The sequence below is a fragment of the Acidovorax sp. HDW3 genome, assembly GCF_011303755.1.
Taxonomy (GTDB): Bacteria; Pseudomonadota; Gammaproteobacteria; order Burkholderiales; family Burkholderiaceae_C; genus Paenacidovorax.
Window position 1 is genome coordinate 1247825 of record NZ_CP049885.1, and the last position, 112830, is coordinate 1360654.

The window sequence follows — 112830 nt, forward strand, 5'->3', positions numbered from 1 at the left end:
TTCTTCCTTGCTCTCGTAGGCCGCGTCAATCACCTGCACGCCGTGCTTCACATAGAAGTCGTGCGCCTTGTGGTTGAAGACGTTGGCCAGGTAGGTCAGGCGGTCTTCGGGGAAGGGCGCGGGCGGCTCTACGGGGGCGGCGCGCTGCAGGCGCACAAAGCCTTTGGCACGCGCGGCTTCGAGTGCCGCCACGGCGTCCCGGCGCAGCGCGTTCAGCGCCGACGCGGGCACGAACCAGGGCTGCGCGAGTTTGAGCTCTAGGCTGTGCAGGGCAAACAGCGTGGTGCCAAACCGGCTCAATTGCTCGCGCAGGCTGGCTTCGGCGCGGGCGGCGTCGGTGGCATTTTGGTGCGGCTGGGTGATTTGGGCGCTGCCGACAAAGCCGTCCTCGTCGGTGAGCTGCAGGGCAAAGCCATCGGGCGTTTCCTGCAGCGCGGCCCACAGGCCGATGCGGCGCTCGCTCGATTTTTTCTCCAGCTGGCGCACCCAGTCCATGTCGCGGTTGCGGTTGACCTCCAGGCCCTTGCGCAGGTCTTTGAAGCTGGCAATCTCGTTCTTGGGGAAGACGCGCCAGATGCCCTTCTTGGGCGCTACGCATTCGGCGCGGTTGAGGTGTACACCCACCAGCTCTTTTTGCAGGTCGTAGTAGCACAGGCCGTCGCCGTTGTGCAGCACGGTGGTTTTGTCGCTCACTTCGAGCTCGAACCAGTCGGCGCCGATTTGTGTCACCCAGCCGATGGCGCGGCCAGGCTGCTTGGGCGTGTCGAACGCGCCAATGTCCTGCTGGCGGCCATTGACGAAGTAGTCGGTGAACTCGCGGTTGAAGTTCTGCTCCGGGTCGGGCGTGAAGCTGAACGTGGTGCTGCCGCTGGAGGAGCGCGCGAATTCGCCTTCCTCGATGATCTCGTCGAGCAGCTTGCGGTAATGCGCCGTGATGTTCTTCACGTAGCCCAGGTCTTTGTAGCGGCCCTCGATCTTGAAGCTGCGCACACCGGCGGCAATCAAGGCGCGCAGGTTGCCGGACTGGTTGTTGTCCTTCATCGACAGCACATGCTTTTCGTGCGCGAGGATGCGGCCGGCGCCGTCGAGCACCTCGTAGGGCAGGCGGCACGCCTGGTTGCAATCGCCCCGGTTGGCGCTGCGCCCGGTGTGCGCGTGGCTGATGAAGCACTGGCCCGAGTAGGCCACGCACAGCGCGCCGTGGATGAAGTATTCGATGGTGGTGCGCGCCGGGTCGGTGGCGGCGCGCACGGCGGCGATTTGCTGCAAATCGAGCTCGCGCGCCAGCACGATTTGCGACAGGCCCACGTCCTGCAGAAAGCGTGCTTTTTCGGGCGTGCGGATGTCGGTCTGCGTGCTCGCGTGCAGCTGGATGGGCGGCAGGTCGATTTCCAGCAGGCCCATGTCCTGGATGATGAGCGCGTCGGCCCCGGCCTCGTACACCTGCCAGGCCATGCGCCGGGCGTCCTCCAACTCATCGTCGCGCAAGATGGTGTTGAGCGTGACGAAGATGCTGGCGTTGAAGCGGTGCGCGTGGGCTATGAGGCGCTCCAACTCGCGCAGCTCGTTGCCGGCGGTGGCGCGCGCGCCAAAGGCCGGGCCGCCGATATAGACGGCGTCGGCGCCGTGGTCGATGGCGGCGATGCCGATATCGGCGTTGCGTGCCGGGGAGAGCAGTTCGAGCTGGTGCGGGAGCAAAGACATAGGGGGCGGATTATCCCCGCGCGCTGTTTTTCCGTGCAGTTCGGGGCTTTTGCGCGCTACAGTGCGCCCTTTTGCCCCAGGAGATGGAATGCGCTCGATTTTCACGATCACGGCATTGGTCTTGGCCCTGGGCATCGTCGGCATGTTGGCCAAAAAGCAATGGACCAGCAGCCGCGTGCCCCTGGTGCCCGCAGCGCAAGGCGGCGCAACGGGCACGGCGCAGCAGCAAAGCCAGCAAATTCAGCAGCAGGTGCAGCAGCAAATGGACCAACTGATGCAAAAGCCACGCCCCATGCCGGACGATGAATCCAAGTAAAATTGGCCTCTAGCCCTTATCTATCAAGCGCGAGCAGCTATCAAAAAATGAGCAATGAAAGCGCCGATCAAGCCTGGATGCGCCAGGCCCTGGCGCTGGCGCAAGCTGCCGCCAAGGCCGGCGAAGTCCCCGTAGGGGCCGTGCTGGTGCAAGACGGGGTGGTATGGGGCCAGGGCCACAATGCCCCGATCGCCAGCTGCGACCCCACGGCGCACGCCGAGATGCAGGCGCTGCGCCAGGCGGCGGCGCAGCGGGAAAATTACCGGCTCGACGGCAGCACGCTCTACGTCACGCTCGAACCCTGCGCCATGTGCAGCGCCGCGCTGATGCACGCCCGTGTGGCCCGGGTGGTCTATGGCGCAGCCGAGCCCAAAACCGGCGCGGCGGGATCGGTGCTCGATCTGTTTGCTTACCCTGAGCTCAACCACCACACCCAGGTGCAAGGCGGGGTGCTGGCGCAGGAGTGCGGGGCCTTGCTGCAAGACTTTTTCCGCCAGCGCCGCCAGGCGCAGCGTCAGCAGGCCCAGCCCCTGCGCCCGGATGCGCTGCGCACGCCCGAGCGGTGCTTTGCCCCCTGCCACCCGGCGGGCCAGTACGTGAGTGACCTGCCCGCGCTCGCCGGCCTGCGCCTGCACTACCACCTGCTCGGGCCGGCGCAGGCCGAACGCACCTGGCTGCTGCTGCACGGCAGCGAGGGCTGGAGCGAATCCCTGCTGCCCTGGGCGCAGGCGCTGGTGGGCGCCGGCGAGCGCGTGCTGTGCCCCGACCTGATCGGCTTTGGCCGCAGCGACAAACCCAAAAAAACCAATTTGCACCAACCCCAATGGCACGCCCAGGTGCTGCGCGAGCTGTGCCAGCGGCTGCAAATAGAGCCCGCCTTGCTGTGCTGCGGGCAGTGGCGGCAAGGCGAGGGCGCCGACGCGGCACTCCTTGCTGCGCCCTTCCCCGACGCCGGGCACCGCGCCGGGCCGCAGGCGTTGGCGCGCTGGGCGCCGTATGCCCTAGCCCGGGCCCTGGGCCTGGCCGGTGTGTGGCTGCTGGCGCCGCAGCCACAGCCGCAACCGGTGATGGCTATGGAATACTCGCCGCTTTGATTCGATCCTACGGAGCAGGCCCGCGCGGGCCTGAGAACCGCCTTGTCTTCCTCGACCACGCCCCCCCACGCCTGCGGCCCGGCCTGCACCCACGAACACCAGCGCCAGGGGCCGCAGCATATCTATGTGTACTCCCCCTCGGGCGCGGTGCGCGACAAGGCGGCGTTCAAGCGCGGCATTGCGCGTTTGCGGGCCCTGGGGCATGGGGTGGAAATCGACCCATCGGCGCTGCAGAGCCACCAGCGCTTTGCCGGTGATGACGCCACGCGCCTGGCCGCCATCGAGCGCGCGGCCCGCAGCGGCGCCGACGTGGCCTTGATCGCGCGCGGCGGCTATGGCCTGACGCGTCTGCTCGACCAGATCGACTACCGGCTGCTCGAACACGCCGTCGCCCAGGGCACGCAGTTCGTCGGCCTGAGCGACTTCACCGCCTTGCAGCTGGCGCTGCTGGCCCAAACCGGCACCACGACCTGGGCCGGGCCGGCGCTGCTGGGCGACCTGGGGCGCCCCGAGGAGCCCGACGACATCATGCTCGCCTGCTTGGACGACCTGCTCGCCGGCCAGGGCGAGGGCGCAGGCTGGTGCTGCCCCAAAGAAAAATCTCTGCCCGAAGGCCAGGATATTTATGTGGACGACGCCACGCTCTGGGGCGGCAACCTGGCCATGTTGTGCGCCCTGGTGGGTACGCCCTACCTGCCGCCAGTCCAGGGCGGGGTGTTGTTTTTGGAAGACGTGGCCGAGCACCCCTACCGCATCGAGCGGATGCTGACCCAGCTCTTGTACGCCGGCATCCTCGGGCAGCAAAAAGCCATCGTCCTGGGCCAGTTCACCGACTACCAGCTCTCGGGCCACGACAAGGGCTTCAAACTCGCCAGCGTGGTCGATTGGCTGCGCAGCCGCCTTGCCGTGCCAGTGGTCTGCGGCCTGCCGTTTGGCCATGTGCCGACCAAGGTGCTGCTGCCGGTGGGCGCGCGGGTGTCGCTCTCGGTCGAAGGGCGCGATGCGCTGATTTATTGGGGACACATTTAAAAATCGCGTGTTTTCAGTGAAAACCCCTGGCTGAGAGCTTGTTCTAACCGCACGGCCAGGGCGTTTGCGGGCCGCGATTGCTGCAATACTGGGTTTTTCTTTGTACGCAAGCAAAACCACATGGCGACTCGGGGCTCTTCATCGGAATTTCGTATCTTGGCGCTCAGCGGCGGCGGCTACCTGGGGCTGTACGCGGCCGTGGTGCTGGCCGACCTGGAGGCGCGCGTGGGCGAGCCGCTGGGGCGGCGCTTTGACCTGATCGCCGGCACCTCGGTCGGCGGCCTGCTGGCCATGGCGCTGGCGTTTGAAGTGCCGATGCGCGAACTCGTCAAGCTCTTTCTGGAACGTGGCGAGGAGGTGTTCTCCTCGCGCCGCCTGCCCACCGGGGCCGTCTCGCGCCTGCTCGATCTGTCGCGCTCGGTCATGGGGCCCAAATACACCGGCGAGGCGCTGCGCAAGGAGCTGACGCGCTACTTTGGCAAATGCACCCTGGGCGACGCGCTGCACGCCGTCGTCGTGCCGGCGGTGGACGTGACGCGCAGCGTGACCAAGGTGTTTAAAACCCCCCACGCCCAGGCTTCAGAGGGCGATGCAGGCTACAGCGCCGTGGATGTGACCCTGGCCACTTGCGCCGCGCCGGCGTTTTTCCCGAGCGTGCATGTGGGCGGCAAGCTCTATGCCGATGGCGGCTTGTTCGCCGTTGCCCCCGATCAGGTGGCGCTGCACGAGGCCGAGCATTTCATGGGCGTCAAGCCGGCGCGGGTGCGGATGCTGTCGCTGGGCACGGCCACCATGGGCTACCAACCGGCAGAAAAACCCGAAGCAGATGTGGGCGCCGTCGGCTGGCTGTCTGAAGGGCGCCTGATCATGACCATGCTTGCTGTGCAGCAGCAGCACGTGCAAGCCATCATGGAAGACCGGCTGGGCGATCGCTACATGCGCCTCGATGCCCACTGGCCAGCGCAGGCCGGCCTGGGTATCGACGTGGCCACCAAAGAAGCCGCCCAGACCTTGATGGCCCTGGGGCACGGCACTTTGCGTGAACTCGACGAAGTGCGGTTGGGGAAATTTTTGTAAAAAAATTGGGGTCAAAAAAATTGGGGGATTTGGCCCCCAATTTTTTACGCCATCGTCATCAGCTGCGCATTGCCGCCGGCGGCGGCGGTGTTGGTGCTGATGGATTGCTCGTGGCACAGCGCCGCCTGGTCGTAGCCCTGGCCGGCGCGCAGCTCGTCGCTGCTGCGGCTGTCGATGCGCACGATGGCACCGCTGCGCTGGCTCAGGGTTTGGCTGATGTGCAGGAGCGCGTCGCCGTCGCCCTCGAACAGGAGGGCGGCAACGGGCTGGGCGTCGTCGGCCAGGCCGGTGGACTCGGCGCTGTGCAGCCAGGCCACGCCGGCATCGCCCGCCGTGGCGCGCAGGGTTTGCCACAGTTCGGCGCAGGCGCTCTCACCGGCGGGCAGCACCACATGGCAGGGGTTGCCGCTGGCCAGGGCGGCGGCCACTTGATAAACCAGGCCCAGGGCGCTGCGCGGCAGGGCCCAGACGGGGCCGCGTGGCAGCAGGCGGTAGCGGTTGGCCTCGCCCGTGGGGCCGGGCAGCAGCCAGCTCGCGCCCAGGCGGCTGGCGGCCAGGGCCTGGTCGCAGGCGGCGCGTGCGAGCTGCTGCTCGGCAGCCGACAGGGGCAAGGGCAGGGTGCGCAGCTGCTGCAGCAGCACCAGGCTGGGCTGGGGGGCGGGGGCTTCGGCGCGCGGCAGCGGCGCCAGGGCGGCGTTGGGGCTGCCTTGCACCAGGCGGTGCAGGTACAGCGGCCCGCCGGCCTTGGGGCCGGTGCCCGACAGGCCCATGCCGCCAAAGGGCTGCACGCCGACGACGGCGCCGATGACGTTGCGGTTGACGTAGATGTTGCCGGCGTGCACGCGCTCGCTCAGGTGCGCAATGGTTTCGTCGATGCGGCTGTGGATGCCAAACGTCAGGCCGTAGCCGGTGGCGTTGATGCTCTCGAGCAGCTGGTCGAGCGCTTCGCGGCGGTAGCGCACCACATGCAAAACGGGGCCGAAAACCTCACGGGTCAAGCGTGAGATGCTATCAATTTCGATGATGGTGGGGGCGACGTAATGCCCCAGCGGCAGGCCCGCGCTGCCCGCTTGCACGCGGGTGACTTTTTGTCCCGCCGCTTGCAGGCGCTCGATATGGGCCTCGATCTGCGCGCGGGCCTCGTCGTCGATCACGGGGCCGACGTCGGTGGCGAGCTGGTCCGGGTTGCCCAGGCGCCATTCCTTGAGGGCCTCGCGCAGCATGGTGAGCTGGCGCTCGGCCACGTCTTCCTGCAGGCACAGCAGGCGCAGCGCCGAGCAGCGCTGGCCGGCCGAGTCGAAGGCCGAGGCCAGCACGTCGGCCACCACCTGCTCGGCCAGGGCTGAGGAATCGACCACCATGGCGTTCTGGCCGCCGGTTTCGGCAATCAGCGGAATCGGGTGGCCACTGGGCGCCAGGCGGCTGGCGAGCTGGCGCGCGATCAGGCGCGCAACCTCGGTCGAGCCGGTGAACATCACCCCGGCCACCTGCGGCTGCGCCACCAGGGCTGCGCCCACGGTTTCGCCCTTGCCGGGCAGCAGCTGCAGTGCGGCGCTCGGCACGCCAGCCTCGTGCAGCAGGGCGACCATGGCGGCGGCCGTGAGCGGCGTTTGCTCGGCCGGCTTGGCCAGCACGGCGTTGCCGGCGGCCAGGGCGGCGGCCACCTGGCCGCAGAAGATGGCAAGCGGGAAGTTCCAGGGGCTGATGGCCAGCACCACGCCCAGGGGGCGCTGCGCGGCGTTGTCAAAATCGGCCGCCACTTGGGCGCCGTAGTAGCGCAAAAAGTCCACGGCTTCGCGGATTTCGCCCACCGCGTTGGCCAGGGTTTTGCCGGCCTCGCGCACGATCAGGCCCATGAGGGGTTGGCTGCGCTGCTCCAGCAGGTCGGCGGCGCGCGCCAGCACGTCGGCGCGCGCGGCTGGCGGCGTGCCGGCCCAGATGGGCGCGGCCTGCGCGGCGCGTTCGGCGGCGGCCTGCACTTCGGCGGCGCTGGCTTCGCGCACCCAGCCGACGGTGTCGCTGAGCAGGGCCGGGTTGGCCAGGCGCTGCCAGCCTTCGGCCTGCGCCGGCTGCTCGGGCAGGGCGCTGCCGCTGGCGGCGGCCAGATAGGTGTCGCGCGTGCTGTGCAGCAAGGCGGCGGCGAGCGAGGCGAGCTGCTGCTCGTGCGCCAGGTTCAGGCCGCGCGAGTTGCTGCGCGCTTGCGTGCCCAGGCTGGCGAACAGGTCCTGCGGCAGGGCAATGCGCGGGTGCGGTGCGCCCAGGCGGCCTTCTTGCTGGGCGATGCGCAGGGCCTCGTCCACCGGGTCGGCCACCAGCTCGGCCACGGGCACGCTGGCGTCGCCGATGCGGTTGACGAACGAGGTGTTGGCGCCGTTTTCCAGCAGGCGGCGCACCAGGTAGGCGAGCAGTGTCTCGTGGCTGCCCACGGGGGCGTAGATGCGGCAGGGGCGGGCGAGCTTGCCGTCGGCTGCAGCGCCCGTGACCTGGGCGTACAGCGGCTCGCCCATGCCGTGCAGGCACTGGAATTCGTACTGGCCGCTGTAGTAGCTGCCGCCGACGTTGGCGGCCAGCTGGTAGATGCTGGCCAGGGTTTGCGCGTTGTGCGTGGCAAATTGCGGGTAGATGGCCTCGGGCGCTTCGAGCAGCTTGCGCGCGCAGGCGAGGTAGCTGACGTCGGTATAGACCTTGCGCGTGTACACCGGGTAGCCGGCCTGGCCGTCGAGTTGGGTGCGCTTGATCTCGCTGTCCCAGTAGGCGCCCTTGACCAGGCGCACCATCAGGCGGCGGCGGCTGCGCCGTGCCAGATCGACGAGGTAGTCAATGACCTGCGGGCAGCGCTTTTGGTACGCCTGGACGACGAAGCCGATGCCGTTCCAGCCGCGCAGCGTGGGTGCGGCGCACAGGGCTTCGAGCAGGTCGAGCGAGAGTTCGAGCCGGTCGGCCTCCTCGGCGTCGATGTTCATGCCGATGTCGTACTGCTTGGCCAACTGCGCCAGGTGCAGCACGCGCGGCAGCAGCTCGCCCATGACGCGCTCGTACTGCGCGCGCGCGTAGCGCGGGTGCAGCGCCGAGAGCTTGATGGAGATGCCCGGGCCTTCAAAAATGCCGCGCCCGGCAGACGCCGCGCCGATGGCGTGGATGGCCTGCTCGTAGGCTTGCAGGTAGCGCTGCGCGTCCTGCTCGGTGGCGGCGGCCTCGCCCAGCATGTCGTAGCTGTAGCGAAAGCCCTGCTGCTCGTACTTGCGGCTGTTGGCCAGCGCCTCGGCAATGTGCTGGCCGGTGACGAATTGCTCGCCCATGAGCTTCATGGCGCGGTGCACGCCCTGGCGAATGAGCGGCTCGCCGCCCTTGCCAATGACGCGCGTGAGCGCCGTGGACAGGCTTTTTTCGCTGCTGGTGCTGGTGAGCTTGCCCGTGAGCACCAGACCCCAGGCGGCGGCGTTGACGAAGAGGGACGGCGAGCGACCGACGTGCGACTTCCAGTCGCCCCGGCTGATCTTGTCGCGGATGAGCGCGTCGCGCGTTGCCTTGTCGGGGATGCGCAGGAGGGCTTCTGCCAGGCACATCAGCGCCACGCCTTCCTGGCTGGAGAGGGAAAACTCCTGCACCAGCGCAGCCACGCCGCTGGCCACGGGCGCATCGCGCAGGCCCTGCACCAGGCGGCTGGCGAGCTCACGCACCTTGGCGGCCTGTGCGTCGTCCTGGCTGCGCGCCAGGGGCAGCAGCGCGGGCAGGCATTCGGTCTCGGGCCGGTGCCAGGCTGCGGTGATGGCCGCGCGCAGCTCGGTCTGCGGCAAGATGGACTGGGCAAACTCCAGAAACGGCTGCACCTCGGTGCTGGCGGCGGTGGTGGTGGGCTCGCTGCCTTCGTCCTCCGCTGCCGTGCCCAGGGGCAGCAGGCGGATGGTGCTGGCGCCGCGTTCGAGCGCGTCGATGTACTGCAGCACCGCCTGTTTGATGAGCCAGTGCGGCGTGCGGCCCAGGTTCTGGGCGTTGGTGCGGATGCGCTCGCGCAGCGCGTCATCGACTTTGATGCCAATGGTGGTGGACATGGGGGGAATCCTCGCTCAAGGCGGAAAAGGTGCAACCAAATATGGCCTTGACTGTGGCAGAGGTTGCACCTTTTTAAAAACGGGGTAAACCCTAGAAATCGTGGATAGAGATTGCAACCATAGGTCTGGTAACAAAGAGCGCCACCGTTACACTGACAGCTTTGCGCCTGTATAGGAACGTTCGATGCAGTCCACTTCCGTCATCGTTTTTGCTGATATTGCTGGCAGCACGGCTTTGTACGAGGTTTTGGGCAACGAACGCGCCGCCGAGGCCGTGACGCTGGTGGTGGGCGCCATGGCGCGCAGCATCGAGGCCGGGGGCGGGCGCGTGGTCAAAACCCTGGGCGACGGTGTGCTGGCGGTGTTTGCCGATGGCGTGCTGGCGCGCAACGCCACGGCGGCGCTGATGCGCAACCATGCACAGCAAATGCAGGACTGGCCCAGCGACATGGGGCTGGAAGTGCGCGTGGGCGTGGCCGGCGGGGAGATCGTGGAGGTCGATGGCGATTGCTATGGCGACGCCGTCAACCTGGCCGCCCGCCTGTGCGAGCGCGCCCGCCCGGGCGAAGTCTGGTTCAGCGCCAGCGCCGTACCCGAGCTGGCGCGGGCGCAGGAGCAGGGTTTTGTGCGCCTGGGCACGCTGGTCATCCGGGGCAAGAGCGAATCCATACTGGTGTACGGCCTGGAGTGGCGCCAGGACGAGGATTTGGAGGCGCAAACCGTGCTCACCCACCTGCCCAGCACCTTCGGCCCGCCGCCGACCGAGCCGGCGCAGCTGCAGGTGCAGTGGGGCGATGAGGGCCGGGTGTTTGGCGCCGGCGACATGCCGCTGCTGCTCGGGCGCGCGCCGCAGTCGCAGGTGTTCGTCAACGACCCGCGCGTCTCGCGCGAGCACGCGCGCATCGAGTGGAGCCGGGGCGCGTTCGCCCTGGTCGATCTGAGCCGCTTTGGCACCTGGCTGCGCTTTGACGGCCAGGAGCCGCTGCTGCTGCGCCGTGACAGCTGCCTGCTGCACGGCAGCGGCGCCATCGCCCTGGGCGTGGTCTTTGCCGACAGCAGCGCGCCGGTGCTGCGTTTTCAAGTCTCAGATAGCGGCGTTTTGTGCAAAAAAATAGCTCTAGCGCTTGATGGGTAAGCGCTAGCAGCTATTAAAAATATAGCATCAAGCGGCTGGGCGCGGGCTGCGCGGCGCCCACTTGGCCAGCTCCCACTTGGCGATGGAGGCGCGGTGCACTTCATCGGGGCCGTCGGCAAAGCGCAGCGTGCGGGCGTTGACGTAGGAGAACGCCAGGGGCGTGTCCTCGCTCACGCCGGCGCCGCCAAACACCTGCATCGCCCAGTCGATCACCTGGCAGGCCATGCTCGGGGCGACGACTTTAATCATCGCAATCTCGGTCTTGGCGACTTTGTTGCCCACGGTGTCCATCATCCAGGCGGCCTTGAGCGTCAAGAGGCGTGCCATGTCGATCTGGCAGCGGGCGTTGGCGATGCGCTCCTGCGTCACGCCCTGCTGCGCCAAGAGCTTGCCAAAGGCGGTGCGTGCCAGCGCGCGCTGGCACATCAGCTCCAGCGCCCGTTCGGCCTGGCCAATCAGGCGCATACAGTGGTGGATGCGCCCGGGGCCCAGGCGGCCCTGGGCAATCTCAAAACCCCGGCCTTCACCGAGCAAGATGTTTTCTGCCGGCACGCGCACGTTTTCAAACAGCACCTCGCCGTGGCCGTGCGGGGCGTCGTCGTAGCCAAACACGCTCACCGGGCGCACCACGGTGATGCCGGGGGTGTTGGCGGGCACGACGACCATGCTTTGCTGCAGGTGCTTGGGCGCGTTGGGGTCGGTCTTGCCCATGGTGATGAGGACTTGGCAGCGCGGGTCGTTGGCGCCCGATGTCCACCACTTGCGGCCGTTGATGACGTAATGGTCGCCGTCGCGCTCGATGCGGGTGCAGATGTTGGTGGCGTCGCTCGATGCCACCTCGGGCTCGGTCATGGCAAAGCCCGAGCGGATGTGGCCATCGAGCAGCGGGCGCAGCCACTGCGCCTTGATGGCCTCGCTGCCGTAGCGGGCAATCGTCTCCATGTTGCCGGTGTCGGGGGCGGAGCAGTTGAACACCTCGCTGGCCCAGAACACGCGGCCCATGACCTCGGCCAGCGGCGCGTATTCGGCGTTCGTCAGGCCCGCGCCGTGGTAGCCCGAGGCTTGGGCGGTATCGACCGGCAAAAACAAATTCCACAGCCCCGCCTGCTGGGCCAGGGGTTTGAGGCGCTCGCTCGTTTGCAGCGGCGTCCAGCGTTTGCCCGCTGCCGTGTTGGCCGCCAGCTCGGCGGCCCAGGCGGCTTCGGCCGGGTAGATGTGCTCCTGCATAAAGGCTTGCAGACGCTCTAGCAGGTCTTGGGTTTTGGGCGAGTAGGCGAAGTCCATGGGTGTTTTCCTTCACAAAAATAAAAATCGGGGCGCAGCTGCGCCCACCCCGGGGTCTAGCCAGGGTGGCGTGGTGGTGAAAAGTCTTAGCGCTGCGCGAACGACCAGGCCAGCTCGGCCAGCGGGCGCGCGGTGGCGCCAGCGGCCTTGGCCTCGGCGCTGGCGGCGGTGCCGGCCTGCACGCGCTTGGCAATGCCTTGCAAGATGGCGGCGACGCGGAACATGTTGTAGGCCATGTAGAAGTTCCAGTCGGTCAGCAGCGCGTCAGCGTCGGCCAGGCCGGTGCGCGCGCAGTAGCGGCGGATGTAGTCGTGCTCGCTGGGGATGCCCAGGGCGGCCAAATCCAGCCCGCCAATGCCCCGGCTCAGGCTCGCCGGCACGTGCCAGCTCATGCAGTGGTAGGCAAAATCGGCCAGCGGGTGGCCCAGGGTGGACAGTTCCCAGTCGAGCACGGCAATCACACGCGGCTCGGTGGGGTGGAACATGAGGTTGTCCAGGCGGTAGTCGCCGTGCACGATGGCCACGCGCCGCTCGTCCAGGGCGCTGGCGGGCATGTGCGCCGGCAGCCAGGCCATGAGCTGCTCCATCTCGGCAATCGGCTCGGTGATGCTGGCCTGGTATTGCTTGCTCCAGCGCCCGATCTGGCGCGCAAAGTAGTTGCCTGGCTTGCCAAAGTCGGCCAGCCCCCGGGCGGCAAAATCGACGCTGTGCAGCGCGGCGATGACGCGGTTCATCTCGTCGTAGTAGGCGCCGCGCTCAGTGGTCGTCATGCCGGGCAGGGACTGGTCCCAGAGCACGCGCCCCTGCAAGAATTCCATGATGTAGAAGGCGCGGCCCATGATGGCCTCGTCCTCGCACAGCGCCAGCATTTGGGGCACGGGCACGTCGGTGCCGGCCAGGGCCTGCATGACGGCGTATTCGCGCTCGATGGCGTGCGCCGAGGGCAGCAGCTTGGTCACCGGCCCGGGCTTGGCACGCATCACGTAGGTGGCGCTGGGGGTGATGAGCTTGTAGGTCGGGTTGGACTGCCCGCCCTTGAACATTTCCACCGTCAGCGGGCCGGCAAAACCCGGCAGGTGCTGCGCCAGCCAGGTGGCCAGGGCGTTGGTGTCGAAGCTGTGGCGCTCGCTCACGGGGCGGGTGCCTTGGAAATGGTCAAAGTTGCTCATGGGCAGTGAGTGGGGTCGTTAAAAAAGTTATGAATCAGCCACGGCAATGCGCAGCAGCGCTTCGCGCTGGCGCACCACCAGGCCACTGGGCTCGATGCGGATCGCGTCCTCGCGCTCCATGGCCTTGAGTTCCTGGTTCACGCGCTGGCGCGAGGCGCCCAGCAGCTGGGCCAGTTCTTCCTGCGCCAGCTGCAGGCTGATGCGGATCTCGCCATCGCTCGACAGGCTGGGCGCGCCGTAGCTGCGCACCAGGTGCAGCAGCTGCTTGGCCAGGCGCGCGCGCAGCGGCAGGGTGTTCAAATCCTCGACCAGGCCGTAGAGCTGGCGGATGCGCCGCGCGTGCAGGCGCAACAGCGCCTCGTACAGCTCGACGTGCTGGGCCAGGATTTTTTGAAAATCGGCCTTGGAGACGCACAGCATGGTGGTCTCGCCATGGGCGTAGGCGTCGTGCGTGCGCCGGTCGCCGTCGAACAGCGCCACATCGCCCAGCCAGATGCCGGGCTCGACGTAGGTCAGCGTGATCTGCTTGCCCGACAGCGAGGTCGAGCTCACGCGCACCGCACCCCGGGCGCAGGCCGTCCACTCCTCGGGCAGGTCGCCGCGTGCACAGATGAGTGCACCATCCTTGAACCGTTTGACGTAAGCGCATCGCAGAATGTCGTGCCGCAGGGAGGGCGAAAGGCTTGAAAACCAGCGACCGGAATTGATCGCTTCTCTTTCTTCAATCGTAAGAATGGGGTCGTCCATGGTCTGTCGTTTGGGTGACTGGGGATGGCTGCATTGTCGCGTGGGGGACGAGTGCTGCTGGTCGCTTGGGTGTCTATCCTGGAAAACGCTATTTAATTGTTTGATACGATTGTTTTTCATAATCGAGTTTTGCACCCCTTTTCTGCTGCTGTCAGCGGGGCCATCCATGCCAGAATGGCCTGCACAAAAAAAGAAACTACTGTGAAAAAACGTCACATTCTTCTGGGGAGTAGCCTCTGTGCCATGGCGTGCAGCGTGGCGGCCCTGACTTTGGGCCCCAGCCACAGCACGGTGGTGTTGGGCGCGCCGATTGATTTGGTTTTCCCCGTCGAGCCCGACCCCGGCATGAGCCTGGCCGAAGCCTGCTTGAAGGCGCGGGTGATCGACGGCGAGCTGGAGGTGGGCGCCTCGCTCGTGCGCGTCAGCCCTGTGCCGGCGCGCGCCGGACACAGCCCGGCAGTGCGGGTGCAGGCCTTTACGGCGGCGCGCGAGCCGGTGCTGCAAGTGATCCTGATGGCGGGTTGCCAGGGCGCCGTCTCGCGCAGCTACACCTTTTTGACCGAGCCGCCGCTGTCTGCGCGCGGCCTGCAGGCACCGATTGACGTGGCGCGCCTGGCGCCGCCGGTGGCCGCTAAAACAGCCGCCGCCGCAGAGGCTGCGGCTGAAAAACCAGGCCGCCGCGCGCCGGCGCGCACCAAGGCCCAGCCCCAGGACGGCAGCGCAGCCCCCGCCCCCAAAGCCCTGCGCCCGGCAGCGCCGGCACGCAAGGCGGCCCCCCTGCCGTCGCCGCTGCCCACGGTGCGTGAGCGGCTGGTGATGGAGCCCCTGGAATTTTTCAGCGACACCGCTGCCACGCTGCACCTGAGCACCACCTTGACGCTGCCGCCGGGCGAGCCCGATGCGGCCGCGCGCGCGCAGGCGCTGGCGCTGTGGCAGGTGCTGCGCGCCGAGCCCCAAGAGCTGGCAGCGCACATGCAGGCCCAGGCCCAGGTCGAGCGCCTGAGCGCCGACCTGGCCCAGGCGCAAAGCCAGGGCAGCCAGGTGCGGGCCGACCTGGCAGTGGCGCAGGCGCAGCTCGAAAGAATGCAAGAGGAGCGCTTTGCCCCCGCCGTGGTCTATGGCCTGGGTGGGGCCGTGCTGCTGCTCGCTGGCCTGCTGGGCTGGAGCTGGCGGCGCGGCCAGCAGCGCCAGGGCCAGCAGCAGCGTGCCTGGCGCGATTCGGTGGCGCACGCGGTGGCGCTCGGGCAAAACTCCGTGCCTGCGCAGCCGTCAGCGCCTGCAACCGTGCCCGCGACGATGCCAGCGCCAGCGCCAGAACCGGCGCCGGCCATGGCCTCGGCCTCGGCCTCGGCCTCCGTGCCGCTGGCGCAGGGGAGCGATGAATCGCCCACCTTGCCGCTGCCAACGGCTTTGCCGTCGGCACAGCAGCCAGCGCCGCAGCGGGTGCAGGCGCAGCAGCCGGCGGCAACGCTTTCGGCCAACCAGGCCGCGCTGCAGCTCGTCAACCCCGAGGAGCTGTTCGACATCTTGCAGCAGGCCGAATTTTTCATCTCCGTGGGCGAGCACGAACAGGCCATTGCCGTGCTGCGCCAGCACATTGCCGAGCGTGGTGCCAGCTCGCCCTTTAGCTACCTGGAGCTGCTGCGCCTGTACCACCAGCTTGGGCGGGCCGATGATTTCGAGCTGCTGCGCACGCAGTTCATGCGCCGCTTCAACGCCGAGCTGCAGCCTTTTGCCCGCTTTGCCGACCAGGGGCGCAACCTGCTGTACTACACGGATGCCTTGGCGGAAATCGAGGAGCAGTGGACATCGGCCTCGGTGCTGGGGCTGCTCGAAGGCTATTTGTTTTTGCAAGAAGGCCAGGGTGCCAGTGCCCCGGCTTTTGACCTGGCCGCTTACGACGATCTGCTGCTCTTGCTGAGCATTGCCCAGACCACCCCGGCCAGCGCCCGGGGCGCACCGCCGCCGCGCCAGCGCACCACGCCGCTGGGGCCGCCGGCGGCGCCGGCGCTGCCCGAGGTGCAGCCGGCTGCGCCCGACTGGGGCCAGGCGTCGAGCGAGCCGCCGCAGCCGGTGGCGGCGCAGACGCTCGATTTTTTGCTCGATGACCTGGCGCTCGAACCCTACAGCCGCCCCGCGCCCCTGGCGGCCAAGCCGCTGTCGCAGGCCATGCTGGACGTGGACTTGAGCGCGCCCCCACCCATCACCTTGAACGATTTGCCCGACATGGCCCCCACCCCGGCGCCCGCGCCAGGCCAGGCCGTGGGTTTTGGCGCCAGCGACGACAAATTCGAGCTGCGCTTTGAACTGGAGCACAAAGAGCGGCCTGGGCCGCGCTTTTGACGCCGGCTCAGGCGGCCAGCAGCTGCAATAGCTGCTGCGCCTGCTGCTCCGGCTCGGGCGCCTGGACCAGGGCGCGCACCACCGCGATCGAGCCCACGCCGGTGGCGCGGATGGCGCCAAACTGCTCCGCCCCAATGCCGCCAATGGCGACCAGCGGGTAGCCCGCCAGCAGCTGCACATAGGCCGTGAGCCGCGCCAGGCCCTGGGGGGCTGTGGCCATTTTTTTCAGCGTCGTGGGGAACACGGCACCCAGGGCGATGTAGCTCGGCGCCACGGCGTCGGCACGCAGCATCTCGGCGTAGCCGTGGGTGCTCAGGCCCAGGCGCAGGCCGCTGGCGCGCAGCGCGGCGAGCTCGGCAGCGCTGAGTGCATCGAGGTCTTCCTGCCCCAGGTGCACGCCGTAGGCGCCGGCGGCGATGGCTTCGCGCCAATGGTCGTTGATGAACAGCCGCGCGCCCGTGCCCTGCACGGCGGTCACGGCGGCGTGCACCTCCTGCGCCACCACGGCAGCCTCTTCACTCTTGCAGCGCAGCTGCAGCGTGGGCACGCCGGCGCGGGCCATGCGCGCCACCCAGGCGGCGTCGGGCAGCACGGCGTACAGGCCCAGTTGCGCCGGGCAGGCGGGGAAGGCGCCGGCGCGTGCGCGCCCCTGCACGCCAAAGTCGCGCCCGTCGGCGGGCCAGAGCGTGGCGTCAAACTGGCCCAGGCGGGCGCTTTGGCGCTCCCAGGCCTGGGCCAGGCACTGCGCGTCGGCGGCGATAAAACCCAGCTGGCTGCAGGCCGCGAGCGCGCCCTGGTAGATGCTGCTGGCATGGGCCGGGCTGGGGGGCGTTGGTTGGGCGGCAAAACCCTGCCAGCGGGCGGCGTGAGCGGTGACGATGGCCTGCGCCAAAGCGGCGGCGCTGTTCATGCGCGCGCCTGCTCGTGGTGCCAGAAGGGCGTGCCCAGCACCGGCGTGCTCGGCTGCGCGGCCTCTTGCTGCGCCATGGCGCCGGCACGGCGTGCGGCGCGGCCGGCGGCGACGGCGTCGGCAAAGGCGCCGGCCATGGCCACGGGGTCTTGCGCCAGGGCGACGGCGGTGTTGAGCAGCACGCCGTCAAAGCCCCATTCCATCACCTGGCAGGCGTGCGAGGGCAGGCCCAGGCCGGCATCGACCAGCAGCGGCACGGCCAGGCGCTCGCGCAAGAGCTGCAGGGCGTAGGGGTTCATGGGCCCGCGCCCGGTGCCAATCGGTGCGGCCCAGGGCATGATGGCCTGGCAGCCGACATCGACCAGGCGCTGGCATTGCACCAGGTCTTCGGTGCAGTAGGGCAGCACCTGAAAGCCGTCTTTGATGAGCAGGGCGGCGGCTTCGATGGTGCGCTGGCTGTCGGGCTGCAGGGTGTAGTCGTCGCCGATGACTTCGAGCTTGATCCAGGGCGTGTCGAAGACTTCGCGCGCCATCTGCGCCGTCGTCACGGCTTCTTGCACGCTGTGGCAGCCGGCGGTGTTGGGCAGCACCGGCACCTGCAGTTTCTTCAGCAGCTCCCAAAAGCCGTGGCCGCCCTGGCTGCCGGTGTTGACGGCGTTGATGCCCTGGCGGCGCAGCGAGGCCGTGACCATGGCCGGCCGCGCGCGGGCCACGGCCGCTTCGAGCAGCGCCGGCGAGGGGTAGCGCGCCGTGCCCAGCAGCAGGCGGCTGGCAAAGCGCTGGCCGTAGAGTACGAGCGCGTCTTGGGGTTCGGTTGCGGTGGGGGTCGTCATGTGGATTACTCCTGTTTTGATAGCTGCTGGCGCTTGTCTGGCAAGCGCTAGAGCCATTTTTTATTGGTATCAGCCGCCGGTCACGGGGGAGATGACCTCGACCGCGTCGCCCTCGTGCAGCGCGCAGCTGGCGTAGGCGCTGCGCGGCACGAAGGAGGTGTTCACGGCCACGGCAAATGGTGGGCGCGCGGCGAGGGCGGCGAGGGCATCTTGCACCGTGGCGGCGTCCGGCAGGGTGAAGGGCTGCTGGTTGATGGTGACGTTCATTCGAAGGCCGGCCCTTGCAGGGCAATGCCCCATTGCTGCGCCAGCGCGCTGCTGCCCTGGGTGAGCAGCTGCAGGGCGGCGTCGTGCAGCGCGGGCGCCTGCATGAAGCCGTGGCGGTACATGCCGTTGAGCTCCAGCACCCGGGGCTGGATTTGGCGGATGGCGGGCTGGTTGTCGGGCAGGGTGGGGCGGCAGTGGGTGTTGAGCTCCAGGATGCGGCCCTCGGCAAAGCCGCTGTGGATGGCGTACACGGCGCTCAGCAGCTCCAGCGCCGAGCGCACGCTCACGCCCGAGCGGTCGTCCGATTCGATCTCGGTGGCGCCGATGACGAACACATGGTTTTCCTTGGGCGCGACGTAGATGGCGTAGCGCGGGTGCACCAGGCGCGTGGGGCGCGCGAGCGTGACCTCGGGGGCGTGGATGCGGATGACCTCGCCGCGTACGCCGCGCACCTGCGGCCATTGGCGGGCGGCGCCAATGCCCCGGCAGTCGAGCAGCCAGTCCGGGCCGCCGGCCTGGCCGGGGGTGAAGTCGCCCACCTCGCGCGGGCTGTGCCAGTGCGCCTGCACGCCCAGCTGCTGCATCTGCAGCGTGAGGGCGGCAAACAGCTGGCGGTTGTCGATCTGGCCTTCGCCCGGCAGCAGCAGGCCCTGGGCAAAGCGCCCGGCCAGGGCCGGGTCGGCCTGGGCCACGCCCTCGGCGTCCAGGGCCTGCATGTCCGGCAGGCCGCTGACCTGGCCCCGGGTGCGCTCGAACAGGCTGCGCAGGCGCGCCGCCTCGGGCGCGTCCTGGCGGTGCCAGACGACGAGGGTGCCGTTTTGCTGCCAGTACACCGGCGCCGGCAGCGCTGCGATCAGCTCGGGCCAGCGCGTGAGCGCGTGCTGGCCCATGCGCACGATGTTGGCCTCGGCCACCACCGATTCGGCCAGGGGCGCGACCATGGCGGCGGCCACCGTGGCGGCCGAGCCCTCGCCGGCCGGGCCGGCGGCGTCGAAAATCTCCACCCGGTGTCCCTGGCGTGCCAGGCTGGTGGCCAGCAGGCGCCCGAGCAGGCCGGCGCCGAGGATGGTGATGGAGGAGGAAGCAGCGAGGGTGTGCATGGCGAGGTGTCCGCAGTCCTGAAAAGGTTCAAGGGAGGGGACAAAACGCGGGGCGCGGGCAGGCGCTGCGCCGGTGAAAACTCCCCACGCCAGCATGATCTGGATCGGGTGCGGAGGGTGTTTCTCAGCCGGCCATCTGCACGATGGAGGCACCCCTGTTTCGTCCGTGGCGGCGATTACAGCACAGCCCGCAAGGCCCTGGGCTTGACCTGGGGCAGATCGTGGGCACGCTGCTGGCAGCGGCCATAATTTTCACCATGACCCGTTTGCACGACTTTCCCACTGCGCGCCGCTACGTGCGCGTGCTCTCCATCGCCGGCTCCGACAGCGGCGGCGGCGCCGGTATCCAGGCCGACCTCAAAACCTTCAGCGCCCTGGGCTGCTACGGCATGACGGCGGTGAGCGCCATCACGGCGCAAAACACCTGCGGCGTGCGCGCCATCCACGGCGTGCCGCCAGACATCCTGCGCGCGCAGATTGCCGCCGTGGTGGAAGACATCGGCGTCGATGCCGTCAAGATCGGCATGTTGCATTCGCCCGAGGTGGTGGCCGTGGTGGCCCAGGCGATCCGCGAGTACCAGCTGGCGCAGGTGGTGCTCGACCCGGTGATGGTCGCCACCAGCGGCGACCGCCTGATGGCCGAGGAAACCGTGGCCGTGCTGGTGCGCGAGCTGTTTCCCCTGGCCACCGTCGTCACCCCCAACCTGGACGAGGCGGCGCTGCTGCTGGGCCGGCCGGTGGCCGATGCGGATGCGCTGGACGCAGCGGCGCAGGCGCTGCTGGCGTTGGGCGCGCGCGCCGTGCTGCTCAAGGGCGGGCACCTGCCTGGCGACTGGGTGGTGGACCTGCTGGCCCAGCCCGGTGCGCCGCTGCAGCGCCTGGAGAGTGCGCGCATCGCCACGCCCAACGGCCACGGCACGGGCTGCACGCTGTCGTCGGCGGTGGCGGCGTATTTGGCCCAGGGCCTGCCGCTGGCGCAGGCCGTGGCGCAGGCACGCGCCTACATCCTGGGCGCCATTGCGGCGGGCGCAGGCGTGCGCACCGGCAGCGGCCAGGGGCCGCTCAACCATGGCTTTGCGCCGCTGGCGCAGCTGCAGCGCTGAAAATTAAGAAACGCCCAGGCGCTGCTGCAGCAAGGCGCTGCTGCTGGTGTATTCGAGCGCAATTTTGTCCCCGGCCAGCCATTCGGCGGCGGCAAAGGCGGCCAGCGTGGCCTCGTGAAAGCCGCAGGCGATGAGCTTGCGCTTGCCGGGGTAGCTGACGGCGTCGCCCACGGCGTAGATGCCGGGCACGCGGGTGGCAAAAGTGGCCGGATCGACCACGAGCTGCTTGCGTTCGAGCTGCAGGCCCCAGTCGGCAATGGGGCCCAGGCGCGGCACCAGGCCCAGGCGCACGATGAGCTGATCCAGGGGTATCTGGCGTGGTGGGCCTTCGGGGGGCAGGATTTCGAGTGCCGTCAGGCGCCCCTGCTGCTGCACGGCGCCGCAGGCCACGCCGATGGTGACGTGGATGCGCCCGGCTGCGCGCAGCGTGTGCAGTTGCGCCAGCAGCTCTGGCGGGGCGTCGAACACGTCGCGCCGGTGCTGCAGGGTGATGTGTGCGGCCCGCCGGGCCTCGGGGGCCGTGGCGCAGTCAATGGCCTGCTGCACGGCCGCCTCGCCCCCGCCGTGGATGACGATGCGCAGGCCCGCCAGGCAGGCCCGGGGCGGCAGCTGGTGCAGCAGCTGGGTGCCACCAAAGACTTCCAGCCCCGGCAGTTTGAGCGTGCGCGGCACAAAGGCGCCGACGCCGCTGGCGACGAACACGCAGCGCGCCTGCACCGCCGTTCCCTGGGCCGTGCGCAGGAGAAAACCGCCTTCGGGCAGGATTTCGAGCTGCTCCACCGGCGCGCCCAGTTGCCACTGCGGTGCAAAGGGCTGGATTTGCGTGGAGAGGCGCTGCACCAGTTCATTGCCGGTGCAGGCGGGCAGGGCGGGAATGTCGTAGATCGGCTTGTCGCCGTAGAGCTGGGCGCATTGCCCGCCGGGGGCGGGCAGGGCGTCGAACACATGCGCGCGCAGGCCCTGCAGGCCGAGCTGGAAGACCTGGTACAGGCCCACCGGCCCTGCGCCGATGACGGCGGCGTCGGTCTGCAGGGGCAGCTGCGGCATCAGCGCTGCAGGTCTTTGATCTTGCCGGGCTGGCCGTTGAACTCGTCGGCGTCGGGCAGGGCGGCCTTGCGCTTGGTGATCGCCTTCCAGCCGGGGGCATTGGTCAGCTCGGCGTTGATCTTGATGAAGGGATGCTCGGCGGCGGGCAGGTCTTCTTCGGCAAAGATGGCGTTGGCCGGGCACTCGGGCACGCAGACGGCGCAGTCGATGCATTCATCGGGGTTGATGACCAGCATGTTCGGGCCTTCGACGAAGCAATCGACGGGGCACACGTCCACACAGTCGGTGTATTTGCACTTGATACAGTTTTCGGCAACAACGTGGGTCATGGGTGTTCAGTTCTTTAAATAAAAAAGCAAGGCTTGCACCAACAGCGCCGTGACAGGGGTGGCCCGGGGCGCAACGCGGTTGGTACAAGTCCTGAAAGGGGTAACCCCCGATTTTAGGTGCTGGTACGGGGCTTGCCGCGTAGGCAGCCCCGAGAGGGTTGGGGTGAAACTTGACCCCTGTCAATTCACCAGCACAGCGCCCGCCGTCTTGTGGCTGGCGGTATCCACCAAAATCATCGCGCCCAGCACCCGGGCGCGGGTAAATGGCGCGGCGGGCAGGGGTTCTTGCAGCAGCAGTTCCACATGGCCGATGGCGTTGGGCGCCAGTTCTGCAGCGTCCTGTGCGGCCAGGGTGTGGATGTCGAGCTGGTGCACCACGCGGCGCACCTTGGCCTTGACCCAGCGGTGGCCGTGCAGCGCCCAGTACACGCGCCCGGCGACCAGGGGCTCGTCGTCCATCCAGGCCACCGTGGCCTGCAGCTCGCGCTGGCCGGGCCAGGGGCTTTGCGGCGCGGGGGTGTCGAAGTCGTCCTCGGCGGCCTGCACCGCTTGCGGCGCGGCCAGCAGCCAGTCGCCACGCGAGACGTCCACCTCGCGGTCGAGCACCACGCCGGCGCTCAAACCTGCCGCCACGTCCTGCGGGCGGCGGGCGTGGTCGAGCACCTGGGCCACGGTGGCCCGTTGCCCGCTGGGGAAAACCTGCACCTGCGCGCCCACCTGCGCCACGCCGGCGGCCACGCGGCCCCAGAACACGCGCCGGCCCTGGCTGGTGTTGGCAGACGCCGAGGCGGTTTTTTCCACCCACTGCACCGGCAAGGCCAGGGGCAGGGCGGTGTCGGTGGGCTGGTTGGGCAGCTGTTCGAGCACCTGCAGCAGCGTCGGGCCTTGGTAGCCGCACCAGCCAGCCTGGGCATCGACCACGTTCCAGCCCTTGAGCGCCGAGACGGGCACGGTGGCGGCCACAGTGATGCCCGCATCCTGCGCAAACTGCGCCAGCGCGGCGCGGATGTGGGCAAAGGCCAGGGCCGGGTCGGCCACGGCGTCGAGCTTGTTGACGGCGAACACCAGCGAATGCACGCGCAGCAGGTGTACCAGCAGGCTGTGGCGGCGCGTTTGCGCCAGCAGTTGCAGGTGGGGGTTTTGCCAGTCGAGCTTGGTGGCGTCCACCAGCACCACGGCGGCATCGGCCTGCGAGGCGGCGGTGACCATGTTGCGCGTGTACTGCTCGTGGCCGGGGGCGTCGCCGATGATGAACTTGCGCTCCTCGGTGGCGAAGTAGCGGTAGGCGACGTCGATGGTGATGCCCTGCTCGCGCTCGGCGGAAAGCCCGTCGGTGAGCAGCGCCAGATCGACCTCGCCCGAGCGCGTGACGCCAGCGATGTGGTCTTGCAGCACGGCGCGGCTATCGACCAAGAGGCGGCCAATCAGCGTGCTCTTGCCATCGTCCACGCTGCCGCAGGTGATGAAGCGCAGGGCGGAATTGTGGTTGTTTTGGTCTGTAGCGCTTGCTGGATCAGCGTGAGCAGCTATGGAATTGATAGTAATTGTCATGGTGTGCGTCTCGGTTGTGCGTGGCTTCCGGCCCCTCCCCCCTCGCGGGGGAGGGGTGGGGGAGAGGGGGTGTGCCCATGCCTGCGGCCCCCTCTCCCCGGCCCTCTCCCGCAAGGGGAGAGGGAGTGGTGGGCGCCTCAAGCGTCAAAGCGGTGTTTCAGAAATACCCGTCCTTCTTGCGCTTTTCCATCGAGGCTTCGCTCGTCTTGTCGTCCATGCGCGTGGCGCCGCGCTCGCTGACCTCGGCGGCCAGGGTTTCGATCACGATGTCGTGTGCGCTGGCGGCGGGGCTCTCCACCGGGCAGGTGCAGGTGATGTCGCCCACGGTGCGAAAGCGCACGGTGCGGGTTTCAATCTGCTCGCCGTCCTTGGGCGGCGTCAGTGGCGTGACGGGCACCAGCAGGCCCCGGCGCTCGACCACCTGGCGCTGGTGCGCGTAGTAGAGCTGGGGCAGGGCGATGTTCTCGCGGGCGATGTACTGCCACACGTCCAGCTCCGTCCAGTTGCTGATGGGGAAGACGCGGAAATGCTCGCCCGGGGCGATGCGGGTGTTGAACAGCGTCCACAGCTCGGGGCGCTGGGCCTTGGGCTGCCATTGGCCAAAGCTGTCGCGGTGGCTGAAGATGCGCTCCTTGGCGCGGGCCTTTTCCTCGTCGCGGCGCGCGCCGCCGATGAGGGCGTCGAAACGGAATTCCTCGATGGCCTCCAGGAGCGTGACCGACTGGTGCACGTTGCGCGATTCGCCCGGGTGGGCCAGGCGCACGGTGCCGCGTGCCATGGAGTCCTCCACGCTGCGCACGATCAGTTCGGCCCCTAATTCTTCAGCGCGAAAGTCGCGGAAATCCGTCACCTCGGGGAAGTTGTGGCCGGTGTCGATCATCAAGAGCGGGTAGGGGATGTGGCCGATGCCAAAGGCCTTTTCCGCGCACTTGAGCATCACCAGCGAATCCTTGCCACCCGAGAACAGCAGGGCGGGGCGCTCGAAGGCGGCGGCCACTTCGCGCAGGATGAAGATGGTTTCCTCCTCCAGCGCGTCGAGGTGGCGGTTGCTCAGGTGGTGGGCTGCGGGTTGCAGCGCGGCGGTGTCGGTACGGGCGTTCATGGTTGTTTTCCGGCAATGGGGTTCAGTGGGCCAAATGCAGGCCGCATTCGCGCTGCTCTTCGCCCTTGGTGGGGTCCACGTAGTCGAAGTTGTTGGGCAGGCCGTGCTGCGTGCAGTACTCGTGCAGCTCCTTGGACGACCAGTGCAGCAGCGGCGCCACCTTGATCAGCCCGTCGGGGTTGATGCTCACCGGCTCCATCTGCGCGCGCACGGCGCTGTCGGTGGCGCGCAGGGCGGTCAACCAGACCTGGGGCGCCGTTTCGCGCAGGGCGCGGGCAAAGGGTTCGAGCTTCACTTCCTGCGTGAAGGCGTCGTGGCCTGGTGCGCCAATGGCGGGCGTGGGGCCATCGACGGCCTCGCGGTGGGCGCGACTGCGCAGCGGCAGGTAGGTTTTGAGGTTGAGCTTGAGCAGCTTGCTCACCTCGTCGGCGTAGCGGTAGGTGGCGGGCGTGTTGTAGCCGTTGTCCATCCACACCACGGGCACGCCCGGCTGCACGCGGGTGACGAGGTGCAGGATCACGGCCTCGAAGGGGCGAAAGTTCGTCGTCACGATCGCCGTCTTGCCCAGGCCCAGCGCCCAGGCCACCAGGGCGCTGGCGTTGCGACCGAGCTCGGCGTTGATGCGGGCGAGGTCGATATCGGCTGCGCGGCTCATGCGGCCTCCCGGGCAAAGAGGGGGCGGGGTTCGAGCACATCGCCCTGGTAGAAGGCAGCGTAGCGGTCGAACTGGCGCTGGGCGGCAGCGGCGTCCACGCCCTCGGCCAGCACGGCGCTGGTAAAACCGCTGCGGTGCATGTGCACGAGTTGGTCGATGAGCACATCGCCCGTGGCGCGGATGTCGCCGGTGAACTTGTAGCGCCGGCGCAGCAGCACCGCCTGGCTGTAGGCGCGGCCATCGGTGAACTTGGGGAACTGCAGCTCGATGCACCCCACGCCTGCAAGCGCGCCGCTGGCGGCCAGATCGGCCAGTTCCGCGTCGTTGGCGATTTGCAAGGTGTTTTCGGCGCTAGCGCTTGTCTGGAGCGCGCTGGCAGCTATTATTTTCATAGTCATTCTCGGGGATGGGATTACAGGGCTTCGGCCTTGGCATGGCGGGCCGCATTCGCCGCCTGCTTGAAGGGGTCGTGGCCGATGCGGCGCAGGGCGTCGATGAAGAACTCGCCCGGGTGGCGCAGTTCGCGGTAGGTGTCGAGCAGCGCCTCGATCACGCCCGGCACCTCGGCGGCGGTGAACGCCGGGCCGACGACCTTGCCGCCAATGGCCGGGCCGGACAAGGCCGTGCCGTCTGCGCCGCCCAGGGTGACCTGGTACCACTCCTTGCCGTCCTTATCGACGCCCAGGATGCCGATGTGGCCGCTGTGGTGGTGGCCGCAGCTGTTGATGCAGCCGCTCATGTGCAGGTCGATGGGGCCGATGTCGAACAGCTCATCGAGGTCTTGGTAACGCTCGGTCACGGCGGCGGCAATGTGCAGCGAGCGGGCATTGGCCAGCGAGCAGAAATCCCCACCCGGGCAGGCAATCATGTCGGTCAAAAGGCCAATGTTGGGCTGCGCCAGCCCGAGCTTGCGCGCCGCCTCATACAGCGCGGGCAGGTCGGCCTCGAACACCCAGGGCAGTAGCAGGTTTTGCTCGTGCGTCAGGCGCGCTTCGGCGGCAGAGAACTGCTCGGCCAGTTGCGCCAGGGCGTCCAGCGTGTTGGCGTCGGCGTCGCCCGGGGCAAAGCCCACGCGCTTGAAGGACAGGGTCACCGTCTTCATGCCTGGCAGGCGGTGGCCGCGCACGTTCTGCGCCAGCCAACGCTGGTAGAGCTGGCCCTTGGGATCGACCTTGGCTTGCAGGTTGGCGGGCTTCAATTCCGGCACGACGAAGTGGCTGGTGACGCGGTCGAGCTCGGCCTGGGTGATGGTGTGGGGCGCGCCGTCCAGATCGACGATGGCGCGGTATTCCTTCTCCACCGCGTCGATGAAAGCCTGGCCTTCGCTTTTCACCAAAATCTTGATGCGCGCCTTCCACTTGTTGTCGCGCCGACCGTAGCCGTTGTAGACGCGGATGATGGCCTCGGTGTAGTTCAGCAACTCGGCCCAGGGCAAAAATTCGCGCACGGTGGTGCCAATGATGGGCGTGCGCCCCATGCCGCCGCCCACCTTCACCGTAAAGCCCACCTCGCCCGCGTCGTTCTTCAAAGCCTGCAGGCCGATGTCGTACCAGCCGATGGCGGCACGGTCTTCACGGGCGCCGTTGAAGGCAATCTTGAACTTGCGCGGCAGGTAGCTGAATTCGGGGTGCAGCGAGCTCCACTGGCGCGTGATTTCGGCAAACGGGCGGCAATCAACGATGCCGTCCTCGGCAATGCCTTCGAGCGCATCGCAGGTGATGTTGCGGATGTCGTTGCCGCTGGTCTGTATGCCGTGCATGTGCACGCTGGCCAGCAGGTCCATCACGTCGGCAGCCTTGGTGATGGGAATCCAGTTGAACTGGCAGTTGGTGCGCGTGCTGAAGTGGCCGTAGCCGTACTTCAAAGGTGCGGCGGCCAGGGTGGCGCCGGGCTGCGACGCTTCCAGTGCGTCTTGCGTGGCCTGGGCGTGGGCCAGCAGCTCGGGCGTGGGCTGGTCGTATTCGCGGGCGATGCGGCCCAGGGTGCGCAGTTGCAGGCTGCTGATCTCGCCATAGGGCACGGCGATGCGGGCCATGGGCGCGTAACGCTGGATGTACCAGCCGTTTTGCAGGCGCAGGGGCAGCATTTGCTCGTCGCTCAGCTCGCCGCGCTGCCAGCGTTCCAATTGGTCATGAAACTGCTGGGCGCGCAGCTTGACGAATTGCTTGTCGAAGTCGGTGTATTGGTACATGGTGGGGTATCAAACGAGAACAAGTTTTGCGCCCGCCCAGGCGAGCAGCACGGAAAGAATGGAGCGAATCAGCCGCTCGGGCGTGCGGCTGACCAGGCGCGAGCCCAGCCAGATGCCCGGCAGCGAGCCAGCGAGCAGCTGCGCCAGCAGCGGCCAATCGACCGAGCCCAGCGACGCATGGCCCAGGCCGGCTACCAGCGTCAGCGGCACGGCGTAGGCAATGTCGGCGGCCACGATGCGCGGCAGCGGCAGGTGCGGGAACACCAGCAGCAGCACGGTGACGCCGATCGCGCCCGCGCCCACTGAGGTGAACGTCACCAACAAACCAATGACGGCGCCCAGCAGCACCGGCAGGCTCCAGTGGCGCGGGTGATCGGCCTGTGCGGCGTGGGCGGCGCGGGCCGCTGCAGCCTGCGCCTGGCGCTGGGGCGAGAACACCAGCACTTTGTAGAACGTGGCGGCGGCGGTGAGCAGCAAGGCGGCGCCCAGGGTGCTGGTCATCAGGCGCTGGGCGCTGGCGCTGTCTGGCCCCAGGTGGCGCAGCAGCCACAGCCCAGCGAACGCTGCAGGAATGCTGCCCGCGCACAGCAGGCCGACCACGCGCCAGGGCACCAGGCGCTGGCGCGCCAGGCTGACGGTGCCGCCCAGCTTGGTGAAGGCGGCAAACAGCAAGTCGGTGCCAATGGCCAGATGGGGTTTGACGCCGAAGAAAAAAATCAACACCGGCGTCATCAGCGAGCCGCCTCCCACCCCCGTCAAACCGACGATGAGACCGACCGCAAACCCCGCAACGATGAAGGTGATTTCAGGCATGGCCGCGACTGTAGTGGCGGCCCATATAAAACCAAACGATTGTTTTGCGCTTTTCTTATGCGTATAAGCTTATATGCGAAGACGCTCTGCCTGCAGCGATTGCGCCACCTTGGCTTCGAGCGGCAGGGGCTCGGCGTGCAGTTGCGCGGCCAGGATTTCGCCGCAGAGCAAGGCGTTGGTCAGACCGCGCGCGCCAAAGGCGGTGCTCAGGCACAGCCCCGGCAGGGCTGGGTCGATGGGGCCGACGGCGGGGCGCCGGTCGGGCGCAGCGCAGCGCACGCCTGACCAGGCTTGTATGGCGCCGGGCTGTGCAAACAGTGGCGCCATGGCCTGGGCCAGCGCGGGCAGCAGGCCCTGCAGGCGCTGCTGGTTGTAGGCTTGGCCGGCGGCCTCTTCCTCGGCACTCTTGGGCAGCTGGGTTTGGCCGCGCTCAAAGGTGGAGCCCAGTACCCAGATGGGGGCCCCTTCCTCGGTGGGCGCCTGCGGCACCAGGTTGCCGTGGCCGTTGACGGGGAAGGGTGGCAGCGGCGTGGGGCAGTCTGCCACTGGGCCCCAGCTGACCTGGCCGCGCAGCGGGCGCAGGCTGCCGGCCTGCAACCGTTCTTGGCACAGGGCGATGCTGCCGGCGCCGGTGGCCAGTACCACCAGCGGCGCCTGGGCCAGGAGCTGGCCGGCGCTGTCGTACAGGCGCCACTGCGGCGCGGCGCCAGCGGTGTCGGGGGCGCGTTCGATACGGGCCACGGTGCTGCCGCCTTGCCAGCGGATGCCCGGTTGCGCCAGCAGGGCGGCAATCAGGCGTGCCGGGCGCACCCAGCCGCCCTGGCTGTGCCATTGGGCTACGGCGTTCGGTGGCAGGCCGGCGGCGGCCCGCTGGCCATCGCTGGCCGGTTGTAGCCAGTCGGCGCCGGGGTGGTCTTCTTGCTGCCAGGCGCTGGGCAGGCTGAGTTTGCTGTCCACGCAGTGTTCCAGCACGCCGCTGGGCGCCCAGTCCTGGCCCTCGGTCAGCAGGGCCTGGGCCGTTTCGCGCACCAGGCGCAGGCCGGCACGGGTCAGGCGCGAGAGCGGGGCGTCGTCGGGTGAGCTGTGCAGGGCGAACAGGCCCGCTGGCAGGCCCGAGGCGCCGGCGGCGGGCGCCAGGCCCTGGTCGAGCACCGTCACCCGCCAGCCCCGGCGCGCCAGGCTGGCGGCGGCGGCGCTGCCAGCCAGGCCGCTGCCCACGACCACGCAGTGGCTGGGAGAGAGGGGGGCCGGCTTGTCGCCCGCGTGGCGCAGTGTCCAGCTGGGATCAAAGCGTGCCTGCAATCCGGTGGGTTGGGGCTGCACGGTAAAGCCGCATTGCGCCAGTGCTGCCGCCAGGGGCGCGCCGGCACCAGCGTGGGCCAACAGGGTGCCGCGCCGGCAACAGCGGGCGAGGGTCTTGAGCAGATGCAGGGTGTCGGCCTCGGCGGTGGGCAGGGGGCCGAGGCAGATGCTGTCAAATTCGGGTTGTTGCTGGCGCAGCAGGCTGTGCGCGTCGCCAACGTACAGCGTCAGCAGCACGCGCCCGCCGTCAAAGCCCAGGCGGTGCACGCCGGGCAGCAGCCCCCAGCATTGCGCGGCCAGTGTGTGCGCCAGCGCGCGCCAGGCGGGTGGGGCGGCGCGCAATAGCTCGGCGCCCGCCAAGGGCTGGGCCAGGCAGGCAACGAAGTGCAGCAGGCGCGGGCGTGCAGGATCGGCCTGCCAGGCAGCCCAGGTGGCGAGAAAGTTCTGGCCCAGGCCGAAATCGGTATCCAGGATGCGCCACTGCGCCTGTTGAGCCCAGGCGGTGGGCAGGCCGCAGCCGTGCAACAGCGTTGAGAAAGTCATGAGGGGATGATCGGAGCTGTGGCTGGCGGCGGCCATGAGTCGGGTGGTATTTATTTGGTGGGGGGAACGTAGCCGGCGGCGGCGTCGGCGCCGCTGCCGAAGAAATGGTTTTCCATCTGGCGCGCCAGGTACTGGCGGGCGCGGGCGTCGGCCAGGTTGAGGCGGTTTTCGTTCACCAGCATGGTCTGGTGCTTGAGCCAGTCGCCCCAGGCTTGTTTGCTCACGCTGTCAAAAATGCGCTTGCCGAGCTCGCCAGGGTAGGGCGGGAAATCCAGGCCGGGGGCGTCTTGGCCGAGTTTGATGCAGTGAACCGTGCGTGCCATGGGGGTGTCCTTTGTGGGGTGGGATGGAAATACGCGGGCGCCCGCTGCTGGTTTGTCCGGATGGACGGCGCTTGCGGGCTGCCGAAAAAAGCGCCGTCACTTTAGCAAGCTTGCAGTGGCCGGCAGGGCTGATTTTGCCCTTGAAGCCGATAACAACCGGGGAAACACCCTGCAGTTTCGCCTTATATGCGCTAGCATTTGCGCCATGACGTCCACCGCTACACAAGAAGCCGCCCAGGTGCCGGTGCCCCAGACACCCCCGGCCTTGCCTGCGCATTGTTTTCGTATGCCCCTGTTTCATCCGGGGGTGAAGGTGCGCCTTGATGGGCGCAGCGAAACCGTCAGCCACATCATGATCCGCAAGCAGCTGGTGTGCGTACACCTGGTGGGGCGCGAAACGCCGGTGCGCCCCGATCAGCTGGAGCTGCAACCCACCTTGTTTACCACCGAGCGCCGCCCTGAGCCGCTGCTGATGTAATTTTTAGCTGCGCCGGGCCATGGCTTGGCCCAGGCGCACCGGGTGCGTAGGCGCCCAGTCGGGGTTGAACTGCAGACCGCCCTGCGGAAACAGCAGCACCACGGTCGAACCCAGTAAGAAGCGCCCCATCTCCTCACCCTGCTGCAGGGTGATGTTTTGCGCGCCGTAATCCCAGCTGCGCAGTACCCCGGTGCGTGGCGGGTTGACCAGGCCATGCCAGACGGTGGCCATGCTGCCGACAATGGTGGCGCCCACCAACACCATCACCAGGGGGCCGGCGCTGGTTTCAAAGCTGCACACCACGCGCTCGTTGCGCGCGAACAATCCGGGCACGCCACGCGCCGTCGTCGGGTTGACCGAGAACAATGCCCCGGGTACGTGCACCATGCGCAGCAGGCGGGCGCTGCAGGGCATGTGGATGCGGTGGTAGTCGCGCGGGCTCAGGTAGATGGTGGCGAAGTGCCCGTTTTGGAACTGCGCCGCCAGCGCCGCATCGCCGCCCAGCAGGGCCGTGGTGCTGTAGTGGTGGCCCTTGGCCTGAAAAATCTGATCCTCGGCAATGGCACCCAACTGACTGACGGCTCCATCGACGGGGCAAATCCAATCGGCGGCGGCCAGCGGGCGCGCACCCGGGCGCAGGGCGCGGGTGAAAAAATCGTTGAAGCTGGCGTACGCGGCCGGGTCTGGGTTGGCGGCCTCGCTCATGTCCACGCCATAGCGGGTGATGAAGCGGCGGATGATGGCCGTCGTCCAGCGCCCACCTTGCGCGCCGGCCAGGCGCCCCATGAGGGTGGTCAGGGCCTGCTTGGGCAGGAGGTATTGCGGCAAAACGGCAAGGCGGTCAGACAAGGTGCGGGCTCGGTGTTAGTCAAAGGGCGCGCCATTCTAGCCAGCGGCCGGCAATGGCCGCTGGCTGCAAAGATTTTGGCGGCGCGGCACAATGCGCGCCCCACGGCTGCCGCCTTGATCCCGCGTTGAGCTTTTTCGTCACCATGCCTTCTACTGTTCCTGCCGCCCCTTCGCCTTTGCGCCGCTGGTTGCGTAATTTTTGGCCCGCTTCCTTGGGGATCAACCGGCGTGAGCATCTGCGCATGGCTTGCGGCGCATTCTTGGGCGTGGCCCTGGCGGCACTGTTAGGGCGTTGGTGGGCGTTGGTGCTGGGAGTCGATGGCCCTTGGATGGTGGCCTCGTTCGGCGCCAGCGCGGTGCTGGTGTTTGGCTTGCCCGCCAGTCCCCTGGCGCAGCCCTGGCCGGTGCTGGCGGGAAGCACTTTGTCGGCCTTGGTGGGAGCGCTGTGTGCCACGCTGGTGCCTGATCCGGTTTGGGGTGGTGCCCTGGCGGTGGGTTTGGCGCTGGCATTGATGGTGCAGCTGCGCTGCCTGCATCCGCCCGGTGGTGCCATGGCGCTGCTGGTGGTGCTCAACCACGGCGGCGGCGTGCACCTGGCGGTGTTCCCGGTGCTGGTCAACGTGCTCGTGCTGCTGGCGGTGGCCGTCGTCTACAACACCTTGACCGGGCGCAGCTACCCCCACCCGCAGCGCGCCAAGGCCGCCGTCGGTGGCTTTAGCACGGCGGATATGGATGCGGCGCTGGCACACTACAACCAGGTGCTCGACATCAGCCGCTCCGACCTCGAAGGGCTGCTGCACCAGGTCGGGCGGGCGGCTTTCCAGCGTACCCTGGGCGAGCTGCGCTGCAGCGATATTATGTCCAGCCCGCCCTTTGCCGTGGAGCAGGGCGTGGCGCTGCAAGACGCCTGGGCGCTGCTGCGGCGTGAGCAGATCAAGGCGCTGCCAGTGGTCGATGGCGAGCGGCAGGTGGTGGGCATCGTCACGGTGGCCGACTTCATGCGCCTGGTGAACCTGGACGTGCGCGAGGGCCTGGGCCAGCGCCTGCGCACCCTGGTGATGGGGCGCGGCAAAAATCCAACGCAGGTTAACGGCATCATGAGCGCACCCGTGCAAGTGGCGCAGGCCAGTCAGCACGTGATGGACCTGGTGCCGCTGTTCTCGCACGGTGGCCACCACCACATTCCCATCGTTGATCCGGAGCAGCGCCTGGTGGGCATCATCACCCAGACCGACTTGGTGCGCGCGCTGGCAAGGGCGATTCAGGCGGCGCAGTAAAGCACGCAACGCGCTACAATTGGCAGGTTCTACGCACAGCTGCCCTGCAGCGTCTGCCAGTCAGGCCGCCCAACCGGCCTTCGCCCGAATATGCGCCTCGGGCGCAGCGACTCCCATCGCCCGCACGCACCGTGTTCATGTGCTGCCGCACAGCGGCACATGCGGGGTGGTTTTCTCGTCGGCTCCTGTGCCCTACTGAATTTTTGTATTGAGAGATTGAAATGGCAAAAGAAGAACTGATCGAAATGCAGGGCAGCGTGACCGAAGTGCTGCCCGATTCGCGCTTTCGCGTCACCCTGGACAACGGTCACCAGCTGATCGCCTACACCGGCGGCAAGATGCGCAAGCACCACATCCGTATCCTGGCCGGCGACAAGGTGTCGCTGGAAATGTCGCCCTACGACCTGACCAAGGGTCGCATCACCTTCCGCCACCTGCCAGGTCGTGGCCCGGCACCGAGCGCTGCACGCTGATTAAAAAAAACCGGGCGGCGCCACCTGCACGCAGCAATGCTGCACAAATTCTTGGGTTTTGTTCCGTCTTGTGCCGCTGGTTATGTATTTTGCAGGTTAGAATGCCAGCTGTCGGAGCGTAGCGCAGCCTGGTAGCGCATCTGCTTTGGGAGCAGAGGGTCGCGAGTTCGAATCCCGCCGCTCCGACCAATCGAATACAAAAAGCCCTCCAAGGATCAAGCTTGGAGGGCTTTTTCGTTCGGTGCAAGATCGCGGCCGGTCTAGCCGGCGGTCAACTCCGCCAAATCGCGCTCCAGCAACGACGGATCGCCCAATTGCAGCTCAATCAGGCGGCGCAGATGGGTGACGCTGTCGAGGTCAATATTGCGGCAACGAAGGCCAATGCTGTGGCCCTCGGCGTATACCACCTGCATCGACATCGCAATGTGATCGCGGTCGGTCAGCTGGATGGTTAATTGGCATGGAGTACCCGCTGTAGGGGGCGTGGCACTGGGGGCGTGCAGCAAGGCGCCTTTGAGCGATAGGTCGAGCACCTGCACGTCGAGTGTGCCTTGGGCACTCGTCAGTTGGGCGGGGCTGTCAAATTGGACGCGAACAAAGTGGCGGCGCTCATGCGGCATGGTGACTCCTGGTAAATAAAAATGAATGGCAATCCTGGGCAGCAAGGGCAGGGAAACACGATAGCATTGAAGCAGCAACTCGCTTGTCGCAACGAAGGAGAAAACGCATGTTCAAGCATATTTTGGTTCCTGTCGATGGTTCTGCAACCTCTGACAATGCTGTAGACAAAGCTGTTGGCTTGGCCAAAACATTTGGAGCCCAGGTGACGGTGTTGTACGTGATTGATCCCTACCCGTTTACTGGCGTTGGCGCTGATTTTGCTTACGGTCAGGCCCAGTACCTGAGTGCTGCCACCGCCGAGGCCAACCTGGCTCTGGATGAGGCGAAAAAAATTTTTGAAGCAGCCCAAGTGCCCGTCACCACCCTGGTGGGTGAAGGCCATGCTGTGCACGATGGCATTGCACGTGTGTTGGAGAGCGTGGACGCAGATCTGATCGTGATGGGCTCCCACGGCCGTCGCGGGCTGGAAAAGCTCATGCTCGGTAGCGTGACGCAACGCGTACTAGGTGTGGTGCATGTGCCGGTGCTGGTGGTGCGTGATTGAGTTTTGCCTTCCAGTAATAAAAAACGGCCTTGAAAAAGGCCGTTTTTTATGTCCGTACCTGTCAAGTCCCACCTGTTTGCAGGCCCGCTTCTTGAACGGCGCTGGTTTTCTGTGCTGGACGCCCAGGTTCCGGGCCATCAGGCGGCCAGCTGCGTCAGTACGCTCACCAACACCGGCGTGATGAACGTGGTGGGGTTCATCAAGCCTGGCGGCACGCCAATGCTTGCATCTGGCTCACAGCCCCTGGGATGCCCTGTGGGCGCGTACAAAGGCCTCGAATTCTGCGGCCGGTAGTGGCCGGCTGAGGTGGTAGCCCTGGATGGCGTCGCAGCCTCGGTGGCGCAGCCAGGCGAGCTGCTCGGCGGTTTCCACGCCTTCGGCGATGGTGCGCAGGCCGAGGCTGCGGGCCAGCTGGATGATGGCGGTGGCGATGGCCTGGTCGTCAGGGTCGGTCACCAGGTCTTGCACGAAGGATTGGTCGATCTTGAGCTTGTCGATGGCCAGGCGCTTGAGGCGGCTGAGCGAGGAATAGCCGGTACCAAAATCGTCGATCGCCAGGCGCACGCCGAGCTGGCTCAGCGCTTGCATTTGCTCTATGGCCTGTTGTGGGTTTTTCAGCGCCACGGCCTCGGTCAGTTCCAGTTCCAGGCAGTCGGGCGGGACGCCGCTGGCGTGCAACCATTGCGCCACCTGGGCGGGTAATTCGGGCTGGTTGAACTGTACGCCCGAGAGGTTCACGGCCAGGGTCAGTGGCTGCAAGCCGGCGTCGAGCCAGGCGCGCAGCTGGCGCAGGGCGCTGTGCAGTACCCATGCGCCCATGGGCACGATCAGGCCGCTCGCTTCTGCCAGGGGGATGAATTCTGCGGGCGAGACAGCGCCCATGCTGCTGCTGTGCCAGCGCAGCAGCACTTCGGCGCTGTGGATCTGGCCGCTTTGCAAATCGAGCTGCGGCTGGTACACGAGGGCAAATTCCTCCCGGGCCAGCGCCCCCTTGAGGGCGTGGCCCAGCGCCAGGGCGCGCGTGGCCTGGGCCTGCATACTGGCGGTGGCAAATTGGTAGCGGTTGCGCCCTTCCTGCTTGGCGCGGTACATGGTGGTTTCGGCACGCTGCAGCAAGGATTCGAATTCTTGCCCATCGCTTGGGAACAAGGCAATGCCGATGGAGACGGTGACGGAAATATCTTCCCCGCCCAGCGACAGCGGCCGTGCCAGCAGGCCCAGCAGGCGCTGCGCCAGGGTGGCTGCGCCGTGTTCCCCCGTGGCGGGTAGCAGGACAATGAAGCTGTCACCGGCATGGCGTGAGATCAAATCCTGGCCTTTGACGTGGTCGCGCAGGCGGCGTGTCATCTCCAGCAGCAGCAAGTCGCCCATGTGGTGGCCCAGGGCATCGTTCACGTCCTTGAAGTGGTCGATGTTCAGCCACAGTACGGCCACCGGCTTGGTTTGTTGGCTCAGGTGGGTGAACTCCGTGCCCAGCAGCCTGCGGTTGGGCAGGCCGGTGAGCGGGTCGTGCTGCGTGAGTTTCTGGATGCGTTCGGCGGCTTGCTTGCGCTCGGTGATGTCTTCCTTGTGCGCCAGAAAATGCGTCACCTGGCCCTGCGCATCGCGCACCGGGGAGATGTGCACCTGCTCGGTGTATTCGGCGCCATCCTTGCGGCGGTTGATGATCTCGCCCTGCCAGGGCTTGCCCTGGCTGAGCTGGTGCCACATGGCGCGGTAGGTGGCTGCGGGCGTTTTGCCCGACTGCAGCAGGCGCGGGTTTTGCCCCTGGGCCTCGGCGGCGCTGTAGCCGCTGCTGCGGGTAAAAGCCTGGTTGACGTATTGGATGCGGGCTTGCAGATCGGTGATGACGATGGTCACCGGGCTTTGCTCGACGGCGTGCCAGAGCTTGTGCAGTTCGTGCTCGGTTTGCTCGCGCGCGGTGACGTCGCGCGAGAGCACCAGGAAGGATTCCTCCTCCCCCGGCGCCCCATTTTGGCGAGCGACGGATAGCTCAAACCAGCTGTGGCTGCCGTTTTGTACCGTCAGGGCGATCGTCTTGCCGTGCGAGACGCCGTGCGTGCGTGCCTCGGCAATGGCTGCGAGCACGGTGGCTGCGGGCTCGGCCGGCATGGCCTCGTGCACGCTGCGTCCGAGCAGCTGGGGGCCGGGGGCGCTCAGGGCCTGGTGCTGCTGGGTGTGCACCTGCAGATAACGCCCCTGGCCATCGAGCTCAAACAGCAAATCCGGTAGAGCGCTGAGCGTGGCTTGCAATTGGCTTTCGGAGTGGTGCAACAGGGCGTAGGGGCGGCGTACGGTTTCGGTAAACAGGGCGTTGTAGAGGAAAAAATACGCCAACCCTTTGTACAGGTGACCGAGCAGGTTGTAGATGTCGGTGATGTTGGCGTAGAGCGTGAAAAAAAACTCCCCCAGCGCCATGGTGCAGGCGGCGGCGAACAGCCCACTGGTATGAAACTGCCGTGGCTGGCGCAGGTGGGGCAGCAGCAGGGCGGCGGTGAGCAGGTTCAGAGCGATGAGGATGTACTCAAAACCAAGTTTGAACGCCGTCAGCCCTTGGCCGGGCTCAAAAAATGGTGGCAGCCACTGCGGACGCAGCAGCACCAGCGCGTGCACGGCAGCGACTGCGGCGAGCACCAAGACCAGCAGTGCCCAGTGCGGCAGCCGGGTGCGCTCGCGCCCCCAGGGCAGGGCGGCAGCGAGCAGGGCCAGGGCGCCCAGAAGGCGGGCTGCGAGCCAGAAGGCGATGGCCTTGTCGATGCCGCTGGGGGTAACGTAGTCCGGCATCCCGCTGTACGACAGCATGTGCGAAAAATCGAGCAGTGCCACGCCCAGAAAGCCTGCACCCAACAGCAGCACGTTGCGCGGCAGGGCTTCGCGGCGCAGGCTCCAGACCAGGCCAAAGATCAGCGCCGCCAGCGTGATGTCGAGCGTTTCCAGGGCGCTGTGCAGCGGCAGGTAGGCGGCCAGGCCCCGTGTGCTGGCCGGCATGTGCCAGAAGCTGGTCAGCAGCGCCAGGAGCAGCAGCAGGGCCACGCTCAGGAGCAGGCGGCGTGCCTGGGGTTGGTGGCTGGGGTGGATCCACATGTGTGGGAATGTAGCATCTGGCTATGGCGCCTGCGCGGTATGGGGCAAGCCGCGCTGTAAGATGGCATGGCGCGCTGCGCCATGGTGCATAACCGTTGCCAAGGCGCGAATTCATTGGGTTTTTAGCTACGAAAGGTTTGTATGACTGCTTCCGTCTCCGACACCGTCTCCACCTCCCAGGGCGAACTCGAAAAACTGGTGAGCGACCTGCGTGGCCTGCTCTCGAGCAAGGATCTGGACACCATTCCTGAAATCAAGCTGCTGCGCCAGCGCATCGACGACGGCATGTCCAACGTGCGCGATTCGGCCGTGCGCGCCGCACAAGAGGCTGCACGCCAGGCCAAGGATGCCGCCCTGGCGGCCGACCGCTACGCCCATGACGAGCCCTGGCGCGTCGCTGGTGCCGCCCTGGCCGTGGGCGCGCTGGTGGGCTTTTTGCTGGCACGGCGCTAATCGCGGCGATGCGCATCAACGACTGGCTGGCGCTGCTCGGGCTCGAACGCCTGCGCGCACGCTGGCAGGCAGCGCTGGTCGAGGGCACCATCGCCCTGGACGACCGCGCCACGCTGGCGCGCCTGGAGTGGGTGGACTATAAGCGCCACCTGCTGCAGGCGCTGCTGTGGACGCTGGCGGTGGGCGGTCTGTTGGTGGTGGCGCTGCTGCTGCTGTCGCTGGCGCTGCTGGCGCAGTTTTGGGATTCGCCGCAGCGCCTGACCGTGGCCTGGGGCCTGGCGGCCTTGTGGCTACTGGCCTGGGGCGGGGCGCTGGTGGCCCTGCTGGCGGCGCTGCGCCGCTTGGGCCAGGGTTTTGCTCTGACTCGGCATGAGCTGCAGCAAGACTGGCAGAACCTGAAGGAGCCGCTGTGAGCAAATCTGCCGCACCCTCTGCAATGGATACGCCGCCGCCACTGCCCCCGGGCGTGACGCCCACCCCTGAACAACAGGCCGTGCTCGAACGCATTGCCGCCCAGCGTGCACGCCTGCGGGCGCGCTGCCGCGCCCAGCGCCAAGCCAGGGCACAGGCTGCCGCCCAGGTGCACGGCGCAGGGCTGCCGCCCGGGGCGCCTTTGCTGGCGCAGGTGGTGGCTTTTGTGCGCGCGCATCCCACGGCTGTCGCGGCAGCGGCTGCGGCTTTGGGGCTGGCCGCTGGCCCGCGCCGCGCGCTGCGCTGGGCCGGGGTGCTGCTGCCCCTGCTGCTGCGCCGGCGTTAATTTTTACCAGCGGCCTGGATGGCGCGCGCAGCCTGCGCCACCAGCGCCGGGCCCTGGTAGATCAGGCCGGTGTAAATCTGCACCACGTCGGCGCCGGCGCGGATTTTGCCCACCGCATCTTCGGCGCTCAGAATGCCGCCCACGCCAATGATCGGAAAGCCCGCGCCCAGGGCGGCGCGCAGCTGGGCGATGACGCGGTTGCTGGCCTCGTACACCGGCGCGCCGCTCAGGCCACCGGCCTCGTCCGCGTGCGGCAGGCCCTGCACGGCATCGCGCGCGATGGTGGTGTTGGTGGCAATCACGCCATCCATGCCGTGGCGCTGCAGCAGCTCGGCGATCACGGCCACCTGCTGCGTGTCCAGGTCGGGGGCAATTTTGATGAACACCGGCACGCGCCGGCCCTGCTGCTGCGCCAGCTGCGCGCGGCGCGCGGCGATGGCGGCGAGCAGGGCGTCGAGCGCCTCGTCGCTTTGCAGCGCGCGCAGGTTCTTGGTGTTGGGCGAGCTGATGTTGACCGTGACGTAATCAGCGTGGGCGTACACGCCATCGAGGCAGCGCAGGTAGTCGCTCGTGGCCTCTTCAATGGGGGTGGCGGCGTTTTTGCCGATGTTCAGGCCCAGCAGCGGCGGCTGCGCCTGCTGGCGAAAGCGGGCCTGTTGCACGTTGTGCACAAAGGCGTCGAGGCCGTCGTTGTTGAAGCCAAAGCGGTTGATGAGCGCCTGGCGTGCGGGCAGGCGGAACATGCGCGGCTTGGGGTTGCCCGGCTGGGGCTTGGGCGTGACGGTGCCGACTTCGACAAAGCCAAAGCCCATGGCGGCCAGGGCGTCGATGCAGCGGGCGTTTTTATCGAGCCCGGCGGCCAGGCCGACGCGGTTGGGAAACTGCAGGCCGGCGAGCGTGACCGGGTCGTGCACGCGCTGCTGGCACCAGGCCCACTGCAGTGGCGTGCGCTGCCCGCGTGCGAGCATGTCCATGGTGAAGTCGTGGGCGGCTTCGGCGTCCATGCCGAAAAGGAAAGGGCGGGCGAGGGCGTAGGGAATCAGAGACATAGGGATAATTCGCGGTTTTGCGGCGATTTTCCCATGACCTCTCCTGCTTCTACCCCTTTGACCCAAGATCAACTCAAGGCCCTGGTGGGCCAGGCTGCACTGCAGTACGTGCTGCCGGGCGAGATCGTGGGTGTGGGCACGGGCTCGACGGTGAACCATTTCATCGACGCCCTGGCGAGCATGAAGGGGCAGATCAAGGGCGCCGTCTCCAGCTCCGTGGCCAGCACGGCGCGCCTGCAGGCGCTGGGCATTGCGGTGTTCGATGCCAATGCCGTCGAGCGCCTGGCGGTGTACATCGACGGCGCCGATGAGATCGATGGCCGGGGCTATATGGTCAAGGGCGGTGGCGCGGCGCTGACGCGCGAGAAAATCGTCGCCGCGCTGGCCGAGCGTTTTGTCTGCATTGCCGATGCCTCCAAGCAGGTGGCGGTGCTGGGCGGTTTTCCGCTGCCGGTGGAGGTCATTCCGATGGCGGCGCAGCAGATTGCGCGCCGCTTTGCCGCCCTGGGCGGCCAGGCCCGGCTGCGCCTCAAAGACGGCCAGCCGCTGGTGACCGACAACGGCCAGCACATCCTGGACGTGCACGGCCTGCAGATTACCGAGCCGCTGGCGTTCGAGAGCGAGGTCAACCAGTGGCCGGGCGTGGTCACGGTGGGCGTGTTTGCACACCAGAAGGCCAGCGTTTGCCTGCTGGGCACGGCCGAGGGCGTGCAGACGCTGCAGTTTTAAGCCGGCACCTGCGGCTATGAAAAAGGGCGCTGCGCGCGCCCTGGTTCAAAAGATGATGCCTGCCGGGTTGCTCGGCCCCGGTCCGCCGTCGGCGGGCGCTGGTGCTGGGCGTGGGCTGGGTTCGGCCTTGTCTGGCGCTGCAGGCGTAGGGCTGACGGCCACCAGCGGCGTGGCAGCCGGGCGGCGGTAGCTCGGCGGCAGCTGCGATTGCTTGGGGTAGCCGGCCAGGTCCAGGTACTGCGTCCATTCGCTTTCAGAAAACCCGGTGAGCTGCTGGCGCCCGATGGTGCCAAAGGGCAGGCTGGTGCCGCCCGAGAGGCGCTTGAAAGCGTCGATGTCGTCGTTGGTACTGACGGTGCGCTCGGTAAACGGAATGCCGCGCGCCGTCAGCAGGCTGCGCGCGCTGGTGCAGGGCGGGCAGTCTTTGCCGGTGTAGAGCGTGACGGGGTAGCGGCTGGCGATTTGCTGCAGCTCGTAGGGCAGGCCGCCCTGGGCGCCAGCGCCGGCGCTGCGCACGCTGCTCGGGGCGGTTTGCGTGTCGGGCGCGCGGTCGGTGAAGGTGACTTTGCCGTCGGGGCCGACGCTGCGGTACACCTGCTGCGCCTGCACGGCGGCACTGGCCAGCAGGGCTGCGCAAGCGCAGGCGGCGAGCAGGGCGGGGCGGGGGGCAAAGCGGATGGTGTGCATGGGGCAGTCTCCTCTATAAAAATGATAGCTGCTCACGCTTGCTGCACAAGGGTTTCAATATGAAAAGTATTGCAAAGCCTTGTGCAGCAAGCGCGAAATGCTATGGTTTTTTTATTGCATTCCTTGGTGGCGCAGCAGCGCGTCGAGTTCCGGCGCGCGCCCCCGGAAGGCTTTGAACGATTCCATGGCCGGGCGGCTGCCGCCAGCTTCCAGAATCTCGCGACGGTAGCGCGCGCCGGTGGCGCTGTCAAAGTTGCCGTCGCTGTGCTGCGTTTCCTCGAAGGCGGCGTAGGCATCGGCCGAGAGCACCTCGGCCCATTTGTAGCTGTAGTAACCCGCCGCGTAGCCGCCGGCGAAGATGTGGCTGAAGGTGTGCGGCATTCGGTGGAAGGCGGGCGCGGGCAGCACGGCCACCTCTGCGCGCACCTGCTCGAGCAGCGCCAGGCAATCTTGCTGCGGGTCGTGGCCGGCGTGCAGCAGCATGTCGAAGAGCGAGTATTCGATCTGGCGCAGGGTCTGCATTCCGGCCTGGAAGTTCTTGGCGGCGATCATCTTGTCGTAGAGCGCGCGCGGCAGGGGCTTGCCGGTGTGAACATGTGCCGTCATGTGTTCGAGCACCGGCCATTCCCAGCAGAAGTTTTCCATGAACTGGCTGGGCAGCTCGACGGCGTCCCACTCGACGCCGCCGATGCCCGAGACGTCGCGCTCGTTCACCTGCGTCAGCAGGTGGTGCAGGCCGTGGCCGAATTCGTGGAACAAGGTGATGACGTCGTCGTGCGTGAGCAGCGCCGGGGCGCCATCGACGCCATCGGCAAAGTTGCACACCAGGTAGGCCACCGGGGTTTGCAGCTGGCCGTTGTCCGGGCGCAGCCAGCGCGTGCGTGCGTCGTCCATCCAGGCGCCGCCGCGCTTGCCGGCGCGCGCCGGTTGATCCAGGTAGAACTGGCCAACGAGCTGGCCGGCGCGCTCGATGCGGTAGAACTGCACGGCGGGGTTCCAGCGGCTGGCGCTGTCGGGGGCAATCGTTACGTCGAACAGGCTTTCGACGATCTTGAACAGGCCGGCGAGCACCTTGGGCGCGGTGAAGTATTGCTTGACCTCCTGCTCGCTGAAGGCGTAGCGCGCTTCCTTGAGCTTTTCGCTGATGTACGGCCAGTCCCAGGGCTGGGGATCGGCCAGGCCCAGTTCGCTGGCGGCGAAGGCGCGCAGGTCGGCCAGGTCGTGCTCGGCAAAGGGGCGGGCGCGCTGCGCCAGGTCGCGCAAGAAGGCGATGACCTGCGCCGGCGACTCGGCCATTTTGGCCACCAGCGAGACTTCGGCAAAGTGGGCGTAGCCCAGCAGCTGCGCCTCTTCCTGGCGCAGGGCGAGGATCTCGCGGATATGGGCGCTGTTGTCAAAACGCCGGCCCTCGCCCTCGGCCTGGTCGGAGGCGCGCGTGACGTAGGCGCGGTACAGGCGCTGGCGCAGCGCGCTGCTGCGCGCAAACTGCATCACCGGCAGGTAGCAGGGGATTTTGAGCGTGAGCTTGTAGCCCTCGTGCCCCTCGGCCTGGGCGGCGGCGCGGGCGGCCTGGGCGACGTCGGTGGGCAGGCCGTCGATCTCGTCGGCGCTGGCGTAGTAGGCCCAGTTGTCGGTGGCGTCGAGGGCGTTTTCGCTGAACTTCTGGCTCAGCTCGGCCTGGCGTTCCTGGATTTGCGTGAAACGCTCTTTTGCCGCGCCCTGCAGCTCGGCGCCCGAGAGCACGAAGCTGCGCAGGGCGTTTTTGTGCGCCTGGCGCTGCTCGGGGGTGAGGGTGGCGGTGTCAATCGCCTTGTATTGGGCGTACAGACGCTCGTCGGCGCCCAGGCGCGTCCAGAATTCGGTGACGCGTGGCAGGGCCTCGTTGTAGGCGGCGCGCAGCTCGGCGGTGTCAGCGACGCTGTTGAGGTGGCTGACCACGCCCCAGGCGCGCCCCAGGCGCTCGGTGGCTACGTCGAGCACGCCGGCAATGGCGTTCCAGTCGGCGGCAAAGTCGGCAGCGGTGACGCTTTGCAGCGCCTGTTCGGCCTGTGCCAGCAGGGTATCGAGCGCCGGGGCGACGTGCGCCGGCGTGATGCGCTCGAATGCGGGCAGGGCGGAAAAATCAAGAAGTGGATTGCTCATGCGCTCTGAGATGGGGTGGCCGGGCAGAAGGTTCAAGTTACCCTAAATCCGGCAGTTGGATGCGCCCGTCAGTGCTGTGATGGGCGTGCAAGGCAAGGCGAGAGGACGCCGCGCACTCCTGTGCGCAAGGACGAGCAACGCAGCATGGCGCGGCCAGCACGGTGCTGGCGGGTGCATAGCGCTCTCACCCAATAGGTGAACGCTACCGGAGCCAAAAATGTCAAAACTCATAAGGTGTTATTGAAGGTTGCAAGCGATCAGCTGCCGGATTTAGGGTTACAGCCGCTCGGCCGCTTCCAGGGTGTTGACCAGCAGCATGGTGATGGTCATGGGGCCGACGCCGCCGGGCACGGGGGTGATGTGGCTGGCCACCTGCGCTACGCCGTCAAAATCGACGTCGCCGCAGAGCTTGCCCTCGTCGTTGCGGTTCATGCCCACGTCGATGACGACCGCACCGGGCTTGACCATATCGGCGGTCAATACATTGCGCTTGCCCACGGCGGCGACCACGACGTCGGCCTGGCGCGTCATGGCCGCCAGGTCTGCCGTGCCGCTGTGGCAGACGGTGACGGTGGCGTTGGCAGCGAGCAGCATCATGGCCATGGGCTTGCCGACGATGTTGCTGCGGCCAATGACGACGGCGTGCTTGCCTTTGAGGTCTTTCATGCCGATGGATTCGAGCATCTTCATGCAGCCGTAGGGCGTGCAGGCTTTGAAGCCTACCTCGCCCACCATGAGCGCGCCGGCGCTGGCGACGTGAAAGCCGTCCACGTCCTTGGCCGGCGAGATGGCCTCGATCACCTTGTGGTCGTCGATGTGCTTGGGCAAGGGCAGCTGCACCAGGATGCCGTGGATGCTGGGGTCGTTGTTCAGTGCCTCAACGCGGGCGAGCAGCTCCTGCTCGGTCATGCTGGCGTCGTATTTTTCGAGCACCGAGTGAAAGCCCACGTCCTCGCAAGCCTTGACCTTGTTGCGCACATAGACCTGGCTGGCCGGGTTGTCGCCCACGAGCACCACGGCCAGGCCGGGGGTGATGCCGCGTGCTTTGAGGGTGGCGGTGCGCTGGGCGACTTCGGTGCGCAGCTGGCGCGAGAGGGCGTTGCCGTCGATGCGTTGGGCAGTCATGGTCAAGGACGATAGATAAGGGCTAAAAACAAAGCCAGCGCTTGTGGGGCAAGCGCTGGCAGCTATAAAAACAAGAGCGTTGGCCTGGGGGGTCAGGCTTTGGCAGCCGTTGGGCCAAGGGCGATCTTGAGCAGGTCGGCCACCGTGTTGGCGCCGAGTTTTTCCATGATGTTGGCGCGGTGCGCTTCGACGGTTTTGATGCTGATGCCCAGGTCGTCGGCGATTTGTTTGTTCAGGCGCCCGGCAACGATGCGTTCGAGCACCTGCGATTCGCGCCCGGTGAGCTTGGAGAGCAGGGCGTCGCGGTTGGCCGCCTGCTGCTGGCCGGTGAAGGCTTCGCGTGCACGGTCGAGCATTCGTTCGACCAGGCCCAGCAGCTCTTCTTCGTTGAAGGGTTTTTGAATGAAGTCGAGCGCGCCTTTCTTCATGGTGTTCACGGCCATGGGCACGTCGCCGTGGCCGGTGATGAAGACGATGGGCAGGGGCGACTTGCGCTCGATCAGGCGGTCTTGCAGCTCCAGGCCGGTCATGCCGCCCATGCGGATATCGACGATCAGGCAGGCGATTTCGCGCGGCTCGTAGCGTGAGAGAAAGGTTTCAGCCGAGTCGAAGCAGCGTACGCGATAGTCTTTGCCTTCGAGCAACCATTGCAGCGAATCACGGACGGCCTCATCGTCGTCCACCACGTAAACAGTGCCTTTTTTCGGAATCAAACTCATGCCTCGGTCCTGGGGGTTGGGGTGTCTGCAATAGAAGGAGCAGTGGTCATGGCGCTGGTGCCAAGAGGCAGCCAGAAGGAGAAGCGGCAGCCAATGACCTCGGGGCCATTGTAGAGGTTCTCCGCCTGCATCCGGCCCTGGTGCGACTCGACGATGCTGCGGCATAAATTGAGGCCCATGCCCATGCCTTCGCTCTTGGTGGAGAAGAAGGCTTCGAACAGGCGTTCGAGCACTTCGGGCGCCAAACCCCGGCCTGTGTCCTGCACGGTGAATTCGACCACCGCGCGCTCCTCCACCTGGCGCGGCACCACGCGCAGCTCGACGCTGCGCTGCGCCGGCGGGCGCTGTGCGTTCTCGATCGCCTCGGCGCCGTTTTTCATCAGGTTGATGAGCACCTGCTCGATCAAGATGGCGTCGGCCATCACCGGCGGCAGGCGCGCCGCGACGTAATGTGTCAGGCGCACGTTGTGCCGGCGCAGTTCGATGTCGGCCAGCTCCACGGCCTCGCTCACCATGTTCGCCACGTCCGAGAGCTGGCGGTTGGGCTCGCTCCGTTTCACGAAGGCGCGGATGCGCTGGATGATCTGCCCGGCGCGGATCGCCTGGTGGCTGGTTTTTTGCAGCGCCGTCAGCAGCGCCTCTTGCGTCAGCTGGCCGCTGTTGGCGCGCGAGATCATGCCGCTGCAGTAGTTGCTGATGGCGGTCAGCGGCTGGTTGAGCTCGTGCGCCACGCTCGATGCCATCTCGCCCATGGTGATCAGGCGGCTGATGGACTGCGCGCGCTCGGCATGGCGCCCGGCTTGCTCCTGCGCCAGGCGGCGCGCGGTGATGTCGGTGGCAATCACCATCTGCGCCAGGCGGCCATCGACCCAGCTGAGGTAGCGCGAGCGCACCTCCAGCCACTTGGCGAGTTCGGGCAGGTAGATTTCGGCGTTCTCGCTGTGCGCGCTCGTCAGGCTGTCGGTGGGCAGGCCCATGAGGGCATCCTCGTCGTCGCCGCTGTCGCTGCTACTGCTGCTGGGGCGCCCGGCCTGGGCGACGAGCTGCAGGTGGCCGCCGGTGTGCGAGCCAAACCACTGGCGGTAGAGCTTGTTGGCAAACAGCAGCTCCTGGCTGCCCAGGGGGGCGACGGAGACGGAGGCGTCGAGCGCTTCGAGCACGATGGTGAAGCGCTCGTGCGAGGCCGAGAGCTGCTCGCGGATACGGTTGGGCTCGGTGATGTCGGTCATCGAGGTCATCCAGCCCGTCTGCTGGCCGTGCGCGTCGATCAGCGGCGAGACGTACAGCCGGGCGTCGAACAGCGCGCCATTTCTGCGGCGCACGCGCACCTGAAAGCCGCCGGGAATGGTCTTGCCCGAGAGCTCCTCGCGCAGCTTGGCGTGCAGGTTCTCGTGGTCGTGCTCGGGCCAGTAGGAGTAGGGCGGCAGCTGGCCCACCAGCTCGGCCTCGGTCCAGCCCGTCATCTGGCAAAAAGCGGCGTTGACGTAGGTGATGCGCCCCTGCAGATCGAGGGCGCGCATCCCGGTGAGCACCGAGTTTTCCATGGCGCGGCGAAAGTTGGTTTCGGCCACCAGGGCCTCTTGCGTGCGCATCCGCCGGCGCGTGTGGCGCCAGGTGGCAATCAAGAGCCAGGAGGTCATGACGCTCAAGGTGCCCACCAGCCAGAACAGGCCGCTGCCAACCACGCCCAGCGAGGTGCGGTACGCCTGCGCGCGCAGCACCAGGTGGCTGCCCATGGGCGAGACAGGGGCCTCGTAGGCGTTGGTGCGCGTGCGCCAGAAGGCCCACCACTGCGGCGGGCTGCGCGGCGTCAGCGGCTGGCCGGCGAGCACGTGGCGGTGGCTGTCGAGCAGGGTCAGGGCGTAGCGCGCCAGCACCTCGGTGGGCGTGCCGTAGCGCAGCAGGTTGTCGATCGAGTATTCGGCCAGCAGCACGCCGGCGAACTGTCCGCGTGTGGACAGTGGCACCTGCAACTGCAGCAGGGGGGTGGAGTCGTCGTTTTGGCGCTCGGGCTGCGAGTACACAGGCTGCTGCAGGTCGCGCGCCTGGGCAAAGAGTTGTGCGGTGGCGTCGCTGTGCAGCACCTCACCGGGCAGGCGCAGCTGCTGGCTGGCCACCGTGGGTGCGGCCTGGCTGGCGCGCACGCGCCGGTGCTGATCGACCCAGGTGATGGCTTGCAGCTCGGGGTATTGGCTGATGAGGTCTTCGCTGCGGTTGACGAAGTCGGCCAGGTTCAGGTCCTTGTTCGACAGATCGCGCGCGATGCGCATGAGCTGCTCCTGGCGTTCGAGCAGGCGCAGGCGCACGCGCTGCTGCGCGTACTCGACGTCGCGCTTGAGGGCTTCTTGCTCGCGGTCGAGCTCCTCTGTGCGCAGGTACCAGAACGCCGTCAGGATGGCCGCCAGAAACATCAGCACCGCTGCCAGCGGTGCCAGAGCGGCAAAACGATCTTGGCGCACGGGCGAGAGGCTGCGCCACCAGCGCACCCAGAGGCGGCGCGTCGGGGGCTCGGGGAGGGTGTCGGGATCCAGGGGGGTGGGCTGCATGGAGCGCTAGTGTAGGGGAGGGGCTGCGCAATGAAATGGAGGGAAAATGGATTAAATTTCACATAATAAAATCAAGTGGCGCGATTTGAAATGATGAAAATGTGTGCGAAACTTGCGCACCATCCCCCTGGCCCTATCCTGGCGCAGGGGGTAATCTGCCACCCGGCCCCGCCGTACCAGCGACCCACAGGAGACACGACATGGCTCAACAACCCGAGCAGCAACCCGGCGCCGCTTTGAGCGCTATCGACCAGGACGCCCAGGAGACCCGTGAATGGCTGGACGCGCTGTCCGCCGTTATCGACAAGGAGGGCCCGGAGCGCGCGCATTTCTTGCTTGAGCAGCTGCTGGAGCAGGCGCGCCAGAGCAGCATCGACCTGCCGTTCTCGGCCAATACCGGCTATGTCAACACCATAGAGCCCGAACAAGAGGCGCGCTGCCCCGGCAACATCGCCATTGAAAAGCGCCTGCGCGCCTACATGCGCTGGAACGCCATGGCCATGGTGGTGCGCGCCAACCGCCTGCACCCGCACGACGGCGGCGACCTGGGCGGGCACATTGGCTCGTTCGCCTCGCTCGCCAGCATGTGGGGCGCAGGCTTCAACCACTTCTGGCACGCCGAGAGCGAAGAGCACGGCGGCGACTGCATCTATTTCCAGGGCCACAGCGCGCCCGGCATCTACGCCCGCGCCTACCTCGAAGGGCGCATCAGCGAAGAACAACTGGAGAACTTCCGCCAGGAAGTGGGTGGCAAGGGGCTGTCGAGCTACCCGCACCCCAAGCTGATGCCGGGCTTCTGGCAGTTCCCCACCGTCAGCATGGGCCTGGGGCCGATGATGGCGATCTACCAGGCGCGCTTTCTCAAGTACCTGCACGCGCGCGGCATCGCCAAGACCGACAACCGCAAAGTCTGGGTGTTCCTGGGCGACGGCGAGATGGACGAGCCCGAGAGCAAGGGCGCCATCAGCCTGGCGGCGCGCGAGAACCTCGACAACCTCATCTTCGTCATCAACTGCAACCTGCAGCGCCTGGACGGCCCGGTGCGCGGCAACGGCAAGATCATCCAGGAGCTCGAAGGCGACTTCCGGGGCGCCGGCTGGCACGTCATCAAGCTCTTGTGGGGCAAGGGCTGGGACGAACTGCTGCGCCGCGACAAGACAGGCCGCCTCAAGCAGTTGATGATGGAGACGCTCGACGGCGACTACCAGACCTTCCGCGCCATGGATGGCGCCTACCTGCGCCAGCATTTCTTTGGCAAGTACCCCGAGACGGCCAAGCTGGTCGAGCACATGAGCGATGAGGAAATCTGGGAGCTGCGCCGGGGCGGGCACGAGCCCGAGAAGGTGTACGCGGCCTTTCACGCCGCCAACGCGCACCAGGGCCAGCCGACGGTGCTGCTGGTGAAAACCGTCAAGGGCTACGGCATGGGCAAGGCCGGCGAAGCCAAGAACACCGTGCACCAGACCAAGAAGCTGGCGGACGAAGACATCAAATACATCCGCGACCGCTTCAACATCCCGATTCCCGACAGCGAGCTCGACAAGCTGCCCTACTACAAGCCCGCCGACGATACGCCCGAGATGCGCTACCTGCACGAGCGCCGCCAGGCCCTGGGCGGCTACCTGCCGCACCGCCGGCAGAAGGCGGATGAGCAGTTCACCGTGCCGGCGCTCGACACCTTCCAGACCATCCTCGACCCGACGGCCGAAGGCCGCGAGATCAGCACCACCCAGGCGTACGTGCGCTTTTTGACGCAGCTCTTGCGCGACAAGGCGCTGGGCCCGCGCGTGGTGCCCATCCTGGTGGACGAGGCGCGCACCTTCGGCATGGAGGGGCTGTTCCGCCAGATCGGCATCTACAACCCGCTGGGCCAGCGCTACACGCCGGTGGATCGCGACCAGGTGATGTACTACAAGGAGCAGGAGAACGGCCAGATCCTGCAAGAGGGCATCAACGAAGCGGGCGGCATGTGCTCGTGGATTGCGGCGGCCACGTCGTACTCGACGAACAACCGCATCATGATCCCGTTCTTCGTCTACTACTCGATGTTCGGCTTCCAGCGCTTTGGCGACTTTGCCTGGGCCGCTGGCGACATGCAGGCGCGCGGCTTCATCCTGGGTGGCACCAGCGGGCGCACCACCTTGAACGGCGAGGGCCTGCAGCACGAGGACGGGCACAGCCACATCCTGGCGGGCACCATTCCCAACTGCGTCAGCTACGACCCCACGTTCGCGCACGAGGTCGCCGTCATCATGCAGGCAGGTTTGAAGCGCATGGTGGAGCAGCAAGAGAACGTGTATTACTACATCACCTTGCTGAATGAAAACTACGCCATGCCCGGCCTCACTGCGGGCACCGAGGCACAGATCCTGCAGGGCATGTACCTGTGCAAGAGCGGGCAGAAGGTACCGCAAAGTGGTATGCGCGTGCAGCTGCTGGGCTCGGGCTCGATCTTGCGCGAGGCGCTGGCAGCGCAGGAGATTCTGGAAAAAGAGTGGCAGATCGGCGCTGACGTCTGGAGCTGCACCAGCTTCAACGAACTCACGCGCGAGGGCCAGGACGCCGAGCGCTGGAGCCTGCTGCACCCGCTGGCCGCGCCGCGCGTGCCCTTCGTCACGCAGCAGCTGGCGGCGCACGCCGGCCCGGTGATCGCCTCGACCGACTACATGAAGGCCTACGCCGAGCAGATCCGCCCCTTCCTGCCCAAGGGCCGCAGCTACAAGGTGCTGGGCACGGACGGCTTTGGCCGCAGCGATTTCCGCTACCGCCTGCGCGAGCACTTCGAGATCAACCGCCACTACATCGTCGTCGCCGCACTCAAGAGCCTGGCCGACGAGGGCAAGCTGCCGATGGAGCGGGTGGCCCAGGCCATCGCCAAGTACGGCATCGATGCCGACAAGATCAACCCGCTGCACGCCTAAGAACCAGGGAGAGACACCATGGCATTGATCCAAATCCAGGTGCCCGACATCGGGGACTTTGACACCGTCGGCGTGATCGAGCTGCTCGTCAAGCCCGGCGATAGCGTCGCCGCCGAGCAGTCGCTCATCACCGTTGAATCCGACAAGGCGTCGATGGAAATTCCGTCGAGCCACGCGGGCATCGTGCGTGCGCTCACCGTGCAGCTGGGCGACAAGGTGCGCCAAGGCAGCGTGATTGCCGAGCTGGAGACGGCGCAGGATGCTGCTCCTGAGCAAAAACCGGCTCCAGCGCCCGCCAATACTGCGCAAGCAGCTACACAAGTTGTAGCGCCTGCAGCCCCTGCAGCCCCTGCGGTGGCCCCCGCCGTGGTGGCCGCTGGCAGCCGCATCGAGGTGCGCGTGCCCGACATTGGCGACTTCAAGGACGTGGCCGTGATCGAGCTGCTGGCCCAGGTGGGGCAGCCGCTCAAGGTCGAACAGTCGCTGTTCACCGTCGAGTCGGACAAGGCGTCGATGGAAATCCCCTCGCCCGTGGCCGGCGTGCTCCAGGAGCTCAAGGTCCAGCTGGGCGACAAGATCAACATCGGCGACCTGGTGGCCATCGTCGAGGGCGCGGCTCCCGCCTCGGCCCCCGCGCCCGTGGCTGTGCCTGTGGCAGCCCCCGTGGCCGCTGCTGCTGCTCCGATAGCGCCCGCGCCCGCCCAGGCCGCCGCCGCGCACAACCCCACGGCAGCGCCCACGGGCCAGCTGCCGCACGCCAGCCCCAGCGTGCGCAAGTTCGCGCGCGAGCTGGGCGTGCCCCTGGCCGAGGTGCCGGGCACCGGCCCCAAGGGCCGTATCACGCAGGAGGACGTGGCCGCGTTCACCCAGCGGGTCATGGCCGGCAGCGTGCAAACCCAGGCGCAGGCGGCCAAGGCCCCGGCACCGTCCAGCACGGGGGGGAGCACGGGCGTGGGCCTGGATGTGCTGCCCTGGCCCAAGGTGGACTTTGCCAAGTTCGGCACCGTCGAGCGCAAGGATTTGAGTCGCATCAAGAAGATCAGCGGCGCCAACCTGCACCGCAACTGGGTGATGATTCCGCACGTCACCAACAACGACGAGGCCGACATCACCGCGCTCGAAGCCTTCCGCGTGGCAACCAACGCTGAGAACGCCAAGAGCGGCACCAAGGTGACGATGCTGGCCTTCGTCATCAAGGCGGTGGTCGCGGCCTTGAAAAAATTCCCCGAGTTCAACGCCAGCCTGGATGGCGACACGCTGGTCTACAAGCAGTACTTCCACATCGGTTTTGCCGCCGATACGCCCAATGGCCTGGTGGTGCCGGTGCTCAAGGACGCTGACCAGAAGGGCATTTTGCAAATCAGCGCCGAGATGGCCGAGCTGGCCAAAAAGGCGCGCGATGGCAAGCTCGGCGCCGCCGACATGCAGGGCGGCTGCATGTCGATCAGTTCGCTGGGCGGCATTGGCGGCACGCATTTCACGCCCATCATCAACGCGCCCGAGGTCGCCATCCTGGGCCTGTCCAAGAGCGCGATGAAGCCGGTGTGGGACGCCGAGCGCGAGAAATTCGCCCCGCGCCTGATGCTGCCGCTCTCGCTGTCGTACGACCACCGCGTCATCGACGGCGCGGCTGCCGCGCGCTTCAACGCCTACCTGGGCGCCGTGCTGGCGGACTACCGCCGCATCCTGCTGTAAAGGAGACACCGCCATGGCAGTGATGGACATCCAGGTGCCCGACATCGGCGACTTTGCCGAGGTCGGCGTGATTGAAATTCTGGTGCAGCCCGGCGACAGCGTCGCCGTCGAGCAAAGCCTGATCACCGTCGAGAGCGACAAAGCCTCGATGGAAATCCCCAGCAGCCACGCGGGCGTGGTGCGCGAACTCAAGGTCAAGCTCGGCGACAAGGTGCGCGAGGGCAGCGTGGTGCTGGTGCTGGAAACCAGTGCCGCTCCTGAAAAAGGAGCTGCTTGCGCTGGTCTACAGACGGTTTCAGATACAAAACCCATTGAAACACAAGCCAGTCAAGCGCAAGCAGCTCCTGTTTTTGTAGCAGGTGGCTATGCTGGCGCTGTCGATATGGAGTGCGACGTACTGGTGCTCGGCGGCGGCCCCGGCGGCTATTCGGCGGCGTTTCGCGCTGCCGACCTGGGCCTGAAGGTGGTGTTGGTCGAGCGCTACGCGCAGCTTGGCGGCGTGTGCCTGAACGTGGGCTGCATCCCGTCCAAGGCGCTCTTGCACGTCGCGGCGGTGGTCGATGAGGTCAAGCACCTCGAAGTCGCGGGCGTCAAATTTGGTGCCCCCGAAGTCCACATAGACCAACTGCGCGGCCACAAGGAAAAGGTCATCGCCAAGCTCACCGGCGGCCTGGGCCAGATGGCCAAGATGCGCAAGGTGACGGTGGTGCGCGGCTACGGCAGCTTTGTCGGCAGCCACCAGCTGCAGGTGGAAGAAACCAGCGGGGCCGGGCAGGAGAAAACCGGCGCCACCCAGGTGGTGCAGTTCAAGAACGCCATCATCGCCGCCGGCAGCCAGGCCGTGCGCCTGCCCTTCATGCCCGACGACCCGCGTGTGGTGGACTCCACCGGCGCACTGGCGCTGCAGGGCGTACCCCAAAAGATGCTCATCGTCGGCGGCGGCATCATCGGCCTGGAAATGGGCACGGTGTACAGCACGCTGGGCGCACGCCTGGACGTGGTCGAGATGATGGACGGCCTGATGCAGGGTGCGGACCGCGATCTGGTCAAGGTCTGGGAGAAGATGAACAAGCACCGCTTCGACAACATCCTGCTCAAGACCAAGACCGTGGGCGCCCAGGCCACGCCCGAAGGCATCAAGGTGCAGTTCGAGGGGCTGGACGGCACCAAGTCCGAAGGCACCTACGACCTCGTGCTGCAGGCCGTGGGCCGCACGCCCAACGGCAAGAAGATCGCTGCCGACAAGGCTGGCGTGGCCGTCACCGACCGTGGCTTCATCCCCGTGGACATCCAGATGCGCACCAACGCGGCGCACATCTTCGCCATCGGCGACATCGTCGGCCAGCCCATGCTGGCGCACAAGGCGGTGCACGAGGCGCATGTCGCGGCCGAGGTTATCGCGGGCGAATTGCAGGGCAACAAGGAACTGGCCAGCGCCGCCTTCAACGCCCGCGTGATCCCCAGCGTGGCCTACACCGACCCCGAAGTCGCCTGGGTCGGCCTGACCGAAGACCAGGCCAAGGCGCAGGGCATCAAGGTCAAAAAGGGCCTGTTCCCCTGGGCGGCCTCGGGCCGCGCCATTGCCAATGGGCGTGACGAAGGCTTCACCAAGCTGCTGTTCGACGACAGCCCCGAAGCAGGATCAGGAGACGGCCATGCTGGCCGGGGCCACGGCAAGATCCTGGGCGGTGGCATCGTCGGCACCCACGCGGGCGACATGATCGGCGAGATCGCCCTGGCCATCGAGATGGGTGCGGACGCTGTCGACATCGGCAAGACCATCCACCCGCACCCCACGCTGGGCGAGAGCATTGGCATGGCGGCGGAAGTGGCGCATGGCAGCTGCACGGATGTGCCGCCTGCGCGCAAGTAAGTCCGCAGCCAAGCTACCCTGACAAGGCCCGAACTGGCGACGGTTCGGGCCTTGTGCTTTGCGTACCCAAACAATCGCCGCAGAATACTGTGCATTTGTACAGTATTCATGTCAGCCACTTCCAAGCCCAAGCTCTACAACCCACGCCACCCCGAACGCACGCTGCTCTACCAAACGGTAGCCGAGCACTACGAGACCTGGCTAGAGTTGGCCAGCGCGGGTCAGTTCGACGGCCAGGGCGACCACCACACCCCCAAGCCCTTCGTGCGCAAAGCGTTTGCCAAGTATCTTGAGTGCGGCATCTTTGCCCATGGCTTTGCCCGCGCTCGCTGCGGCGACTGTGGGCACGACTACTTTGTAGCCTTCTCCTGCAAAGGCCGGGGAGTCTGCCCCTCGTGCACCACCCGGCGCATGGTGGAGACAGCAGCGCACCTGAACGATCACGTATTCCCCCGCCTGCCGGTGCGCCAGTGGGTGCTGTCGGTTCCCAAGCGGCTTCGTTACTTCATGCAGCGCGACGGGCCAGTGCTCAATATGGTGCTGCGCATCTTCCTGCGGGTGATTGCGCAAAGCCTGCAGGCGCACTGCATTGGCGCGGCCAATGCAGACAAGGAAAGCCTGCACATCGGCGCAGTGGCCTTCATCCACAGGTTCGGCTCCAGCCTGAACGAACACGTCCACTTCCACGTCTGTGTGGTGGACGGGGTGTTTGAGGAGGTGGCAGGCGAGGGCAGCGCTGATGCCGCAATGCAAGTCTCTGCGTCAGGTGTCGTATTCCACCCTGCCACCGGCATCGATGCGACACCCGTGGCACAAGTGCAGACCACACTGCAAAAACGTATCCTGCGCGCCTTTGTGGGCCGTGGGCTGCTGGAGAACTTCGAGGCAAAAGAGATGCTGGGGTACAAACACAGCGGTTTCTCGGTGGATGCCGGGGTGTGCATTGAATCCCACGACCGTCCAGGCCTTGAGCGGCTCTTGCGCTATTGCGCCCGCCCACCCTTTGCGATGGACAGGCTGCGCAAAGAGGGAAGCAAACTGGTGTACCGCTGCGGCAAGCAGCGCAGCGAACCCACCAGCGACAAGCGCGGTGCCAAGGTTGATGAGCTGCACCTCACACCGCTGGAGCTGATCGACCGCATTGCCGCGCTGGTTCCCCCCGCCACGCACCCACCGGCACCGCTATTTTGGCGTGTTGGCACCCAACTCGCCGCTCAGGGCTGCGGTGACGGCGCTGGCGACACCGGCGCAAGCCGCTCCCGTGCTGGGCGCGTCGATCAGCACGGGGGAGTGCGCGCCTGGTGTGGTACCGATGAGCAGCGCGCTGCCATCCCAGAGCGAGCCGGTGCTGCCCAAGCGTGCAGCGCACTACCTGTGGGCGGTGCTGATCGCCCGCATCTACGAGGTGTTCCCCCTCTTGTGTCCGCTGTGTGGCGGGCATATGCGCATCATCGCGTTCATTACGCACAGCGCTGACATCCGGCACATCCTGGACCACATCGGGGCAGATTCAGAGCCACCCCGCATCTCCCCGGCGCGCGGGCCACCGCTGTGGGATGACTGTAGTGATGCGCAGATGGATGACGGGGCGCAAACCGAGCCGGATTGGGATCTGGCAGCTCAACCCGACGAGGTAGACCAGCGCGTCAATTGGTGACCCAGTGAAGCGGCGGTATCCATCGCTGCGGGGAAGCAGCTGCGCGCGCGCCAGGCCCAAATGCATACTGCCTCCCAAGCTCTTGCCATTGAGCGGCAAGCGAGCGCTCAACCTTCCTTGGCCGAACGTGTTTCGAGGCCCAAAACTCGTGCCATACTTGGCCTCATGCGGTTACTGCCTCCCAAGCTCTTGCCATTGAGCGGCAAGCGAGCGCTCAACCTTCCTTGGCCGAACGTGTTTCGAGGCCCAAAACTCGTGCCATACTTGGCCTCATGCGGTTGAATTTCCTATCCGTTCCAGAACTTATTGTGCCATTGACTTCGAAGGTGACTAAGTGACTGTTGGATTGCCAGCCAAGAAAGCGGTGCATCGATTGGTGCAAGATTATAGTGGCTATATTTCTGCGACGATGCGAAACGACTCCTTGTATGTTTTGCATGCGCCTTCAAATAACGAAGAAATAGCGTTTATCCGTGAGTTCAAGTTGAGTGAGTTTGATGGTGAAGAGGGTTGTGTTCCTTATATATATACACAAAGCGGCGTGACATTATTTCGACCCTTTTTCTGCAAAAATGACCAGCTTTATATGTTTGGTAAGCGTCCTGAAATTTTCGATTTGACGACCAAGCAGTTTCTGTACAGCGAGTATGTAGCGCAGGCCAATCCTGAGTGGTCGGAGTCAGGAAAATGTTTCATCTACGATCAAGCTGTGTACAGGTCTTTCGAGATGCACAGTTATAGTCAGGGCTTGGATGTGGTGCGCGACTATGAGCTGGCGGGGCATCTCCCGCTGGATCTTGAGTTTTATCTTCCAGCCACCGACCAGTATTTTTACGGTTTCAGCAGCTCGCGTATGGCATTTTGTGTTTATTGCCTTAAAACACAGACCATGCTGCTTGAGTTGGATCTGGAGAAGTATCGTATTGGCCAGTGGCCAATTAAAAAGCATGTTGTCAGGTATGAGAGCATGCTTTTTGTTTTAGCCGGAAACTCGGTGCTTCTTGTAGACCTGGAACTGAATAAGATGGTTGCAGAGTTCAATTACGTTGAATTGGAGGCTTTCCAAAACCTACTTTCCAGCGGACATATTAATGGTGACGCTTACGCATACAAGATAAGCGCGGCGCGCGATGGCTTCGTCATTTCAAACGCCAGGTCGCGATCTTTCATGATGTACGTTGCTGTCTCGGGCACGGACATGCAGCTTGCTTGGGTTAAACATTCGAGTTCTGAAGTCACCGTTATCAATACTGAGGGCGACCTGCTTTTTGGCATTGAAGACGCCCGCGCCAAGGCTTGGGACAAGTTCACCGGTGAAGAAATCTGGCAGGCCTCCGCCGGCACCATGGCCAGCGGCATTGAGCTTGGCGACAACTGGGTGGTATATACCCACCCGTCTGGGGATCTCCAATGTTTTAGATGGAAGAAGCCCTACTTGTCTCCTCATCGACCGAGCTGATCACTATGTCGGTAGTAACGCCCCTGTTGAAGTCTGCCGAATGGGCAGAGCAGGCTACGCAACGGGGGCTGTTGTTTTCCCCGTTGAATACGGCCTTTGCCTCGGTGCCCGCTATGGCGCCCGCGATAGCCTATGCGATAGACCAAGGCGAAACCGTAGCCTTTGTGCCTGCCACCGAAACCAACCAACAGTCTCTTTCCGAAATTCAGGCCTCTGCGTTTGCATCGTTACGCCAGCGCTTGAGTGCTGTTGACTGGCAGCATGTGGACGAAACCGACACGTTGAAAAACGTCTTGGTCTTCGGCGGAGACTTCAACGCGGCCGAATGCTTGCTGTTGCCGGAACGTTTGCAGGAAGCTCACGCCATTGCCCAGTCGCCGTCACTGTTGGCCTGTACGCCCACGCGTGGAGTGCTTTTGGTATGGCCTTACGCGAAAGAAGATAAGCCAGCGCTGGAAGCGTTTCTCGATCTTTGCCACCAGCTTTATTACGACGAAGGGCTTTGTTGCACAAATAAAATTCCTTGCTGAAAAGTATCGTAATTCAGAAAAATATTGCGTCACTATAGAAGCAAGAATCTTTCGCTGAAGGCGGCAATCTGAAAGAAGAGTGTTTTGTGCAACAAAGCCCAGCCAGATTGTCAGCGACCCTCGGGCTTTGAGCGCGGCGTTGTACTCTGCCCAGTTGGTGGTCTTGTAGCGGGCCTTGGACCCCTTCGGTTCACTCATGTCTCGAGGCTACCAGCTCAGCGGACTGGCTTTGTGCAACAAAGCCGCTGAAAAGTATCGTAATTCAGAAAAATATTGCGTCACTATAGAAGCAAGAATCTTTCGCTGAAGGCGGCAATCTGAAAGAAGAGTGTTTTGTGCAACAAAGCCCGCGTCCACCGTTTTCCATGGAGCGCCTACGCAAAGAGGGAAGCAAACTGGTGTACCGCTGTGCCAAACAGCGCAGCGAGCCCACCAGTGACAAGCGTGGTGCCAAGGCAGATGAGCTGCACCTCACACCGCTGGAGCTGATCGACCGCATCGCCGCGCTGGTGCCACCGCCACGCACCCACCGGCACCGCTACTTTGGTGTGCTGGCACCAAACTCGCCGCTGAGAGCGGCGGTAACGGCGCTGGCTCAGCCTGCTGCGTCGCAACCAGCCACGGTGGAGACTGCACAACCTGGCGCGGGCGTACCTGGGGTGGCGGCGCCGGGCAACGCGGCCACACCCACACCCGAACCTGAAGCACGCCCGAAGCGAGCGGCGCATTACTTGTGGACGGTGCTGATTGCCCGCATCTACGAGGCATTTCCGCTGCTGTGCCCCATGTGCGGTGGGCAGATGCGCATCATTGCCTTCATCACCCACAGCGCCGAAATCCGCCACATCCTGAACCACATCGGGGTGGAGTCTGCCCCCCCCGCACATCACCCCGGCACGCGGGCCACCGCTGTGGGAGGGCTGCGACGCGCCGGTGGATGATGGTGCGCAAGGCGAGCCGGATTGGGATCTGGCAGCTCAACCCGACGAGGTAGACCAGCGCGTCAATTGGTGACCCAGTGAAGCGGCGGTATCCATCGCTGCGGGGAAGCAGCTGCGCGCGCCAGGCCCAAATGCATACTGCCTCCCAAGCTCTTGCCATTGAGCGGCAAGCGAGCGCTCAACCTTCCTTGGCCGAACGTGTTTCGAGGCCCAAAACTCGTGCCATACTTGGCCTCATGCGGTTGAATTTCCTATCCGTTTGATATATTGGATTGATTCAAATATGACACGTACAGAGCTTTGGCAACGGATGCTGGATAAAAACTACTTTGATTGGTGCCGCCGAGCTCAGTTGAAGAAGCTTGAGGATTTATTTTCTGGAGTGGTTGATGAAAATCCAGAAGATTATATTGTGGCTGTGGAGCTTTTTTTTCACCCTCTTCAGACAGTCGAAAATTGGCAGGTGATTCGCAGTAAGCGCTCGATCCGTATTGATGAAAAGGGCGAGCCGCGCCAAAGTCAAGAGCTTCTGGATACATGGGTTTCTGAAAATTTAGATTATCTTTGGCAACGGGATTTTCAGTATTCGGGAATGAGTATTGAAAAACAGCTGAAGCTTTCGGAGTTTTTAGGTTTTGAAAATCTAAAGGCGGATAGAGAAAATCTTTTTATTGATAGTTGGCTGAAAAATGTTATCGCTTGGTTGACTGGAGAGTATGAAGAGGAGTGGGATGCGTCCGGTTTTGCTGATAGTAAGTTTGCCGCTGGCAAGTCATTTTTTTATAAAGTTCTTGATGGTGCGCCGCTTGAGTTTAGGGATAAAAAATTCTTTTTTGTCGCGGAGAAAGTCGGTTGGTATCCAAACTCTACGATAGTTTTTAGTCGGCTTTTTAAAGAGCTCATTAAAATAATTTGTTCTTATAAGGTTCCACGCAAATTAAAGTGCGACCACGGCCCGCGTGTTAAGTTTGTAGAGGGCATTCGTGAAGACCTGGAGTCCGGTACTGCGCCAAAATTATTTATAGATATATGGTCGGCTTTCAAAAAGTGAGCCTGTGATGTCCACTGAGTACGTAATCGTTGTAACTGGGTCTATCGTTTCGGAGTACTACCCAGAACTCAAGCGTATCTTGATAAGCGTCCAGAAACGCAGCGCCCCGTACGTCATTGAGGGAATGTTCGCGGAGTTTGGTGAAGTTGCTGACGGCCTCTTCAGCGCGCTACTAGATGACCATCTGGGCTTGTTCTTTTCTCTGATCGAAGTTAGCGAAACCAATGGCGATTTTCGCTGGGGTTGGGAAGGGTATGGTTATGCCGAGAGCTTTCTTCAGGATGTGTTGCAGCTATTCGATTTGTTTGGATTACAGAACCTGAAAGGCGAGGTTTACGGCGACGAAGAAATTTATCGCTGTATCGTTACTGCCGACAGTATCGACTGTGAGTATGTGGAGCGGTAAACGCTGCTCCGTACCAAACTCAGCTCAGGTGTAACTCCCGCCGAACGGCACCCATTCCCTGCGCACTCCCGCACCAATTCCCCCCCAAACCTGTGATTTAATTGCCAGCACTTAGCCAGCCCCCGTCTGGCGCTGTTTCCGGGCTGCATTGGCCCGTGTTCCCGTCGCTGTTTTCACATGGATTGTGCAATGTCGGTTCCCCTTTCTCTCTCTCCTCTCGACACCCCTGCCGACCCGGTGGTGGTGCGGCGTTTGCCGTTTGCGTTTGCTAAGCGCCATGGGGTGTTGTTGCAGGTGGGCGAGGACGGTGTGCGGGTGGTGTTTCGCCCTGGCGCGTCGTTGATGGCGGTGGGGGAGGCGTTGCGCTTTGCTGGGCAGGCGTTGGATGTGGTGGAGGTGGATGGCGCGGCGTTTGATCAGGCGTTGAGCGAGGCGTATCAGCAGGATTCTTCCGCGGCCATGCAGATGGTGGAGGGCCTGGGTGACGATATGGATTTGGCCAGCCTGGCGGAACGCTTGCCGGAAACCGAAGACTTGATGGAGCAGGAGGATGATGCGCCGATCATTCGTTTGATCAACGCCATTCTCTCCGAGGCGGTGAAGGAAAACGCGTCGGACATCCATGTGGAGACCTTTGAGAAACGCTTGGTGGTGCGCTTTCGTATCGACGGTATTTTGCGCGAGATGGTGCAGCCGCGTCGGGAGTTGGCCGGCTTGTTGGTGTCGCGGATCAAGGTGATGGCCAAGCTGGATATCGCGGAGAAGCGGGTGCCGCAGGATGGGCGTATTTCGCTGCGGGTGGGCGGGCGTGAGGTGGATGTGCGGGTGTCGACGTTGCCTTCGGCCAACGGCGAGCGGGTGGTGTTGCGGTTGCTGGATAAGCAGGCCGGGCGTCTGACCCTGACCCACTTGGGCATGAGCCCGCGTGATCAGCGTTTGATGGAAGACGTGGTGAAGAAACCCCACGGCATCATCCTGGTCACCGGCCCTACCGGTTCGGGTAAAACCACCACGCTGTATGCAAGAGCGGTATCAAGGTCACCATGCTCGCGTTCCTCATCAAGGCCTGCGTGGCCGCGCTCAAGAAGTTCCCCGACTTCAATAGCAGCCTGGACGGCGACAGCCTGGTGTACAAGCAGTACTTCCATATCGGCTTTGCGGCGGATACGCCCAATGGCCTGGTGGTTCCCGTGCTGAAGGACGCAGACAAGAAAGGCATCTTCCAGATCAGCCAGGAAATGAGCGAGCTGGCCAAGAAGGCCAGAGACGGCAAGCTGGGCCCGGCCGACATGAGCGGCGCCTGCTTCACCATCTCCAGCCTGGGCGGCATTGGCGGGCGCTACTTCACGCCCATCATCAACGCGCCCGAGGTGGCCATTCTGGGCGTGTGCAAGAGCCAGATGGAGCCCGTGTGGGACGGCAAGCAGTTTGTGCCGCGCCTCATGCTGCCGCTGTCGCTCACCTGGGATCACCGCGTCATCGACGGCGCTGCCGCTGCACGCTTCAACGTGTACCTGGGCCAAATCCTGGCGGACTACCGCCGCATCCTGCTGTGAAAGGAACATGAACATGGCAGTGATCGATATCCAAGTCCCCGACATCGGCGACTTCGACGAAGTGGGCGTGATCGAGGTGCTCGTCAAGGTGGGCGACACCATCCGCGCCGAGCAAAGCCTGGTCACCGTGGAGTCCGACAAGGCCTCCATGGAAATTCCCTCCAGCCACGCGGGCGTGGTCAAGGAGCTCAAGGTGAAGCTGGGCGACAAGGTCGCCATGGGCAGCGTGTTGCTGACGCTGGAGGTGGCTGGTGAGGTGTCGGCACCCGCACCCGCCGCCACTCAAAAAATTGAGCAAAATACGGCTCCAGCGCCCGTCAGTGCTGCGCAAGCAGCTATCAAAATAGAAGCATCCAGCTACACTGGCAGCGCCGAACTGGACTGCGACGTGCTGGTGCTGGGCGGCGGCCCCGGCGGCTACAGTGCCGCGTTCCGCGCCGCCGACCTGGGTCTGAAGGTGGTGCTGGTGGAGCGCTACGCCCAGTTGGGCGGCGTGTGCCTCAACGTGGGCTGCATTCCCAGCAAGGCTCTGCTGCATGTGGCGGCGGTGATGGATGAAGTGGCGCACCTCTCGGCAGCAGGGATTGACTTTGGCGCGCCCCAGGTCAATGTGGACACCTTGCGCGGCCACAAGGAAAAGGTCATCGCCAAGCTCACCGGCGGCCTGGGCCAGATGGCCAAGATGCGCAAGGTCACCATCGTGCGTGGCTACGGTGCCTTCGTCGGTGCCAACCACCTTGAGGTGGAAGAAACCACCGGCACCGGCCAGGACAAAACCGGCAGCAAAAAGGTGGTGGCGTTCAAGAAGGCCATCATCGCCGCTGGCAGCCAGGCCGTGCGCCTGCCCTTCATGCCCGACGATCCGCGCGTCGTGGACTCCACCGGCGCACTGGCGCTGCAGGGCGTGCCCCAAAAGATGCTCATCGTCGGCGGCGGCATCATCGGCCTGGAAATGGGCACGGTGTACAGCACGCTGGGCGCCCGCCTGGACGTGGTCGAGATGATGGACGGCCTGATGCAGGGCGCGGACCGCGATCTGGTCAAGGTCTGGGAGAAGATGAACAAGCACCGCTTCGACAACATCCTGCTCAAGACCAAGACCGTGGGCGCCCAGGCCACGCCCGAAGGCATCCAGGTGCAGTTCGAGGGGCTGGACGGCACCAAGTCCGAAGGCACCTACGACCTCGTGCTGCAGGCCGTGGGCCGCACGCCCAACGGCAAGAAGATCGCTGCCGACAAGGCTGGTGTCGCCGTCACAGACCGTGGCTTCATCAACGTCGACATCCAGATGCGCACCAACGTGCCCCACATCTTCGCCATCGGCGACATCGTCGGCCAGCCCATGCTGGCGCACAAGGCGGTGCATGAGGCGCATGTGGCAGCCGAAGTCATCGCCGGTGAACTGCAGGGCAACAAGGAACTGGCCAGCAGCGCCTTCAACGCCCGCGTCATCCCCAGCGTGGCCTACACCGACCCCGAAGTGGCCTGGGTGGGCCTGACCGAAGACCAGGCCAAGGCGCAGGGCATCAAGGTCAAGAAGGGCCTGTTCCCCTGGGCGGCCTCGGGCCGCGCCATTGCCAATGGGCGTGACGAAGGCTTCACCAAGCTGCTGTTCGACGACAGCCCCGAAGCGCACGGCCACGGCAAGATCCTGGGCGGCGGCATCGTCGGCACGCACGCGGGCGACATGATCGGCGAGATCGCCCTGGCGATCGAAATGGGCGCCGATGCTGTGGACATCGGCAAGACCATCCACCCGCACCCGACGCTGGGCGAGAGCATAGGCATGGCCGCCGAAGTGGCGCACGGCAGCTGTACCGACGTGCCGCCGGCACGCCGCTAAAGCGCCATCTGCTCTTTTTTTAAGAGCTGGCCGCGCAAGCTGAGAAAGGCTTGCGCGGCTTTTTTTATCCTCAAGCCTTGCTGCGCCCGATGAGCACCACCCCGCCTACGACCAGGGCGGCACCGAGCAGCTGTGCGGGCGACAGCGGTTCGTCGAGCAGGCCGGCGCTGAAGAAAATCGTCAACACCGGCCCCAGGGTGCCGATCAGCGCCGTGCGTGCCGCACCGATGCGCCGGATGGCGGCCGAGGTCATGAACACCGGCAGCACGGTGGAGAAAATCGCCATGCCCAGGGCATACAGGTACACCGGCGCCGGCTGGCGCAAGGCGGCCAGGGGCTGGCGCAGGGCAAAGTGCAGCAGCGTCGCCAGGGTCGAGACCAGCAGCGCCAGGGCCGTAAAGCGCGCCGCGCCCAGGCGGGCGATGGCCGGCTCGCTGCCCGCCTGGTAGAAGGCGTAGGACAGGGCCGAGCCCAGCACCAGCGCCGCGCCCAGCAGCACGCTGTGCAGGTCGCCCGCCACCCGCAGGTCGTGCGCAAAGGCCAGGCCAATGCCGAGGTAGGACAGCAGCAGCGCCACGACCTGGGCGCGCGTGGTGCGCTGGCCCAGGAACAGCACACCGAGCAGCAGCGTGAGCGTGGGGTAGGTAAAAAGAATCAGCCGCTCCAGGCTGGCGCTGATGTACTGCAGGCCCATGAAGTCCAGAATGCTGGCGCCGTAGTAACCGAGCAGGCCCAGCGCCAGCACTGCCAGCCAGTCGCGCGGCGTCAGCGGTGCCAGCGTGCGCCCGGCCCGCCAGCCGACCCAGGCAAACACCGGCAGTGACAGCGCCATGCGCAGCGCCAGCAGGGTCACGGCATCGACCGCCTGCGCCTGCGGCACGGCGTAGGCGAGCTTGACGAAAATCGCCTTGAACGAAAAACCCAGCGCCGCCAGGGCGGCCAGGGCCAGGCCGATGCGTTCGGCGGACCAGTGTTTCCAGGGCATGGGCAGGGAAATGATGTGCAAGCGTACTATTTTCCTGCGCCCCAGCGGGGTTTGCAGCGGGCGCCGGTTTGGCCCTATGCTATGGTTTAAATAGCTGGTTGCGCTTGCTGTACATGGCGCTGCGGCCATTTTGTTTGGAAGGTTTACGCTATGCCCGCATCCATTCCTGCCGCCCATATCCGCTTGCAGCGCGCCTACGACGGCCCCACGCCCGAGGACGGGGCGCGCATCCTGGTCGATCGGTTGTGGCCGCGCGGCCTGAAAAAAGAGGCCCTGGCGCTGGCCGGCTGGGCCAAGGAGCTGGCGCCCAGCACGGCGCTGCGCCAGTGGTTTCACCACGAATCCGGGCGCTGGCCCGAATTCCAGCAGCGCTACCGCGCCGAGCTGGCCGCCCGGCCCGAGGCGGTGCAGGCACTGCGCGCGCAGGCGCAGGCTGGCACCGTCACCCTGATTTATTCCGCCCACAGCGCCGAGATGAACAACGCCGTGGTGCTGCGTGATTTTTTATTGAAAGGAGCGACCGACCATGAAACAACGCCTTGACTACCGCCAGGCCAGCCCTGCCGCCTTCCAGGCCATGCTGGGCCTGGAGCACCGTCTGCTCGAACTCGTCAAGACCCGGGTGTCGCAAATCAACGGCTGGAACCGGCTGGCGATACCGTTTCGTGCGGAGGCGGGCCACTACCGGCCTGGGCAGCACAGCTGATGCAGGCGCTCTTGGACGCCATTGCGCACATGCCGCCACCGGGTGGTGCGCAGCGTATTTTTCATGGCCGAGGAGGGCGCTTTGCCGGTTGCGAGCAGTGGACGCTCGACAGCTATCCGCCCGCCTTTGTGCTCACCAGTTTTGCCCCGGCCACCCCCGCGCAGCTGGCGCAGGTGGAGGCGGCGCTGCAGGCGTGCTGGGCGCGGTGGGGCTTTGCGTCCAACCCGGATACGCCACTGACCTGGGTGTACCAGGAGCGCGGCCAGGCGCTGCGCCTGCAAGGTGAAAGCAGCACGCAGCTGATGGCCGGCCGCCTGCCCGAGCCGCATGTGGTGTGCGAGGACGGTGCGCGCTACCGCGTGCAGCTGCTCAAGGGGCAGAACCACGGCTTGTTTCTGGACATGGCGGCGGGCCGGCGCTGGGTGCGCGCCCAGGTGGCGCAAGGGTGTGCGCAGACAGGGCAGGGGCCCAAGGTGCTCAATCTGTTTGCCTACAGCTGTGCGTTTTCGGTGGCGGCGCTGCAGGCCGGGGCGCGCCAGGTGGTGAACGTGGACATGGCGCGTGGCGCCATCGCCCTGGGGCAGCACAACCACCAGCTCAACGCGCTGCAGGGCGCGAGCTTTTTGGCGCACGATATTTTTTCTACCTGGGGCAAGATCACGCGTGGCGGCCCCTACGGGCTGGTCATCATCGACCCGCCGAGTTACCAAAAAGGCAGCTTTGTCGCTACCAAGGACTACGCTCGGCTGTTGCGCCGCCTGCCCGAGCTGCTGGCACCCGGTGGCTACGCCCTGCTGTGCCTGAATGCGCCGGAGCTGGACAGCGCTTTTTTGCACGCCCAAATGCAAACGCAGGCCCCGGGCCTGCGTTTTGTCGAGCGGGTGGCAAACCCTGCGGTGTTTGCCGATGTGGACGAGGAGCGCGCCCTCAAGGTGCTGGTGTACCAGGCACCGGCGTGATTATTTTTGCAGCGCTTCGACGGTGACGCGGCGCGCGCCGTTGAAGCGCAGGCGCCAGTAGGATTCATCCATGCTCTCCACGCGCACCTGCTGGCCGCTGCGGGGCGAATGGATGAATTTGCCTTCGCCAATATAGATGCCGACGTGGCTGAACGAGCGGCGCATGGTGTTGAAGAACACCAGGTCGCCCGGCTGCAGGTCGTGGCGCTCGATGCTCTCGGAGGCTTGCGCCTGGTCGGACGCCTTGCGCGGCAGGATCAGGCCCAGGCTTTGCTCGTACATGGAGCGCACAAAGCCGCTGCAGTCAAAGCCGGTGGCGGCGCTGTTGCCGCCACGGCGGTAGGGAACGCCCAGGAAGCCCATGGCCGTGACGACCAAGTCCGAGGTACGACCGGCCATGTTGGCGCGCATTTCCTCGAATTGCGTCAGGGTCAGCTGCATTTTCTCTTGCATGAAGAGAAACTGCGCTTTGGTTTCAGGGCTGGTGGGGGCTGGTGTATCGGGTGCCGCGTGGGCCGTGGCACATACCAGCAAAAGAAGGCACAACCATCTGGACATGGGGCGCGAGGGTAACACGGTCAATGCCACCGACAAATGCAACGGTCGGTAAAGTTGACCAGGATCAGCCCCGCTATTGCGCCTTTCTCTTGGGCGACAATTGGCGTTTTAGACAGAGAAAGCCCCGCCATGCTGCTTGACGCCGAAGAATCGCAACTCGTCTTGGTTGATTACCAGGAGCGCCTGATGCCCGTCATCCACGATGGTGCCGCCGTGCTGGCCAACGCCCGGCGCCTGGCGCAGGCGGCGCAGCTGCTCGAATTGCCGGTGTGGGGCACGGAGCAAAACCCCTCGCGCCTGGGCCCGAACGATGCGCAGCTGCGCGCGCTGTGCCGCCAGACGCTGTCGAAAATGCACTTCAGCGCCACGGAAGAGGGCTTGGGCGAATGGCTCAATCCGCCCCAGCGCCCCCAGGGCGGTAACGCCCGCAGCCTGCCCAAGCACCTGCAAAAACCCCAGTCCCAGGGGCCGGCGCGCCCGAGCATCGTCATTGCTGGCTGCGAAACCCATGTCTGCCTGATGCAGACGGCGCTGCAGCTGATTGAGGACGAGTTCGACGTCTGGGTCGTCACCGACGCCTGCGGCTCGCGCACCGAGCGCAACCGCGACGCCGCCTTTGACCGCCTCGCTGGCGCCGGCGCCGAGCTGGTGACGACCGAGATGGTGCTGTTCGAGTGGCTGCGCAGCTGCGAGCACCCCGACTTCAAGGACATCTTGCAACTCATCAAATAACTGGAGGCCGGTATGAACGCACCGATACGGCGCCTGGCGATCAGCACCGGCGGGGGCGATGCGCCCGGCCTGAACGCGGTCATCCGCGCCACGGTGTCGGCGGCGCTGCGCCGGGGCTGGGAATGCGTGGGCATCCGCGACGGCTATAACGGCCTGCTGCAGCCCGCGCAGTACCCGCAGGGCGGCCTGGTGCCGCTGACGCACGAGAGCGTGCGCGGCATCGCCCACCTGGGCGGCACGATTTTGGGTACCACCAACAAGGGCAACCCCCTGGCCTACCCGCAGCGCCAGGCCGATGGCAGCGTGCGCGAAGTCGATCGCTCCGACGAGCTGCTCGCCGCCTTTGCCCAGGCCGGCATCGACGCCCTGGTGACCGTGGGCGGCGACGGCTCCCTGGCCATTGCGCACGCGCTGCACTGCAAGGGTCTGCGCGTGGTCGGCGTGCCCAAGACCATAGACAACGACCTGGACAAAACCTTTACCACCTTTGGCTTTGACACCGCCGTGGCCTTTGCCACCGAATGCATAGACCGCCTGCACAGCACCGCCGAGAGCCACCAGCGCATCATGGTGGTGGAGGTCATGGGGCGCTACGCCGGCTGGATTGCGCTGCACGCGGGCATTGCCGGAGGCGCGCACGCCATCTTGCTGCCCGAGATTCCTTTTGACCTGGCCGGTGTGGCCGACAAAATCTGCAAACGCGAGCGCCATGGCCGCGCCTACGCCATCGTCGTCGTGGCCGAAGGCGCTTTTGCCCGCGAGGGTGCGCGCGCGCTGGCTGCCACCGCCGAAGCCGGGCACGCCGAGCGCCTGGGCGGCATAGGCGAGCAGGTGGCGCAGGCGCTGGCCGCGCGCACCGGCAAAGATGCGCGCAGCGTGGTGCTGGGCCACTTGCTGCGCGGGGGCTCGCCCACGGCGTTTGACCGCCTGGCGGCGCTGCGCTTTGGCGCGGCAGCGGTGCGGGCATTGGACGAGGGACGTGCCGGGGTCATGGTGTCGCTCGCGTTCCCTAACGTCGATTACGTGCCCCTGGCCGATGTGGCCGGGCGCATGAAGGCCGTGCCGCTGGACGGCGACACGCTGCAGACAGCGCGCGACCTGGGCATTGCCCTGGGCGATTGAGGGGGGCGGGCTGCATGGCCTGCGCCTGCAAGCCCTGGCCGTCAGCTGGCCGCAAGCAGTCTATGAATAATTAAAAATGTAATTACAGCCAGCCCACCGAGGTTTCAAGGAGACTCCCCATGCCCCAGAGCAGCGCGCCCGACTACGCCGAGTTCTACCGCCGCTCGATCGACGAGCGCGATGCCTTCTGGGCCGAGCAAGCGCAGTTGATCGACTGGCAGCAGCCGCCGCAGCGCATTTGCAACTACGACCAGCCGCCCTTTGCCCAGTGGTTTGTCGGTGGCACGACCAATCTGTGCCACAACGCCGTCGATCGCCACCTGGCTGCGCGCGGGCAGCAAAACGCGCTGGTCGCAATCTCGACCGAAACCAACACCGAGCGCGCCTACAGCTTTACGGAGCTGCACCAGGAAGTGCAGCGCATGGCGGCAGCGCTGCAGGCGCTGGGCGTGCGCCAGGGTGATCGCGTGCTCATCTACATGCCCATGGTGGCCGAGGCGGCCTTTGCCATGCTTGCCTGCGCGCGCATCGGTGCGATTCATTCGGTGGTGTTTGGCGGCTTTGCCTCGGCCTCGCTGGCCACGCGCATCGACGACGCCGAGCCCGTGGTGGTGGTCAGTGCAGATGCGGGCTCGCGCGGTGGCAAGGTGGTGCCGTACAAACCGCTGCTCGACGAGGCCCTTGAGTTGTCGCGGCACAAGCCGGCGGCGGTGCTCATTGTGGACCGTGGCCTGGCACCAGCAGCCATGCGCGCCGGACGTGACCACGACTGGACGGCGCTGCGGGCCCAGCACTTGCAGGCCCAGGTGCCCTGCGTCTGGGTGGAGTCCAACCAGCCGAGCTACACCCTCTACACCAGTGGCACCACGGGCAAGCCCAAGGGCGTGCAGCGCGACACTGGCGGCTACGCTGTGGCGCTGGCGGCGAGCATGAAGCACATTTTTGACGCCAAGGTCGGCGAGGTGTATTTCAGTACCAGCGATATTGGCTGGGTGGTGGGGCACAGCTACATCATCTATGGCCCGTTGATCGCCGGCATGACCACCATCATGTACGAGGGCCTGCCGGTGCGCCCCGATGCCGGCGTGTGGTGGAGCATCGTCGAGAAATACCGCGTCACGCACATGTTCTCGGCGCCGACGGCGGTGCGGGTGCTGAAAAAACAAGACCCCGAATACCTGCACAAGCACGATATTTCCAGCCTCAAGGCACTGTGGCTCGCTGGTGAGCCCCTGGACGAGCCCACGGCCCGCTGGATCAGCGATGCGCTGCAAATTCCCATCATCGACAACTATTGGCAGACCGAGACCGGCTGGCCCATTCTCACGCTGTGCAACGGCGTGCAGGCGCAGACTTCGCGCTTTGGCAGCCCGGGCAAGGCGGTGTTTGGCTTTAATGTCAAACTCATCGACGAGGCCAGTGGCGAGGACTTGAGCACGCCGAACCAGAAGGGCGTGCTCGCCATCGAGGGCCCGCTGCCCCCCGGCTGTCTGCAAACGGTGTGGCGTGACGATGAGCGCTTTGTCGGCACCTACTGGAAGAGCATTCCCCAGCGCCTGGTGTACAGCACCTTCGACTGGGGGATCTGCGATGCCGATGGTTACTACTTCATCCTCGGGCGCACCGATGACGTCATCAACGTGGCCGGCCATCGCCTGGGCACGCGCGAGATCGAGGAATGCATTGCCAGCCATCCGCAGATTGCCGAGGTGGCGGTCGTTGGCGTGGCCGATGCGCTCAAGGGCCAGGTGGCGCTGGCCTTTGCCGTGGCGCGCACCAGCGCCCCGCTGGAAGACCCCCAGGCCCGAGCCCAGCTCGAAGCCCAGGTGCTGCAGGTGGTCGATAGCAAACTCGGCGCCGTAGCGCGGCCCGCGCGGGTGCATTTTGTCGGCCTGCTGCCCAAGACGCGCAGCGGCAAACTGCTGCGCCGCGCCCTGCAGGCCGTGGCCGAAGGGCGCGACCCGGGCGACCTCACCACCATGGAAGACCCCGCAGCCCTGGCCCAGGTGCGCAACCTGGTTGCGTGAGGGGGTAAAAACCGCACCATTCTGGTGCGGCAGCGAAAGGAGTGATGAGTGCGGAAATCACCCGTTCCAGGGCTGATCCGCTACTGCATGGGGCGTGTGTACCACGCCCCATAGGTTTTGTCGCCCTTCGGGGTAGCTGATGGCAAAGCGATTGCCCCCGGCACAGTAGTCCACAACCTGCCCCACCATGAGCTGGCCAGGGTTGACCGGGTTTTCGGTGAAGGTGCCAATTCCTGCAATGAGACCGTATTCACCAGGGCACAGCGGGCAGGAAAAATCAAAGTCAATCTGGCGCAGGCTGCCCACAGCATTGGCTGGAATGAAAACGCCTTCGCTGGCGGCATTGAAGTGCATCAGCTGGCGTCCGCTACTGTCTGTGATGCCCAGGGTGATGGAGAGTTTTTCGTCACACGCTTGCTGCACTTGGTATATCAGCCGCACCCGTACCTGGCTGCCAAACGGCAGGTGATCGGTTTCCTGATCGTTTTCATCGAGCAGCGCGATGTATTGCATCCGCACTTCGCCACTTCCAGTGCGCAGGGGCGCGATGCGCGCGGCAAAAGCCTGGTGCAGGGCTTGTTGCTGGTGTTGCGTGGGCGTGGTGGTTGATTCGGGGTTGCTGGCGTTCGGGGCCTTGCGCTGAAACCCAGCGGCTGCCATGCGCCGGAACACCTCGGCCTGGTAGGCTGCACCGACTTCGCGTGCGTCACCGGCGAGCCGCACTTTACCGTTGTCGAGCCACAGCCCCTGCTCACACAGCGAGCGGATGCCATCTGCCGAATGCGTGACATACAGAAAGGTCACGCCCTCGTCGAGCAAGGCTTTGATTTTGTGCAGGCATTTGTTTTGAAAATACGAATCGCCGACGCTCAGGGCCTCATCGACGATCAGAATGTCCGGTTGCGCATACACCGCGCAAGAAAATCCAAGGCGTACTGCCATGCCGCTGCTGTAGGTTTTGACCGGATGTTCTATCGCCTCGTGCAGCTCACTGAACCGAATGATGTCCGGCATGGCAGCCTCGATTTCATCCACCGACATCCCGTGCAACATGCAAAATTGGCGGATATTTTCACGCCCAGACAAATGAGGGTTGAAACCGGCGCCAAGCTCCAGCAAGGCTGATATGCGTCCCTGCACTTGCACGTTACCAGTGTTGGGTGTAAGTACGCCACAAATCAGTTTGAGTAAGGTACTCTTGCCGCTGCCATTTTCACCCAAGATGCCCAGACGACTGCCGGGCTTGAGCTGTAGAGAAACATTGTCGAGGGCCCTGGTTTCTCTGAAAAAATGTTCCCCGGGAGCAGCGAACAGCTCCCGAAGCCGCTGGCTTGGCTTGGTATAGCTGCGGTATATTTTACTAACACCTTGAATATCGATGATATTCAGTAGTGGCTCCTCTTTTACAGCATTCGGAGCGACAAAGGGTAAGGCTTCAGAGTACATCGGAAAAACCTGGTTTTAATTTTTTAAACAAGGCCATGCCAGCAGTGGTCAGGACGGCACCCAGCAGTAAGATGCCTGCCAAAGCTCCAAGCTGTAGCGGGGCTGTGCCAAAAAAAGCGTGACGTGATGTTTCCACTAAATAATAAAATGGATTCCAATCCATGACAATCGCTTGCAACCAGGGAGCACCATGTTCCTGCACCAGGGTTGCGGGATAGAGAATTGGTGTCAGCCAAAAAATGATATTCAAACATACCGGCACGATCTGGGCCAGATCCGGTATGTACACAGTCAATGCAGCCAAAGCATAGGCCAGGCCCAGTGCCAGCAACAGGCAAGCAAGCCAGACGAGCAGATAGGCCCCCGCCATGGGGCCAAAGGCAATGTGGTTGTATTGCATTAACCCCAGGGCCAGGGTCAGCACGATCGCCTGGCTCAGCAGGGCCGAGGCCAGTGGCACCAAGGGCAAAACCCAAAAAGGAAAGGCAATCTTGCTGATGAGATAGCGGTATTCGCCAACGATGCCTGTGCTGCGTCCGACAATTTCAGAAAAGAAAATCCAAAGGGAAAAAGGTATGAAATAGAATAAAACAAAAGGAATATTGCCGTAATATTGCCCCATGCGGTTGCTCATCAAGGTAGAAAAAACCACGGTATTGATGATGGCATAAATCAAGGGTACGCCAATCGCCCAAGCCGTACCGGCATACGAGCCCGCATAGCGGTTGATAAGATCCTGACGTGCTATGCGCCACGCAAGCAGCAGATGGCGCCATATGGAGTGACTTGGCATGGTGCTGTTTTGAGAGTTAAGTGGGCTTGCGCGCAATGATGACCTGGCTTTTTGGAATTAATGCATCCAGGGCTTTTTTGATGCGCGGGCCATCACGCATTTGCAGCATCAATTTCCAGGTGTGCTCCCAACTTTGCAGCAATGGATGTCGGGGGGCATTCAAATCATGGTCGCAAGTCCAGAAGAAAGCCCAGAAAATAGAAGAGAAAAAGCCATAATTTGTTGTTCTTTCAATCGATAAGCCACATTCCTGTACCAAGGTGGCAAAGGACTCAGGGGTAAAAATGCGAATATGGTTGGGTTTTTCAAAGTGAATGGAGGGTGCCAATTCCTTTTGAATTCCCTCGCTCGTGCTGTGGGGCACGGCCAGAAGATAAAGGGCGCCAGGTTTACCTACACGCACCAGCTCGCGTAAAAATTGGGCTGGATCATCCACATGTTCCAGCACCTCGGTGCTGATGATCTTGTCAAATTGAGCCTCGGCAAAGGGCAGGGGGTTGGCGTCGCTGGCCTGTGCATGGACGGCACGGGCTGGCGTTTGCAGTAGTTTTTGCTGTACGCCGCGCACCTTATCGGCGTCAATATCTACCAGGCTGACCTCGGCTCCTCGGTTGGCGCAAAAATGAATGCACAGGCCATCGCCACAGCCGACGTCCAGAACATGGTCCTGCGCCAGCACTGGAAAACCTTCGAGCAATTCTCCGCTGGTATCGTTGAACCAACCGCTCATGCGGGCATCCATAAAACCCACATCCTGCGCCAAATCCTCTACGGGCGTGGGTGGTGGAACAACGGCTGGGGCTTCCATGTTGGGGTTTGGTGGTAGGAATTTTTTGAAAAAAGCGCGCATATCAGGTGGAGCAGGATGGGTGTGCAATCGCCGCCGTCGTGCCAGAGGAGGTCGATGGGGGCTTGAATTTTTGTGCCAAAGCTGCGCCCCGGCGCCGGCATGGCATCTCGACGTAGCGATAGTTCAATTCACTCAGGAGCACGATCAGCGTGCCCGCCGTCAAGGTATAAGGCCAGAAAAATCCTGCGTCTGGCTGCTGCGCCGGCAGGAGCCGACTCCAGAGTTCGCGGGTCAGGAAATATGCCGGGACATGGATCAGATAAATGGCATAGGATCTCGACCCCAGCCATGCCATGGCCGGTCGTGCCCAGCGGGGCAAGAAAATATCTTGGTCATACGAAGCCCACCAGACCAGCAAGCCGCTACCCAGGGCAATCGCACCCAGGCGCCCACTGCCCAGCGCCAGGGCATCGGAGCCGATGAACCCCAGGAGGGCGAGGAGGCCCAGGAGCAGGGTGGTGGACAGGCCGGGCATCCCGGCCAGGCGAGCCGGTTGCCAGCGGGCATAACCGGGGTGGCAGCTGCCCAGGGCGAGCAAGACCCCGAGCATCAGCGCATCGCTGCGGAAAACCACCAGGGTGAATGAACGCACCTGTAACAATTGCCACAGAGTCAACGCCAGCAATACCCAAACCAGGCGCCGGCCACACAACCAGGCGAGCAAGGGCAGGGCAATATAGAACTGCTCTTCCAGCGACAAGCTCCAGTAAACGAAACTGGCGCCGTAAGGAGCTTGCATGAAGGTATGCAGAAAACGAACGTTGGCCACTTGCAAGACGCCAGCCACAGTGGCATCGATATTTGTTTTTACGTCGCCAAATGTCGCCGGATTTTGAAAAACAGCCGCTGCCAACAGTACCAGCAACAACCAAAGCCAGGCGGATGGGAGCAGGCGCCAGGCACGTCGTATCCAGAAAGCCCCGATAGTGCGCCAGATCATGGTATGGCTGCTGCAGCTGCCCAGCTGCGGCAACAGGCTACGGGCAATCACAAAGCCGGAAATGGCAAAGAAAATATCGACCCCTATCCAACCACCAAAATAATGGTTCCAGCTCTCCAGAATGACTGGTTTCCAGGTAAAAAGATTATCACTGGCATGGTGCAGGCACACGGCCAGAACGGCAAAGCCGCGCAGAATCTCAATATCCTTGATTGGAGCTTGTGCCATGGTAGTAGCCCTGGGGCTTGCGTGCGATGATGATTTGGCTTTTTGGCAGGGCGGCGTCCAAAGCCTGGCGCATGGGTGCGGCCTCGGGTAGGCTGATCAGGCGTGACCAGACCGATGTGAAGTCATCCAGCAAGGGGAAATAAGGCGGCTTGGTGCAGTCGTGGGCTACGGGTTCAGGGGCATTGGCTGCAGCCTTGGCGCATACCCAATACATGCACATCCATAAATTCCAGAAAAAACCATAGCTGGTATGCTCGATGATCTCCAGCCCGGCATTGCGCACCATTTGCGATAATTTTTCCTTTTCGAAAATATGAATGTGATTGGGTTTTTGAAAATATGATTCAGGGGCAAATGGTATTTGCAGGCGTTCAGCCGTAGCATCGGGCACAGAAATAAGATACAACGCACCAGGCTGGCCAATGCGCGCTAGCTCGAGCAATAAACCATCCGGATCATCGACATGCTCGAGCATCTCCATGGAAATAATCCGGCTGGCATAGTGGGTTGGCAAGGGCAGGGGGGCACAGTCCGTCACCAACCCTTGGTGCGCGCGCGCCGGCGTGTCTTGTACGCGTTGCGTCAATTGCTCGATATTGTGGGGGTCGATATCGCAAAAAACTACATGGGCACCACGCCGGGCGCAAAACAGGGTGGCGCCGCCGGCACCGCAGCCGACATCGACCACCACATCGTCGGCAGTAACGGCAAAGCCGCGAAAAAGCTCGTTGCTGTCATTTTGATACCAGCCGGCCTGGACGGCATCGACCAAGCCTACGTTACGGACGTCGGCAAAATCAGCGTGTGCAGCTTTGTGCTCCCATTGCTCACGGCTCGGCATTTGAAGCCAGGGGGGGATCATGCAGTGGCTCCTGAGAAAATATGTTGCAGCAGTTGGCGCAGTTTGTTTTCTGCAACCTCCAGGCTGCAATGGGTACGCATTTTTTCGATTGCTTGGTGTGCCAGCTGCTGGTATTGATGGGGTTGCTGGCGGTAGCAGTCGTAGGCCGCCTGGTACGCGCGGCAGAGGGAGGAAAAATCAATGTCCTGGCGTAGCGTTCGATAAGCGACCCGGGGGTCATGGGGCCAGGTGGTGGCATCCGCCCAGCTGCCAACGACAAAACCGATAGAGTCATCCATGTAGTCCTCCAGCGCTGAATGGCAGGGGGCGACGGCAGGCTTGCCGCAGGATAGGTATTCCATCAATGGCAGGCATTGGCCTTCGCCGTAAGATGCATTGACGATGAAATGGCTGGTTTGCAACAGATTGAAATATGCTGCATCGCCCAAGTAGCCGTGGAGCAGGACAATGCGGCACTGGAATGCTTCCAGGCGCGGTAAAACCATCAGAATGCCCTGAATGGCCTCTTCATAGTCGTAATGCCCAAGTTTGAACACCAGGGTGGCAGAGGCATTGTTTTTGAAAATAGTGCAAAACGCCATCAACATGTCCACCCAATTTTTCCTGCCGTCACGCGGATTGAACAGGCTGGTAAAGACAACACCATCGAGTTCCAGGCGGTGGCGGCCCGGCTCCCAGGGATTTGTTGCTACGGCCCAGCGATCGAGTCGTGTCCGTAGGTACTCTGGGCAGAGCGGGGCCCACACTTGCTGGTACCAGGAGACGGCATATTGCTGGTGAATGGCACCGGCTGATGGCGCAGCACGACGGTAGCCTTTGTTTTCGTCAATCGGAATTTGGCCCCGGGCCTCGGCCACGGCCCGTTCAATGTCGTCCATGGTCGGCAGCCATGCGGACATGTGGGGGGCACGGGTGTCGAAAACCACGCCTTTGTCGATCTCGATGGTGAGAGGATTGGCTGCGGATTCCAGTCGTTGACGATATTTTTCCAGCCGATTCCACAAGGGTGCAGGTATGGCACTGACCGGAAAATCGGTACCCATCATCTGGCGGACGACAGCGGCACTTTGTTCTGAATGAACGATGGCGCCTGCACATTGGGCCAGGCACCAGCGCCAATCTTGTTCTGGTCGATCTTCCCACCAGGTTTCATCGGGCATGGAGCTGAATTCCCACGCAAATACCGGCAGGGTTGGGCATTGCAACCCCAGGCAGGTGAGGTGCGGAGGGGAAAAACTTAGAAAAACGCAATCTTCACCCCGGTGGCGACAAGCCTGGTAGAGGGGATCGACCTCTTGTGCTGGATCGTTCACAGTGATGACACTGCCCATGCGCTGGAGCAGTGGCATGAATTCACGTAATACGAAAAAATAGCTGTATTCCGGCGCACCAAAATTCTGCACCACCGTTTCGGCGTTCATGGCCGAATACACTAGGAACATCATGCGTGCACCTCGGTGGTAGGGGTGGTGTTGGGCACCAGGGCAGAAAAAAATGTGGCCAAATCCTGGCTGACTACTTGGATATTGGAAAAATCACGCATTTTTTCCCACGCACGCTGTGACATTTGTTGGTAAATGTCAGGTTCATTGCGTGCCATGGCATAGCAGCGTCGGTATCCTTCCATCAGGGATTGCCAGTGGATGCGGTGGCGTTGCGTGCGCATCAGGCCCGAAGGATCATGCGACCAGCAGGCCAATTCTGGTGAGGATTCAATGACGACGGCGATATCTTCGTCGATATAGTCACTCATGGCACTGTGGCGGGGGGCCAGCGCTGGTTTACCGCTGGCAAGAAACTCCATCAATGGAAGGCACAGGCCTTCACCGTTTGAGGCGTTAACGTAAAAATCACAAACCTGTACCAATTCACGGTATTTTTCATCATCGAGAAAACCATGCAATACCAGGACGCGGCATTGGAACGGGGCCAGGCGTGACAACAGGGTCAACAAGAAAATACGGTACGACTCTAGATCGTGGTGCGTCATTTTTAGGATGAGGGTGGCATCCTGGGTATCTCGAAAGGCCCAGCAAAAGGCAGTGACGATTTCCTTCCAATTTTTGCGTCCATCACTGGGGTTGAAGACGCTGCAAAAAACGACACCATCCAGGTCAAAATGGAAATCCTGCACCGGTGCCAAACCAATCGGGCTCGGGGCTGGCTGCACGCCCAAAGGTTCTGGCTTGCGCTTGTGTTGCCGGCTGCGTAGCAGGGCTTGTTGCCAGGCACAGGCAATTTTCCAGGAACGTTGCCAGGAATTTGGGGTTGTTTTTTTTGGGGGGGTGCGCGGTGGCGCTGGTGGATGGCGTTCCCAGTGTTGCACCAAGCCGTTGGCAGACAGCCCCAGCAGGGGGCTGTCGATGGCATGACCGCTGAATGAAAAGCTGCGCGTTGTAGCATCAGTTGGCCGTAATACGTCCGCTTGGTGCAAATCCCGAAACCGGCTCCAGACGGGGGCCGGTATGGCTGTGACCGGATAGTCGGGGCCGAGGGCCTGGCGCACGGCCTGGACTGATTCCTGGCTGCAGGCAATGGCCCCGGCCATGTGCCTGAGCGCGTAGCGCCAATCATTACGCGGCTCATCGTTCCACGGCTGGTCTGGAATGTTGTAAAACTCCCAGGCAAAGAGGCAGACCGTAGGGCACTGCAAATGCAATGGGGTTTGGTGCGGTGGGCTGACGCTAAGAAAAAAAACAGTTTGTCCGGATTTGCGATATTTTTGGTACAGCGGATCGACGGCGTTGGTGTTTTCAACCAATACCACTTCAGCAATATTTTTTAGTGCTGGTAAAAATTCGTTGAGTAAGAAAAAATAACTATATTCTGATTTCCCTAAGGATGATTGGATGGTTTGATGCGTGATTTTTGAGCAGGTGATGAGAATCATGTTGTTCATTGGTGCCCTGGGCCCACCCCGTCAGGCTGGAACAGTGGGGCCCGTGGGATGGGCTTGTCGGTGCAAATCACGGTAGGCACGGGACATCATTTGCCCCATGCGATCGGCGGTAAACAATTGTTGGTAGCGCTCAGCAGCCGCAATGCCCATGCGTTGTGCCAGAGCGTCATCATGCCAAAGCGTATCCATTGCGGCCTGCAGGGCCGATGCATCTCTGGGTGGAACAACGAAGCCGGTATGTGCGTGGCTGTTGATATAGGTGGTGCCGGTACCAATTTCACTCGATATCATCGGCTTGCCAAACATGGCGCCTTCGAGCAGGGAAATGCCAAAGGCTTCAGAGCGTAAATGCGAAGGAAAAACCACCGCCCGGCACAATTGCAGCAATGCAATCTTATCGCCATCCGGCAGTGGGCCAAGGAAATGAACGTTGCTCAGCTGGAGCTCATTGCATTGCTGGCGTAACTTTTTTTCCATCGGTCCCTGGCCAACGATAACGACCGGGTAGTTCCTGTTTTTACACGCCTCCAGCAGAATGTGCAGTCCCTTGTAATAACGCATGACGCCGACAAAAAGGAAAAATCCCTGCGGATAGCGGCTGTGCCAGTGTTGCAGTGCTTCCTGGCTGGCTTCGGGGTAGCTGTTGCGATCGAGGCCGTAGGGGATAATGCGTGTTTTGTGCTGGTAACGGTGCAAAATTTTGCTGCTGGCCAGGTAGTTCGGGGATGCCGCTACGATCATGTCTGCCGCCGTGAGGAAACGGTGCATCAATGGCTGGTAGAGTTGCAACAACGTTTTTTGGCGCACAATATCCGAGTGATAGCTAATAATGCTGGGTTTTTTTATATTTGCAGCAAAATGCAACAAATCCATGAAGGGCCATGGAAAATGGTAGTGGATGATGTCGCACTGCTCTGCCAGGCGGCGAAATTTATAAAATACCCGGTGGGAAAATCCAGTCGAAGCAATGTTCAGATTTTCTTGTGAGCGATGTACCCAGTGCGATCCAATGGGCAGGTGCCGGGGGCTTGGATTGGGACTCAGGGTCAGAACTTCGCTGTCGATCCCATGAATTTTGCAGCTTTGGCAAATTTGAAAAATGGCCTGCTCTACCCCACCCATGGTGTCGGGATAGTATGTTTTGTACAAGTGCAAAACTCGCATTACATGCTCTCTGCCTGGCGGTAGCCGGCCGCAGTGATTTGGGCGCAGTGCGCCCAGCTGAAATGGCGTGCACGCTCCAGTCCCATTGTTGCCAAGCGATGTTGCAAGGGGGCGTCTTCGGCAATGGTTTCTAATGCATGGCGGCAGGCATCGACGTCGTCGGGCTCAACGTACAAGACGGCTTCTGCTGCCACTTCCGGAATGGCGCCACGGCGGCAGGTGATGACGGGGGTGGCACTGGCCATGGCTTCGAGCACGGGCAGGCCAAATCCTTCGTAGCGCGAGGGAAAGAGCAGGGCGCAGGCGCCGGCCAGCAGCGCAGCCACGGTGTTGTCGTCCTGGTAGCCGAGCGCACGCACCTGGCCGCTGGCGACGGCTTGCTCCAACGGACGTGACCATTCGGCCTGCCCCCAGCCGCGCAGCCCCACCAGCAGCAGAGGGTAGGTTTGCCGCATGGCAGGTGGTAGCCGTAAATAGGCGTTGAGGGCCAGCAGTGTGTTTTTTCGGGGTTCGAGTGTGCCGAGGCAAAGAAAATAGCGCCGCATGTGCAACTGCAGCCGCTGCAGTTGGGGGCGTAATACTGCTGCACTGCGGGGGTGAAAGCGTGCGCTGCAGCCCAGGGGGGCGACACGTATTTTGTTGGCTGCGATGGCGTAATGCTGGCGCGCCTCTTGGGCAATGAAAGTAGAATCTGTGAAGATGAGAATCGATTGTGCCAAAGCCTTGGGTAGGCGACGTTCAATTTCCCGTAGCCGTTCGCGGGGTTGCGTTTGTGGATAATGCACGTGAGTCAAGTCGTGCAGGGTCATGAGCGTGGCGCCATCAAAATCCATAGGCCAGAGACTGGGTTCATGATAAACCGTAGGCTTTAGTTTTTTGACACCATTTTGAAAGCGTTGTTGCAGCAAAAAACGGCGCATAGCATATGCGCCTGGCAAGTGTTTTCTCAATATTGGCACTATACTTTGTTTGGCGTTTTGCGCAGGTTGCGAAAAATCCTGGCGCCAGCGCCAACCGTCGAATAAATTGAGGGTAATGTCCTGCTCTGCTTGCAATGCCTGGACCAGTTGCATGGCATATTCTCCAATGCCCGTGCGTGGTTGGCGCAGAATGCTGGTATTAAATGCGACATTCATCGTGCAGCCAGGGGGAGGAAAGTGCAGGGGCTGCGGTGGTTGATGCGGTGAGATTCTGCTGTATTTTATCGATCAGTTGCTGTGAGGCCTGTTGCCAATTTATCCATTGCCAGTCTGTCAGGGATCGGGGGGCAGGAAATTTTCCAGATTCTTCAAACTGGCGAATAAGGCGTGCCAATGTTTCCGGCTGTTCCAGGTCAAAATACACCATGCTGTCGCCGCCAATTTCCCGGAATACGGGAATGTCGCTCGCCATGGCTGGCAAGCCGCGCTGCATGGCTTCCACCAGGGGCAAGCCAAAGCCTTCAACATAGGAGGGGAATACCAGAGAACGTGCGTGGGTGTAGCAGTGTTCCAACTCCCGGTCGTTGAGGTCGTTGAACATGAACAACTTCTTTTGGAACTGGGGATGCTGCCGTATGCGTTCGATCAATTGCTCAGTTTTCCAGCCTATTTTGCCGACAAAGCACAGGCACGCCTCGCTGTCCTCTGTCCAAACGTGTTCGAAGGCATCGAGCAAGTAGGCATGATTTTTACGCGGCTCGATGGTGCTCACCATCAGATAAACCGGGGCCTGCTTGCACATTTTGCGCACATCGCGTCGCACGACGATGTCGGGGTTGGCCTGGTCGAGATCGCTGCCGAGGTGAAAGTAGTCAAACCACCGTGCGGCGGCAGGCCCTGGCCCTAGGCGCAGGGCGACTTCGGTGCGCACTTGTTGTTCGATGGTATGCGAAATGGCCATGAAACCGTTAGCGGTTTGACTGATCCAGGAAAACCATTGATCGAAGACGCGCACCAGGCCATCGTCGCAAAATTGTGGGTGCGTCAGGGGAATCAGGTCGTATATCACTGAAATAATGTGCACACCTTTTTTCTTCAGTCGTTCGGCAACCGAGAAAAAATCAGCGTGCCATGATGAATCAAGTAATACCAAGACATCACCCGCCTGGCAATTCATCTCGGTAATGTGGAATTTATCGACGTACCGTAGGGAAATAAAGGAAAGTATTTTTTGGGGTATGGAAATCCCGAATCCCAGGGTGCGACAAATTCCGGTGAGGACTGCTCTGAGTACCGGGGATTGGTAAAAAACGCCGCTGCGTTCACGTCGGGCACGGTAATTCCAGATGCGGTTGCGCAGGCGGCCCAGGCGGTCATGCTGTACGGAGAGCCAGTTTTGCAGACGTGTCCGTACCGTGCTGGGGCGCAGTGGACGCAGTTGGTTGATGCGATAAACCTTGTTGTTCTGCATTACGACTGGTATGCATTCGACATCTGTTTTTACACCAGGTAAATGATTGATGACGTTGCGCACGACGCGCTGAATACCTGAATTGTCTTGTGGATGTTCGTAAACGTAGGTGCATTCGATCAGCAAACGCATAATTTTATTTCAGCAAGTAATACGACCGTATTGGTCATCAAAGCGCACAATGTCGTCTTCGCCTAAATATTCACCGCTTTGCACCTCGATGATGACGAGGTCGATGACACCGGGGTTTTCCAGACGGTGGCGGTGGCCTGCGGGAATGAAAGTGGATTCATTGGTGCTGACCAAGCGTGGTTCTGGGCATCCATTGACGATGCGGGCCATACCCTGCACCACCACCCAGTGCTCGCTGCGGTGATGGTGCATCTGCAGCGACAGTGAGGCTCCGGGCTTGACCTTGATGCGCTTGATTTTGAAGCGCGGCCCTTCTTCAAGCACTGTGTAGCTGCCCCAGGGACGGGTGACGGTGCGGTGCAGGCGGTAGGCTTCGTGCTGGCTGTTTTTAAGGCGTTTAGCAACTTCGCGCACATCTTGTGCCCGGTCGGCGTGGGCGACGAGCAGGGCATCGGCAGTATCGACAATCACCAGGTTGTCCACGCCCACGGTGGCTACCAGCCGGTGTTCGGCTTGAATGTAGGTGTGGTGCGTGTCCACCAGCACGGCCTCTCCTTGAACCCGGTTGTGGGCTGCGTCACTGGGGAGGAGCTGCGCCAGTGCCGTCCAGGAGCCGATGTCGCTCCAATCGAAGCGAGCGGGGATCAGGGCGACCTGCTGCGAGCGTTCCATCACGGCGTAGTCGATGGAAATATCCGGCAGCTTTTCAAACGATGGGGAATGAAGCTCTTGTGTCCAGGTGCCACCATGGCTCGATTCCGGACTGTGCTGCATACAAGTCAGTGCTTGGGTCAGGATCTCTGGGGCGTGGAGCTGCATTTGCGCCAGCAGCGTGCTGACACTGAAGCAAAACATGCCTGAATTCCATAAAAAACGTCCGCTGTCAAGGTATTGCTGGGCCGTTGCTGCGTCGGGCTTTTCGACAAACCGCCGTACCTGACGACCGCCTTGTTCATCTAGGTTCGCGCCCGCTTCAATGTAGCCAAAACCAGTTTCAGGGCCTGTGGGTTGGATGCCGTAGGTCACCAGATACCCATGCTGGGCCAGTTGTGTGGCGTGCGCTGTGGCTTGTTCAAATGCTGTCAGATCGGAAATCAAATGATCGGCAGCCATGACGACCAGAATAGCGTCATCGCCATGCCGGGCCTGTACGGCCAAGGCGGCGCAGGCAATGGCAGCGGCGGTGTTACGGCCCACCGGTTCGAGCAGGAAGTAGGGCTGATACTGTGCGCCCAGGTGGGCTTCCTGGAAATGGTCGCGGCTGGCAAAGAAATGCTCGCGGTTCGTGACCGTCAGAATGTCGCCCCCATCGGGCAGCAAGGCGGCGGCGCGCTGGTAGGTTTTGAGCAGCAGGGATTGGCCGTCGGGCAGGCGCAAGAAAGGTTTGGGATAGCCCTCGCGCGACACTGGCCACAGGCGCGTGCCGGCGCCGCCGGAGAGGATGACAGGGACGAGCGTGGCCATTACAGCTCCTTGCGCACCCGGCGCATATCGGCATCGACCATCATCGTGATCAGTTGCACCAGGTCGGTCGTCGGCCGCCAGCCCAGCTGGCGCGCTGCCTTGGCCGGGTTGCCCAGCAGCACGTCCACTTCGGCCGGGCGAAAGAATGCCGGGTCGATGACGACGTAGTCCTGGTAGTTCAGTCCCACGTGCTCGAACGCCAGCTGGCACATGTCGCGCACGGTGGTGGTGGTACCGGTGGCGACGACGTAATCATCGGCGCGCTCTTGTTGCAGCATCAACCACATGGCCTGCACATAGTCGCCGGCAAAGCCCCAGTCGCGCTTGGCGTCGATGTTGCCCAGGCGCAGCTCTTTTTGCAGCCCGTGCTTGATGCGGGCGACGGCGTCGGTCACCTTGCGGGTGACGAATTCGATGCCGCGCAGGGGCGATTCGTGGTTGAACAAAATGCCGCTGGAGGCGTGCAACTGGAAGCTTTCGCGGTAGTTGACGGTGATCCAGTGGCCGTAGAGTTTGGCCACGCCGTAGGGGCTGCGTGGGTAGAACGGCGTGTTTTCATCCTGGCGCTCGGCCTGGATGAGGCCGAACATCTCGCTCGTCGAGGCCTGGTAGAACCGGGTTTCGGGCGCAAACTGACGAATCGCTTCGAGCAGATGCGTCACGCCCAGGCCATCGACGATGCCGGTGGTCACGGGCTGGTTCCAGGACGCGCCGACAAAGCTTTGCGCCCCCAGGTTGTAAACCTCATGCGGCGCCGCCTTGGTGACGGCGCGCTGGATGGAGCAGGCGTCGGCCAAATCGCCGTCGAGGTAGTGAATGTCTTTCTCGATGCCGAGCTCGCGCAGGCGCCAGTGGGTGTCGGAGCTGCGGCGTGCCGTCAGTCCATAGACTTGGTAGCCTTTTTGCAGCAGTAGCTGGGCCAGGTACGCGCCGTCTTGGCCGGTTACACCGGTAATCAGAGCATTTTTCTGCATGGTTCTATCACTCTCTCTCTTGCCAATCATGGAAAACAGCATGCAAGGTGGTACGCAGGTCATGGCGGGGCTGCCAGCCGGTGTGCGCTTGCAATTTGTGGTTGTTGCCGACAACGCGGCGTTGTTCGGCACGGCGCAGACGTTGTGCATCTTGCTCCAAGCGAACTTCCAGGTCGGCCTGTAGAGCCATGTGGGTAATCAGGTCGCGCACAAGGCGCTCGTGGCCGGAGCAGACGTTGTAGATTTCCCCGGCCTGCCCCTGGGCGAGCAGGGCAAAGTAGGCGGCAATGACGTCGTCCACGGCGAGAAAGTCGCGCGTCACGTCCACGTCACCGACCTGCAGCACCGGTGCCTGTCGGCCCTGGCGAATCTGCTGCAGCTGCTGCGCCATGTTGGAGAGCACAAAGCTCGCCGCCTGGCCGGTGCCGATGTGGTTGAAGGGCCGCGCCACCAGCACGCGCCAGCCGGGCTCGGTCAGCCCCCATTGCAGGCACAGCAGCTCGGCTGCGACTTTGCTCACGGCGTAGGGGTTGCGCGGCTGGGGCGCCAGGGTTTCGCTGATGGGCAAGTGCTCCGGCGCCACCTGGCCGTAGACGTCGCCGGAGCTGACGTACAAGAACGTGCCGGCAAAGCCGTGCCGCTTGAGCGCCTTCAGCAGGTGCAGGGTGCCCAGCAGGTTGACCTGCAGCGTGTGCTCAGGATCGTTGAAGGCGGCGGGAACGAAGGTTTGCCCGGCCAGGTGAATGACGGCATCAATGCCGCCGTCTGGCTGCTGCTGCAACCAGGCGTCCAGGCTGGATGGCTGCAGCAGGTCGTGGGCCTGGTGTGCGATCAGGTTCCAGCCAGGGTATTGGCCGGCAGCCAGGGCGGCTTGGAGATGGTGACCGACGAACCCGTTTTGCCCGGTAACTAGCAGCCGGCGCACAGGCCTGCTCCCACGGGGGTGATCAGGGGCGGGCGATGGTATGAAATGCGGTGCGGGAGCAAGCGGGGCACAGTATGAGTCTCCTGGGGACGGTGTGATGGCTTTGTTTTTATTCTCGAAACAGACAGGTTTGTAAGTTTCGGGTTAGGCGCATTCTTGGCACCGCCCAGGAGGGCGTCAAGCGGGTTTTTGCCTGGGGAGAAAGTCTTTCGATGTGGCTCTCTAAAGATGGAACGCGCTGGTTTGTAACCAGCGCCACACATCAATCGTGTCCCTGCACCAGTTTGATGACGCTGGAAAAATCTTCGCCGCCATGCCCGGCCAGGCTGTGCGCGGCGTACAGCGCACGCGCCAGGCCGCCCAGCGGGGTGCTGGCGCGGGTGGCCAGGGCGCTTTCCTGCGCCAGGCCCAGGTCTTTGAGCATCAAATCGGTACCAAAGCCGCCGCTGTAGCCTTTGCTGGCGGGGGCGTTTTCGTGCACGCCGGGGTAGGGGTTGTATTTTTCAAGGGCCCAGTTGCCGCCGGAGCTGCGGCGCATGATTTCGGCCAGCACCTGGGGGTCGAGGCCATGGGCCACGCCCAGGGCCATGGCTTCGCTGGTGCCGATCATGAGGATGGCGAGCAGCATGTTGTTGCAAATTTTCGCCGTTTGCCCAGCGCCGACTTCGCCCGCGTGGAAGATATTGGCCCCCATTTTCTCCAGCACCGGGCGGGCGCGCTCCAGGTTGGGGGCGCTGGCGCCCACCATAAAGGTCAGCGTGCCAGCGACGGCGCCGCCCACGCCACCGGAGACGGGGGCGTCGATGAAGGCAATGCCGGCGGCCTGCGCCGCCTGTGCCACTTTCTGGCTGCTGGCGGCGGCGATGGTGGAGCTGTCGATCACCAGCGCCCCGGCGCCGATGTGGGCGAGCAGGCCCGGCTGTCCGCCCCGGCCGAGGTACAGCGCCTCGACGTGGGCGCTGGCGGGCAACATGCTGATGACCACCTCGGCGCCGGCGACGGCGGCCTGCGCGCTGGCGGCCATCTCCAGGCCCTGGGCTTGCAGGGCGGCGCAGCTGTCGGGGTTGAGGTCGAACGCCTGCACGGCCAGGCCGGCTTTGTGCAGGTTCAGGGCCATGGGGCCGCCCATGTGGCCCAGTCCGATGAATGCGATGCGCATGGATGTCTCCTCGGGTGGTGGTTGTGAATGTTTTTGGCTGCTAACGCTTGTCTAGCAAGCGCGAGCAGCTATTAAAAAAAGAGCAAAAAGAGAGCGGAAAGAGAGTAAAAAGAGCCGATAGAGGCCGCTTAGCGGATGGCGTCGGGCGCGTCGCCGTCCAACATGCGCCGGGCGATGATGACGCGCATGATCTCGTTCGTGCCCTCCAGGATCTGGTGCACGCGCGCGTCACGCAGCAGGCGCTCCACGGGGTAGTCGCGGATGTAGCCGTAGCCGCCGTGCAGCTGCAGCGCGTCGTTGACGATGGCAAAGCCGGCGTCGGTGGCAAAGCGCTTGGCCATGGCGCAGTAGGTGGTGGCGTCGGGCGCACCGGCGTCGAGCTTGGCGGCGGCCAGGCGCACCATTTGGCGCGCAGCGACCAGCTCGGTCGCCATGTCGGCCAGCTTGAACTGCAGCGCCTGGAAGCTCGCTATCGGCTTGCCGAACTGCTTGCGCTCGTGCATATAGCGCTGGGCGTGGGTGAGTGCCCCTTGTGCGGCACCCACCGAGCAGGTGGCGATGTTGATGCGCCCGCCATCGAGCCCCTTCATCGCCATCTTGAAGCCATCGCCTTCCTGGCCGAGCAGGTTCTCGGCGGGCACGCGCACGCCGTCAAAGCTGATCTGGCGCGTGGGCTGGCTGTTCCAGCCCATTTTTTGCTCTTTCTTGCCGTAGATGATGCCCGGCAGCTGCGCCGGCACGGCCAGGGCGCTGACGCCGGCTGCCCCGGGGCCGCCGGTGCGCGCCATGACCACCAGCAGATCGGTGCTGCCCGCGCCGCTGATGAAGGCTTTGCCGCCGTGCAGCACGTATTCGTCGCCGACGCGCTCGGCGCGTGTCTGCAGCGAGGCCGCGTCCGAGCCGCTGCCGGGCTCGGTCAGGCAGTAGCTGGCAAGTTTCTGGCCGCTGGTCAGCGGCTCGCCCCAGGCGGCGCGCAGCGCCGGTTGGCCCCAGGTGCCGACCATCCAGGTCGCCATGTTGTGGATGGTGAAAAACGCCGCCGTCGAGGGATCGACCGCCGCCAGCTCCTCGAACACCAAGGTGGCGTCCAGGCGCGGCAGCGCCAGGCCGCCAATCTCCTCGGGCGCGTACAGGCCGCAAAAGCCCAGGGCGCCGCCCTTGGCAAAGACTTCCACGGGAAAAATGCCTTCCTCGTCCCAGCGGGCGGCATGTGGCGCCAGCTCCGCCTGCGCAAAGGCGCGTGCCGTGTCGGCAAAGGCGCGCTGGTCAGCGTTCAGTTCAAAGTCCATGGAAATGCTCCTTACTATTATTTTTATAGCTGCTGGCGCTTGCTGTATAAGCGCTGGCAGCTATTTTTAGTCTTATTGACCCTCACTTCAGGCTGATGGTGGTGTTCACCCCGTGGTGCAGCGTGCTGTCGTCAAACCAGCGCGCCGTCACGGTCTTGGTCTGGGTGTAGAACAGCACCACCTGCTTGCCGTACGGCCCCAGGTCGCCGAGCTTGGAGGCGCGGCTGCCACTGAAGGAGAACAGCGGCACGGGCACGGGCACGGGCACGTTGATGCCCACCTGGCCGACGTCGATGTCCTCCTGGAACATGCGCGCCGCCGCGCCGCTTTGCGTGAAGATGGCCGTGCCGTTGCCGTTGGGGTTGGCGTTGATGAAGTCAATCGCCTGCTCCAGGTCGTCGGCGCCCACCAGGCACAGCACGGGGCCGAAAATCTCTTGCTCGTAGATCGCCATGCCGGGCTTGACGCCGCTGAAAATCGTCGGGCCGACGAAGTTGCCCTGCTCAAAACCGGCCACCTGCGGCTTGCGGCCATCGAGTTCGAGGCTGGCGCCTTGCTCCACGCCCTTGGCGATCAGGCCCTCGACGCGCTCGCGTGCGGCGCAGGAGATCACCGGCCCCACGTCCGCCCCCGGCGTGGTACCGGCCGAGACCTTGAGCGACTGGGCCTTGGCGACAAAATCGGGAATCCACTTTTGCGCCTCGCCCACCAGCACCGCCACCGAAATCGCCATGCAGCGCTGGCCGGCAGCGCCGAACGAGGCCCCCACCAGCGCGTTGAGCGACTGCTCCTTGTTCGCATCGGGCATGACGATGGCGTGGTTCTTCGCCCCCATCATGCACTGCACGCGCTTACCGGCAAGGCTGGCGCGGTTGTACACATGGGTGCCCACGCGGGTGGAGCCGACGAAGGAAATCGCCTTGATGTCCTTGTGATCGCAGATGGCGTTGACCACGTCCTCACCACCGTGCACGACGTTGAGCACGCCCGGCGGAATGCCCGCTTCGAGCGCCAACGCGCACAGGCGCATGGTCACCAGCGGGTCCTGCTCGGAGGGCTTCAAGACAAAGGTGTTGCCGGTGGCAATCGCCATGGGGAACATCCACAGCGGGATCATGGCCGGGAAGTTGAACGGCGTGATGCCGGCGCACACGCCCAGCGGCTGCATCACGGTGTAGGTATCGACGCCGTTGGCCACGTTGTTCGCCAGTTCGCCCAGCTGCAGGTTGCCGATGGCAGCGGCGTGCTCCACCACCTCCAGGCCCCGGAACACGTCGCCCTCGGCGTCGGGCAGGGTCTTGCCCTGCTCGGCCGTCAGGAGGGCGGCCAGCTCCTTCATGTTCTCGCGGATGAGCTGCTGGAGCTTCAAGAAGATGCGTGCACGCGTGCCAATCGGCGTCTTGCGCCAGGTTTTGAACGCCGCCTGGGCGCTGGCCACGGCGGCGTTGACCTCGTCGGGCGTGGCAAAAGGCACGCGCGCGAGCACCTCCTGCGTGGCCGGGTTGACCACGTCGCGCCATTGCGTGGTGCGGGATTCAACCCATTCGCCGTTGATCAGCAGCTTGACGGTAGGAAGCGGGGTGCCCATGGTGAGTGTCTCCTGAGAAGGTAGGGGGAAAATTTCTGCGCCCATGGTAGGTGTGCGAAATTGCCGATGCAATAGCTAAACTCGCAACTTACCTTGGCAAATTTGCACACCAAGGCGATCTATCCAACTGCATACACGAGGAGGCCCATGGACTGGGACAACCTGCGCTACTTTCTGGAGCTGGCGCGCACCCGCACCCTGGCCGGGGCGGCGCGGCGCCTGGGGGTGGAGCACAGCACGGTGGCGCGGCGCATCCAGGCGCTCGAGCGCGAGCTGGGGGCGCCGCTGTTTGCACGCGAGACCGACGGCCACCGCCTGAGCGAGACCGGGCGTGCGCTGCTGCCCGCCGCCCAGGCCATGGAGGCCGCCTGGCTGGCCGCGCCGCAGCTGGCGCCGCGCCGCAGCGACGGCCCCTCGGGCCTGGTGCGCGTGGGCGCAACCGAAGGCTTTGGCACCCTGGTGCTGGCGCCGCACCTGGCGCGCCTGACGCAGCGCCACCCGCACCTGTCGATCGACCTGCTGGCCCTGCCGCGCCTGCTGCAGCTGTCGCGGCGCGAGGCCGACATCGTGCTCTCGCTCGAACGCCCGCAGCGCGGCAGCGTGATCGTCACGCGCCTGGCCGACTACCAGCTCTACCTCTACGGCGAGCGCCAGTACCTGGCGCGCCGCCCGCTGGTCACGCGCCGCGAAGACCTGCGCCAGCACGATTTCATCAGCTACGTGGACGACCTGCTGTTCACCAAGGAGCTGCAGTTCATCGCCCAGCTGTGCCCGCCCGAGCGCTTTGCCCTGCGCAGCACCAGCGTCACGGCGCAGTACGAGGCCGTGCGCGCCGGCGCCGGGCTTGCGGTGCTACCTGCCTTTCTGGCCGACCGCGACCCTACCTTGGCCCGGGTGCTACCCGCAGAGGCCCGCTTTACCCGTACCTTCTGGATGAGCATGGCCGCCGAGGCTAAACATCAGGCGCCAGTGCAAGCCGTCTGGGCCTTTTTGAAAGAGGTGGTGCAGCACGAGGTGCAACGCTTATCCCCAGGGTAACTACGGAGACGGAGCAACCGGGTTATCCCTTATGCGGGGTGCGCATTGGTTTATGCTCGTGGGCTTTCACCCTGCGTCCGCCGCTTATGACCCCCAAGGCCCCCACCTCGACTGCGCCCACTGCCGGCCATGACGACCTGCAGCGCAACCTGACCAACCGCCACATCCAGCTGATCGCCATTGGCGGCGCCATTGGCACCGGCCTGTTCATGGGCTCGGGCAAGACCATCAGCCTGGCGGGGCCCTCCATCGTCTTCGTGTACGCCATCATCGGCGTGATGGTGTTCTTCGTCATGCGCGCCATGGGCGAGCTGCTGCTGTCGAACCTGCAATACCGCTCGTTCATCGACTTTGCGGCCGACCTGCTCGGCCCCTGGGCCGGCTTCGTTACCGGCTGGACGTACTGGTTCTGCTGGATCATCACCGGCATTGCGGATGTGATCGCGATCTCGGCCTACGCCCAGTTCTGGGCCCCGAACCTGCCGCAGTGGGCGCCGGCGCTGGCCTGCGTCGGCCTGCTGCTGGGGCTGAACCTGCTCACCGTCAAGCTCTTTGGCGAGATTGAATTTTGGTTCGCGCTCATCAAGATCGTCGCCATCGTCAGCCTGGTGGGCATGGGCATCTACATGGTCAGCACCGGCTTTACCGCCCCCAACGGGCAGCGCGCCAGCCTGGCCCACCTGTGGAACGACGGCGGCATGTTCCCGCATGGCGCCATGGGCTTTTTTGCCGGCTTCCAGATTGCGGTGTTCGCCTTCGTCGGCATCGAGCTGGTGGGCACCACGGCGGCCGAGGCCAAGGACCCCGAGCGCACCCTGCCGCGCGCCATCAACTCGATTCCGCTGCGCATCATCATTTTTTACGTCTGCGCCCTGGTTGCCATCATGGCCGTGACGCCCTGGCGCGAGGTCGTGCCGGCCAAGAGCCCGTTCGTCGAACTGTTCGTGCTTGCCGGCCTGCCGGCGGCGGCCGGGGTCATCAACTTCGTCGTCCTGACCTCGGCGGCCTCGTCGGCCAACAGCGGCGTGTTCTCTACCAGCCGGATGCTCTACGGCCTGGCGCTCAAGGGCGATGCGCCGCAGTGGTTCCACCAGCTCTCGCGCGCCAGCGTGCCCTCGCGCGGCCTGGTTTTTTCCTGCACCTGCTTGCTGCTGGGCGCGTTCCTGATGTGGGTCATTCCCGATCTGGTCGAAGCCTTCACCCTGGTGACCACGGTCTCGGCCATCCTGTTCATGGTCGTGTGGTCGCTGATTTTGCTGTCCTATATCGCCTACCGCCGCCAGCGCCCGCAGCTGCACACGGCCTCGATCTACAAAATGCCCGGCGGCGTCGCCATGTGCTGGGCCTGCCTGGCGTTCTTTGCCGCCATCCTGGTGCTGCTGACCTTCGAGGCCGACACGCGCCAGGCACTCATTGCCACCCCGGTCTGGTTCGTGCTGCTGGCCCTGGGCTGGCGCGTGCGGCGCCGCCAGCGTGCCGCACAGGCAGCGGCCCAAGGCACGGCCCTGGGCCAGGCTTGATGATGGGGAGCGGCGCGGGCGCCGGTCAGCGGTAGCGCTGCTCCAGCGCATCCCAGCCGGGCTTGCCCACCAGGCGCTGGCGCTCGGCAAACGACGCCACCAGGCCGCTGCCCTCGGTCAGTTGCTGGGTTTCGCGCAGCGTGGTCAGCGCCTGTTGCATCCCCAGCACCGCGCCTTGCAGCGCAGCGTTGGCGTAGAGCACGATGCCAAAGCCGAGCGCGCCCAGCTCCTGCGCGCTGAACAGGGGCGTTTTGCCGCCAATCACCATGTTCATCAATTGCGGCGTCTGCAGCCGTTGGGGTAGCTGGCGCACTTCTTCGGCCTGCGTCACGGCCTCGACGAACAAAATATCCGCCCCCGCCTCGGCAAATTTTTGCGCGCGCTCCACGGCGGCCTCAAAACCGTGCGTGGCGGCGGCGTCGGTGCGCGCCAGGATGAGCAAATCGCTGTCCTGCCGGGCATCGACGGCGGCCTTGATTTTGTCCACCGCTTCCTCGGTCGAAATCACGTCCTTGCCGTTGAAATGCCCGCAGCGCTTGGGCGCCACCTGGTCTTCGAGCTGAATGCAGTCGGCCCCGGCACGCTCCAAGGTGCGCACCGTGTGATAGACGTTGAGCGCGTTGCCAAAGCCGGTGTCGGCGTCCACGATCAGCGGCAGCCCCACCGCATCGCGGATGCGCGCCGTGTGCTCGGTGATCTCGTGCAGGCCCATGAAGCCCTGGTCGGGCATACCGAACCACATATTGGTCACGCCCGCGCCGGTGATGTAGAGGGCCTCAAAGCCCAGGTCTTGCACGATGCGGGCCGAGAGCGCGTTGAACGCGCCGGGCACGAGCAGGCCACTGCGCGCCTGCACGAGTTGCTTGAGTTGCTGTTTGGTGTTCATGGTTGTTGTCATGCTATTGAATGGATAGCTGCTTGCGCTGGATTGGCAAGGGTTAGAGGCCGATTTGATCTGAAGGCACGTACACCCAGCCCTGCATCAGGATGCGGGCGCTGCGGCTCATCACCGCCTTGGTGACTTGCCATGCACCATCGACCTGCTGGGCCTCGGCGCCCACGCGCAAGGTGCCCGAGGGGTGGCCAAAACGCACCGCCTGGCGCTGGCCGCCGCCCGCTGCCAGGTTCACCAGCGTGCCGTCAATGGCCGCCGCCGTGGCGATGGCGACGGCGCAGGTGCCCATCATGGCGTGGTGCAGCTTGCCCATGGAAAGCGCCCGCACCAGCAAATCCACCTCGCCCGCTGCAATCGCCTTGCCGCTGGCGGCGGTGTAATCCTTGGGCGGGCTGACGAAGGCTAGTTTTGGCGTGTGCTGGCGCGCTGCCGCCTCCTCGGGCGTCTGGATCAGGCCCATGCGCAGCGCACCGGCGATGCGGATTTTTTCCAAGCGCGCCAGCTGCGCCGGGTCGTTGTTGATGTCCTGGCGCAGCTCGGTTCCCTGGTAGCCGATGTCGGCCGCGTTGACGAACACGGTGGGGATGCCGGCGCTGATCATCGTGGCTTTGAACGTACCAACGCCCGGCACCTCCAGGTCATCAACCAGGTTGCCGGTAGGAAATAGTGCCCCCACGCTTCCCACTGCGTGTGGTTCGCTGCCCCCCGAGGGGGCGCTCGCCAGCTTGGGGCGGCCCGACGCTGGCGAGGTTGCCCCACCGTCCTTGCCATCGTCCGACGGGTCGATGAACTCCAGCACGATTTCGGCGGCAGGGAAGGTGACGCCGTCCAGCTCAAAATCCCCCGCCTCCTGCACCTGCCCGCCCGTGATCGGCACATGGGCGATGATGGTTTTGCCGATGTTCGCCTGCCAGATGCGCACCACACACACGTCGTCGCTTGGGATGCGGCTGGCATCGACCAGGCCCGCGTGAATGGCGAACGCCCCGGCAGCAGTGGAGAGGTTGCCGCAGTTGCCGCTCCAGTCCACCAGGTCCTGGTCAATCGACACCTGGCCGTAGAGGTAGTCCACATCGTGCCCGGGGCGCTGGCTTGGGCTCAGGATGACGCATTTGCTGGTGCTGGACGTGGCCCCGCCCATGCCGTCGATCTGCGCGCCGTAGGGGTCGGGGCTGCCGATCACGCGCTGCAGCAGCTTATCGCGTGCGCGGCACGGGGTTTGGCAGCTTGCGGGCAGGTCTTGCAGGCGAAAGAACACGCCCTTGCTGGTGCCGCCGCGCATATAGGTGGCGGGGATTTTGAGTGGGTGGGTCATGGTTGTTGTCCCCTCTCCCCCGGCCCCTCTCCCGCAAGGGGAGAGGGGAGAGGATGCGGGGAAGTGGGGGTTGTAACTTGCGATAGAGGAGGGTGGATGAGGGCGGCTGTTGCCCCCCTCTCCCCTTGTGGGAGAGGGGGATGGGTTAGGGCGGCTGTTGCCCCCCTCTCCCCTTGCGGGAGAGGGGCCGGGGGAGAGGGGTCGGCAGCCCTCAACGCCGCCCAAATGCTTTCCAGCACCCCATCGGTATGCAGCAGGATGTCGTTGTTCCAAAAGCGCAGCACCGCAAAACCCTGGCTGCGCAGCCAGGCATCGCGGGCCTGGTCGTGCAGCGATTCGCCATGCTGGCCACCATCGGCTTCCACGATGAGACGGGCGCCGAAATGCACAAAATCCACGACATACGGGCCTATGGGGTGCTGGCGGCGGAATTTTTGGCCGTCCAGACGGTGGGCGCGCAGGTGCTTCCACAGGCGTTGTTCGGCGTCCGTCATGGTTTGGCGCAGGGTTTTGGCGAAGTCGCGTTGGTGCATGGATGGGCCCCCTCTCCCCCAGCCCCTCTCCCGCAAGGGGAGAGGGGAGTTGCGAATGCTGTGAATTTTGACCCCTCTCCCGCAAACGGCGAGGGGAGTTGCTGCTTTCTGTCTTGGCCCCTCTCCCCTTGCGGGCTTATGTATGCACACATCTTTTTTTGATAGCGCACAACGCTTGTTTAGCGCTGGTTTGCACTCCCTCTCCCCTTGCGGGCTTATGTATGCACACATCTTTTTTTGATAGCGCACAACGCTTGTTTAGCGCTGGTTTGCACTCCCTCTCCCCTTGCGGGAGAGGGTTGGGGAGAGGGGTGAATAGGCAAGGCGCTGCCAGCGCCCCCTCTCCCCCGGCCCCTCCCCCGCGAGGGGGGAGGGGAGCAAAAACCGCCCTTTGACCAGGCGGATGGGAGCCGTCAAAAGATGTGTGCATACATAAGCCCCTCGCGGGAGAAGAGTTGGGGAGAGGGGTGGTTTCACACCGCCACCTGCTGCGCCAGAAAATCCTGCGCAAAGCGCTGCAGCACGCCGCCCGCCTCGTACACGCTGACTTCTTCTGCCGTATCGAGGCGGCAGCGTACCGGCACGCGCTCCGTCTGGCCGCTCTTGCGGTGGATGAGCAGGCTCAGGCTGGCACACGGCTGCAGTGCGCCTTCCACGTCATAGGTCTCGGTGCCGTCCAGTCCCAAGGTCAGGCGCGTCGTGCCTGGCAGGAACTCCAGCGGCAGCACGCCCATGCCGATCAGGTTGGTGCGGTGGATGCGCTCAAAGCCCTCGGCCAGCACGGTCTCCACCCCCGCCAGGCGCACGCCCTTGGCGGCCCAGTCGCGGCTCGACCCCTGGCCGTAATCCGCCCCGGCGATGATGATGAGCGGCTGGCGGCGCTGGAGGTAGGTTTCGATCGCCTCCCACATCCGCACCACCTGGCCTTCGGGCTCGATGCGTGCCAGCGAGCCTTTTTGCACCTTGCCATCGACCACCGCCATTTCGTTGACCAGCTGCGGGTTGGCAAAGGTGGCGCGCAGGGCGGTGAGGTGGTCGCCCCGGTGCGTGGCGTAGGAGTTGAAGTCCTCTTCGCTCAATCCCATCTTCGCCAGGTACTCGCCTGCGGCGCTGTCGGCCAGGATGGCGTTGGAGGGCGAGATATGGTCGGTGGTGATGTTGTCCGGCAGGATGGCCAGGGGCCGCATATTGCGCAGCGTGCGCGGGAAGGCGGCCAGCGCCCCCACGCCCTCGGTATCCCAGTACGGCGGGCGGCGGATGTAGGTGGACTGGGCGCGCCAGTCGTACTGCGGGCTGACGCGCTCGGCGCGGCGCTTGTGCAGACTGAACATGGGCGCGTACACGGCGCGAAACTGCTCGGGCTTGACGGCCTGGACGGCGATGGCGTCAATCTCCGCGTCGCTGGGCCACAGGTCGCGCAGGCGGATGGCTTGGCCGTTCACCACGCCCAGCACGTCGTTTTCGATGTCAAAACGCACCGTGCCCGCAATGGCATAGGCCACCACCAGCGGCGGCGAGGCCAAAAACGCCTGCTTGGCGTAGGGGTGGATGCGCCCGTCAAAGTTGCGGTTGCCCGAAAGCACGGCCACGCTGTAGAGGTCGCGCACGATGATTTCTTGCTGAATCTTCGGGTCGAGCGCGCCGCTCATGCCGTTGCAGGTGGTGCAGGCAAAGCCGACGATGCCAAAGCCCAGCGCCTCCAGGTCGGCCAGCAGGTTGGCTTCTTTCAAATACAGCTCCACCGCCTTGGAGCCGGGCGCGAGCGAGGTTTTGACCCAGGGCTTGCGCGTGAGGCCCAGGCGGCGGGCATTGCGCGCCAGCAGCGCGGCGGCGATGACGTTGCGCGGGTTGCTGGTGTTGGTGCAGCTGGTGATGGCGGCAATGATGACGGCGCCATCGGGCAGCAGGCCCTGGGCTTCTTCTTCGCGGGCTTTTTGCAGCTTGGCCGTGCCGGCAATGCCGCGCTCGACCAGCGCCGTGGTCGGCAGGCGCCGGTGCGGGTTGCTCGGGCCCGCCATGTTGCGCACCACGCTGGAGAGGTCAAAGCGCAGCACGCGCTCGTACTCGGCACTCTGCAGGTCGGTGCGCCACAGGCCGGCGGTTTGGGCGTAGGTTTGCACCAGCTGCACCTGCTCGGGCGTGCGGTCGGTCAGGCGCAGGTAGGCGATGGTCTGTTCGTCGATGGCAAACAGCGCCGCCGTGGCGCCATATTCGGGGCACATATTGCTGATGGTGGCGCGGTCGCCCACCGAGAGGCTGTCGGCCCCCTGGCCAAAAAACTCCACGTAGGCGCCCACGACTTTTTCTTGGCGCAAAAACTCGGTCAGCGCCAGGGCAATATCGGTGGCGGTAATGCCGCCTTGCCGCCAGCCGGTGAGCTGCACGCCCACTATTGTCGGCAGGCGCATCCAACTGGCGCGGCCGAGCATCACGTTCTCGGCCTCCAGCCCGCCCACGCCCACCGCGATCACGCCCAGGGCATCGACGTGCGGCGTGTGGCTGTCGGTGCCAACGCAGGTGTCGGGGAAGGCCACGCCATCTTGCACGTAGACGACGGGCGACATTTTTTCCAGATTGATCTGGTGCATGATGCCGTTGCCCGCCGGGATCACCTCCACATTCGCAAAGGCTTGTTTCGTCCACTCGATGAAGTGAAAACGGTCTTCATTGCGCCGGTCTTCAATGGCGCGGTTCTTGGCAAAGGCCTCGGGGTCATAGCCGCCGCACTCCACCGCCAGCGAATGGTCCACGATGAGCTGCACCGGCACCACGGGGTTGACCTGCGCCGGGTCGCCGCCCTGGGCGGCAATGGCATCGCGCAGCCCCGCCAGATCGACCAGCGCCGTCTGCCCCAGGATGTCGTGGCACACCACGCGCACGGGGAACCACGGAAAGTCGGTGTCGCGCCGGCGCTCGATGAGCTGGCGCAGGTAGTCGTTCAACTGCGCCGGGTCGGCGCGGCGCACCAGGTTCTCGGCGTGGATGCGGGCGGTGTAGGGCAGGCGGGGCCAGGCGCCGGGGGCCAGGGCATCGACGGCTTCGCGGGCATCGTAGTAATGCAGGGCAGTGCCGGGCAGGGGTTTGCGGTGGGCGGTGTTCATGGTGAGGGCACGGTATGGTGGTTTTGCTCCCCTCTCCCCCTGTGGGAGAGGGGTTGGGGGAGAGGGGGCTTGGCAGGCGCAGTGCCTGTATCTTTCCCCCTCTCCCCGGCCCTCTCCCGCAAGGGGAGAGGGTGAAAGCAGCCGGGAGGCACATCGAGCAAGCGCAAGCAGCTATGGTTTTGATAGTTCATGGCTTTGGGCAAGGTGGCCGATCGGAGTTGCTCCCCTCTCCCCCTGTGGGAGAGGGGCTGGGGGAGAGGGGCTTGGCAGGCGCTGTGCCTGTATCTTTCCCCCTCTCCCCGGCCCTCTCCCGCAAGGGGAGAGGGTGAAAACAGCCGAGAGGCTTATCTGGCAAGCGCAAGCAGCTATGGTTTTTGATGTTCAGCGCGCCTCGATCGGCACGAACTGCTGATCCTCCGGCCCGGTGTAATTCGCACTCGGGCGGATGATCTTGTTGTCCATCCGCTGCTCGATCACATGCGCAGCCCAGCCGCTGGTGCGGGCAATGACGAACAGGGGGGTGAACATGGCAGTGGGCACCTGCATCATGTGGTAGCTGACGGCGCTGAACCAGTCGAGGTTGGGGAACATCTGCTTGACCTCCCACATCACGGCTTCGAGCCGCGCGGCAATGTCGTACATCTTGGTGGCACCGGCTTCTTGCGACAGGCGCTGGGCCACGCCCTTGATGACGACGTTGCGCGGGTCGCTCACGGTATAGACCGGGTGGCCAAAGCCGATCACCACCTCTTTGGCCTGCACGCGGCGGCGGATGTCGGCTTCGGCCTCGTCGGGGTTGTCGTAGCGCTTTTGAATTTCAAATGCCACCTCGTTGGCGCCGCCATGCTTGGGGCCGCGCAGCGCGCCAATGGCGCCCGCGATGCTCGAATACATGTCGCTGCCCGTGCCGGCGATCACCCGCGCCGTGAAGGTTGACGCATTGAACTCGTGCTCAGCGTACAGGTTGAGCGAGGTGTGCATGGCGCGCACCCAGGATGCACAAGGCTTCTCGCCGTGCAGCAGGTGCAGAAAATGCCCGCCGATGGAGTCGTCATCGGTCTCCACCTCGATGCGCCGGCCCGAGTTGCTGTAGTGGTACCAATACAGCAGCATCGATCCCAAGCTGGCCATGAGCCGGTCGGCAATGTCACGCGCACCGGGCAGGTTGTGGTCGTCTTTTTCGGGCAGGGCGCAGCCCAGGGCCGATACGCCGGTGCGCAGCACGTCCATGGGGTGGCTGGCGGCGGGCAGATGTTCGAGCGCCGCCTTCACGCTGCCGGGCAGGCCGCGCAGGGCGCGCAGCTTGGCCTTGTAGCTTTTCAATTCGGCGCGTGTGGGCAGCTTGCCGTGCACCAGCAGGTGGGCGATTTCTTCAAACTCGCAGACCTCGGCCATGTCCAGAATGTCGTAGCCCCGGTAGTGCAGGTCGTTGCCCGTGCGGCCCACGGTGCATAGCTGGGTGTTGCCCGCCTGCACGCCCGAGAGGGCGACGGATTTTTTGCCTTTGGGGGCCAGGGCAGGGGCGCTCAGGGTCATGGTGTCTCCAGGGTGGGGTTGCAATGCTTCGCAATTTACGCACAATGCACCCCCTCGGTAAGCCCTGAATTGGCGAATGATTGCAAAGGCTTGCCGCTTGTTTTGCGAAATTTGCGAATAAATCCACCATGAAAAAAACCTTTATGGGCGTGCGCCTGCGCCGCCTGCGCGAGGAGCGCGGCATGACCCAGGTGGCGCTGGCGCGTGCGCTGGAGTTATCAGCCAGCTACCTCAACCAGATCGAGCAAAACCAGCGCCCGCTCACCGTGCCGGTGCTGCTCAAGATCAACGCCGTGTTCGGCGTTGATGTGCAGCGCTTTTCCGACGACGACGAGGCCCGCCTGGTGGCCGGCCTGCGCGAGGCCCTGGCCGACGCGCCCCCGGGCAGCGAGGCCGTGTCGCTCGCAGAGATGCGCGAACTCGCTGCCAACATGCCCGCCCTGGCGCGCCGCCTGCTGGCGCTGCACCAGGGCCAGCGCAGCGCGCAGGAGCGCGCCGACGCCCTGGCTGCGCAACTGGGCGACGAGCGCGGCGGCCCGTTGCTGCAGGGCGCGCCGCCCGCTTATGAGGAGGTGCGCGACTTTTTCTTTTCCCGCCACAACCACATCGCTGAGCTTGACGACCTGGCCGAGCAATACGCCAGCGCCTGGGGCCTGCAGCCTGCTCGCGCGCACGAGGCGCTGGCGCAGCGCCTGCTCGCGGCCCACGGCGTGCGCTGCGTGCTCGACGATGCACCCGAGGCCAACGGGCAGGCCGACACCCCCTGGCGCCAGTTCGATCCCGCCAGCCGCGTGTTGCGCCTGGCCGCTTCTCTGGAGGCGGGGCAGCGCGCCTTTCACATGGCCACGCAGCTGGCGTTTTTGGAGTGTGCACCGCTCTTGCAGCAATTGGCCGAGGGCGCGGGCCTGGCCAGCGCCCAGGCGCGGGCGCTGGCGCGCGTCGGCCTGGCGCATTACTTCGCCGGCGCCCTGGTGCTGCCCTATGGCGCTTTTTTGCAGGCGGCGGAGAAGCTGGGCTACGACATCGACCAGCTGGGGCTGCGCTTTGGCGTCGGTTTTGAGACCGTGTGCCACCGCCTCTCCACCTTGCAGCGCCCCCAGGCGCGGGGCGTGCCGTTTTTCTTCGTGCGCGTGGACCGGGCGGGCAACATCAGCAAGCGCCAGTCGGCCACGCACTTTCACTTCAGCAAGATCGGCGGCACCTGCCCGCTGTGGAACGTGTACGAGGCTTTTGCCCAGCCCGGGCGCATCGTGCGCCAGATTGCCCGGATGCCCGATGGCCGCGCCTACCTGTGGGTGGCGCGCACCGTCTCGCGCCGCGCCGGCGGCTTTGGTGCGCCCGAGAAAACCTTTTCCGTCGCCCTGGGCTGCGACGTGCGCCACGCGCCGCAGCTGGTGTACGCCAAGGGCCTGGACCTGGCCGACCCCGAGGCTGGCGTGCCCATCGGCATGGGCTGCAAGGTGTGCGAGCGTGCCGCCTGCCCGCAGCGCGCCTTTCCAGCGCTGGGGCGGGCGCTGGCCGTGAACGAGAACCGCAGCGCGCTCGCGCCGTACCCGGTGGCGGGGTAACTGCCAAGCAGCCGCGCTAAAAAACGGCGCTATGCTGCACTGCAATGACTACAGCGCGGGGGCTGCATGGCATTTCGTTCGCGTTCTCGGGGTTTTTGGCGTGCCAGCGTGGCCGTGGTGTTGCTGGGCTGGGGCGTCACGGCACTTTTGGTGCAGCAGCAGCTGCACACCGGCGCCGCATTGGCGCAGGCACGCCTGGTCGATGAGGTGCGATCGAGCACCGACGCCCTGGCCCAGCGCATGGCCTCGTATGCCGAAGTGGTGGCCAGTGCGCGCGACATGTTCATCGTCAACCCCGCGCTGAGCCACCAGCAGTTTGACCTGGTGGCCAGCGCGCACGACTTTCGACAGCGCTACCCCGAGCTGCGCAACCTCTCGTTTTCGCGCCTCGTGCCTGCCGCCGATCTGCCCGCCTTTGAGCAGCGTTTGCAGGCCCAGGCCCGGGCCACGGGCCTGCCTGAGCAGGGCATCATCCACCCCCGCATCGAGCGCGCCGAGCACTACATCATCGAATACCTCTGGCCCCTGGAGCGCAATGCTGGCGTGTGGGGGCTCGACATTGCGTCGCAACCCGCTAATTTGGCTGCCGTCGAGCGTGGCCGCGCCACGGGTGAAACCACGCTGTCGGCGCCTTTTGGCCTGTTGCAAGAGACCGATCAACCCCTGGCTGTGGTTTTGCGCGGCCCGGTATTCGCTGGCACGCCGGCGCAGTTCATGGGCTCGGTTGCCGTGACGCTGCGCCTGAGCGAACTGCTCGACGCCGTGCACGCGCAGGGTTTTTTGAACGGTGTGGCGCTGAAACTGGAGGACTTGGGCAGCGATACCGATCTGCAGCCGGGTGAGCCCCAGTTCATGGGGGAATTTGGCGGCTTTCCCAGTGCCGAGCAGCTGCAGCAGGGCGACTTGCAGCCCGCCCGCCGTGCGCTGCAAGTGCAGGGGCGGCGCTGGCGATTGTTGTTCGTGCCCACGCGCAACATGCTCTCGCCGGCGGAACAGGCCTTGCCCTGGTGGATTGGCAGCGGTGGCTTGCTGGTGTCTTTGCTGCTGGGCGCCCTGGCCCATTTGCTGCTGCACCAGCGCTCACGCGCCTTGTCACACGCCGATCGCTCGCTGCTGGAGCTGCAGCGCAGCGAGGAGCGCTTTCGTGCCGTGTTCAACCAGGCCGCCGTCGGTGTGGCCCTGACCAGCGCGCACGACGAGCGCTTTGAGCGCGTCAACCAGCGCTACTGCGACATCGTCGGCTACAGCGCCCCCGAGCTACAGGCGCGCAGCGTGCGCAGCCTGGTATCGCCCGAAGATTGGCCCGCTTACCAAGAGCAGCTGCAGCAGTTGCAGACCGGGCAGGTGGGGGCACTGCGCCTGGAGCAGCGCTTGGTGCAGTCTGGCGGCCACCCGATCTGGGTTGATTGCACGCTCTCGCGCATCGAGCAAGGCGGGGCCGAGGCGGCGTTTTACGTCAGCGTCATCCAAGACATTACGGAGCGGCGCCAGATTCAAGAGGCGCTGCGCGCGAGTGAACAGCGCCTGCGCGCCATTCTTGACCATCTGCCAGTGGGCATCTTGCTCGTTGCGCAGGGCGAGGAGGTGGTGTTTCGCAACCGGCGCTTTGTCGAAATCACGGGCTACACCGAGGCGCAGCTGCAAAGCACGAGCAGCTGGTGGCTGCGCGCTTACCCCGACCCCCGGGTGCGCGAGCGCATCCGCAGCCACTGGCAGGTGCTGTGCGAGCAAGCACCACAGGCCGATGGGGTGATTGCTACGGGCGAATACGAAATTGTGTGCGCCGACGACAGCAAGCGCATCGTCGATATCTCGGGCGTGCTCCAGGGGGAGAACCATCTGGTGATTTTTGAAGACGTGACGGCGCAGCGCGCAGCGCAGGAAGAAATCAACTACCTGGCGCACTACGACGCCCTGACCGAGCTGCCCAATCGCCAACAGCTGCTGCAGCTCTTGCGCCAGGTGCTTGGCGGCTGTGCCCGCTTGCACCACAGCGGCGCGCTGCTGCTGCTTGACATCGACCACTTCAAAAACCTCAACGAAACGCGCGGCCACGACTGGGGTGACCAGCTGCTGCGCCAGATGGCCGAGCGCCTGCGCGGCTGTATGCACGAGCACGCCAGTGTTGCGCGCCACGGTGATGACGAATTCGTGGTCGTGCTCGAAAGCCTGGAGGCCCAGCCGCAGCAGGCGGTCGAGCAGGCACGCGCCGAAGGCGAGCGCATTTTGCAGGTACTGCGCGCGCCCTTCATGCTGGGCGCCGAGCCCTACCATGGCAGCGTCAGCATGGGAGCCGTGGTGTTTCAGGGCCTGGGCGATACGGAGGCCGAGCTGCTCAAGAAAGCCGACCTCGCCATGCACCAGGCCAAGGCCGCCGGGCGCGACCAGCTGCAGTTCCACGACCCGCAGGTGCAGGCCGTGCTGCACGAGCGCGCGCAGCTCGAACGCTATCTGCGCGAGGGCCTGGCGCAAGGCCAGCTGGCGCTGTACTACCAGCCGCAGATGGACATGGCCGGGCACATCATCGGCTGCGAGGCGCTCTTGCGCTGGCGCCACCCGCAGCTGGGCTTTGTCTCGCCCGCCACCTTCATCCCGCTGGCCGAAGATACGGGGCTGATCCTGCCCATTGGCCAGTGGGTGCTGCACACCGCCTGCGCCCAGCTCGCCGCCTGGGCCCGGCAGCCGGCGCTGGCGGCGTTGACGCTGGCGGTGAACGTGAGTGCGCGCCAATTCCACCAGGAGAGCTTCGTGCCCGGCGTGCTCGCCGCCATTGCCAGCGCCGGCGCCAATGCCCGCCGTCTGGAGCTCGAACTCACCGAAAGCCTGCTGCTGCAGGACGTGCAGGACACCGTGGCCAAGATGGTGCAGCTCAAGGGCTATGGCCTGCGCTTTGCGCTCGACGACTTTGGCACGGGGTATTCGTCGCTCGCCTACCTCAAGCGCCTGCCGCTGGAGCAGCTCAAGATCGACCAGGGTTTTGTGCGCGACGTGCTCGTCGATCCCAACGACGCCGCCATCGCCCGCACCATCGTCGCCCTGGGCAGCAGCCTGGGCCTGCGCGTGATCGCCGAGGGCGTGGAGACCGAGGCCCAGCGCGACTTTTTGCAGCGCGCCCAATGCCATGCCTGGCAGGGCTACCTCAAAAGCCCGGCCTTGCCCGCCGCCGAATTTGAGGCCCTGGTGCTGGCGCAGGCGCCGCCCGGTAACTCCTAAAACAATAGCTGCTAGCGCTTGCTGGTAGGGCGCTAGAGCCGTTTTTTATACTTATTTGAGCGCAGCCGCCCAGGCCGGCAAGCGGGGAGGGCGGCGCGGTATGATCGCCGGCTGTCCGCGCCCGCCCCGGCGCCCACACACCACCAGCCCAGCCCCCGTGCGCCTGCAGTCCATCAAACTCTCCGGCTTCAAGTCTTTTGCCGAGCCCACCAATTTTTTGCTCCCCGGCCAGCTCGTCGGGGTGGTGGGGCCCAATGGCTGCGGCAAATCCAACATCATGGACGCCGTGCGCTGGGTGCTGGGCGAGAGCAAGGCCAGCGAGCTGCGCGGCGAGTCCATGCAGGACGTGATCTTCAACGGCACCACCAGCCGCAAGCCCGCCAGCCGCGCCAGTGTGGAGCTCACGTTCGATAACGCCGACCACCGCGCCGGCGGCCAATGGAGCCAGTTTGCCGAGATCGCCGTCAAGCGCGTGCTCACGCGCGACGGTGGCAGCAGCTACTACATCAACAACCAGGCCGTGCGCCGGCGCGACGTGCAGGACGTGTTCCTGGGCACCGGCCTGGGCCCGCGCGCCTACGCCATCATCGGCCAGGGCACCATCAGCCGCATCATCGAAAGCCGCCCTGAGGAGCTGCGCCTGTTCCTCGAAGAAGCGGCGGGCGTCAGCAAATACAAAGAGCGCCGGCGCGAGACCGAAAACCGCCTGGCCGACACGCGCGAGAACCTCACGCGCGTGGACGACATCCTGCGTGAGCTCAACGCCAACTTGGAAAAACTCGAAAAGCAGGCCGAGGTTGCCGCGCGCTACAACGCCCTGCACGGCGACGTCACGCTCAAGCAGCAGCAGCTGTGGTTCTTCAAGCGCGCCGAGGCCGAGGCCGAGCAAAACTGCGTGCGCACCGAGGGCCTGCAGGCCGTCAACGACCTGGAGGCGCGCATGGCCGAGCTGCGCCACGTCGAGGCCGACCTCGAAGCCATCCGCCAGGCGCACTACGCGGCGGGCGACGCCGTCAACCAGGCCCAGGGCCAGCTCTACGAGGCCACGGCTGAAGTGGGCAAGCTCGAGGCCGAGATCCGCTACGTCGTCGAAGGCCGTCAGCGCGTGGCCCAGCGCCTGCAGCAGCTCGCAGAGCAGAGCGCGCAATGGGCCGAGCGCAGCCAAGAGGCCCAGGCCGAGCTCGAAACCCTCGAAGGCGCCGGCCTCGATGCCGAGGAGCAGGCAGAAATCCTCGCCGCCCAGCTCGAAGAACAGGCCGCGCGCCTGCCCGAGCTTGAAGACGCGCTGCGCCAGGCGCAAGAGCGCACCAGCGGCCAGCGCGCTAGGGTGGTGCAGGTGCAGCAGCAAATCCAGGTGCTCGCAGCCGAACAGCGCAGCCTCGACGAGCAAAGCCGCCAGGCGCAGGCGCGCAGCGAACGCCTGCACCAGGAGCGCCAGGCCCTGGTTGCGCCCGATGCGGCTGAGCTCGAAGACCTGCAGGCCCAGCTGGCCGTGGCCAGCGAGGCCGCCGAGCTGGCCGAGGCCCAGCTGCACGAGTTGCAAGAGAGTCTGCCCCAGCTCGACGAGGCGCGCAGCACCGGCCAGCAGGCGGTGAACGAACAAAGCGCGCGCCAGGCCGAGCTGTCGGCGCGGCTGGAGGCGCTCAAGGCGCTGCAGGAGAAGGTCAAAGTCTCGGGCAAGCTCCAGCCCTGGCTGGCGCAGCAGGGGCTTGACGGCCTGCAGGGCCTGTGGAGCCGCATCCACATCGATCAGGGCTGGGAAAACGCCCTTGAAGCCGCGCTGCGCGAGCGCATGGGCGCGCTCGAAGTGGGCCGCCTGGAGAGCGTGCGCGGCTTTGCCGGCAGCAGCGGCCAGGGTGTGCCGCCGGCGCGCCTGGTGTTCTTCAGCCTGCAAGACTGCAGCCCCGGCGCACCCGCTGGCAGCAGCCTCCAGCCCCTGGCCGGCCTGCTGCGCGTGGCCGATGCGCCGCTGCGCGCGCTGCTCACCGACTGGCTGCAGGGCTGCTACACCGCCGCGCACCTGGACGAGGCCCTGGCCGCGCGCAACCAGCTGCAGCCGGGGGAGACGATTTTTCTCGCCAGCGGCCACGCCGTGGGCCGGCACAGCGTGGGCTTTTACGCCCAGGACTCGGAGCAGTCCGGCCTGCTGGCGCGCGCGCAGGAGATCGAACACCTGGAAAAAGAACTGCGCGCCCAGCAATACCTGTGCGACGAGGCGCGCACCGCCCTGGCCCGTGCCGAGCACCAGTACCAGGACGCCAACACCCGCCTGCAGGCCGTGCGCCGCGAAGCCAGCAGCAGCCAGGCCAGCGCGCACGCGCTGCAGGTGCAGGTGCTGCGCCTGTCGCAGCAGCTCGAACAAACGCGCGCGCGCAGCCAGCAGCTGGGCGACGACCTGGCCGAGGTGCAGGCGCAGCTGGCCGACTGGGCCGAGCGCCGCGCCCTGAGCGAGGCGCGCTTTGAAGAACTCGACCTGCAGCTGGCCGAGCAGCAAGAGGCCGAGGCGCAGCTGGGCGACGCCGTCATCGCCGCCGAACGCCGCCTGGCCGATGGCCGCGAGCAGCAGCGCAGCCTGGAGCGGCGCGCGCAGGAGGCGCAGTTTTCGCAGCGCAGCCTGCAGGCACGCCGCGCCGAGCTGGCGCGCACCATGGACACCGCCGCGCAGCAAACGCGCGCCCTGGCCGACGAGCAGCAGCGCGCCCAGGCCGAGCAAGAGCGCCTGTCGGCCGCCGCCGCCCAGGGCGGGCTGCAGGATGCCCTGGCACTGAAAATGGCGCGCGAACAGGCCCTGGCCGAATGCCGCAGCCAGTACGACGGCCTGACAGCGCAGCTGCGCGCGAGCGACGAGCGCCGCCTGCAGGCGGAAAAAACCCTGGAGCCGCTGCGCCAGCGCATCACCGAATTCCAGCTCAAGGAGCAGGCTGCGCGCCTGGGACTGGAGCAGTACAGCGAGCTGCTGACCGAGGCGCAGGCCGACCTGGCGCAGCTGGCACAGTCGATCGCCGAGGGCGGCGTGCGCCAGCACGGCCTGCAAAGCGAGATCGAGCGCCTGCACCGCGAGATTGCCGCGCTGGGCGCGGTCAACCTGGCGGCGCTCGAAGAGCTGGGCCTGGCGCGCGAGCGCAAGACCTTCCTCGACGCCCAGACCGAAGACCTGACGCTGGCCATGAACACCCTGGAGGCGGCGATCGCCAAGATCGACGCCGAGACGCGCGAGCTGCTCTCGGGCACGTTCGACACCGTCAATGGCCACTTTGGCCGCATGTTCCCCGAGCTGTTTGGCGGCGGCCAGGCCAGGCTCATCATCACCGGCGATGAAATCCTCGACTCCGGCGTGCAGGTCATGGCGCAGCCGCCGGGCAAGAAGAACCAGACCATCCACCTGCTCTCGGGCGGCGAGAAGGCCCTGACGGCCATCGCCCTGGTGTTTGCCATCTTCCAGCTCAACCCGGCGCCGTTTTGCCTGCTCGACGAGGTCGATGCGCCGCTGGACGACGCCAACACCGAGCGCTACGCCAAACTGGTGTCGGCCATGAGCAGCGGCACGCAGTTCCTCTTCATCAGCCACAACAAAATCGCCATGGAAATGGCCCAGCAACTCATTGGCGTGACCATGCAGGAGCAGGGCGTTTCACGTATCGTCGCGGTCGATATGGAATCGGCCCTGTCCATGGCCGAGATGGCCTGAAAATAGCAACCATGAGCACCTTGCAACTGAGTCTGGCAATCATTGGCGGCATTGTGTTGGCCGTGATCGTTGCCTACAACGCCTGGAACACCCACCGCAACCAACCGCGCCGTGCCCAGCCCGAGAGCGCCCCCGTACCGCCGCCCGAGGCGGATGAGGCACTGGCGCCCGGTCTGCGCGCCGAGCCCGCGTTCGACGCCCCTTTTGGCGCCAGCGGTGTGCCCGTCACGCCCGCCAGCCGGCGCGAGCCGGGCCTGGCCGAGGCCCCAGCCGGCGCCATGGGCGTGCCCCCGGCGGCTCTGGAGCGGGACGCAGACGACGAAGATGCAGCCGCGCAGGTGCTCGCCGCCAGCGCCGCGCACGCTGCGCCGGTGCACGATGCGCTGCTGCAGCGCGCGGGCGCCGCGCACGCCAAAATCCATCTCGACCCGCTGATCGACGCCATGGCCTCGCTGCTGGTTGAAAACCTGGTCTCTGGCGAAGCCGCCCTGGCCGCCATGCCCCCCACCCAGCGCGCGGGCAGCAAGCCCTTTGCCATCGAAGGCTTCAACGCCAGCAGCCAGCTGTGGGAGGCGCCGCAGCCAGGCCAGCGCTACATGGCCTTCCAGGCCGGGGTGCAGCTGGCCAACCGCACCGGGGCGCTGACGCAGATCGAGTTTTCTGAATTCGTCGCCAAGACCCAGGCGTTTTGCGACAGCCTGGGCGCCGCCCCCGAATTCCCCGACATGGCGCACGAAGTGGCGCGCGCACGCGAGCTTGACCAGTTCGCCAGCGGCCACGACGCCCAGCTCTCGTTCCTGCTCTGCGCCCGCCAGGCCGCCTGGAGCCCGGGCTACGTGCAGCAAAGCGCCGCGCGCCTGGGCTTTGTCGCTGGCGCCATGCCAGGGCTGCTGCAGCTGCCCAGCTCCACCCCCGGGCACGCGCCCCTGCTGCAGCTGTCGTTCGACCAGCACGCTGCCCTGGCCGACGACATGGACCAGTCGGCCGTGCGCGAACTCAACCTGAGCCTGGACGTGCCCCAGGTCGCGCGCGCCGAACGCCCGCTGGAGCGCTTGCGCGAAGTCGCCCAGGCCCTGGCCGATAGCATGGATGCGCTGCTGTGCGACCAGGACGGCACCCCCTTGCCCAGCATGGCAATGGACGCCATCGCCGCCGACCTGGAGCAGCTCTACGACCTGCTCGACGGGCGCGAGCTGTGCGCCGGCAGCCCGCTGGCGCGGCGCCTGTTCAGCTAAGCGCCATGGGCCATCAAACCGATCTTTTTGGTGCCTCTGATGAGGCGCCAGCGCCCGCCATTCCAGCGCGAGTAGCTATCAAAATAGAAGTACTGCGCGAGCAGCTCAACCGCTGGGCGCACGAGTATTACGTGCAAGACGCCCCCAGCGTGCCCGACGCCGAGTACGACCGCGCGTACGCCCAGCTGCAAGCGCTCGAAGATGCTTACCCCGCCCTCATCACGCCAGAGTCACCCACGCAGCGGGTGATTGGCGCCGTCATGCCCGGCCTGGCCAGCGTGCGCCACGCCCTGCCCATGCTCAGCATCCAGACCGAGACGGACACCGAGGCCAGCGGCGCCCAGGCATTCGATGCCCGCGTGCGCCGCGAGCTGGGCCTGCACGAGGGCGACGCGCCGGTGCAGTACGTGGCCGAACCCAAGTTCGACGGCCTGGCCATGAGCCTGCGCTACGAAGGCGCTCGCCTGGTGCAGGCGGCCACGCGCGGCGACGGTGAGGTGGGCGAGGACGTGACGCACAACATTCGCACCATCCGCCAGATACCGCTGCAGCTGCCCGCCGATGTGCCGGCGCTGCTCGAGGTGCGCGGCGAGGTCTATATGGCGCGCGCCGATTTCGAGCAACTCAACGCGCGCCAGCGCGAGAAGGGCGAGAAAACCTTCGTCAACCCGCGCAACGCCGCCGCCGGTGCGGTGCGCCAGCTCGACGCCGGCGTGGCTGCGCAGCGCCCGCTGTCGTTCTTCGCCTACGGCCTGGGCGCCGTCACGCCCGGGGAGGAGGGCGGCCCGGCCTGGAGCCGCCATTCGGACCTGCTGCAGCAGCTCAAAACATGGGGATTTCCGGTCTCAAGCCTTGTGCAGCAAGCGCGAGGTGCTACTGAATTAATAGCATATCACCAACGCATTGGTGCCCAGCGCGATGGCCTGCCGTTCGACATCGACGGTGTGGTTTACAAGGTGGACAGCCTGGCGCTGCAGCGCCAGCTGGGCTTTAAAACGCGCGAGCCGCGCTGGGCCGTGGCGCACAAATACCCGGCGCAGGAGATGGCGACGCGCATCGAGGCGATCGACATCCAGGTCGGGCGCACCGGCAAGCTCACGCCGGTGGCGCGCCTGGCACCGGTGTTCGTCGGCGGCGTGACGGTGACCAACGCCACGCTGCACAACCTGTTTGAAATCCGCAAAAAAGGCGTGCGCCTGGGCGACGCCGTGATCGTGCGCCGCGCGGGCGACGTCATCCCCGAAGTCGTCGGGCGCCTGCCCGGCCCACGCCCGGCCTACGTGCCCAACTTCCGGATGCCGGCGCAGTGCCCGGTGTGCGCCAGCCACGTCGTGCGCGAGCGCGGCGAGATGAACCACCGCTGCTCGGGCGGGCTGTTCTGCCCGGCGCAGCGCAAGCAGGCGCTGCTGCACTTTGCCAGCCGCCGCGCCATGGACGTCGAGGGCCTGGGCGAGAAGCTGGTCGATCAGCTCGTCGATGCCGACCTGGTGCGCCAGTTGCCCGACCTGTACCGCCTGGACCTGCCGACCCTGGCCGCCCTGCCGCGCATGGCGGAAAAATCGGCGCAAAACCTGCTGGCGGCGCTGCAGGCATCGAAAAAAACCACGTTCGCCCGTTTCCTGTACAGCCTTGGCATTCGCCATGTGGGCGAGGCCACGGCCAAAGATCTGGCGCGGCATTTTGGCAAGCTCGACGCCCTGGCGCAGGCCAGCGCCGAGGATTTGCTGCAGGTCAGCGACGTGGGCCCGGTGCTGGCGCAGGCCGTGGTCGATTTTTTTGCCGAGCCGCACAACCGCAGCGTGCTGCAGCAGCTGCTGGCCTGCGGCATTGCCTGGGAGGCGCCCGCCGCCGACGCTCCCCAGCCCCTGGCCGGCCAGACCGTGGTGCTCACCGGCACCCTGCCCAGCCTGGGCCGCGAGCAGGCCAAGGCGCTGCTCGAAGCCGCTGGCGCCAAGGTGGCGGGCTCGGTCAGCGCCAAAACCCATTACGTGATTGCCGGCGCCGAGGCCGGCAGCAAGCTCACCAAGGCGCAGCAGCTGGGGGTGAAGGTGCTCGATGAAGAGGGGCTGCGGGCGTTGTTGGGAATGGGCTAGCTAGGCAATATCCACGCAGTGGATGCCAAACTGCCCCTGGCGGCGGTCGTTGAAAAAGCATTCGAGCGTGGCTTTGACGGTGCGAAAAGCAATCTCGTCCCAAGGAATTTCATCTTCGGCAAACAGGCGCGCTTCCTGGGTTTCGTGGCCGGGGTCAAAGCAGTCGTTGTGCAGCTGGGCGCGGTAGAACAGGTGCACCTGGCCGGCCTGGGGCACATTGAGCACGGCAAACAGCGGGCCCAGCGTAAATTGCGCCCCGGCTTCTTCGACCGTCTCGCGGGCTGCGCCTTCACTGGTGGTTTCTTGCAGCTCCATGAAGCCCGCCGGCAGCGTCCATTTGCCCCGGCGCGGCTCGATGTTGCGCTTGCACAGCAGCACCTTCTCGCCCAGCACGGGCACGGTGCCGACGACGTTGAGCGGGTTCTCGTAATGGATGGTGTGGCAGCGGGGGCAGACGGCGCGCTCGCGCGTGTCGCCGTCGTCGGGAATGCGCTGCTCGACGGGGCTGCCGCAGGCACGGCAGTAGTGGATGGGGCGGCGAAAGTGCATAGCGCCGCATTGTGCGGGTATTTTGTCGGCGCTGGCGGCATGGGCCACCGTGGCAGGCGTTAGGATGGCGCGCTCAACAGGAGTGCAAGCAAAAAATGACGGTGCAAGGAATCGGGCGGCTGGCCCGCGCGGGGCTGGCCCTGGCCCTGGGGATGGTGTTGGCGGGTTGCTTTCGCCAGCAAGTGGCGCCCTTGAAGAAGTTTGAACCCGAGGTGTTCAACGCCGCCGCCAATTTTTCTCGCCACTATGAAACCGCACCGGCCCAGGCTTGCGAGGCCGCGCGCCGCGTGCTGCTGGGCCAGGGCTACGTTATCAGCGCCGCCACAGATGCCGAGGTGACGGGGCGCAAGTTCTACCAGCCGCAGGCCGAATCACATGTGGCGCTGGAGCTGCGCGTGGTCTGCGCCCTGCAGGCGGGCGATGCGGCGGTGGTGTACGCCGCCGCCATTCAAGATATTTATTCGCTGCGCAAGGGCAAGGAATCGGCCTCGCTCGGGGTCGGCGGGCTGGGCTCGCTCTCGTTACCGCTCGACGGCGGCAGCGACGGCATGGTCAAGACGGGCACGCAAACCGTGACCGAGGCGCGTTTTTACCGCAGCTTTTTCGATCTGCTCGATGAGCAGCTGGCGCAGCAGTAAAACCGGCCCCCCCGCCATCAATCCACCACCAGCTGCAGCGGCGTCAGGCCGTCAATCTGGGCGCTGATGCCATCGCCTGGCTGCACCGGGCCCACACCGGCGGGCGTGCCGGTCAAGATCAGGTCGCCCGGCTGCAGCGTCCAGGCGCGCGAGAGGGCGGCAATCGTCTCCGCTACGTTCCAGATCATGTGCGCAATCTCGCCGTGCTGGCGCTCCTGGCCGTTGACCTGC

Annotated in this window: 90 protein-coding genes, 1 tRNA gene, 5 pseudogenes and 1 riboswitch (2 of these 97 only partly in view); of the genes and pseudogenes, 42 read left to right on the top strand and 54 right to left on the bottom strand. The window is 64.9% G+C overall.

Features of this window, described 5'->3' with window-relative positions; all coding sequences use genetic code 11:
• Positions 1 to 1704, bottom strand: the 5' portion of a protein-coding gene (locus tag G7045_RS05590) for a U32 family peptidase (RefSeq protein ID WP_166158475.1). It extends 276 nt beyond the left edge of the window; only the first 1704 of its 1980 coding nucleotides appear in the window; it begins with the start codon at positions 1702 to 1704; its stop codon lies off the left edge, out of view.
• Between the two features lie 88 nt (positions 1705 to 1792).
• Here G7045_RS05590 and G7045_RS05595 point away from each other — a divergent pair, with 88 nt between their 5' ends.
• The 4 genes from G7045_RS05595 (at position 1793) to G7045_RS05610 (ending at position 5220) form a co-directional block, all read left to right on the top strand.
• Positions 1793 to 2020, top strand: coding sequence for a hypothetical protein (locus tag G7045_RS05595; protein WP_166158478.1), 228 nt, complete (start codon positions 1793 to 1795; stop codon positions 2018 to 2020).
• 47 nt (positions 2021 to 2067) lie between these two features.
• Complete coding sequence (gene tadA / locus G7045_RS05600) at positions 2068 to 3114, top strand: tRNA adenosine(34) deaminase TadA (protein ID WP_166158481.1); 1047 nt, start codon at positions 2068 to 2070, stop codon at positions 3112 to 3114.
• 42 nt (positions 3115 to 3156) lie between these two features.
• Positions 3157 to 4143, top strand: a complete 987-nt coding sequence (locus tag G7045_RS05605; protein ID WP_166158484.1) for an LD-carboxypeptidase — start codon at positions 3157 to 3159, stop codon at positions 4141 to 4143.
• Between the two features lie 120 nt (positions 4144 to 4263).
• A complete protein-coding gene (locus G7045_RS05610) occupies positions 4264 to 5220 on the top strand; it encodes a CBASS cGAMP-activated phospholipase (protein WP_166158487.1) in 957 nt (318 codons plus the stop codon).
• Between the two features lie 44 nt (positions 5221 to 5264).
• Here the strand turns inward: G7045_RS05610 and putA are convergent, their stop codons facing one another.
• Positions 5265 to 9272, bottom strand: a complete 4008-nt coding sequence (putA, locus tag G7045_RS05615; protein WP_166158490.1) for a trifunctional transcriptional regulator/proline dehydrogenase/L-glutamate gamma-semialdehyde dehydrogenase — start codon at positions 9270 to 9272, stop codon at positions 5265 to 5267.
• 184 nt (positions 9273 to 9456) lie between these two features.
• On the opposite strand from putA, the gene G7045_RS05620 reads away from it, so the two are divergent.
• Positions 9457 to 10407: an adenylate/guanylate cyclase domain-containing protein gene (locus G7045_RS05620; RefSeq protein WP_166158493.1), complete on the top strand. Its 951-nt coding sequence runs from the start codon at positions 9457 to 9459 to the stop codon at positions 10405 to 10407.
• Positions 10408 to 10434: 27 nt separating this feature from the next.
• Here the strand turns inward: G7045_RS05620 and G7045_RS05625 are convergent, their stop codons facing one another.
• The 3 genes from G7045_RS05625 to G7045_RS05635 all read right to left on the bottom strand — a co-directional run bounded on the left by G7045_RS05625 (position 10435) and on the right by G7045_RS05635 (position 13607).
• Positions 10435 to 11691 (bottom strand): acyl-CoA dehydrogenase family protein, encoded by a 1257-nt coding sequence (locus G7045_RS05625; protein ID WP_166158496.1) that lies wholly within the window; start codon positions 11689 to 11691, stop codon positions 10435 to 10437.
• 86 nt (positions 11692 to 11777) lie between these two features.
• Positions 11778 to 12860 (bottom strand): phosphotransferase family protein, encoded by a 1083-nt coding sequence (locus G7045_RS05630; RefSeq protein WP_166158499.1) that lies wholly within the window; start codon positions 12858 to 12860, stop codon positions 11778 to 11780.
• A gap of 27 nt (positions 12861 to 12887) precedes the next feature.
• Complete coding sequence (locus G7045_RS05635) at positions 12888 to 13607, bottom strand: Crp/Fnr family transcriptional regulator (RefSeq protein ID WP_166158502.1); 720 nt, start codon at positions 13605 to 13607, stop codon at positions 12888 to 12890.
• A 243-nt stretch (positions 13608 to 13850) separates the two neighbouring features.
• Here G7045_RS05635 and G7045_RS05640 point away from each other — a divergent pair, with 243 nt between their 5' ends.
• The gene (locus G7045_RS05640) at positions 13851 to 15950 is read left to right on the top strand and encodes a hypothetical protein (RefSeq protein WP_166158505.1); all 2100 of its coding nucleotides are present in this window, start codon (positions 13851 to 13853) and stop codon (positions 15948 to 15950) included.
• Positions 15951 to 15957: 7 nt separating this feature from the next.
• On the opposite strand, the gene thiE is transcribed toward G7045_RS05640, so the two are convergent.
• The 4 genes from thiE to G7045_RS05660 all read right to left on the bottom strand — a co-directional run bounded on the left by thiE (position 15958) and on the right by G7045_RS05660 (position 19060).
• On the bottom strand, positions 15958 to 16860 hold the full coding sequence (gene thiE, locus G7045_RS05645) for a thiamine phosphate synthase (protein WP_166158507.1): 903 nt from the start codon (positions 16858 to 16860) through the stop codon (positions 15958 to 15960).
• A complete protein-coding gene (locus tag G7045_RS05650) occupies positions 16857 to 17693 on the bottom strand; it encodes a thiazole synthase (RefSeq protein WP_166158510.1) in 837 nt (278 codons plus the stop codon). Before G7045_RS05650 ends, thiE begins: the two co-directional genes overlap by 4 nt.
• A 69-nt stretch (positions 17694 to 17762) precedes the next feature.
• Positions 17763 to 17960: a sulfur carrier protein ThiS gene (gene thiS / locus G7045_RS05655; protein ID WP_166158513.1), complete on the bottom strand. Its 198-nt coding sequence runs from the start codon at positions 17958 to 17960 to the stop codon at positions 17763 to 17765.
• Positions 17957 to 19060 carry an FAD-binding oxidoreductase gene (locus G7045_RS05660; protein ID WP_166158516.1) on the bottom strand — a complete coding sequence of 368 codons (1104 nt, stop codon included), beginning with the start codon at positions 19058 to 19060 and terminating at the stop codon, positions 17957 to 17959. Before G7045_RS05660 ends, thiS begins: the two co-directional genes overlap by 4 nt.
• Positions 19061 to 19124: 64 nt before the next feature.
• A riboswitch (TPP riboswitch) is annotated at positions 19125 to 19227 on the bottom strand.
• 90 nt (positions 19228 to 19317) lie between these two features.
• Between G7045_RS05660 and thiD the strand changes: the two genes are divergently transcribed.
• Complete coding sequence (gene thiD / locus G7045_RS05665) at positions 19318 to 20163, top strand: bifunctional hydroxymethylpyrimidine kinase/phosphomethylpyrimidine kinase (RefSeq protein WP_166158519.1); 846 nt, start codon at positions 19318 to 19320, stop codon at positions 20161 to 20163.
• A gap of 3 nt (positions 20164 to 20166) precedes the next feature.
• On the opposite strand, the gene G7045_RS05670 is transcribed toward thiD, so the two are convergent.
• The 10 genes from G7045_RS05670 to G7045_RS05715 form a co-directional block, all read right to left on the bottom strand.
• On the bottom strand, positions 20167 to 21210 hold the full coding sequence (locus tag G7045_RS05670) for an NAD(P)/FAD-dependent oxidoreductase (RefSeq protein ID WP_166158522.1): 1044 nt from the start codon (positions 21208 to 21210) through the stop codon (positions 20167 to 20169).
• Positions 21210 to 21539 carry a ferredoxin FdxA gene (fdxA, locus tag G7045_RS05675; protein WP_166158525.1) on the bottom strand — a complete coding sequence of 110 codons (330 nt, stop codon included), beginning with the start codon at positions 21537 to 21539 and terminating at the stop codon, positions 21210 to 21212. Before fdxA ends, G7045_RS05670 begins: the two co-directional genes overlap by 1 nt.
• Positions 21540 to 21719: 180 nt before the next feature.
• Complete coding sequence (locus G7045_RS05680) at positions 21720 to 23090, bottom strand: sulfate adenylyltransferase subunit 1 (protein ID WP_166158528.1); 1371 nt, start codon at positions 23088 to 23090, stop codon at positions 21720 to 21722.
• Between the two features lie 157 nt (positions 23091 to 23247).
• Positions 23248 to 24192: a sulfate adenylyltransferase subunit CysD gene (gene cysD / locus G7045_RS05685; protein ID WP_166158531.1), complete on the bottom strand. Its 945-nt coding sequence runs from the start codon at positions 24190 to 24192 to the stop codon at positions 23248 to 23250.
• A gap of 22 nt (positions 24193 to 24214) precedes the next feature.
• On the bottom strand, positions 24215 to 24847 hold the full coding sequence (locus tag G7045_RS05690; RefSeq protein WP_166158534.1) for a phosphoadenosine phosphosulfate reductase family protein: 633 nt from the start codon (positions 24845 to 24847) through the stop codon (positions 24215 to 24217).
• On the bottom strand, positions 24844 to 25239 hold the full coding sequence (locus tag G7045_RS05695; protein ID WP_166158537.1) for a DUF934 domain-containing protein: 396 nt from the start codon (positions 25237 to 25239) through the stop codon (positions 24844 to 24846). Before G7045_RS05695 ends, G7045_RS05690 begins: the two co-directional genes overlap by 4 nt.
• Positions 25240 to 25259: 20 nt before the next feature.
• On the bottom strand, positions 25260 to 27038 hold the full coding sequence (locus tag G7045_RS05700; protein ID WP_166158540.1) for a nitrite/sulfite reductase: 1779 nt from the start codon (positions 27036 to 27038) through the stop codon (positions 25260 to 25262).
• Between the two features lie 9 nt (positions 27039 to 27047).
• On the bottom strand, positions 27048 to 27851 hold the full coding sequence (locus G7045_RS05705) for a sulfite exporter TauE/SafE family protein (protein WP_166158543.1): 804 nt from the start codon (positions 27849 to 27851) through the stop codon (positions 27048 to 27050).
• A gap of 69 nt (positions 27852 to 27920) precedes the next feature.
• Positions 27921 to 29696, bottom strand: a complete 1776-nt coding sequence (gene mnmC, locus G7045_RS05710) for an FAD-dependent 5-carboxymethylaminomethyl-2-thiouridine(34) oxidoreductase MnmC (protein WP_166158546.1) — start codon at positions 29694 to 29696, stop codon at positions 27921 to 27923.
• Between the two features lie 50 nt (positions 29697 to 29746).
• Positions 29747 to 30019: an oxidative damage protection protein gene (locus G7045_RS05715; RefSeq protein ID WP_166158549.1), complete on the bottom strand. Its 273-nt coding sequence runs from the start codon at positions 30017 to 30019 to the stop codon at positions 29747 to 29749.
• Positions 30020 to 30224: 205 nt separating this feature from the next.
• Between G7045_RS05715 and G7045_RS05720 the strand changes: the two genes are divergently transcribed.
• A complete protein-coding gene (locus tag G7045_RS05720) occupies positions 30225 to 30497 on the top strand; it encodes a hypothetical protein (protein ID WP_166158552.1) in 273 nt (90 codons plus the stop codon).
• 3 nt (positions 30498 to 30500) lie between these two features.
• Here G7045_RS05720 and asd read toward each other — a convergent pair whose 3' ends face one another.
• Positions 30501 to 31346: an archaetidylserine decarboxylase gene (gene asd / locus G7045_RS05725; protein WP_166158555.1), complete on the bottom strand. Its 846-nt coding sequence runs from the start codon at positions 31344 to 31346 to the stop codon at positions 30501 to 30503.
• 143 nt (positions 31347 to 31489) lie between these two features.
• Between asd and G7045_RS05730 the strand changes: the two genes are divergently transcribed.
• The 3 genes from G7045_RS05730 to G7045_RS05740 all read left to right on the top strand — a co-directional run bounded on the left by G7045_RS05730 (position 31490) and on the right by G7045_RS05740 (position 33285).
• Complete coding sequence (locus G7045_RS05730) at positions 31490 to 32623, top strand: HPP family protein (protein ID WP_166158558.1); 1134 nt, start codon at positions 31490 to 31492, stop codon at positions 32621 to 32623.
• A 221-nt stretch (positions 32624 to 32844) separates the two neighbouring features.
• A complete protein-coding gene (infA, locus tag G7045_RS05735) occupies positions 32845 to 33096 on the top strand; it encodes a translation initiation factor IF-1 (protein WP_166158561.1) in 252 nt (83 codons plus the stop codon).
• Between the two features lie 112 nt (positions 33097 to 33208).
• A tRNA-Pro gene (locus G7045_RS05740) sits at positions 33209 to 33285 on the top strand.
• A 71-nt stretch (positions 33286 to 33356) separates the two neighbouring features.
• Here the strand turns inward: G7045_RS05740 and G7045_RS05745 are convergent.
• On the bottom strand, positions 33357 to 33716 hold the full coding sequence (locus G7045_RS05745) for a PilZ domain-containing protein (protein ID WP_166158564.1): 360 nt from the start codon (positions 33714 to 33716) through the stop codon (positions 33357 to 33359).
• A gap of 107 nt (positions 33717 to 33823) precedes the next feature.
• Between G7045_RS05745 and G7045_RS05750 the strand changes: the two genes are divergently transcribed.
• Positions 33824 to 34261, top strand: a complete 438-nt coding sequence (locus tag G7045_RS05750) for a universal stress protein (RefSeq protein ID WP_166158567.1) — start codon at positions 33824 to 33826, stop codon at positions 34259 to 34261.
• Between the two features lie 234 nt (positions 34262 to 34495).
• Here the strand turns inward: G7045_RS05750 and G7045_RS05755 are convergent, their stop codons facing one another.
• Positions 34496 to 37345, bottom strand: coding sequence for an EAL domain-containing protein (locus tag G7045_RS05755; RefSeq protein WP_205737210.1), 2850 nt, complete (start codon positions 37343 to 37345; stop codon positions 34496 to 34498).
• 141 nt (positions 37346 to 37486) lie between these two features.
• Between G7045_RS05755 and G7045_RS05760 the strand changes: the two genes are divergently transcribed.
• Genes G7045_RS05760 through G7045_RS05770 form a run of 3 tightly spaced genes read left to right on the top strand, consistent with a single transcriptional unit; the run spans position 37487 to position 38555 of the window.
• Positions 37487 to 37798: a DUF883 family protein gene (locus G7045_RS05760; protein ID WP_166158569.1), complete on the top strand. Its 312-nt coding sequence runs from the start codon at positions 37487 to 37489 to the stop codon at positions 37796 to 37798.
• Between the two features lie 8 nt (positions 37799 to 37806).
• Positions 37807 to 38211: a phage holin family protein gene (locus G7045_RS05765; protein WP_166158572.1), complete on the top strand. Its 405-nt coding sequence runs from the start codon at positions 37807 to 37809 to the stop codon at positions 38209 to 38211.
• Entirely contained in the window at positions 38208 to 38555 is a 348-nt protein-coding gene (locus G7045_RS05770; RefSeq protein ID WP_370521733.1) for a hypothetical protein, read from the top strand. The genes G7045_RS05765 and G7045_RS05770 overlap by 4 nt, the downstream gene beginning before the upstream one ends.
• Here the strand turns inward: G7045_RS05770 and G7045_RS05775 are convergent.
• Positions 38552 to 39604: a quinone-dependent dihydroorotate dehydrogenase gene (locus tag G7045_RS05775; RefSeq protein WP_166158575.1), complete on the bottom strand. Its 1053-nt coding sequence runs from the start codon at positions 39602 to 39604 to the stop codon at positions 38552 to 38554. The genes G7045_RS05770 and G7045_RS05775 overlap by 4 nt on opposite strands.
• A gap of 33 nt (positions 39605 to 39637) precedes the next feature.
• Here G7045_RS05775 and rpiA point away from each other — a divergent pair, with 33 nt between their 5' ends.
• Positions 39638 to 40333, top strand: a complete 696-nt coding sequence (gene rpiA / locus G7045_RS05780; protein WP_166158578.1) for a ribose-5-phosphate isomerase RpiA — start codon at positions 39638 to 39640, stop codon at positions 40331 to 40333.
• 45 nt (positions 40334 to 40378) lie between these two features.
• Here the strand turns inward: rpiA and G7045_RS05785 are convergent, their stop codons facing one another.
• From G7045_RS05785 to G7045_RS05805, 5 genes are all read right to left on the bottom strand, one after another.
• Positions 40379 to 41020 (bottom strand): glutaredoxin family protein, encoded by a 642-nt coding sequence (locus G7045_RS05785; RefSeq protein ID WP_166158581.1) that lies wholly within the window; start codon positions 41018 to 41020, stop codon positions 40379 to 40381.
• Between the two features lie 111 nt (positions 41021 to 41131).
• A complete protein-coding gene (locus tag G7045_RS05790; protein ID WP_166158584.1) occupies positions 41132 to 43162 on the bottom strand; it encodes a M3 family metallopeptidase in 2031 nt (676 codons plus the stop codon).
• A 276-nt stretch (positions 43163 to 43438) separates the two neighbouring features.
• The gene (gene folD / locus G7045_RS05795; RefSeq protein ID WP_166158587.1) at positions 43439 to 44287 is read right to left on the bottom strand and encodes a bifunctional methylenetetrahydrofolate dehydrogenase/methenyltetrahydrofolate cyclohydrolase FolD; all 849 of its coding nucleotides are present in this window, start codon (positions 44285 to 44287) and stop codon (positions 43439 to 43441) included.
• Positions 44288 to 44379: 92 nt separating this feature from the next.
• Positions 44380 to 45006, bottom strand: a complete 627-nt coding sequence (locus tag G7045_RS05800; RefSeq protein WP_166158590.1) for a response regulator transcription factor — start codon at positions 45004 to 45006, stop codon at positions 44380 to 44382.
• Positions 45003 to 47552: a PAS domain S-box protein gene (locus G7045_RS05805; protein ID WP_166158593.1), complete on the bottom strand. Its 2550-nt coding sequence runs from the start codon at positions 47550 to 47552 to the stop codon at positions 45003 to 45005. Before G7045_RS05805 ends, G7045_RS05800 begins: the two co-directional genes overlap by 4 nt.
• 200 nt (positions 47553 to 47752) lie before the next feature.
• On the opposite strand from G7045_RS05805, the gene aceE reads away from it, so the two are divergent.
• The 6 genes and pseudogenes from aceE to G7045_RS05835 all read left to right on the top strand — a co-directional run bounded on the left by aceE (position 47753) and on the right by G7045_RS05835 (position 57687).
• A complete protein-coding gene (gene aceE / locus G7045_RS05810) occupies positions 47753 to 50473 on the top strand; it encodes a pyruvate dehydrogenase (acetyl-transferring), homodimeric type (RefSeq protein ID WP_166158596.1) in 2721 nt (906 codons plus the stop codon).
• Positions 50474 to 50491: 18 nt separating this feature from the next.
• Positions 50492 to 52168 (top strand): dihydrolipoyllysine-residue acetyltransferase, encoded by a 1677-nt coding sequence (aceF, locus tag G7045_RS05815; RefSeq protein WP_166158599.1) that lies wholly within the window; start codon positions 50492 to 50494, stop codon positions 52166 to 52168.
• A 13-nt stretch (positions 52169 to 52181) separates the two neighbouring features.
• Complete coding sequence (lpdA, locus tag G7045_RS05820; protein WP_166158602.1) at positions 52182 to 54041, top strand: dihydrolipoyl dehydrogenase; 1860 nt, start codon at positions 52182 to 52184, stop codon at positions 54039 to 54041.
• 108 nt (positions 54042 to 54149) lie between these two features.
• Positions 54150 to 55698, top strand: a pseudogene (locus tag G7045_RS05825) (IS91 family transposase).
• 334 nt (positions 55699 to 56032) lie between these two features.
• Entirely contained in the window at positions 56033 to 57157 is a 1125-nt protein-coding gene (locus tag G7045_RS05830; RefSeq protein WP_166158605.1) for a hypothetical protein, read from the top strand.
• Positions 57158 to 57183: 26 nt separating this feature from the next.
• Positions 57184 to 57687, top strand: a complete 504-nt coding sequence (locus G7045_RS05835; protein ID WP_205737245.1) for a hypothetical protein — start codon at positions 57184 to 57186, stop codon at positions 57685 to 57687.
• A 99-nt stretch (positions 57688 to 57786) separates the two neighbouring features.
• On the opposite strand, the pseudogene G7045_RS05840 reads toward G7045_RS05835, so the two are convergent.
• A pseudogene (locus tag G7045_RS05840) lies at positions 57787 to 57885 on the bottom strand (IS5/IS1182 family transposase); the annotation flags it as partial.
• 149 nt (positions 57886 to 58034) lie between these two features.
• On the opposite strand from G7045_RS05840, the pseudogene G7045_RS05845 reads away from it, so the two are divergent.
• The 6 genes and pseudogenes from G7045_RS05845 to lpdA (G7045_RS05870) form a co-directional block, all read left to right on the top strand.
• Positions 58035 to 58701, top strand: a pseudogene (locus tag G7045_RS05845) (IS91-like element ISPps1 family transposase); the annotation flags it as partial.
• Between the two features lie 210 nt (positions 58702 to 58911).
• On the top strand, positions 58912 to 59679 hold the full coding sequence (locus tag G7045_RS05850; RefSeq protein WP_166158608.1) for a hypothetical protein: 768 nt from the start codon (positions 58912 to 58914) through the stop codon (positions 59677 to 59679).
• A 7-nt stretch (positions 59680 to 59686) separates the two neighbouring features.
• Positions 59687 to 60085 (top strand): hypothetical protein, encoded by a 399-nt coding sequence (locus tag G7045_RS05855; RefSeq protein ID WP_166158611.1) that lies wholly within the window; start codon positions 59687 to 59689, stop codon positions 60083 to 60085.
• 537 nt (positions 60086 to 60622) lie between these two features.
• Positions 60623 to 61051: pseudogene (locus G7045_RS14825) on the top strand (GspE/PulE family protein); the annotation flags it as partial.
• 56 nt (positions 61052 to 61107) lie between these two features.
• A pseudogene (locus G7045_RS05865) lies at positions 61108 to 61641 on the top strand (2-oxo acid dehydrogenase subunit E2); the annotation flags it as partial.
• Between the two features lie 13 nt (positions 61642 to 61654).
• Positions 61655 to 63484, top strand: coding sequence for a dihydrolipoyl dehydrogenase (lpdA, locus tag G7045_RS05870; protein WP_166158617.1), 1830 nt, complete (start codon positions 61655 to 61657; stop codon positions 63482 to 63484).
• 70 nt (positions 63485 to 63554) lie between these two features.
• Here lpdA (G7045_RS05870) and G7045_RS05875 read toward each other — a convergent pair whose 3' ends face one another.
• Positions 63555 to 64490: a DMT family transporter gene (locus G7045_RS05875; protein WP_240919285.1), complete on the bottom strand. Its 936-nt coding sequence runs from the start codon at positions 64488 to 64490 to the stop codon at positions 63555 to 63557.
• A 129-nt stretch (positions 64491 to 64619) separates the two neighbouring features.
• Between G7045_RS05875 and G7045_RS05880 the strand changes: the two genes are divergently transcribed.
• From G7045_RS05880 to G7045_RS05890, 3 genes are read left to right on the top strand one after another with little or no spacing between them, the layout of a single operon-like run.
• The gene (locus tag G7045_RS05880; protein ID WP_166158623.1) at positions 64620 to 65012 is read left to right on the top strand and encodes a DUF488 domain-containing protein; all 393 of its coding nucleotides are present in this window, start codon (positions 64620 to 64622) and stop codon (positions 65010 to 65012) included.
• On the top strand, positions 64996 to 65175 hold the full coding sequence (locus G7045_RS14885; protein WP_166158626.1) for a hypothetical protein: 180 nt from the start codon (positions 64996 to 64998) through the stop codon (positions 65173 to 65175). The genes G7045_RS05880 and G7045_RS14885 overlap by 17 nt, the downstream gene beginning before the upstream one ends.
• Positions 65175 to 66134 (top strand): class I SAM-dependent methyltransferase, encoded by a 960-nt coding sequence (locus tag G7045_RS05890; RefSeq protein ID WP_166158629.1) that lies wholly within the window; start codon positions 65175 to 65177, stop codon positions 66132 to 66134. The genes G7045_RS14885 and G7045_RS05890 overlap by 1 nt, the downstream gene beginning before the upstream one ends.
• Here G7045_RS05890 and G7045_RS05895 read toward each other — a convergent pair whose 3' ends face one another.
• Entirely contained in the window at positions 66135 to 66692 is a 558-nt protein-coding gene (locus G7045_RS05895; protein ID WP_166158632.1) for a C40 family peptidase, read from the bottom strand.
• 129 nt (positions 66693 to 66821) lie between these two features.
• Between G7045_RS05895 and G7045_RS05900 the strand changes: the two genes are divergently transcribed.
• The 3 genes from G7045_RS05900 to G7045_RS05910 all read left to right on the top strand — a co-directional run bounded on the left by G7045_RS05900 (position 66822) and on the right by G7045_RS05910 (position 70573).
• A complete protein-coding gene (locus G7045_RS05900; RefSeq protein ID WP_166158634.1) occupies positions 66822 to 67424 on the top strand; it encodes an isochorismatase family protein in 603 nt (200 codons plus the stop codon).
• A 12-nt stretch (positions 67425 to 67436) separates the two neighbouring features.
• The gene (locus tag G7045_RS05905) at positions 67437 to 68546 is read left to right on the top strand and encodes a 6-phosphofructokinase (RefSeq protein ID WP_166158637.1); all 1110 of its coding nucleotides are present in this window, start codon (positions 67437 to 67439) and stop codon (positions 68544 to 68546) included.
• A 119-nt stretch (positions 68547 to 68665) separates the two neighbouring features.
• Entirely contained in the window at positions 68666 to 70573 is a 1908-nt protein-coding gene (locus G7045_RS05910; protein WP_166158640.1) for a propionate--CoA ligase, read from the top strand.
• A 57-nt stretch (positions 70574 to 70630) separates the two neighbouring features.
• Here the strand turns inward: G7045_RS05910 and G7045_RS05915 are convergent, their stop codons facing one another.
• The 16 genes from G7045_RS05915 to G7045_RS05990 all read right to left on the bottom strand — a co-directional run bounded on the left by G7045_RS05915 (position 70631) and on the right by G7045_RS05990 (position 89677).
• Positions 70631 to 72019, bottom strand: coding sequence for an ABC transporter ATP-binding protein (locus tag G7045_RS05915; RefSeq protein ID WP_166158643.1), 1389 nt, complete (start codon positions 72017 to 72019; stop codon positions 70631 to 70633).
• The gene (locus tag G7045_RS05920) at positions 72009 to 72812 is read right to left on the bottom strand and encodes an ABC transporter permease (protein ID WP_166158646.1); all 804 of its coding nucleotides are present in this window, start codon (positions 72810 to 72812) and stop codon (positions 72009 to 72011) included. Before G7045_RS05920 ends, G7045_RS05915 begins: the two co-directional genes overlap by 11 nt.
• A 16-nt stretch (positions 72813 to 72828) precedes the next feature.
• Positions 72829 to 73662 carry a bifunctional 2-polyprenyl-6-hydroxyphenol methylase/3-demethylubiquinol 3-O-methyltransferase UbiG gene (locus G7045_RS05925; protein WP_166158649.1) on the bottom strand — a complete coding sequence of 278 codons (834 nt, stop codon included), beginning with the start codon at positions 73660 to 73662 and terminating at the stop codon, positions 72829 to 72831.
• A gap of 1 nt (position 73663) precedes the next feature.
• Positions 73664 to 74830: an acyltransferase gene (locus G7045_RS05930; protein ID WP_166158652.1), complete on the bottom strand. Its 1167-nt coding sequence runs from the start codon at positions 74828 to 74830 to the stop codon at positions 73664 to 73666.
• Positions 74802 to 75692 (bottom strand): bifunctional 2-polyprenyl-6-hydroxyphenol methylase/3-demethylubiquinol 3-O-methyltransferase UbiG, encoded by an 891-nt coding sequence (locus tag G7045_RS05935; RefSeq protein ID WP_205737211.1) that lies wholly within the window; start codon positions 75690 to 75692, stop codon positions 74802 to 74804. The genes G7045_RS05930 and G7045_RS05935 overlap by 29 nt, the downstream gene beginning before the upstream one ends.
• Positions 75689 to 77113 (bottom strand): glycosyltransferase, encoded by a 1425-nt coding sequence (locus G7045_RS05940; RefSeq protein ID WP_205737212.1) that lies wholly within the window; start codon positions 77111 to 77113, stop codon positions 75689 to 75691. The genes G7045_RS05935 and G7045_RS05940 overlap by 4 nt, the downstream gene beginning before the upstream one ends.
• Positions 77114 to 77133: 20 nt before the next feature.
• Complete coding sequence (locus tag G7045_RS05945; protein ID WP_166158658.1) at positions 77134 to 78582, bottom strand: glycosyltransferase; 1449 nt, start codon at positions 78580 to 78582, stop codon at positions 77134 to 77136.
• Positions 78583 to 78612: 30 nt separating this feature from the next.
• Positions 78613 to 79755 carry a glycosyltransferase family 4 protein gene (locus G7045_RS05950; RefSeq protein WP_166158661.1) on the bottom strand — a complete coding sequence of 381 codons (1143 nt, stop codon included), beginning with the start codon at positions 79753 to 79755 and terminating at the stop codon, positions 78613 to 78615.
• Entirely contained in the window at positions 79755 to 80891 is a 1137-nt protein-coding gene (locus G7045_RS05955) for a glycosyltransferase family 1 protein (RefSeq protein ID WP_166158664.1), read from the bottom strand. Before G7045_RS05955 ends, G7045_RS05950 begins: the two co-directional genes overlap by 1 nt.
• Complete coding sequence (locus tag G7045_RS05960) at positions 80875 to 82278, bottom strand: glycosyltransferase family 1 protein (protein ID WP_205737213.1); 1404 nt, start codon at positions 82276 to 82278, stop codon at positions 80875 to 80877. The genes G7045_RS05955 and G7045_RS05960 overlap by 17 nt, the downstream gene beginning before the upstream one ends.
• A gap of 9 nt (positions 82279 to 82287) precedes the next feature.
• Positions 82288 to 83742, bottom strand: coding sequence for a mannose-1-phosphate guanylyltransferase/mannose-6-phosphate isomerase (locus G7045_RS05965; RefSeq protein ID WP_166158667.1), 1455 nt, complete (start codon positions 83740 to 83742; stop codon positions 82288 to 82290).
• Positions 83742 to 84716: a GDP-mannose 4,6-dehydratase gene (locus G7045_RS05970; protein ID WP_166158670.1), complete on the bottom strand. Its 975-nt coding sequence runs from the start codon at positions 84714 to 84716 to the stop codon at positions 83742 to 83744. Before G7045_RS05970 ends, G7045_RS05965 begins: the two co-directional genes overlap by 1 nt.
• Before the next feature lie 7 nt (positions 84717 to 84723).
• Positions 84724 to 85641: an NAD(P)-dependent oxidoreductase gene (locus tag G7045_RS05975; RefSeq protein WP_166158673.1), complete on the bottom strand. Its 918-nt coding sequence runs from the start codon at positions 85639 to 85641 to the stop codon at positions 84724 to 84726.
• A gap of 262 nt (positions 85642 to 85903) precedes the next feature.
• A complete protein-coding gene (gene mmsB / locus G7045_RS05980; RefSeq protein WP_166158676.1) occupies positions 85904 to 86800 on the bottom strand; it encodes a 3-hydroxyisobutyrate dehydrogenase in 897 nt (298 codons plus the stop codon).
• A 128-nt stretch (positions 86801 to 86928) separates the two neighbouring features.
• Entirely contained in the window at positions 86929 to 88089 is a 1161-nt protein-coding gene (locus G7045_RS05985) for an acyl-CoA dehydrogenase family protein (RefSeq protein ID WP_166158679.1), read from the bottom strand.
• Positions 88090 to 88171: 82 nt separating this feature from the next.
• The gene (locus G7045_RS05990) at positions 88172 to 89677 is read right to left on the bottom strand and encodes a CoA-acylating methylmalonate-semialdehyde dehydrogenase (RefSeq protein WP_166158682.1); all 1506 of its coding nucleotides are present in this window, start codon (positions 89675 to 89677) and stop codon (positions 88172 to 88174) included.
• A gap of 147 nt (positions 89678 to 89824) precedes the next feature.
• Between G7045_RS05990 and G7045_RS05995 the strand changes: the two genes are divergently transcribed.
• Positions 89825 to 90715 (top strand): LysR family transcriptional regulator, encoded by an 891-nt coding sequence (locus tag G7045_RS05995; protein WP_166158685.1) that lies wholly within the window; start codon positions 89825 to 89827, stop codon positions 90713 to 90715.
• Between the two features lie 86 nt (positions 90716 to 90801).
• Entirely contained in the window at positions 90802 to 92235 is a 1434-nt protein-coding gene (cycA, locus tag G7045_RS06000; RefSeq protein ID WP_166158688.1) for a D-serine/D-alanine/glycine transporter, read from the top strand.
• Positions 92236 to 92260: 25 nt separating this feature from the next.
• Here the strand turns inward: cycA and G7045_RS06005 are convergent, their stop codons facing one another.
• The 5 genes from G7045_RS06005 to prpC form a co-directional block, all read right to left on the bottom strand.
• A complete protein-coding gene (locus G7045_RS06005) occupies positions 92261 to 93121 on the bottom strand; it encodes an oxaloacetate decarboxylase (RefSeq protein WP_166158690.1) in 861 nt (286 codons plus the stop codon).
• A 52-nt stretch (positions 93122 to 93173) separates the two neighbouring features.
• Complete coding sequence (locus G7045_RS06010) at positions 93174 to 94445, bottom strand: PrpF domain-containing protein (protein WP_166158693.1); 1272 nt, start codon at positions 94443 to 94445, stop codon at positions 93174 to 93176.
• Positions 94442 to 95209 (bottom strand): endonuclease domain-containing protein, encoded by a 768-nt coding sequence (locus tag G7045_RS14890; protein ID WP_370521759.1) that lies wholly within the window; start codon positions 95207 to 95209, stop codon positions 94442 to 94444. The genes G7045_RS06010 and G7045_RS14890 overlap by 4 nt, the downstream gene beginning before the upstream one ends.
• Positions 95210 to 95451: 242 nt before the next feature.
• A complete protein-coding gene (gene acnD / locus G7045_RS06020; protein ID WP_166158699.1) occupies positions 95452 to 98079 on the bottom strand; it encodes a Fe/S-dependent 2-methylisocitrate dehydratase AcnD in 2628 nt (875 codons plus the stop codon).
• A 381-nt stretch (positions 98080 to 98460) separates the two neighbouring features.
• Complete coding sequence (prpC, locus tag G7045_RS06025) at positions 98461 to 99615, bottom strand: 2-methylcitrate synthase (protein ID WP_166158702.1); 1155 nt, start codon at positions 99613 to 99615, stop codon at positions 98461 to 98463.
• 128 nt (positions 99616 to 99743) lie between these two features.
• Here prpC and G7045_RS06030 point away from each other — a divergent pair, with 128 nt between their 5' ends.
• The 5 genes from G7045_RS06030 (at position 99744) to ligA (ending at position 111412) form a co-directional block, all read left to right on the top strand.
• The gene (locus G7045_RS06030) at positions 99744 to 101183 is read left to right on the top strand and encodes a short-chain fatty acyl-CoA regulator family protein (protein WP_166158705.1); all 1440 of its coding nucleotides are present in this window, start codon (positions 99744 to 99746) and stop codon (positions 101181 to 101183) included.
• A gap of 66 nt (positions 101184 to 101249) precedes the next feature.
• The gene (locus tag G7045_RS06035; protein ID WP_166158708.1) at positions 101250 to 104396 is read left to right on the top strand and encodes an EAL domain-containing protein; all 3147 of its coding nucleotides are present in this window, start codon (positions 101250 to 101252) and stop codon (positions 104394 to 104396) included.
• Between the two features lie 157 nt (positions 104397 to 104553).
• Positions 104554 to 108084, top strand: a complete 3531-nt coding sequence (gene smc / locus G7045_RS06040; protein WP_166160369.1) for a chromosome segregation protein SMC — start codon at positions 104554 to 104556, stop codon at positions 108082 to 108084.
• 11 nt (positions 108085 to 108095) lie between these two features.
• A complete protein-coding gene (locus G7045_RS06045) occupies positions 108096 to 109319 on the top strand; it encodes a cell division protein ZipA C-terminal FtsZ-binding domain-containing protein (protein ID WP_166158711.1) in 1224 nt (407 codons plus the stop codon).
• A gap of 5 nt (positions 109320 to 109324) precedes the next feature.
• On the top strand, positions 109325 to 111412 hold the full coding sequence (gene ligA, locus G7045_RS06050) for an NAD-dependent DNA ligase LigA (RefSeq protein ID WP_166158714.1): 2088 nt from the start codon (positions 109325 to 109327) through the stop codon (positions 111410 to 111412).
• On the opposite strand, the gene G7045_RS06055 is transcribed toward ligA, so the two are convergent.
• A complete protein-coding gene (locus G7045_RS06055) occupies positions 111413 to 111961 on the bottom strand; it encodes an NUDIX hydrolase (protein WP_166158717.1) in 549 nt (182 codons plus the stop codon).
• 95 nt (positions 111962 to 112056) lie between these two features.
• Here G7045_RS06055 and G7045_RS06060 point away from each other — a divergent pair, with 95 nt between their 5' ends.
• Positions 112057 to 112599 carry a DUF2242 domain-containing protein gene (locus G7045_RS06060; RefSeq protein ID WP_166158720.1) on the top strand — a complete coding sequence of 181 codons (543 nt, stop codon included), beginning with the start codon at positions 112057 to 112059 and terminating at the stop codon, positions 112597 to 112599.
• 17 nt (positions 112600 to 112616) lie between these two features.
• Here G7045_RS06060 and G7045_RS06065 read toward each other — a convergent pair whose 3' ends face one another.
• Positions 112617 to 112830: the final stretch of a fumarylacetoacetate hydrolase family protein gene (locus tag G7045_RS06065; RefSeq protein ID WP_166158723.1), read on the bottom strand. It continues 488 nt past the right edge of the window; only the last 214 of its 702 coding nucleotides appear in the window; the start codon falls outside the window, past its right edge; the stop codon is at positions 112617 to 112619.

Excerpts from the sequence above, each read along its gene's own strand:
- G7045_RS05595 (WP_166158478.1), top strand. The coding sequence starts at position 1,793 with ATGCGCTCGATTTTCACGATCACGGCATTGGTCTTGGCCCTGGGCATC.
- tadA (WP_166158481.1), top strand. The coding sequence starts at position 2,068 with ATGAGCAATGAAAGCGCCGATCAAGCCTGGATGCGCCAGGCCCTGGCG.
- G7045_RS05610 (WP_166158487.1), top strand. The coding sequence starts at position 4,264 with ATGGCGACTCGGGGCTCTTCATCGGAATTTCGTATCTTGGCGCTCAGC.
- putA (WP_166158490.1), bottom strand. The coding sequence starts at position 9,272 with ATGTCCACCACCATTGGCATCAAAGTCGATGACGCGCTGCGCGAGCGC.
- G7045_RS05620 (WP_166158493.1), top strand. The coding sequence starts at position 9,457 with ATGCAGTCCACTTCCGTCATCGTTTTTGCTGATATTGCTGGCAGCACG.
- G7045_RS05625 (WP_166158496.1), bottom strand. The coding sequence starts at position 11,691 with ATGGACTTCGCCTACTCGCCCAAAACCCAAGACCTGCTAGAGCGTCTG.
- G7045_RS05630 (WP_166158499.1), bottom strand. The coding sequence starts at position 12,860 with ATGAGCAACTTTGACCATTTCCAAGGCACCCGCCCCGTGAGCGAGCGC.
- G7045_RS05635 (WP_166158502.1), bottom strand. The coding sequence starts at position 13,607 with ATGGACGACCCCATTCTTACGATTGAAGAAAGAGAAGCGATCAATTCC.
- G7045_RS05640 (WP_166158505.1), top strand. The coding sequence starts at position 13,851 with ATGGCGTGCAGCGTGGCGGCCCTGACTTTGGGCCCCAGCCACAGCACG.
- thiE (WP_166158507.1), bottom strand. The coding sequence starts at position 16,860 with ATGAACAGCGCCGCCGCTTTGGCGCAGGCCATCGTCACCGCTCACGCC.
- G7045_RS05650 (WP_166158510.1), bottom strand. The coding sequence starts at position 17,693 with ATGACGACCCCCACCGCAACCGAACCCCAAGACGCGCTCGTACTCTAC.
- thiS (WP_166158513.1), bottom strand. The coding sequence starts at position 17,960 with ATGAACGTCACCATCAACCAGCAGCCCTTCACCCTGCCGGACGCCGCC.
- G7045_RS05660 (WP_166158516.1), bottom strand. The coding sequence starts at position 19,060 with ATGCACACCCTCGCTGCTTCCTCCTCCATCACCATCCTCGGCGCCGGC.
- thiD (WP_166158519.1), top strand. The coding sequence starts at position 19,318 with ATGACCCGTTTGCACGACTTTCCCACTGCGCGCCGCTACGTGCGCGTG.
- G7045_RS05670 (WP_166158522.1), bottom strand. The coding sequence starts at position 21,210 with ATGCCGCAGCTGCCCCTGCAGACCGACGCCGCCGTCATCGGCGCAGGG.
- fdxA (WP_166158525.1), bottom strand. The coding sequence starts at position 21,539 with ATGACCCACGTTGTTGCCGAAAACTGTATCAAGTGCAAATACACCGAC.
- G7045_RS05680 (WP_166158528.1), bottom strand. The coding sequence starts at position 23,090 with ATGACAATTACTATCAATTCCATAGCTGCTCACGCTGATCCAGCAAGC.
- cysD (WP_166158531.1), bottom strand. The coding sequence starts at position 24,192 with ATGAACGCCCGTACCGACACCGCCGCGCTGCAACCCGCAGCCCACCAC.
- G7045_RS05690 (WP_166158534.1), bottom strand. The coding sequence starts at position 24,847 with ATGAGCCGCGCAGCCGATATCGACCTCGCCCGCATCAACGCCGAGCTC.
- G7045_RS05695 (WP_166158537.1), bottom strand. The coding sequence starts at position 25,239 with ATGAAAATAATAGCTGCCAGCGCGCTCCAGACAAGCGCTAGCGCCGAA.
- G7045_RS05700 (WP_166158540.1), bottom strand. The coding sequence starts at position 27,038 with ATGTACCAATACACCGACTTCGACAAGCAATTCGTCAAGCTGCGCGCC.
- G7045_RS05705 (WP_166158543.1), bottom strand. The coding sequence starts at position 27,851 with ATGCCTGAAATCACCTTCATCGTTGCGGGGTTTGCGGTCGGTCTCATC.
- mnmC (WP_166158546.1), bottom strand. The coding sequence starts at position 29,696 with ATGACTTTCTCAACGCTGTTGCACGGCTGCGGCCTGCCCACCGCCTGG.
- G7045_RS05715 (WP_166158549.1), bottom strand. The coding sequence starts at position 30,019 with ATGGCACGCACGGTTCACTGCATCAAACTCGGCCAAGACGCCCCCGGC.
- G7045_RS05720 (WP_166158552.1), top strand. The coding sequence starts at position 30,225 with ATGACGTCCACCGCTACACAAGAAGCCGCCCAGGTGCCGGTGCCCCAG.
- G7045_RS05730 (WP_166158558.1), top strand. The coding sequence starts at position 31,490 with ATGCCTTCTACTGTTCCTGCCGCCCCTTCGCCTTTGCGCCGCTGGTTG.
- infA (WP_166158561.1), top strand. The coding sequence starts at position 32,845 with ATGGCAAAAGAAGAACTGATCGAAATGCAGGGCAGCGTGACCGAAGTG.
- G7045_RS05745 (WP_166158564.1), bottom strand. The coding sequence starts at position 33,716 with ATGCCGCATGAGCGCCGCCACTTTGTTCGCGTCCAATTTGACAGCCCC.
- G7045_RS05750 (WP_166158567.1), top strand. The coding sequence starts at position 33,824 with ATGTTCAAGCATATTTTGGTTCCTGTCGATGGTTCTGCAACCTCTGAC.
- G7045_RS05755 (WP_205737210.1), bottom strand. The coding sequence starts at position 37,345 with ATGTGGATCCACCCCAGCCACCAACCCCAGGCACGCCGCCTGCTCCTG.
- G7045_RS05760 (WP_166158569.1), top strand. The coding sequence starts at position 37,487 with ATGACTGCTTCCGTCTCCGACACCGTCTCCACCTCCCAGGGCGAACTC.
- G7045_RS05765 (WP_166158572.1), top strand. The coding sequence starts at position 37,807 with ATGCGCATCAACGACTGGCTGGCGCTGCTCGGGCTCGAACGCCTGCGC.
- G7045_RS05775 (WP_166158575.1), bottom strand. The coding sequence starts at position 39,604 with ATGTCTCTGATTCCCTACGCCCTCGCCCGCCCTTTCCTTTTCGGCATG.
- rpiA (WP_166158578.1), top strand. The coding sequence starts at position 39,638 with ATGACCTCTCCTGCTTCTACCCCTTTGACCCAAGATCAACTCAAGGCC.
- G7045_RS05785 (WP_166158581.1), bottom strand. The coding sequence starts at position 41,020 with ATGCACACCATCCGCTTTGCCCCCCGCCCCGCCCTGCTCGCCGCCTGC.
- G7045_RS05790 (WP_166158584.1), bottom strand. The coding sequence starts at position 43,162 with ATGAGCAATCCACTTCTTGATTTTTCCGCCCTGCCCGCATTCGAGCGC.
- folD (WP_166158587.1), bottom strand. The coding sequence starts at position 44,287 with ATGACTGCCCAACGCATCGACGGCAACGCCCTCTCGCGCCAGCTGCGC.
- G7045_RS05800 (WP_166158590.1), bottom strand. The coding sequence starts at position 45,006 with ATGAGTTTGATTCCGAAAAAAGGCACTGTTTACGTGGTGGACGACGAT.
- G7045_RS05805 (WP_166158593.1), bottom strand. The coding sequence starts at position 47,552 with ATGCAGCCCACCCCCCTGGATCCCGACACCCTCCCCGAGCCCCCGACG.
- aceE (WP_166158596.1), top strand. The coding sequence starts at position 47,753 with ATGGCTCAACAACCCGAGCAGCAACCCGGCGCCGCTTTGAGCGCTATC.
- aceF (WP_166158599.1), top strand. The coding sequence starts at position 50,492 with ATGGCATTGATCCAAATCCAGGTGCCCGACATCGGGGACTTTGACACC.
- lpdA (WP_166158602.1), top strand. The coding sequence starts at position 52,182 with ATGGCAGTGATGGACATCCAGGTGCCCGACATCGGCGACTTTGCCGAG.
- G7045_RS05850 (WP_166158608.1), top strand. The coding sequence starts at position 58,912 with ATGACACGTACAGAGCTTTGGCAACGGATGCTGGATAAAAACTACTTT.
- G7045_RS05855 (WP_166158611.1), top strand. The coding sequence starts at position 59,687 with ATGTCCACTGAGTACGTAATCGTTGTAACTGGGTCTATCGTTTCGGAG.
- lpdA (WP_166158617.1), top strand. The coding sequence starts at position 61,655 with ATGGCAGTGATCGATATCCAAGTCCCCGACATCGGCGACTTCGACGAA.
- G7045_RS05880 (WP_166158623.1), top strand. The coding sequence starts at position 64,620 with ATGCCCGCATCCATTCCTGCCGCCCATATCCGCTTGCAGCGCGCCTAC.
- G7045_RS14885 (WP_166158626.1), top strand. The coding sequence starts at position 64,996 with ATGAAACAACGCCTTGACTACCGCCAGGCCAGCCCTGCCGCCTTCCAG.
- G7045_RS05890 (WP_166158629.1), top strand. The coding sequence starts at position 65,175 with ATGCAGGCGCTCTTGGACGCCATTGCGCACATGCCGCCACCGGGTGGT.
- G7045_RS05895 (WP_166158632.1), bottom strand. The coding sequence starts at position 66,692 with ATGTCCAGATGGTTGTGCCTTCTTTTGCTGGTATGTGCCACGGCCCAC.
- G7045_RS05900 (WP_166158634.1), top strand. The coding sequence starts at position 66,822 with ATGCTGCTTGACGCCGAAGAATCGCAACTCGTCTTGGTTGATTACCAG.
- G7045_RS05905 (WP_166158637.1), top strand. The coding sequence starts at position 67,437 with ATGAACGCACCGATACGGCGCCTGGCGATCAGCACCGGCGGGGGCGAT.
- G7045_RS05910 (WP_166158640.1), top strand. The coding sequence starts at position 68,666 with ATGCCCCAGAGCAGCGCGCCCGACTACGCCGAGTTCTACCGCCGCTCG.
- G7045_RS05915 (WP_166158643.1), bottom strand. The coding sequence starts at position 72,019 with ATGTACTCTGAAGCCTTACCCTTTGTCGCTCCGAATGCTGTAAAAGAG.
- G7045_RS05920 (WP_166158646.1), bottom strand. The coding sequence starts at position 72,812 with ATGCCAAGTCACTCCATATGGCGCCATCTGCTGCTTGCGTGGCGCATA.
- G7045_RS05925 (WP_166158649.1), bottom strand. The coding sequence starts at position 73,662 with ATGCGCGCTTTTTTCAAAAAATTCCTACCACCAAACCCCAACATGGAA.
- G7045_RS05930 (WP_166158652.1), bottom strand. The coding sequence starts at position 74,830 with ATGGCACAAGCTCCAATCAAGGATATTGAGATTCTGCGCGGCTTTGCC.
- G7045_RS05935 (WP_205737211.1), bottom strand. The coding sequence starts at position 75,692 with ATGATCCCCCCCTGGCTTCAAATGCCGAGCCGTGAGCAATGGGAGCAC.
- G7045_RS05940 (WP_205737212.1), bottom strand. The coding sequence starts at position 77,113 with ATGAACGCCGAAACGGTGGTGCAGAATTTTGGTGCGCCGGAATACAGC.
- G7045_RS05945 (WP_166158658.1), bottom strand. The coding sequence starts at position 78,582 with ATGATTCTCATCACCTGCTCAAAAATCACGCATCAAACCATCCAATCA.
- G7045_RS05950 (WP_166158661.1), bottom strand. The coding sequence starts at position 79,755 with ATGCGAGTTTTGCACTTGTACAAAACATACTATCCCGACACCATGGGT.
- G7045_RS05955 (WP_166158664.1), bottom strand. The coding sequence starts at position 80,891 with ATGAATGTCGCATTTAATACCAGCATTCTGCGCCAACCACGCACGGGC.
- G7045_RS05960 (WP_205737213.1), bottom strand. The coding sequence starts at position 82,278 with ATGCGTTTGCTGATCGAATGCACCTACGTTTACGAACATCCACAAGAC.
- G7045_RS05965 (WP_166158667.1), bottom strand. The coding sequence starts at position 83,742 with ATGGCCACGCTCGTCCCTGTCATCCTCTCCGGCGGCGCCGGCACGCGC.
- G7045_RS05970 (WP_166158670.1), bottom strand. The coding sequence starts at position 84,716 with ATGCAGAAAAATGCTCTGATTACCGGTGTAACCGGCCAAGACGGCGCG.
- mmsB (WP_166158676.1), bottom strand. The coding sequence starts at position 86,800 with ATGCGCATCGCATTCATCGGACTGGGCCACATGGGCGGCCCCATGGCC.
- G7045_RS05985 (WP_166158679.1), bottom strand. The coding sequence starts at position 88,089 with ATGGACTTTGAACTGAACGCTGACCAGCGCGCCTTTGCCGACACGGCA.
- G7045_RS05990 (WP_166158682.1), bottom strand. The coding sequence starts at position 89,677 with ATGGGCACCCCGCTTCCTACCGTCAAGCTGCTGATCAACGGCGAATGG.
- G7045_RS05995 (WP_166158685.1), top strand. The coding sequence starts at position 89,825 with ATGGACTGGGACAACCTGCGCTACTTTCTGGAGCTGGCGCGCACCCGC.
- cycA (WP_166158688.1), top strand. The coding sequence starts at position 90,802 with ATGACCCCCAAGGCCCCCACCTCGACTGCGCCCACTGCCGGCCATGAC.
- G7045_RS06005 (WP_166158690.1), bottom strand. The coding sequence starts at position 93,121 with ATGAACACCAAACAGCAACTCAAGCAACTCGTGCAGGCGCGCAGTGGC.
- G7045_RS06010 (WP_166158693.1), bottom strand. The coding sequence starts at position 94,445 with ATGACCCACCCACTCAAAATCCCCGCCACCTATATGCGCGGCGGCACC.
- G7045_RS14890 (WP_370521759.1), bottom strand. The coding sequence starts at position 95,209 with ATGTGTGCATACATAAGCCCGCAAGGGGAGAGGGAGTGCAAACCAGCG.
- acnD (WP_166158699.1), bottom strand. The coding sequence starts at position 98,079 with ATGAACACCGCCCACCGCAAACCCCTGCCCGGCACTGCCCTGCATTAC.
- prpC (WP_166158702.1), bottom strand. The coding sequence starts at position 99,615 with ATGACCCTGAGCGCCCCTGCCCTGGCCCCCAAAGGCAAAAAATCCGTC.
- G7045_RS06030 (WP_166158705.1), top strand. The coding sequence starts at position 99,744 with ATGAAAAAAACCTTTATGGGCGTGCGCCTGCGCCGCCTGCGCGAGGAG.
- G7045_RS06035 (WP_166158708.1), top strand. The coding sequence starts at position 101,250 with ATGGCATTTCGTTCGCGTTCTCGGGGTTTTTGGCGTGCCAGCGTGGCC.
- G7045_RS06045 (WP_166158711.1), top strand. The coding sequence starts at position 108,096 with ATGAGCACCTTGCAACTGAGTCTGGCAATCATTGGCGGCATTGTGTTG.
- ligA (WP_166158714.1), top strand. The coding sequence starts at position 109,325 with ATGGGCCATCAAACCGATCTTTTTGGTGCCTCTGATGAGGCGCCAGCG.
- G7045_RS06055 (WP_166158717.1), bottom strand. The coding sequence starts at position 111,961 with ATGCACTTTCGCCGCCCCATCCACTACTGCCGTGCCTGCGGCAGCCCC.
- G7045_RS06060 (WP_166158720.1), top strand. The coding sequence starts at position 112,057 with ATGACGGTGCAAGGAATCGGGCGGCTGGCCCGCGCGGGGCTGGCCCTG.